Annotated in this window: 104 protein-coding genes and 4 pseudogenes (1 of these 108 cut by a window edge); 79 read left to right on the top strand and 29 right to left on the bottom strand. The window is 61.3% G+C overall.

Features of this window, described 5'->3' with window-relative positions; all coding sequences use genetic code 11:
* Positions 1 to 133: 133 nt before the first annotated feature.
* The 25 genes and pseudogenes from LOL23_RS10110 (at position 134) to serB (ending at position 25,495) form a co-directional block, all read left to right on the top strand.
* On the top strand, positions 134 to 841 hold the full coding sequence (locus LOL23_RS10110) for a CoA transferase subunit A (protein ID WP_160979568.1): 708 nt from the start codon (positions 134 to 136) through the stop codon (positions 839 to 841).
* 2 nt (positions 842 to 843) lie between these two features.
* Positions 844 to 1,497 (top strand): CoA transferase subunit B, encoded by a 654-nt coding sequence (locus LOL23_RS10105; protein ID WP_160979570.1) that lies wholly within the window; start codon positions 844 to 846, stop codon positions 1,495 to 1,497.
* 16 nt (positions 1,498 to 1,513) lie between these two features.
* Positions 1,514 to 3,307: an aminopeptidase P family protein gene (locus tag LOL23_RS10100; protein WP_160979572.1), complete on the top strand. Its 1,794-nt coding sequence runs from the start codon at positions 1,514 to 1,516 to the stop codon at positions 3,305 to 3,307.
* A gap of 62 nt (positions 3,308 to 3,369) precedes the next feature.
* A complete protein-coding gene (gene pyrG / locus LOL23_RS10095) occupies positions 3,370 to 5,025 on the top strand; it encodes a CTP synthase (RefSeq protein WP_237173535.1) in 1,656 nt (551 codons plus the stop codon).
* A gap of 274 nt (positions 5,026 to 5,299) precedes the next feature.
* On the top strand, positions 5,300 to 6,883 hold the full coding sequence (locus LOL23_RS10090) for an MFS transporter (RefSeq protein WP_237173534.1): 1,584 nt from the start codon (positions 5,300 to 5,302) through the stop codon (positions 6,881 to 6,883).
* A complete protein-coding gene (locus LOL23_RS10085) occupies positions 6,880 to 7,311 on the top strand; it encodes a MarR family winged helix-turn-helix transcriptional regulator (protein WP_160979576.1) in 432 nt (143 codons plus the stop codon). The genes LOL23_RS10090 and LOL23_RS10085 overlap by 4 nt, the downstream gene beginning before the upstream one ends.
* A gap of 248 nt (positions 7,312 to 7,559) precedes the next feature.
* The gene (gene eno / locus LOL23_RS10080) at positions 7,560 to 8,846 is read left to right on the top strand and encodes a phosphopyruvate hydratase (protein WP_160979578.1); all 1,287 of its coding nucleotides are present in this window, start codon (positions 7,560 to 7,562) and stop codon (positions 8,844 to 8,846) included.
* A 113-nt stretch (positions 8,847 to 8,959) separates the two neighbouring features.
* Entirely contained in the window at positions 8,960 to 9,286 is a 327-nt protein-coding gene (ftsB, locus tag LOL23_RS10075) for a cell division protein FtsB (protein ID WP_160979580.1), read from the top strand.
* Positions 9,287 to 9,365: 79 nt separating this feature from the next.
* A complete protein-coding gene (locus LOL23_RS10070) occupies positions 9,366 to 9,725 on the top strand; it encodes an NADH-quinone oxidoreductase subunit A (RefSeq protein WP_160979582.1) in 360 nt (119 codons plus the stop codon).
* Positions 9,726 to 9,832: 107 nt separating this feature from the next.
* Complete coding sequence (locus LOL23_RS10065) at positions 9,833 to 10,309, top strand: NuoB/complex I 20 kDa subunit family protein (RefSeq protein ID WP_160979584.1); 477 nt, start codon at positions 9,833 to 9,835, stop codon at positions 10,307 to 10,309.
* Positions 10,310 to 10,346: 37 nt separating this feature from the next.
* Entirely contained in the window at positions 10,347 to 10,958 is a 612-nt protein-coding gene (locus tag LOL23_RS10060; RefSeq protein ID WP_160979586.1) for an NADH-quinone oxidoreductase subunit C, read from the top strand.
* Positions 10,959 to 10,962: 4 nt separating this feature from the next.
* Complete coding sequence (locus tag LOL23_RS10055) at positions 10,963 to 12,219, top strand: NADH-quinone oxidoreductase subunit D (RefSeq protein ID WP_160979588.1); 1,257 nt, start codon at positions 10,963 to 10,965, stop codon at positions 12,217 to 12,219.
* A gap of 33 nt (positions 12,220 to 12,252) precedes the next feature.
* Positions 12,253 to 12,747, top strand: a complete 495-nt coding sequence (gene nuoE / locus LOL23_RS10050) for an NADH-quinone oxidoreductase subunit NuoE (protein WP_160979590.1) — start codon at positions 12,253 to 12,255, stop codon at positions 12,745 to 12,747.
* A complete protein-coding gene (gene nuoF / locus LOL23_RS10045; RefSeq protein ID WP_160979592.1) occupies positions 12,744 to 14,111 on the top strand; it encodes an NADH-quinone oxidoreductase subunit NuoF in 1,368 nt (455 codons plus the stop codon). The genes nuoE and nuoF overlap by 4 nt, the downstream gene beginning before the upstream one ends.
* A 15-nt stretch (positions 14,112 to 14,126) precedes the next feature.
* Positions 14,127 to 16,454, top strand: a complete 2,328-nt coding sequence (gene nuoG, locus LOL23_RS10040) for an NADH-quinone oxidoreductase subunit NuoG (protein WP_160979594.1) — start codon at positions 14,127 to 14,129, stop codon at positions 16,452 to 16,454.
* Positions 16,454 to 17,527 (top strand): NADH-quinone oxidoreductase subunit NuoH, encoded by a 1,074-nt coding sequence (gene nuoH, locus LOL23_RS10035; RefSeq protein ID WP_160979596.1) that lies wholly within the window; start codon positions 16,454 to 16,456, stop codon positions 17,525 to 17,527. Before nuoG ends, nuoH begins: the two co-directional genes overlap by 1 nt.
* Before the next feature lie 19 nt (positions 17,528 to 17,546).
* A complete protein-coding gene (nuoI, locus tag LOL23_RS10030) occupies positions 17,547 to 18,035 on the top strand; it encodes an NADH-quinone oxidoreductase subunit NuoI (protein ID WP_160979598.1) in 489 nt (162 codons plus the stop codon).
* Positions 18,036 to 18,052: 17 nt separating this feature from the next.
* A complete protein-coding gene (locus LOL23_RS10025) occupies positions 18,053 to 18,691 on the top strand; it encodes an NADH-quinone oxidoreductase subunit J (RefSeq protein ID WP_160979600.1) in 639 nt (212 codons plus the stop codon).
* Positions 18,688 to 18,996 carry an NADH-quinone oxidoreductase subunit NuoK gene (gene nuoK / locus LOL23_RS10020; protein ID WP_160979602.1) on the top strand — a complete coding sequence of 103 codons (309 nt, stop codon included), beginning with the start codon at positions 18,688 to 18,690 and terminating at the stop codon, positions 18,994 to 18,996. Before LOL23_RS10025 ends, nuoK begins: the two co-directional genes overlap by 4 nt.
* A 13-nt stretch (positions 18,997 to 19,009) precedes the next feature.
* Positions 19,010 to 21,022, top strand: a complete 2,013-nt coding sequence (gene nuoL / locus LOL23_RS10015) for an NADH-quinone oxidoreductase subunit L (RefSeq protein ID WP_160980005.1) — start codon at positions 19,010 to 19,012, stop codon at positions 21,020 to 21,022.
* Complete coding sequence (locus LOL23_RS10010) at positions 21,019 to 22,521, top strand: NADH-quinone oxidoreductase subunit M (protein ID WP_160979604.1); 1,503 nt, start codon at positions 21,019 to 21,021, stop codon at positions 22,519 to 22,521. The genes nuoL and LOL23_RS10010 overlap by 4 nt, the downstream gene beginning before the upstream one ends.
* 9 nt (positions 22,522 to 22,530) lie before the next feature.
* The gene (gene nuoN / locus LOL23_RS10005) at positions 22,531 to 24,015 is read left to right on the top strand and encodes an NADH-quinone oxidoreductase subunit NuoN (RefSeq protein WP_160980007.1); all 1,485 of its coding nucleotides are present in this window, start codon (positions 22,531 to 22,533) and stop codon (positions 24,013 to 24,015) included.
* A 74-nt stretch (positions 24,016 to 24,089) separates the two neighbouring features.
* A pseudogene (locus tag LOL23_RS19075) lies at positions 24,090 to 24,257 on the top strand (DUF2818 family protein); the annotation flags it as partial.
* A 78-nt stretch (positions 24,258 to 24,335) separates the two neighbouring features.
* A complete protein-coding gene (locus tag LOL23_RS19070; RefSeq protein WP_439652087.1) occupies positions 24,336 to 24,647 on the top strand; it encodes a DUF2818 family protein in 312 nt (103 codons plus the stop codon).
* Entirely contained in the window at positions 24,644 to 25,495 is an 852-nt protein-coding gene (serB, locus tag LOL23_RS09995) for a phosphoserine phosphatase SerB (RefSeq protein ID WP_160979608.1), read from the top strand. The genes LOL23_RS19070 and serB overlap by 4 nt, the downstream gene beginning before the upstream one ends.
* A 164-nt stretch (positions 25,496 to 25,659) precedes the next feature.
* On the opposite strand, the gene mfd is transcribed toward serB, so the two are convergent.
* A complete protein-coding gene (mfd, locus tag LOL23_RS09990) occupies positions 25,660 to 29,118 on the bottom strand; it encodes a transcription-repair coupling factor (RefSeq protein ID WP_160979610.1) in 3,459 nt (1,152 codons plus the stop codon).
* 110 nt (positions 29,119 to 29,228) lie between these two features.
* Between mfd and LOL23_RS09985 the strand changes: the two genes are divergently transcribed.
* Both LOL23_RS09985 and ispF read left to right on the top strand, forming a co-directional pair.
* Complete coding sequence (locus LOL23_RS09985; RefSeq protein ID WP_160979612.1) at positions 29,229 to 29,942, top strand: IspD/TarI family cytidylyltransferase; 714 nt, start codon at positions 29,229 to 29,231, stop codon at positions 29,940 to 29,942.
* Positions 29,939 to 30,424: a 2-C-methyl-D-erythritol 2,4-cyclodiphosphate synthase gene (gene ispF / locus LOL23_RS09980; RefSeq protein WP_160979614.1), complete on the top strand. Its 486-nt coding sequence runs from the start codon at positions 29,939 to 29,941 to the stop codon at positions 30,422 to 30,424. Before LOL23_RS09985 ends, ispF begins: the two co-directional genes overlap by 4 nt.
* Before the next feature lie 108 nt (positions 30,425 to 30,532).
* Here ispF and LOL23_RS09975 read toward each other — a convergent pair whose 3' ends face one another.
* From LOL23_RS09975 to ompR, 3 genes are all read right to left on the bottom strand, one after another.
* Entirely contained in the window at positions 30,533 to 31,081 is a 549-nt protein-coding gene (locus tag LOL23_RS09975) for a peroxiredoxin (protein ID WP_160979616.1), read from the bottom strand.
* Between the two features lie 106 nt (positions 31,082 to 31,187).
* Entirely contained in the window at positions 31,188 to 32,588 is a 1,401-nt protein-coding gene (locus tag LOL23_RS09970) for an ATP-binding protein (RefSeq protein WP_237173533.1), read from the bottom strand.
* 26 nt (positions 32,589 to 32,614) lie between these two features.
* A complete protein-coding gene (gene ompR, locus LOL23_RS09965) occupies positions 32,615 to 33,349 on the bottom strand; it encodes an osmolarity response regulator transcription factor OmpR (protein ID WP_160979618.1) in 735 nt (244 codons plus the stop codon).
* A gap of 290 nt (positions 33,350 to 33,639) precedes the next feature.
* On the opposite strand from ompR, the gene tsaB reads away from it, so the two are divergent.
* Positions 33,640 to 34,965: a tRNA (adenosine(37)-N6)-threonylcarbamoyltransferase complex dimerization subunit type 1 TsaB gene (gene tsaB / locus LOL23_RS09960; RefSeq protein ID WP_160979620.1), complete on the top strand. Its 1,326-nt coding sequence runs from the start codon at positions 33,640 to 33,642 to the stop codon at positions 34,963 to 34,965.
* Between the two features lie 11 nt (positions 34,966 to 34,976).
* Positions 34,977 to 36,035: a uracil-DNA glycosylase gene (locus LOL23_RS09955; protein WP_160979622.1), complete on the top strand. Its 1,059-nt coding sequence runs from the start codon at positions 34,977 to 34,979 to the stop codon at positions 36,033 to 36,035.
* Between the two features lie 37 nt (positions 36,036 to 36,072).
* Here the strand turns inward: LOL23_RS09955 and lplT are convergent, their stop codons facing one another.
* Positions 36,073 to 37,392: a lysophospholipid transporter LplT gene (gene lplT, locus LOL23_RS09950; protein ID WP_160979624.1), complete on the bottom strand. Its 1,320-nt coding sequence runs from the start codon at positions 37,390 to 37,392 to the stop codon at positions 36,073 to 36,075.
* Positions 37,393 to 37,661: 269 nt separating this feature from the next.
* Here lplT and smc point away from each other — a divergent pair, with 269 nt between their 5' ends.
* The 3 genes from smc (at position 37,662) to ligA (ending at position 44,396) form a co-directional block, all read left to right on the top strand.
* Complete coding sequence (gene smc / locus LOL23_RS09945) at positions 37,662 to 41,186, top strand: chromosome segregation protein SMC (RefSeq protein WP_237173532.1); 3,525 nt, start codon at positions 37,662 to 37,664, stop codon at positions 41,184 to 41,186.
* 73 nt (positions 41,187 to 41,259) lie between these two features.
* Entirely contained in the window at positions 41,260 to 42,282 is a 1,023-nt protein-coding gene (locus LOL23_RS09940; RefSeq protein ID WP_160979628.1) for a cell division protein ZipA C-terminal FtsZ-binding domain-containing protein, read from the top strand.
* Positions 42,279 to 44,396 (top strand): NAD-dependent DNA ligase LigA, encoded by a 2,118-nt coding sequence (gene ligA, locus LOL23_RS09935; RefSeq protein WP_237173531.1) that lies wholly within the window; start codon positions 42,279 to 42,281, stop codon positions 44,394 to 44,396. The genes LOL23_RS09940 and ligA overlap by 4 nt, the downstream gene beginning before the upstream one ends.
* Positions 44,397 to 44,490: 94 nt before the next feature.
* Here the strand turns inward: ligA and LOL23_RS09930 are convergent, their stop codons facing one another.
* From LOL23_RS09930 to msrB, 4 genes are read right to left on the bottom strand one after another with little or no spacing between them, the layout of a single operon-like run.
* The gene (locus tag LOL23_RS09930) at positions 44,491 to 45,297 is read right to left on the bottom strand and encodes a peptidylprolyl isomerase (protein WP_160979632.1); all 807 of its coding nucleotides are present in this window, start codon (positions 45,295 to 45,297) and stop codon (positions 44,491 to 44,493) included.
* Positions 45,298 to 45,326: 29 nt separating this feature from the next.
* Positions 45,327 to 45,590, bottom strand: a complete 264-nt coding sequence (locus LOL23_RS09925; protein ID WP_160979634.1) for a BolA family protein — start codon at positions 45,588 to 45,590, stop codon at positions 45,327 to 45,329.
* Complete coding sequence (locus tag LOL23_RS09920) at positions 45,590 to 46,171, bottom strand: septation protein A (RefSeq protein WP_160979636.1); 582 nt, start codon at positions 46,169 to 46,171, stop codon at positions 45,590 to 45,592. Before LOL23_RS09920 ends, LOL23_RS09925 begins: the two co-directional genes overlap by 1 nt.
* Positions 46,168 to 46,575, bottom strand: coding sequence for a peptide-methionine (R)-S-oxide reductase MsrB (msrB, locus tag LOL23_RS09915; protein ID WP_160979638.1), 408 nt, complete (start codon positions 46,573 to 46,575; stop codon positions 46,168 to 46,170). Before msrB ends, LOL23_RS09920 begins: the two co-directional genes overlap by 4 nt.
* Positions 46,576 to 46,906: 331 nt before the next feature.
* On the opposite strand from msrB, the gene LOL23_RS09910 reads away from it, so the two are divergent.
* The 4 genes from LOL23_RS09910 (at position 46,907) to LOL23_RS09895 (ending at position 51,940) form a co-directional block, all read left to right on the top strand.
* Entirely contained in the window at positions 46,907 to 48,076 is a 1,170-nt protein-coding gene (locus LOL23_RS09910; RefSeq protein WP_160979640.1) for an ABC transporter substrate-binding protein, read from the top strand.
* A 189-nt stretch (positions 48,077 to 48,265) separates the two neighbouring features.
* Positions 48,266 to 49,303 (top strand): branched-chain amino acid ABC transporter permease, encoded by a 1,038-nt coding sequence (locus tag LOL23_RS09905; RefSeq protein WP_237173530.1) that lies wholly within the window; start codon positions 48,266 to 48,268, stop codon positions 49,301 to 49,303.
* Positions 49,304 to 49,307: 4 nt separating this feature from the next.
* Entirely contained in the window at positions 49,308 to 51,167 is a 1,860-nt protein-coding gene (locus tag LOL23_RS09900; RefSeq protein WP_237173529.1) for a branched-chain amino acid ABC transporter ATP-binding protein/permease, read from the top strand.
* On the top strand, positions 51,164 to 51,940 hold the full coding sequence (locus LOL23_RS09895; RefSeq protein WP_160979646.1) for an ABC transporter ATP-binding protein: 777 nt from the start codon (positions 51,164 to 51,166) through the stop codon (positions 51,938 to 51,940). The genes LOL23_RS09900 and LOL23_RS09895 overlap by 4 nt, the downstream gene beginning before the upstream one ends.
* Positions 51,941 to 52,041: 101 nt before the next feature.
* On the opposite strand, the gene LOL23_RS09890 is transcribed toward LOL23_RS09895, so the two are convergent.
* The 9 genes from LOL23_RS09890 to fdxA all read right to left on the bottom strand — a co-directional run bounded on the left by LOL23_RS09890 (position 52,042) and on the right by fdxA (position 59,987).
* Complete coding sequence (locus LOL23_RS09890) at positions 52,042 to 53,025, bottom strand: branched-chain amino acid ABC transporter permease (protein WP_160979648.1); 984 nt, start codon at positions 53,023 to 53,025, stop codon at positions 52,042 to 52,044.
* Positions 53,022 to 53,909 carry a branched-chain amino acid ABC transporter permease gene (locus LOL23_RS09885; protein WP_160979650.1) on the bottom strand — a complete coding sequence of 296 codons (888 nt, stop codon included), beginning with the start codon at positions 53,907 to 53,909 and terminating at the stop codon, positions 53,022 to 53,024. Before LOL23_RS09885 ends, LOL23_RS09890 begins: the two co-directional genes overlap by 4 nt.
* A 75-nt stretch (positions 53,910 to 53,984) precedes the next feature.
* A complete protein-coding gene (locus LOL23_RS09880; RefSeq protein ID WP_160979652.1) occupies positions 53,985 to 55,199 on the bottom strand; it encodes an ABC transporter substrate-binding protein in 1,215 nt (404 codons plus the stop codon).
* A 54-nt stretch (positions 55,200 to 55,253) separates the two neighbouring features.
* A complete protein-coding gene (locus LOL23_RS09875; RefSeq protein ID WP_160979654.1) occupies positions 55,254 to 55,967 on the bottom strand; it encodes an ABC transporter ATP-binding protein in 714 nt (237 codons plus the stop codon).
* Positions 55,967 to 56,737: an ABC transporter ATP-binding protein gene (locus LOL23_RS09870; RefSeq protein ID WP_160979656.1), complete on the bottom strand. Its 771-nt coding sequence runs from the start codon at positions 56,735 to 56,737 to the stop codon at positions 55,967 to 55,969. The genes LOL23_RS09875 and LOL23_RS09870 overlap by 1 nt, the downstream gene beginning before the upstream one ends.
* A 131-nt stretch (positions 56,738 to 56,868) precedes the next feature.
* Entirely contained in the window at positions 56,869 to 57,501 is a 633-nt protein-coding gene (gene nth, locus LOL23_RS09865; RefSeq protein WP_237173528.1) for an endonuclease III, read from the bottom strand.
* Entirely contained in the window at positions 57,494 to 58,126 is a 633-nt protein-coding gene (gene rsxB, locus LOL23_RS09860) for an electron transport complex subunit RsxB (RefSeq protein ID WP_160979660.1), read from the bottom strand. Before rsxB ends, nth begins: the two co-directional genes overlap by 8 nt.
* A gap of 138 nt (positions 58,127 to 58,264) precedes the next feature.
* Complete coding sequence (locus tag LOL23_RS09855) at positions 58,265 to 59,488, bottom strand: polyhydroxyalkanoate depolymerase (RefSeq protein ID WP_160979662.1); 1,224 nt, start codon at positions 59,486 to 59,488, stop codon at positions 58,265 to 58,267.
* A 175-nt stretch (positions 59,489 to 59,663) separates the two neighbouring features.
* Positions 59,664 to 59,987 carry a ferredoxin FdxA gene (gene fdxA, locus LOL23_RS09850; protein WP_160979664.1) on the bottom strand — a complete coding sequence of 108 codons (324 nt, stop codon included), beginning with the start codon at positions 59,985 to 59,987 and terminating at the stop codon, positions 59,664 to 59,666.
* Between the two features lie 132 nt (positions 59,988 to 60,119).
* Between fdxA and pncB the strand changes: the two genes are divergently transcribed.
* Both pncB and LOL23_RS09840 read left to right on the top strand, forming a co-directional pair.
* The gene (pncB, locus tag LOL23_RS09845) at positions 60,120 to 61,358 is read left to right on the top strand and encodes a nicotinate phosphoribosyltransferase (RefSeq protein WP_255457206.1); all 1,239 of its coding nucleotides are present in this window, start codon (positions 60,120 to 60,122) and stop codon (positions 61,356 to 61,358) included.
* A 135-nt stretch (positions 61,359 to 61,493) separates the two neighbouring features.
* Positions 61,494 to 61,847: a RidA family protein gene (locus LOL23_RS09840; protein ID WP_237173527.1), complete on the top strand. Its 354-nt coding sequence runs from the start codon at positions 61,494 to 61,496 to the stop codon at positions 61,845 to 61,847.
* Between the two features lie 93 nt (positions 61,848 to 61,940).
* On the opposite strand, the gene LOL23_RS09835 is transcribed toward LOL23_RS09840, so the two are convergent.
* Positions 61,941 to 62,456, bottom strand: a complete 516-nt coding sequence (locus LOL23_RS09835) for an NAD(P)H-dependent oxidoreductase (RefSeq protein WP_160979670.1) — start codon at positions 62,454 to 62,456, stop codon at positions 61,941 to 61,943.
* A 59-nt stretch (positions 62,457 to 62,515) separates the two neighbouring features.
* Here LOL23_RS09835 and LOL23_RS09830 point away from each other — a divergent pair, with 59 nt between their 5' ends.
* The 4 genes from LOL23_RS09830 (at position 62,516) to accD (ending at position 68,097) form a co-directional block, all read left to right on the top strand.
* Entirely contained in the window at positions 62,516 to 64,873 is a 2,358-nt protein-coding gene (locus tag LOL23_RS09830) for a RelA/SpoT family protein (RefSeq protein WP_237173526.1), read from the top strand.
* A gap of 97 nt (positions 64,874 to 64,970) precedes the next feature.
* On the top strand, positions 64,971 to 66,170 hold the full coding sequence (trpB, locus tag LOL23_RS09825) for a tryptophan synthase subunit beta (protein WP_160979674.1): 1,200 nt from the start codon (positions 64,971 to 64,973) through the stop codon (positions 66,168 to 66,170).
* A 15-nt stretch (positions 66,171 to 66,185) separates the two neighbouring features.
* A complete protein-coding gene (gene trpA / locus LOL23_RS09820) occupies positions 66,186 to 67,040 on the top strand; it encodes a tryptophan synthase subunit alpha (RefSeq protein ID WP_237173525.1) in 855 nt (284 codons plus the stop codon).
* Positions 67,041 to 67,221: 181 nt separating this feature from the next.
* On the top strand, positions 67,222 to 68,097 hold the full coding sequence (gene accD / locus LOL23_RS09815) for an acetyl-CoA carboxylase, carboxyltransferase subunit beta (RefSeq protein WP_160979678.1): 876 nt from the start codon (positions 67,222 to 67,224) through the stop codon (positions 68,095 to 68,097).
* Between the two features lie 44 nt (positions 68,098 to 68,141).
* Here accD and LOL23_RS09810 read toward each other — a convergent pair.
* A pseudogene (locus LOL23_RS09810) lies at positions 68,142 to 68,843 on the bottom strand (IclR family transcriptional regulator); the annotation flags it as partial.
* Positions 68,844 to 68,861: 18 nt separating this feature from the next.
* Between LOL23_RS09810 and LOL23_RS09805 the strand changes: the two are divergent.
* The 5 genes and pseudogenes from LOL23_RS09805 to LOL23_RS09785 form a co-directional block, all read left to right on the top strand.
* A pseudogene (locus tag LOL23_RS09805) lies at positions 68,862 to 69,500 on the top strand (ABC transporter ATP-binding protein); the annotation flags it as partial.
* A pseudogene (locus tag LOL23_RS09800) lies at positions 69,482 to 70,078 on the top strand (ABC transporter permease); the annotation flags it as partial. The pseudogenes LOL23_RS09805 and LOL23_RS09800, both read left to right, overlap by 19 nt.
* A 5-nt stretch (positions 70,079 to 70,083) precedes the next feature.
* Positions 70,084 to 70,878, top strand: coding sequence for an ABC transporter permease (locus LOL23_RS09795; protein WP_160979686.1), 795 nt, complete (start codon positions 70,084 to 70,086; stop codon positions 70,876 to 70,878).
* A gap of 146 nt (positions 70,879 to 71,024) precedes the next feature.
* Complete coding sequence (locus LOL23_RS09790; RefSeq protein ID WP_160980011.1) at positions 71,025 to 72,026, top strand: ABC transporter substrate-binding protein; 1,002 nt, start codon at positions 71,025 to 71,027, stop codon at positions 72,024 to 72,026.
* Positions 72,027 to 72,138: 112 nt separating this feature from the next.
* Positions 72,139 to 73,458 carry an NAD(P)/FAD-dependent oxidoreductase gene (locus LOL23_RS09785; RefSeq protein ID WP_160979688.1) on the top strand — a complete coding sequence of 440 codons (1,320 nt, stop codon included), beginning with the start codon at positions 72,139 to 72,141 and terminating at the stop codon, positions 73,456 to 73,458.
* Between the two features lie 712 nt (positions 73,459 to 74,170).
* Here the strand turns inward: LOL23_RS09785 and LOL23_RS09780 are convergent.
* The gene (locus tag LOL23_RS09780) at positions 74,171 to 75,208 is read right to left on the bottom strand and encodes a helix-turn-helix domain-containing protein (RefSeq protein ID WP_160979690.1); all 1,038 of its coding nucleotides are present in this window, start codon (positions 75,206 to 75,208) and stop codon (positions 74,171 to 74,173) included.
* Between the two features lie 335 nt (positions 75,209 to 75,543).
* Here LOL23_RS09780 and LOL23_RS09775 point away from each other — a divergent pair, with 335 nt between their 5' ends.
* Positions 75,544 to 76,191 carry a hypothetical protein gene (locus tag LOL23_RS09775; protein ID WP_160979692.1) on the top strand — a complete coding sequence of 216 codons (648 nt, stop codon included), beginning with the start codon at positions 75,544 to 75,546 and terminating at the stop codon, positions 76,189 to 76,191.
* A gap of 110 nt (positions 76,192 to 76,301) precedes the next feature.
* Here the strand turns inward: LOL23_RS09775 and LOL23_RS09770 are convergent, their stop codons facing one another.
* Complete coding sequence (locus tag LOL23_RS09770) at positions 76,302 to 79,502, bottom strand: ribonuclease E/G (RefSeq protein ID WP_160979694.1); 3,201 nt, start codon at positions 79,500 to 79,502, stop codon at positions 76,302 to 76,304.
* Positions 79,503 to 79,990: 488 nt separating this feature from the next.
* Here LOL23_RS09770 and LOL23_RS09765 point away from each other — a divergent pair, with 488 nt between their 5' ends.
* From LOL23_RS09765 to msrQ, 4 genes are all read left to right on the top strand, one after another.
* Positions 79,991 to 81,004 carry an RluA family pseudouridine synthase gene (locus tag LOL23_RS09765; protein WP_160979696.1) on the top strand — a complete coding sequence of 338 codons (1,014 nt, stop codon included), beginning with the start codon at positions 79,991 to 79,993 and terminating at the stop codon, positions 81,002 to 81,004.
* The gene (locus tag LOL23_RS09760; protein WP_160979698.1) at positions 81,001 to 81,654 is read left to right on the top strand and encodes an HAD-IA family hydrolase; all 654 of its coding nucleotides are present in this window, start codon (positions 81,001 to 81,003) and stop codon (positions 81,652 to 81,654) included. The genes LOL23_RS09765 and LOL23_RS09760 overlap by 4 nt, the downstream gene beginning before the upstream one ends.
* A gap of 120 nt (positions 81,655 to 81,774) precedes the next feature.
* A complete protein-coding gene (gene msrP / locus LOL23_RS09755; protein WP_160979700.1) occupies positions 81,775 to 82,749 on the top strand; it encodes a protein-methionine-sulfoxide reductase catalytic subunit MsrP in 975 nt (324 codons plus the stop codon).
* The gene (gene msrQ / locus LOL23_RS09750) at positions 82,749 to 83,375 is read left to right on the top strand and encodes a protein-methionine-sulfoxide reductase heme-binding subunit MsrQ (protein ID WP_160979702.1); all 627 of its coding nucleotides are present in this window, start codon (positions 82,749 to 82,751) and stop codon (positions 83,373 to 83,375) included. Before msrP ends, msrQ begins: the two co-directional genes overlap by 1 nt.
* Before the next feature lie 131 nt (positions 83,376 to 83,506).
* Here the strand turns inward: msrQ and LOL23_RS09745 are convergent, their stop codons facing one another.
* From LOL23_RS09745 to LOL23_RS09735, 3 genes are read right to left on the bottom strand one after another with little or no spacing between them, the layout of a single operon-like run.
* Positions 83,507 to 84,313 (bottom strand): N-acetylmuramoyl-L-alanine amidase, encoded by an 807-nt coding sequence (locus tag LOL23_RS09745; protein WP_160980013.1) that lies wholly within the window; start codon positions 84,311 to 84,313, stop codon positions 83,507 to 83,509.
* Positions 84,313 to 85,032, bottom strand: coding sequence for an SAM-dependent methyltransferase (locus tag LOL23_RS09740; protein ID WP_160979704.1), 720 nt, complete (start codon positions 85,030 to 85,032; stop codon positions 84,313 to 84,315). The genes LOL23_RS09745 and LOL23_RS09740 overlap by 1 nt, the downstream gene beginning before the upstream one ends.
* 19 nt (positions 85,033 to 85,051) lie before the next feature.
* The gene (locus LOL23_RS09735; protein ID WP_160979706.1) at positions 85,052 to 85,633 is read right to left on the bottom strand and encodes a Maf family nucleotide pyrophosphatase; all 582 of its coding nucleotides are present in this window, start codon (positions 85,631 to 85,633) and stop codon (positions 85,052 to 85,054) included.
* A 100-nt stretch (positions 85,634 to 85,733) separates the two neighbouring features.
* On the opposite strand from LOL23_RS09735, the gene LOL23_RS09730 reads away from it, so the two are divergent.
* The 20 genes from LOL23_RS09730 (at position 85,734) to rarD (ending at position 102,813) form a co-directional block, all read left to right on the top strand.
* On the top strand, positions 85,734 to 86,297 hold the full coding sequence (locus tag LOL23_RS09730) for a YceD family protein (RefSeq protein ID WP_160979708.1): 564 nt from the start codon (positions 85,734 to 85,736) through the stop codon (positions 86,295 to 86,297).
* A 64-nt stretch (positions 86,298 to 86,361) separates the two neighbouring features.
* Positions 86,362 to 86,544, top strand: coding sequence for a 50S ribosomal protein L32 (rpmF, locus tag LOL23_RS09725; RefSeq protein WP_160979710.1), 183 nt, complete (start codon positions 86,362 to 86,364; stop codon positions 86,542 to 86,544).
* Positions 86,545 to 86,592: 48 nt separating this feature from the next.
* Positions 86,593 to 87,672, top strand: coding sequence for a phosphate acyltransferase PlsX (gene plsX / locus LOL23_RS09720; protein WP_160979712.1), 1,080 nt, complete (start codon positions 86,593 to 86,595; stop codon positions 87,670 to 87,672).
* 20 nt (positions 87,673 to 87,692) lie between these two features.
* On the top strand, positions 87,693 to 88,667 hold the full coding sequence (locus LOL23_RS09715; RefSeq protein WP_160979714.1) for a beta-ketoacyl-ACP synthase III: 975 nt from the start codon (positions 87,693 to 87,695) through the stop codon (positions 88,665 to 88,667).
* 43 nt (positions 88,668 to 88,710) lie between these two features.
* Entirely contained in the window at positions 88,711 to 89,643 is a 933-nt protein-coding gene (fabD, locus tag LOL23_RS09710; RefSeq protein WP_160979716.1) for an ACP S-malonyltransferase, read from the top strand.
* A 36-nt stretch (positions 89,644 to 89,679) separates the two neighbouring features.
* Entirely contained in the window at positions 89,680 to 90,420 is a 741-nt protein-coding gene (gene fabG / locus LOL23_RS09705; RefSeq protein ID WP_160979718.1) for a 3-oxoacyl-ACP reductase FabG, read from the top strand.
* A 183-nt stretch (positions 90,421 to 90,603) separates the two neighbouring features.
* Positions 90,604 to 90,843 (top strand): acyl carrier protein, encoded by a 240-nt coding sequence (gene acpP, locus LOL23_RS09700; RefSeq protein WP_003800961.1) that lies wholly within the window; start codon positions 90,604 to 90,606, stop codon positions 90,841 to 90,843.
* A 153-nt stretch (positions 90,844 to 90,996) separates the two neighbouring features.
* Positions 90,997 to 92,226, top strand: a complete 1,230-nt coding sequence (gene fabF, locus LOL23_RS09695; RefSeq protein WP_160979720.1) for a beta-ketoacyl-ACP synthase II — start codon at positions 90,997 to 90,999, stop codon at positions 92,224 to 92,226.
* 106 nt (positions 92,227 to 92,332) lie between these two features.
* A complete protein-coding gene (locus tag LOL23_RS09690) occupies positions 92,333 to 92,581 on the top strand; it encodes a hypothetical protein (RefSeq protein ID WP_160979722.1) in 249 nt (82 codons plus the stop codon).
* Positions 92,578 to 93,177: an RNA polymerase sigma factor RpoE gene (gene rpoE / locus LOL23_RS09685; protein ID WP_160979724.1), complete on the top strand. Its 600-nt coding sequence runs from the start codon at positions 92,578 to 92,580 to the stop codon at positions 93,175 to 93,177. Before LOL23_RS09690 ends, rpoE begins: the two co-directional genes overlap by 4 nt.
* Before the next feature lie 10 nt (positions 93,178 to 93,187).
* A complete protein-coding gene (locus LOL23_RS09680; protein WP_160979726.1) occupies positions 93,188 to 93,676 on the top strand; it encodes a sigma-E factor negative regulatory protein in 489 nt (162 codons plus the stop codon).
* Positions 93,676 to 94,728 (top strand): MucB/RseB C-terminal domain-containing protein, encoded by a 1,053-nt coding sequence (locus LOL23_RS09675; RefSeq protein WP_160979728.1) that lies wholly within the window; start codon positions 93,676 to 93,678, stop codon positions 94,726 to 94,728. Before LOL23_RS09680 ends, LOL23_RS09675 begins: the two co-directional genes overlap by 1 nt.
* A 20-nt stretch (positions 94,729 to 94,748) precedes the next feature.
* The gene (locus LOL23_RS09670) at positions 94,749 to 96,248 is read left to right on the top strand and encodes a DegQ family serine endoprotease (RefSeq protein ID WP_160979730.1); all 1,500 of its coding nucleotides are present in this window, start codon (positions 94,749 to 94,751) and stop codon (positions 96,246 to 96,248) included.
* Positions 96,249 to 96,369: 121 nt separating this feature from the next.
* Positions 96,370 to 98,163, top strand: a complete 1,794-nt coding sequence (lepA, locus tag LOL23_RS09665; protein ID WP_160979732.1) for a translation elongation factor 4 — start codon at positions 96,370 to 96,372, stop codon at positions 98,161 to 98,163.
* Positions 98,164 to 98,191: 28 nt separating this feature from the next.
* The gene (gene lepB / locus LOL23_RS09660) at positions 98,192 to 99,079 is read left to right on the top strand and encodes a signal peptidase I (RefSeq protein WP_160979734.1); all 888 of its coding nucleotides are present in this window, start codon (positions 98,192 to 98,194) and stop codon (positions 99,077 to 99,079) included.
* A complete protein-coding gene (rnc, locus tag LOL23_RS09655; RefSeq protein ID WP_160979736.1) occupies positions 99,034 to 99,834 on the top strand; it encodes a ribonuclease III in 801 nt (266 codons plus the stop codon). Before lepB ends, rnc begins: the two co-directional genes overlap by 46 nt.
* A gap of 1 nt (position 99,835) precedes the next feature.
* Entirely contained in the window at positions 99,836 to 100,723 is an 888-nt protein-coding gene (gene era / locus LOL23_RS09650) for a GTPase Era (RefSeq protein ID WP_160979738.1), read from the top strand.
* Positions 100,716 to 101,300, top strand: coding sequence for a DNA repair protein RecO (gene recO / locus LOL23_RS09645; RefSeq protein ID WP_160979740.1), 585 nt, complete (start codon positions 100,716 to 100,718; stop codon positions 101,298 to 101,300). Before era ends, recO begins: the two co-directional genes overlap by 8 nt.
* 5 nt (positions 101,301 to 101,305) lie before the next feature.
* Positions 101,306 to 101,923 carry a PIN domain-containing protein gene (locus LOL23_RS09640; RefSeq protein WP_202411724.1) on the top strand — a complete coding sequence of 206 codons (618 nt, stop codon included), beginning with the start codon at positions 101,306 to 101,308 and terminating at the stop codon, positions 101,921 to 101,923.
* On the top strand, positions 101,920 to 102,813 hold the full coding sequence (rarD, locus tag LOL23_RS09635; protein WP_160979742.1) for an EamA family transporter RarD: 894 nt from the start codon (positions 101,920 to 101,922) through the stop codon (positions 102,811 to 102,813). The genes LOL23_RS09640 and rarD overlap by 4 nt, the downstream gene beginning before the upstream one ends.
* Positions 102,814 to 102,859: 46 nt before the next feature.
* Here the strand turns inward: rarD and LOL23_RS09630 are convergent, their stop codons facing one another.
* From LOL23_RS09630 to LOL23_RS09620, 3 genes are all read right to left on the bottom strand, one after another.
* Positions 102,860 to 103,564 (bottom strand): Bax inhibitor-1/YccA family protein, encoded by a 705-nt coding sequence (locus LOL23_RS09630; RefSeq protein WP_160979744.1) that lies wholly within the window; start codon positions 103,562 to 103,564, stop codon positions 102,860 to 102,862.
* Between the two features lie 135 nt (positions 103,565 to 103,699).
* A complete protein-coding gene (locus LOL23_RS09625; RefSeq protein ID WP_160979746.1) occupies positions 103,700 to 104,182 on the bottom strand; it encodes a DNA polymerase III subunit chi in 483 nt (160 codons plus the stop codon).
* Positions 104,182 to 105,681 (bottom strand): leucyl aminopeptidase, encoded by a 1,500-nt coding sequence (locus LOL23_RS09620; protein WP_237173523.1) that lies wholly within the window; start codon positions 105,679 to 105,681, stop codon positions 104,182 to 104,184. Before LOL23_RS09620 ends, LOL23_RS09625 begins: the two co-directional genes overlap by 1 nt.
* A 92-nt stretch (positions 105,682 to 105,773) precedes the next feature.
* On the opposite strand from LOL23_RS09620, the gene lptF reads away from it, so the two are divergent.
* Entirely contained in the window at positions 105,774 to 106,892 is a 1,119-nt protein-coding gene (gene lptF, locus LOL23_RS09615; protein ID WP_160979750.1) for an LPS export ABC transporter permease LptF, read from the top strand.
* A 19-nt stretch (positions 106,893 to 106,911) separates the two neighbouring features.
* On the opposite strand, the gene LOL23_RS09610 is transcribed toward lptF, so the two are convergent.
* Positions 106,912 to 107,286, bottom strand: coding sequence for a DUF423 domain-containing protein (locus LOL23_RS09610; protein WP_237173522.1), 375 nt, complete (start codon positions 107,284 to 107,286; stop codon positions 106,912 to 106,914).
* Positions 107,287 to 107,418: 132 nt separating this feature from the next.
* Between LOL23_RS09610 and LOL23_RS09605 the strand changes: the two genes are divergently transcribed.
* The 6 genes from LOL23_RS09605 to LOL23_RS09580 all read left to right on the top strand — a co-directional run.
* The gene (locus LOL23_RS09605; protein WP_237173521.1) at positions 107,419 to 109,056 is read left to right on the top strand and encodes an isovaleryl-CoA dehydrogenase; all 1,638 of its coding nucleotides are present in this window, start codon (positions 107,419 to 107,421) and stop codon (positions 109,054 to 109,056) included.
* Between the two features lie 299 nt (positions 109,057 to 109,355).
* Entirely contained in the window at positions 109,356 to 110,003 is a 648-nt protein-coding gene (locus LOL23_RS09600; protein WP_237173520.1) for a thermonuclease family protein, read from the top strand.
* An 11-nt stretch (positions 110,004 to 110,014) separates the two neighbouring features.
* Complete coding sequence (locus LOL23_RS09595; RefSeq protein ID WP_439652086.1) at positions 110,015 to 112,228, top strand: ABC transporter substrate-binding protein; 2,214 nt, start codon at positions 110,015 to 110,017, stop codon at positions 112,226 to 112,228.
* On the top strand, positions 112,225 to 113,202 hold the full coding sequence (locus LOL23_RS09590) for an ABC transporter permease (protein WP_160979758.1): 978 nt from the start codon (positions 112,225 to 112,227) through the stop codon (positions 113,200 to 113,202). Before LOL23_RS09595 ends, LOL23_RS09590 begins: the two co-directional genes overlap by 4 nt.
* A 7-nt stretch (positions 113,203 to 113,209) precedes the next feature.
* Entirely contained in the window at positions 113,210 to 114,718 is a 1,509-nt protein-coding gene (locus tag LOL23_RS09585) for an ABC transporter permease (RefSeq protein WP_160979760.1), read from the top strand.
* Positions 114,715 to 114,826, top strand: partial view of an ABC transporter ATP-binding protein gene (locus LOL23_RS09580; protein WP_237173519.1) — the start only. It continues 1,607 nt past the right edge of the window; only the first 112 of its 1,719 coding nucleotides appear in the window; it begins with the start codon at positions 114,715 to 114,717; its stop codon lies off the right edge, out of view. Before LOL23_RS09585 ends, LOL23_RS09580 begins: the two co-directional genes overlap by 4 nt.

Here is a 114,826-nt window from a genome sequence, read left to right as displayed (position 1 = left end):
ATAAATGTGGGCCCATGGCCATGGCGCGCTGTCCGGCATTATCATTCATCGCATATGCGGTATCGGCACGGTCCTCGCGCATGCGCGGCATCATATAACCCAAAGCACATCGTCATAACAAAGGAAAGGAGTAATGAATAAAGTCTATCCAAGCGCCCCAGAGGCGCTCAAAGGCATCGTCGCCGATGGGCAAACCATTGCCGTCGGCGGTTTCGGCCTGTGCGGCATCCCCGAGGCGCTTATTGCCGCGCTGCGCGATTCCAACGTCCAGAACCTCACCTGCGTCAGCAATAACGCCGGTGTCGATGGCTTTGGCCTTGGCCAGTTGCTGGAAACCCGCCAAGTCAAGAAAATGATCGCCTCATATGTCGGCGAAAACAAAGAGTTCGAACGCCAGTACCTGGCCGGCGAACTCGAACTCGAGTTCACGCCCCAGGGCACGCTGGCTGAAAAACTGCGCGCCGGCGGCGCGGGCATCCCCGCATTCTTTACGCGTACCGGCGTGGGTACGCTGGTGGCAGAGGGCAAAGAGGTGCGCGAATTCGACGGCCACCAGTACGTCATGGAGCGCTCCATCGTTGCCGATGTGTCACTGGTCAAGGCCTGGAAGGCCGACCGCAGCGGCAACCTGGTGTTCCGCAAGACGGCGCGCAACTTCAACCCCAATGTGGCGATGGCTGGCAAGATCACTGTTGTCGAAGTCGAAGAAATCGTCGATACCGGCGCGCTCGATCCCGACCAGATCCACCTGCCAGGCATTTACGTACACCGCATCGTGCTCAATGCACACCCCGAGAAACGCATCGAAAAACGTACCGTGCGCAACGGTCAAGGAGCTTGAACATGGCCTGGGATCGTGAACAAATGGCTGCGCGCGCCGCGCGCGAACTGCAGGATGGTTTCTATGTGAACCTGGGCATCGGCCTGCCTACGCTGGTGGCTAACCACGTGCCTCAGGGTGTCGAAGTCTGGCTGCAATCCGAAAACGGTCTGTTGGGCATCGGCCCCTTCCCGACAGAAGATGAAGTGGACGCCGACTTGATCAACGCGGGCAAACAGACCGTGACCACGCTGCCGGGTTCGTCCATCTTTGCCTCGGCGGATTCCTTCGCCATGATCCGCGGCGGCAAGATCAACCTGGCCATACTGGGCGCCATGCAGGTGTCTGAAAAAGGCGATCTGGCCAACTGGATGATTCCGGGCAAGATGATCAAAGGCATGGGCGGCGCCATGGATCTGGTCGCCGGCGTCGGCCGGGTAGTGGTGTTGATGGAACATGTCGCCCGCAAGAAAGACGGCACGGAAGACTTCAAGCTCTTGCCGGAATGCACGCTGCCGCTAACCGGCGTGGGCGTGGTCGATTTGATCATCACCGACTTGGGTGTGATGGAAGTCGCCGAAGATGGCCTGAGGCTGATCGAGTTGGCGCCTGGTGTCACGGTGGACGAAATCAAGTCCAAGACACCGGCCAGGCTCGACGTGTCCGCGGTCAGTTGATCATCCGGGAGCGCGCATGCAGTCTCTACCCATTGTGGAACGCCTGCGCGCGCTGCGCGCAGCCCTGACGGCGCGCGGCATTGATGCGTACGCCGTACTCACTGCCGATCCCCACCTCTCCGAGTACCTGCCGGCACACTGGCAGGGCAGGGAGTGGCTGAGCGGGTTCACCGGTTCAGCCGGCACGCTCGTCGTCACCGAAGCCTACGCTGGGCTTTGGACCGACAGCCGCTATTGGGAGCAGGCCGAGGGCGAATTGGCGGGTACGGGTATCGCAACCATGCGCGCCGGCGAAGCGGATGTCCCGGAGCCGGCGCAGTGGCTGGCCGCCAATTTGCCGCATGGCGCCAAAGTCGGCGTTGATGGCCAAGCCATGTCGGCGCAGGCGTATCGGCAGTGGCAAGAGGCGCTGGCGCCCTCTGGCGTCCGGCTGGTTGTAGATCAAGACCTCCTGGCCGATATCTGGCATGATCGTCCACCGCTTCCCGCCGCTCCCGTCTACGAACACCTGCCGCCCTACGCATGCCGCACCCGCGCCGAGAATCTCGCGGCGGTGCGCGCAGCCATTGTCGAACATGGCGCGCAATGGCATTGGCTGTCATCCCTGGACGACATTGCCTGGCTGTTCAACCTGCGCGGCAGCGACGTACCTCACAATCCAGTTTTCCTGGCCTTTGCGCTTATCGCCAGCGAACGCGCCACGCTGTTCGTGGCGCCCGGCAAGGTCAGCCCGGCCCTGGCAGAGGCGCTGGCCGCCGACGGCATTTCCCTCCAGCCCTACGAGGCAGCGGCCGGCGCGTTGGCCTGCCTGCCTGAGGGTGACACCCTGTTGGTGGATCCAGCCCGCATCACAGCCGGAACGCTGGCCGCGGCGGCCTATGTCGGCAAGGCAGAAGCGCTCAACCCCTCGCAGCGTCTGAAGGCGCGCAAGAACGCGGCCGAAATCGCCAATGTGCGTCGGGCCATGGAGCAGGACGGCGCCGCGCTGTGCGAGTTTTTTTCCTGGTTCGAGGCAGCACAGGGTGTCGAACGCATTAGTGAACTCACCATAGACGAAAAGATCTGCGCCGCCCGCGCGCGCCAGCCAGGCTTTGTCACCACCAGTTTCGGCACTATTGCAGCCTTCAATGCCAATGGCGCCATGCCCCACTACCATGCCACACCCGAGGCTCACGCGGTCATCGAAGGCGACGGCTTGCTGCTCATCGATTCAGGCGGGCAGTATCCGGGTGGCACCACAGACATCACCCGGGTTGTGCCCGTGGGGCAGCCTAGCGCCGACCAACGGCGCGATTTCACCCTTGTGCTGCAAGGCATGATCGCGCTGTCGCAGGCGGTGTTCCCGCGCCGCATACAGGCCTCGCTGCTCGACACGCTCGCGCGGGCACCCATCTGGCGCTCGGGTGCCGAATTCGGCCACGGCACTGGCCACGGTGTGGGTTATTTCCTCAATGTCCATGAGGGCCCGCAGTCTATTTCCTATCGCGCACGCCAGACACCGGACACGGTGATGGACCTGGGCATGATCACCTCCAACGAGCCGGGCCTGTATCGGCCCGGGAAGTGGGGCATACGCATCGAGAACCTGGTGCTGGCGGTGCCGGCGCTGCACACCGAATTCGGCGAGTTCCTCCAGTTTGAAACCCTTACGCTATGTCCCATCGACACGCGCTGCATCGAATGCGCAATGCTGTCCGATAGCGAGCGTGCCTGGCTCAACAGTTATCACCAAGAGGTGCGTGCACGGCTTGCGCCGCTGGTGCAAGGTGCGGCGCTCAATTGGTTGCGGGTGCGCACCGAGCCGATCTGACGCCGCGCAAGCTATAATCCAAATTTCCCGCTACTGTCCGGCCGCCCCGGGCACGTTTCACAATGACCAAATACGTATTTGTCACGGGGGGTGTCGTATCCTCCTTGGGTAAGGGCATCGCCGCCGCCTCCCTGGCAGCCATTCTCGAGTCGCGGGGCCTGCGGGTCACCATGCTCAAGCTGGATCCCTACATCAACGTGGATCCGGGCACGATGAGCCCCTTCCAGCACGGCGAAGTGTTCGTCACTGAAGATGGCGCGGAAACCGACCTCGATCTGGGCCATTATGAGCGCTTCGTGTCCACGAAGATGCACAAGTTCAACAACTTCACTACCGGTCAGATCTACGAGTCCGTACTGCGCAAAGAGCGCCGCGGCGATTATCTGGGTAAAACGGTCCAGGTCATCCCCCACATCACCAACGAAATCCAGGATTTCATCGCGCGTGGCGCCAAGGCGGCCTGGGACGGCCAGGCCGACGTCGCGATCGTTGAAATCGGCGGAACGGTCGGCGATATCGAGTCGCTGCCTTTTCTCGAGGCGGTACGCCAGATGAGCCTGCGCTTGGGCCGCAACAATGCCGCCTTCGTGCACCTGACGCTGGTCCCCTATATCGCCTCGGCCGGTGAGCTCAAGACCAAACCCACGCAGCACTCGGTCCAGAAACTGCGCGAGATCGGCATCTATCCCGCTGCGCTGCTGTGCCGCGCCGACAGGCCGGTGCCCGACGACGAGCGCGCCAAGATATCCCTGTTCTCGAATGTACCGCTCGACGCTGTCATCTCGGTGTGGGACGCCGATTCCATCTATCAGATCCCGGCTATGCTGCACCGCCAGGGGCTGGACAACCTCGTCTGTGACGCGCTGGCCATCTCGCCGCCGCCAGCCGACCTGTCGATGTGGGATCGTCTGGTCGAAGCCATCAATCATCCCGAGCACGAGGTGCGCATCGGCATGGTGGGCAAATACGTCGATCTCACCGAATCCTACAAATCGCTCAGCGAGGCGCTGGTTCACGCCGGTATCCATACCCGTTCGCGCGTCAAGATCGAATACCTCGATTCCGAGCAACTCGAGGCCGAAGGCGTCGATAGCCTGAAAGACCTCGACGCCATCCTGGTGCCAGGCGGCTTCGGCAAGCGCGGCACCGAAGGCAAGATCAAGGCCATCCGCTACGCACGCGAAAACGGCATCCCCTATCTGGGTATCTGTCTGGGCATGCAGCTCGCTGTTGTCGAGTTTGCCCGCGATGTCGCTGGGCTGGGCGGTGCCAACAGCACCGAATTCGACCCCGCCGCGCCGCATCCCGTTGTGGCGCTGATCACCGAATGGCAAGATCGCGAGGGCCGTATCGAGCGCCGCGACCAGCATTCCGACCTGGGCGGCACCATGCGCAAGGGGGCTCAGCGTTGCCCGGTCAAGCCCGGCACGCGCGCAGCCGAAATCTACGGCACCGAGGTCAACGAACGCCATCGCCACCGCTACGAAGTCAACAACGTCTACGTATCTCGGCTCGAAGAGGCCGGCATGGTCATCAGCGCCCGCACGCCTACTGAAAATCTCCCTGAGATCATGGAGCTGCCCAACCATCCCTGGTTCATGGGCGTGCAATTCCACCCTGAGTTCACTTCCACCCCACGCGATGGCCACCCGCTGTTCTCCAGCTACATCCGGGCAGCCATCGAAAACCAGGCTCGGCGCCGCCAGGCGCAGGGCTGAACCAAGGCGGGCCGCGCTGCGGGCCCGGCCTGGCGCAGCATCCCAGAGGCCCGTAGTCCCGTAAGGGCTGCGGGCCTCCTCCCATGCGGCCACCCGCAGCCTCGCACGCTGGGGCGTTAAGGGGCGTGCCGCTCCCTCTATTTTTCTTCAGCTGTTGCGCCGAAACCGCAAGGCGTGCCTGTTATGCGGGCATCGGTTGCCAGCAGGCGGTGTGGCAGGCTAAACTTTTGATCAATCAATTATTGTGCTACCAAGCATTTTGAAAGTGGCTTCCATGTCTACGCCGCAACACTCCGACGCCGGCCGCGTCCTTACGGTCAGCCAATCATTGCGTGCGATGCTGGGGCTGTGCTTCGTTATCATGATGGTGGCGATCGACCAGACCGTCGTCGGTACGGCGCTGCCAACGGTGGTTGCGGATCTTAACGGGTTCAAGTATTACGCCTGGGTGGCGACGGCCTATCTGCTGACTTCCGTCATCACTGTCCCCATCTTCGGCCGGCTGGGTGATTTATACGGGCGCAAGCCCTTCGTGGTGGCGTCGGTGGTGGTGTTTCTTTCCGCGTCCATATTCTGCGGCTTGTCCGACTCCATGATTCAGCTGGTCATTGCGCGTGCGCTGCAAGGCGTGGGCGGCGGCATGCTGGTGGGCACCGCCTTCGCCTCGGTGCCTGACCTCTTTCCCGATACACAGGTGCGGCTGCGCTGGCAGATGCTGCTGTCATCCGCCTTTGGGGTAGCCAACGGCGTAGGGCCGACTCTGGGCGGCATTCTCACCGAACAGCTTGGCTGGCGCGCGGTGTTTTTCATGAATGTGCCCCTGGGCCTGATCGCGTTGTTTTTCCTGCTGCGCTACATGCCCCATATCCGCCAGATCCGTGGCGCGCAGGTGCGCATGGACTGGCTGGGCGCCGTCCTGGTCGCCCTGGGCCTGGCGTCTTTGCAGGCATTCGTGCAGTTGGTTTCTTCCCAAGGCGCTTCTCCGCTCATCTTCGCGCTGGTTGCCGCCATTGTTCTTGCGTTTGGCCTGCTGCACTACCGCGAACGTCATTGCGCGCATCCCCTGCTGCCGCCGGAAATGTTCCGCAATAAAAGCCTGGCTGCACTGTTTGGTCTGTCGCTGTTCCTGGGCTTCATCATGTTTGCGCTGCTGTTTTATATTCCGCTGCTGCTACAGGGCGGGTTCGGCATGTCGCCGCAAGAGGTCGGCCTGCTTATCACACCCATGGTGGTGTGCATCACGCTGGGGAGCATTGTCAATTCCCGCATTGTGCTCAGGCTGTCGCGCCCCAACAATATGCTTTACGCGGGCTTCGGCCTTATGCTGGCGGCCAGCGTGGGTATTGTGTTCATGGATCGCGAGACCCCAAAGGCGCTGGTGCTGGCCTATATGATGATGGCTGGCCTGGGTTTGGGCTTCGTGCTACCCAATCTCACCGTCTTCGCCCAGGAAACCGCCGGGCGCTCGCTGCTGGGCATTTCCACCGCCATGCTGCAATCGGTGCGCATGATAGGCGGCATGATAGGTACTGCAGTGGTGGGCACCCTGGTTGGGCATTATTATGTGGCCGGGGTGCGCGCCGCGGTGCCCGAGGGGCAGGGTTGGGGCGCAATGCTGGAAGACCCTCAGGTGCTCGTCAACCACGCGGTGCAGAGCGATTTCGTGGCGCAGTTGCAGCGTATGGGCCTTTACGGCGAGGCATATATCGAGCAAGCGCGCACGGCGCTGGTCGCGGCTGTGCATCTCGGGCTGGTTGCCGTGTTGCTGACCGCGTTCATCGGGCTGATGTGGGTATACCGCCTGCCGCTGGTGCGGCTGTCGCGTGGCGGTCGCGAACAAAAGGATGCGCAATCATGAGCGAGTCGCTGCAACTTCAGACGGTGCAGCAGTTGGGGCGCACCTACCGCGCCATGATGACCGCCTTCGAGGCGGGCATCGGCATGTCTATGCCGCGCTGGCGGATTCTGCTGGCGCTTTACCAGCATGGCGGCATGTCACAGAAAGCGCTCGCTGTCCGCTTGTCCATGGATCCCGCTTCCTTGACCCGCCAGATCAAAGCCATTGAGGCCGAAGCGTGGGTGGCGCGTCACAGCGATCCGGCCGACAACCGCCTTACCAATGTCGAGTTGACCGACTCCGGTCGCAATCTCATCCAAGGCATGCTGCCGCGCCGCAATGCGTTCGTGGACACAATGTTCGGCGATCTGCCGCCAGAAAGAATGGCACTGCTCAGAACCTTGCTGCACGAGGTCGAGGAGCGCCTGGACCGGCAGCGACGCGCCTGAGCCGTAGCGGGCCGCCGTCGGCGGGCAGTCTGCCGGTTACCGGCTGCAAGCATGCTTGCAGCATGCCGCCTAAAATGTCTATTCTTCTAAATTGCTTATTTGGCAATGGTTCGCGCGTGGTCGCGGGCGCAGGTACAATCGGGCATTCGCGCGCGTGGTGGCCAGGGGTCGCCGCAGCCCGCGGCACCGGGCAGCCGGTGCGCCGACGCCACCATTTCTCCATTATTCAGGCAGGATAGTCAACCATCATGAGTGCAATCGTAGATATCATCGGACGCGAAATTCTGGATTCTCGCGGTAACCCAACGGTCGAGTGCGATGTCTTGCTGGAATCGGGCGCAATGGGCCGCGCCTCCGTACCGTCGGGCGCCTCCACAGGCTCCCGCGAAGCGATCGAGCTGCGCGATGGCGATGCAGCCCGCTACCTGGGCAAGGGAGTGTTGCGCGCCGTCGAGCACCTCAATACCGAAATTTCCGAAGCCCTCATGGGGCTCGATGCACAAGAGCAAACCTTTGTCGACCGCACCCTGATCGACCTGGACGGCACCGAATCCAAGAGCCGCCTGGGCGCCAACGCCATGCTGGCAGCCAGTATGGCCGTGGCTCGCGCCGCCGCCGACGATTCCGGCCTGTCGCTGTACCGCTACTTCGGCGGCAGCGGTCCGCTGCAGATGCCTGTGCCCATGATGAACGTCATCAACGGCGGCGCGCACGCCAACAACTCGCTCGACCTGCAAGAGTTCATGATTCTGCCGATTGGCGCGACCAGCTTCCGCGAATCGCTGCGCATGGGCGCCGAAGTGTTCCATGCGCTCAAGAAAATCATCCATGGCCAGGGCATGTCCACGGCGGTTGGCGACGAAGGCGGCTTTGCGCCCAACGTCGCCAACCACGAGGCGGCCATTCAGCTCATCCTGCAGGCCATCGCCGACGCCGGCTACGAAGCCGGCTCGCAGATCGCGCTGGGCCTAGACTGCGCCAGCTCTGAGTTCTACCGAGACGGCAAGTACCATCTGGCCGGCGAAGGCAATATTTCCTTGGCGTCGCAAGATTTCGCCAATCTGCTGGCCAGCTGGTGCGACAAATACCCCATCATCTCGATCGAAGACGGCATGGCCGAAAACGATTGGGAAGGCTGGAAGCTGCTTACCGATCAGCTTGGCGGCAAAGTCCAGTTGGTGGGCGACGACCTGTTCGTCACCAACACCGCCATCCTGCGCAAGGGCATAGAACAAGGCATTGCCAACTCCATTCTCATCAAGATCAACCAGATCGGCACGCTCACCGAAACCTTCGCCGCCATCGAAATGGCCAAGCGTGCAGGCTATACCGCAGTGATCTCCCACCGTTCGGGCGAAACCGAAGATTCCACCATTGCAGACATCGCCGTGGCCACCAATGCCATGCAGATCAAAACGGGCTCGCTGTCGCGCTCCGACCGCATGGCCAAGTACAACCAGTTGCTGCGCATCGAAGAAGAACTGGCTGAAGTGGCTGCATACCCCGGCCGCGACGCTTTCTACAACCTGCGCTGAACGCAAAACGGCCCGGCCGCTCGCCGGGCCGTTTTGCACGCGCCGTCCGTATCTCGCACATACGCCGCTTACAAGCCGTTCATGCCGACAACACGCCGACCATACGCCGACCGATGCGCCTGCTCCTGATCGTCCTGGTATTGCTCACAGCCATCATCCAGTACCCTTTGTGGTGGGGAAAGGGCGGCTGGCTGCGTGTACATGAGCTCGAAGGCGTGGTGGCCGCCCAGGAAGAAACCAATGCCGCGCTGCTCGCGCGCAACAACGCACTGCAGGCCGAGGTGCAGGATCTAAAGTCCGGTACGGCGGCGGTCGAGGAACGCGCGCGCGCTGAACTGGGTATGCTCAAAGAGGGTGAGATCTACGTTCAGATTCTTCCTCCCGGTAAAAGTTTGCCCCATGTCAAACCTCCTGAGCTTCGGGCCAAGCGTGGTAATTGAAGGGCAGGGTTATTCAGCAGAATGACGCTCTCAAAATGCTACAATCCAAAGGTTTACTCATTGTGATTGGATGCTTTGCATGAACCTGCAACAGTACTTCCCCGTTCTGCTGTTTATTCTCGTTGCCACGGTCATTGGCTTTGCGCTGCTTGGTGCCGGCCGTCTGCTTGGCCCGCACCGCCCGTACGACGAAAAACTCTCGCAGTACGAGTGCGGCTTCGAGGCATTCGGCGATTCGCGCATGAAGTTCGATGTGCGCTACTACCTGGTCGCCATCCTGTTCATCATGTTCGATCTGGAAATCGCCTTTCTGTTCCCGTGGGCCATTGCCAACGGTACGCTCGGTCTCGTCGGTTTCTGGACGGTTATCGTATTTCTCGCCATTCTCACCGTAGGGTTCATCTACGAGTGGAAAAAGGGCGCGCTCGACTGGGAGTAAGTGCAAACAAAGGCGGCTTGGCCGCCTTTGCTTCGATACTCCCGTCACTGGCCCGGGCTGCCCGCGTACAAGACGCGGGCCGGGCTTTGGCTTATACAGGCAAAATTATGGCTATCGACGGCATTATGAAAGAAGGTTTTATAACCACCAGTGCGGACAAGTTCCTGAACTGGGCCAAGACGGGCTCGCTGTGGCCCATGACGTTTGGCCTGGCATGCTGCGCAGTCGAAATGATGCATGCCGGCGCTGCGCGCTACGACCTCGACCAGTTCGGTATCATCTTTCGCCCCAGCCCCCGCCAGTCCGACCTCATGATCGTGGCGGGCACGCTGTGCAACAAGATGGCGCCCGCCTTGCGCAAGGTGTACGACCAAATGGCCGAGCCTCGCTGGGTGGTATCCATGGGCTCCTGTGCCAACGGTGGTGGTTACTACCATTACTCGTATTCGGTCGTGCGCGGTTGTGACCGCATCGTGCCGGTCGACGTCTACGTCCCAGGCTGTCCACCCACTGCCGAGGCGCTGGTATATGGCTTGTTGCAGATGCAGGCCAAGATCCGCCTCACCAATACCATCGCGCGCTAGGCCCCGCGGTCTGCCCATTTTTTACGCTGATCACACTATGACCCGGCTCGAAACGCTAGAACACAACCTGAAGGCGGTCTTCGGCGAAACTATTTCGCTCAAGAACGCGCTCAATGAACTTACGCTCGAGGTGCCCGCCGAGAACTGGGTCGATGCCTGCACCGTCCTTCGCGACAACGAAACCCTGGGTTTCGAGATGTGCATCGACCTGTGCGGCATCGATTATTCCGGCTGGGGCGCACCCACGCTGGTGGCCGATCCCGGCCTGTATCCGCAACGCTTTGCGGTGGTGCTGCACCTGTTGTCAGTGCGTCACAACTGGCGCCTGCGGGTGCGGGCTTTTGTGGCTAACGACGAGTTTCCCGTCATTGCCTCGCTCGTCGGCGTGTGGCCGGCGGTCAACTGGTACGAGCGCGAAGCCTTCGATCTGTACGGCATCGTCTTCGAAGGTCACCCCGACTTGCGCCGTATTCTCACCGACTACGGTTTCATCGGGCATCCGTTCCGCAAGGATTTCCCTCTTTCCGGCAACGTCGAGATGCGTTACGACACCGAGCAGCAGCGGGTGATTTACCAGCCCGTCACGATCGAGCCGCGGCTCATCACCCCCCGCGTGGTCCGCGAAGAAGGTTACGGAGCAGGGCGCTAGAAACATGGCTGAAATTCAGAACTACACACTTAACTTCGGGCCTCAGCACCCGGCGGCGCACGGCGTGCTGCGTCTGGTACTCGAACTAGACGGCGAGGTCATCCAACGGGCTGATCCGCACATAGGTCTGCTGCACCGCGCCACCGAAAAGCTGGCCGAGCACAAGACATTTCTGCAGGCGCTGCCCTACATGGACCGCCTCGACTACGTGTCGATGATGTGCAACGAGCATGCCTACTGCATGGCAGTCGAACGGCTGCTGGGCATCCAGGTGCCGCTGCGCGCACAGTACATCCGCGTGATGTTCGACGAAATCACCCGCATCCTGAATCACCTGATGTCTCTGGGCTCGCACGCGCTGGACGTCGGCGCAATGGCGGTGTTTCTGTATGCTTTCCGCGAACGCGAAGACCTCATGGACTGCTACGAGGCGGTGTCCGGTGCGCGTATGCACGCGGCCTACTATCGCCCCGGCGGCGTCTACCGCGATCTGCCCGACGCCATGCCGCAGTATGGCCAGACCAGCAAGTATCGCGGCGAGAAAGAACTCAAAGCCATGAACGAAGCTCGTTCAGGCTCGCTGCTTGATTTCATCGAAGACTTCACCAATCGCTTTCCCACCTGCGTCGACGAGTACGAAATTCTGCTCACCGATAACCGCATCTGGAAGCAGCGTCTGGTCGACGTCGGCGTGGTCAGCCCAGAACGTGCGAAAGCGCTGGGCTTCACGGGCCCTATGCTGCGTGGTTCCGGCATCGAATGGGATTTGCGCCGCAATCAGCCCTACGAGGTCTACGACCGGCTCGATTTCGACATACCGGTAGGCGTCAATGGCGACTGCTACGACCGCTATTTGGTGCGCATCGCCGAGATGCGCGAAAGCAATCGCATCATTCGCCAGTGCGTGGAGTGGCTGCGCAACAATCCTGGCCCGGTCATTGTCGACAACCATAAGGTTGCGCCGCCGTCGCGCGAGCGCATGAAAACCGGCATGGAAGACTTGATCCACCACTTCAAGCTGTTCACCGAGGGCATGCACGTGCCGGCAGGCGAAGCCTATGCCGCGGTCGAGCACCCCAAGGGCGAGTTCGGCATCTACATGGTGTCCGACGGCGCCAACAAGCCCTATCGGATGAAAATCCGCGCGCCGGGCTTCGCGCACTTGCAGTCGCTCGATGAAATGACGCGCGGGCACATGATTGCCGACGCCGTCACCATCATTGGTACGCAAGACATTGTGTTTGGCGAGATCGACCGCTGACGGCCGCGCCAACGTTAATACCGGATTCAAACTATGCTGCTTTCCGAACAAGCCTACCAGAGAATCGACCAGGAGCTCACCAAGTTCCCGGCGGATCAGAAGCGTTCGGCCATCATGGCCGCGCTGGCGATCGCACAGGACGAAAAAGGCTGGGTATCGACTGACGTTATCCAGGATATCGCCCAGTACCTCGGCGTTCCACCCATCGCGGTGCAAGAGGTCGCTACGTTCTACAACATGTTCGATACGCACCCAGTGGGGCGCTACAAGATCACTGTGTGCACCAATCTGCCCTGTGCCTTGCGCGATGGGGTCAAGACGGCCGACTACCTGAAGAAAAAACTGGGTATCGACTTTCACGAAACCACGCCGGATGGCATGTTTACCCTGCTCGAGGGCGAGTGCATGGGCGCCTGCGGCGACGCGCCGGTGGTCCTCATGAACAACAAGCACATGTGTGTGCGTATGTCGTCCGAGCGCATCGACGCAATGATTCACGAACTCAAACAGCACGGAGAGTCGGTATGAGCGCGGCGGCAGTCCTGCAGAAATTTTCGGAAGGGTTGGCCCCGAATCCGGGCGGCGAGCTTTCCCGCAGCATGGTCTTCCACGACCGCCATATCGCTCCGCAGATCATGGCGGGCCTGGACGGCGACAACTGGCGTCTCGAAGACTACGTCAAGCGTGGTGGCTACGAGGCCCTGCGCAAGATCCTCACCACCGGCATGACGCCTGATGACGTGATTGCCGAAGTCAAGGCATCCAGCCTGCGCGGCCGCGGTGGCGCGGGTTTCCCCACAGGTCTGAAGTGGAGCTTCATGCCGCGCACCTTGCCCGGCCAAAAATACCTGGTCTGCAATTCCGACGAAGGCGAGCCCGGTACGTTCAAAGATCGTGACATCCTGCGCTTCAACCCTCATATCGTGATCGAGGGCATGGCCATCGCCGCGTATGCGATGGGCATCAGCGTGGGTTACAACTACATCCACGGCGAAATCTTCGAAATCTATGAGCGTTTCGAGGAAGCGCTGGAAGAGGCGCGCAAGGCGGGCTTCCTGGGCGACAACATCCTGGGTTCCCAGTTCAGCTTCCAGCTGCACGCTTTCCATGGCTACGGTGCATACATCTGCGGCGAAGAAACCGCCTTGCTCGAATCGCTCGAAGGCAAGAAAGGCCAGCCGCGCTTCAAGCCGCCGTTTCCGGCCAGCTTCGGTCTGTACGGCAAGCCCACCACCATCAACAACACCGAAACCTTCGCGGCGGTGCCCTGGATCTTCCGCAACAGCGCCAAAGAGTACCTCGAGATCGGCGTACCCAATGCAGGTGGCACCAAGCTGTTTTCGGTCTCGGGCGATGTAGAGCTGCCTGGCAATTACGAAGTCCCGCTGGGCACGCCGTTCAGCGAGCTGCTCAAGCTGGCTGGTGGCATGCGTGGCGGCCGCAAGCTCAAGGCGGTGATTCCCGGTGGCTCCAGCGCGCCGGTGCTGCCCGCCGACATCATGATGCAGACCAACATGGACTACGACTCCATCGCCAAGGCGGGGTCAATGCTCGGCTCGGGCGCGGTTATCGTCATGGACGAGACCCGCTGCATGGTCAAGTCGCTGATGCGTCTGTCGTACTTCTACTTCGAAGAAAGCTGCGGCCAGTGCACGCCTTGCCGCGAAGGCACCGGCTGGCTCTATCGCATGGTGCACCGTATCGAACACGGTGAAGGCCGCCCCGAAGACATGGAAGTGCTCGACTCTGTGGCACAAAACATCATGGGGCGCACCATCTGTGCCCTGGGCGACGCGGCAGCCATGCCCGTGCGCAGCTTCATCAAGCATTTCCGCGACGAGTTCGCGCACCACATCCAGCATAAAAGCTGTGTGGTACCCAAATATTTGTAGGCTCAGGATATTCCAATGGTCGAAATCACCATCGACGGCATCAAGACCGAAGCGCCAGAAGGCAGCATGGTCATTCAGGCCGCCCATAAACTGGGCGTCTACGTGCCGCATTTCTGCTATCACAAGAAACTGTCCGTGGCCGCCAACTGCCGCATGTGCCTGGTGGACGTCGAAAAGGCACCCAAGGCGCTGCCGGCCTGTGCCACCCCCGTTACCAACGGCATGGTGGTGCATACGCGTTCGGCCAAGGCCGTTGCCGCGCAAAAAAGCGTCATGGAGTTCCTGCTGATCAACCACCCCCTCGACTGCCCCGTTTGCGATCAAGGCGGAGAGTGTCAGCTGCAAGATCTTGCCGTGGGCTACGGTGCCTCTGCATCGCGCTACCAAGAGGCCAAGCGCGTCGTCGTGGCCAAAGAAATGGGCCCGCTCATTTCCACCGAGGCCATGCAGCGCTGCATCCATTGCACCCGTTGCGTGCGCTTTGGCGAAGAGATTGGCGGCATGATGGAAATCGGCATGGTGAACCGTGGCGAATTCTCTGAAATCACCACCTTCGTCGGCAAGTCCGTTGAATCTGAACTGTCGGGCAACATGATTGACATCTGCCCGGTCGGCGCGCTGCTGTCGCGCCCGTTCAAGTTCAGCGCCCGTACCTGGGAAATGTCTCGCCGCTTTTCGGTCAGCCCTCATGACAGCCTCGGCGCCAACCTCGTGGTACAGGCCAAGATGGACCGCGTGCTGCGCGTGGTGCCCTTCGAGAACGAGGCCGTCAACGAGTGCTGGATCAGCGACCGTGACCGCTTCTCCTATGAAGGCCTGTACGTCAAAGACCGCCTGGCGCACCCCATGATCCGCGGCGAAGACGGCGAGTGGCGCGAAGCCTCGTGGTCCGACGCTCTGCAAGTGGTGGTGCAAGGCCTCAATACCGTGCGCGAGCACGCTGGTCCCGAGCAGATTGGCGCGATTGGCAGCCCTACGGCCACAACGGAAGAACTGGCGCTGCTGGCACGCCTGACACGTGCGCTGGGCTCCGAAAACGTCGACTTCCGCATGCGCAATATCGACGCCGCGTTCGACAAGGCCCTGCCGGGTGTGCCCTGGCTGGGCATGCCGGTGGCTGATCTGGGCAAGCTGGATCGTGTGCTGGTCATTGGCTCCTTCCTGCGCAAGGACCACCCCCTCATGGCGCAGCGTCTGCGCCAGGCTGTCAAGCATGGCACTCAGGTATCGTTCATTGATTCGGCGGCCGATGATCCGCTGTTCCCTGTGCATGCGCGCATGACCGTGGCGCCCAGCCTGCTGCCGAACGCACTGGCCGAAGTCTCGGTGGCCTTGGCGCTGCAAGGCGGCCAGGCCGCTCCCGACGCCTATGCAGGCGTGGCGGCTTCCGAAATCGCACGTACCATTGCGGCCAGCCTGGCATCGGGCGAGCGCGTCGCTATTCTGGTCGGCAATATGGCGACGGCATCCGATCGTGCCGCACTCATCGCCGCCAATGCCTCGGTGCTGGCCAAGGCGCTGGGCGCCCGCTTCGGTTTCCTGACACCCGGCGGCAATACCGTCGGCGGCTATTTGGCAGGTGCGGTGCCCGCCGCAGGCGGTCTGGGTGCCGAGCAAATGCTCAAGCAGGCACTTAAGGCCTACATCGTGCTGCACACCGAGCCGCTGTTCGACAGCGATAACGGCCCACAAGCCGTGCAGGCACTCAAAGATGCGGCCTTCGCGGTGGCGCTCACCCCCTTCCGCTCCGCCGCGCAAGACTGGGCCGACGTCATGCTGCCGGTCGCGCCGTTCACTGAAACGTCCGGCACCTTTGTCAACGCCGAAGGCCGCGTGCAGAGCTTCAAGGGTGTCGCCGCCCCTTACGCCGATACCCGTCCCGCCTGGAAGGTCTTGCGGGTGCTGGGCAACCTGTTCGAGCTGCAGGGCTTCGACGACGAAACGTCCGAGTCCGTGCGCGATGCTGTGCTGGTGGGTGGCGTCGACGGGCGTCTGTCCAACAACGTAGCGGCCCAGCCTGGTCTTTCGCAGCACACTGCTGGCCTGGAGCGCGTTACCGATATTCCCATCTATCGCAGCGACGCGCTGGTGCGCCGTTCCGAGCCCCTGCAGCAAACGCCTGCCTCGGCGGCGCCGCGTGCGCGCATGGCGGCCGCTACGCTTGCACAAGTGGGCGCACAGGATGGCGATGCGCTCAAAATACGCAGTGCCCAGGGCGAAATTGTCCTGCCGGCGCAGATTGATGACACTGTTGCCCCAGGTTGCGTCCGCATTGCGGCGGCCTTCGATGCGACCGTCGCGTTGGGCGGCGGCTTTGGCGAACTTAAGGTGGAGCGTGCCTGATGGAGTGGCTGACTGCAATTAACAACTTCGGTACCGATCTCGTCGGGCCGACCGCGTGGCTGGTAGTCTGGTCGCTGATCAAGATTGTCGTGATTGCCGTTCCCATCATTTTGTGCGTGGCATATCTCACGTACTGGGAGCGCAAGATGATCGGCGCCATGCACGTGCGCATGGGGCCCAATCGTGTGGGCTACCGCGGCCTGCTGCAGCCATTCGCCGATGTCTTCAAGCTGTTGACGAAAGAAGTCATCATGCCGGCCAAGGCCAACAAGGTGCTGTACGTGCTGGCGCCCGTGGTGACGTTGATGCCGGCGCTGGCCGCCTGGGCGGTGATTCCATTCGGCCCCGAAGTCGTGCTGTCTGATGTCAACGCTGGTCTGCTGTTCCTGATGGCTATCACCTCGCTGGGGGTGTACGGGGTGATCGTCGCGGGCTGGGCCTCCAACTCCAAGTATGCATTCCTGGGTGCGTTGCGGGCTGCCGCGCAAATGGTGTCCTATGAGCTTGCCATCGGCTTCGTGCTGGTGACAGTGCTTCTGGTATCGGGCACGCTCAACATGAGCGGCATCGTCGAAGGCCAGGCTGCGGGGTGGTTCGCCGGCAAGGGCATCAGCTTCATGTCCTGGAACTGGCTGCCGCTGCTGCCGCTGTTCGTGATCTACGTGATCTCGGCCGTGGCCGAGACCAACCGCCACCCCTTCGATGTGGTGGAAGGCGAATCCGAAATCGTGGCCGGCCACATGGTCGAGTATTCGGGTATGGGCTTCGCGCTGTTCTTCCTGGGTGAATACGCCAACATGATCCTGCTGTCGGCTCTCGCCTCGATCATGTTCCTCGGCGGATGGCTGCCGCCCTTCGATTTCGCGCCCTTCACCTGGGTGCCTGGCTGGATCTGGCTGGGCGTCAAGACCTTTGTGGTGGTGTCGATGTTTATTTGGTTCCGCGCGACATTCCCGCGCTACCGATACGACCAGATCATGCGCCTGGGCTGGAAGGTATTCATTCCTTTCACGGGCATCTGGCTGCTGCTGGTGGCGATCTGGATGCAGACGCCCTGGAATATCTGGCAATAGGAAACAAGGGGCTAGAGTTATGCAAGCTATCAAGGATTTCTTCGGCAGCCTTATGCTGACCGAAATGCTCGAGGGCATGAAGCTCACGGGTAAGTATTTTTTCAAGCGCAAGATCACCCTGCGGTATCCCCAGGAGAAGACGCCTGCGTCGCCGCGGTTCCGCGGGCTGCACGCATTGCGCCGCTATCCCAACGGCGAAGAACGCTGCATTGCGTGCAAGCTGTGCGAGGCGGTGTGTCCGGCGCTGGCCATCACCATCGAGTCGGCTGAGCGCGATGACGGCACACGCCGCACCACGCGCTACGACATCGACCTCACCAAGTGCATTTTCTGCGGCTTCTGTGAAGAGAGCTGTCCAGTCGATTCCATCGTGGAAACGCACATTTCCGAATATCACGGCGAAAAACGCGGCGATCTGTACTTCACCAAAGATATGCTCCTGGCTGTTGGCGACCGCTACGAATCCGAAATCGCGCGCCGCCGTGCCGAAGATGCTCCTTATCGTTGATGGCGGATCAGACACCCATGATTTTTTCCACCGTTCTGTTCTATGTGCTGGCCCTGGTCCTGGTCGTTGCCGCGTTCCGCGTCATTACCGCCACCAGCCCAGTCACCGGGGTGCTGCACCTCATTCTGGCGTTTTTTTCCGCATCCATGATCTGGATGCTGCTGGGCGCCGAGTTTCTGTCGCTTTTGTTGGTGCTGGTGTATGTAGGCGCCGTCATGGTGTTGTTCCTGTTCGTGGTCATGATGCTGGACGTGCGTATGGAAACGCTGCGCGCCGGCCTCAAGACCTACCTGCCACTGGGCCTGCTGATCGGCCTGATCATGGTGCTCGAGATGGCCTTTGTGATCGGCCGCACCTGGTTCGGCGCTGGCCCGGCCGCGCCTGTGGCTGACGATTACGACAACACCCTGGCGCTTGGCACGCTGATGTACAGCGAGTTCGGCTTCGCCGTACAGGTGGGCGGGGTCATCCTGCTAGTGGGCATGATCGCTGCCATTGCGCTTACCTTGCGCAAGCGCGCCGATGTCAAGCGCAACCGCCCGGCCGACCAGGTCAAAGTACGTGCACAAGATCGTGTGCGCCTGGTCAACATCCCGTCGCAAACCGAAGCGTCCGCCGAAGCGGCTGTCGCTGACGCCACAGGGGACAAAAAATGACTCTGACGCTTGCTCACTATCTGATACTGGGCGCGATCCTGTTCGCCATCGGTATCTTTGGCTTCTTTCTGAATCGCCGCAATCTGATTGTCCTGCTCATGTCCATCGAGCTCATTCTGCTCTCGGCCAACATGAACTTCGTCGCCTTCTCCACTTGGGCGGGCGATGCGGCCGGACAGGTGTTCGTGTTCTTTGTGCTGACAGTCGCGGCTGCCGAGGCGGCCATCGGCCTGGCGATCCTGGTGTTGCTGTTCCGCAACCTGAAAACGATCAACGTCGAAGAACTTGACCAGCTCAAGGGTTGATGGGATAGCACAAATCATGACTTCACCTAATCTCTATCTGCTTATCGCGCTGGCACCCTTGGTCGGTGCCATTCTGGCCGGCTTTTTCGGGACGGGCTTCCTGGGTAGGGCGGTCGGCCGCTCTGCCGCACACGTCATCACTATCGCCGGCGTGGCAATCTCCTTCGCAGGTTCAGTCATCGTGCTGTTCCAGGTGTTGGACGGCCACACCTATGACGGTGTGCTCTATACCTGGAGTGTGATAGGCAAAACCCGTATCGAGCTGGGCTTCCTGATCGATTCGCTGTCGGCGCTCATGATGGTCGTGGTCACCTCCGTGTCCCTGATGGTGCACATCTACACCATCGGCTACATGGCCGACGACCCGGGCTACCAGCGCTTCTTCGCGTATATCTCGCTGTTCACCTTCTCCATGCTGATGCTGGTCATGTCCAACAACATGGTGCAGCTCTTCTTCGGCTGGGAAGCAGTGGGCTTGGTATCCTACTTGCTGATTGGCTTCTGGTACACCCGCCCAACGGCGATCTTCGCCAATCTCAAGGCTTTCCTGATGAACCGCGTCGGCGACTTCGGCTTCATACTCGGGATCGGCCTGCTGTGGGCATATACGGGCAGCATGCACTATGGCGACGTGTTCGCACAGTCCGACAAGCTCTCTGGCATCATCTTCCCTGGCACTGATTGGCAGATGCTGACGGTGGCCTGCTTGTGTCTGTTCGTGGGTGCAATGGGCAAATCGGCGCAGGTGCCGCTGCATTCCTGGCTGCCCGACTCCATGGAAGGCCCGACGCCGATCTCGGCGCTGATCCACGCCGCGACCATGGTGACGGCCGGCATTTTCATGGTGGCCCGCTTCTCGCCCCTGTATGAGCTGTCAGACACCGCGCTGTCGGTCATGATTGTGATCGGCGCGATTGGCGCGCTGTTCCTGGGCATCCTGGGCATCATCCAGAACGACATCAAGCGCGTGGTGGCGTATTCCACGTTGTCGCAGCTTGGCTATATGACCGTGGCGCTGGGCGCGTCGGCCTATTCGGCGGCGATTTTCCACCTCATGACACACGCGTTCTTCAAAGCGCTGCTGTTCCTGGGCGCGGGTTCGGTCATCATCGGCATGCACCACGACCAGGACATCCGCAATATGGGCGGCTTGCGCAAGTACATGCCCATTACCTGGATCACCTTCCTGATTGGCACACTGTCGTTGGTCGGCACGCCGTTCTTCGCCGGCTTCTATTCCAAAGAGCACATCATCGAGGCGGCGGGCGCGGCCAATGTATGGGGCGCAAGCTTCGCTTACTACGCGACGCTGATCGGTGTCTTCGTCACCTCGTTGTATTCTTTCCGCCTTTATTTCCTGGTCTTCCATGGCAAAGAGCGCTTCCCACTGGGCAGCCATGGCGAACACGATCACAAGGGGCACGATGACCATGGTCATCACGGCGGTACCCCGCATGAAACTCCTTGGGTGGTCACGCTGCCGCTGGTGCTGTTGGCCATCCCCTCGATCATCGCGGGTGCCTGGTTCATCGATCCGCTGCTGTTCGATGGCTATTTCAAGGGTGCCATTGCCAATCTGCCCCAGCATCCGGCCATGGCCGAGCTGGCTGGCCACTGGCACGACTGGGTGGCTTACGCACTGCACGGCTTCAGCACGCTGCCGTTCTGGCTGATGGTGGCCGGTTTTGTGGTGGCGTGGTACTGCTACGTGGTCAACCCGCGCGTGCCGGCGGCGGTCTACCGCAATCTCTCCTTTATCAACCGTATTCTCGAGAACAAGTACTACGCTGACTGGTTCAACGAGCAAGTGGTGGCGCGCGGCGCGCGCATGCTGGGTACGGGCTTCTGGCACGCCGGCGACCGCGGCCTGATCGACGGCTTGATCGTCAACGGCAGCGCCCGTTTGGTGGGTTGGGTTGCGGCCGTCAGCCGTCACCTGCAGTCCGGCTACATCTATCACTATGCCTTTGCGATGATCGTCGGGATCATGGCTTTAATCTCCTTTTTCGTACTGACGGTTCAATGATGGCTGGCGATATGGCGTCTTCTAATCTCCCCTGGCTTACGCTTTCGATCTTCGTTCCCATCATTTCGGGGCTGATCGTACTGCTCCTGGGCGGCGACGACCGTCCGGGGCTGACCCGCAAGCTGGCCCTCATCGGCTCCATCGTGAGCTTCCTGGTCACGATCCCGCTCTATACCGGGTTTGACAACACCACGGCCAGCATGCAGTTCGTCGAGCTCACGCCCTGGATCGAAACCTTTGCCATTAACTACCATCTTGGCATTGACGGGATTTCGGTCTGGTTCGTGCTGCTCACGGCTTTCATCACGGTCATCGTGATCATGGCCGGCTGGGAAGTCATCACCAGCCGCGTGGCGCAATACATGGCCGCGTTTCTGATTCTGTCGGGTCTGATGGTCGGTGTGTTCGCTGCACTAGACGGCATGCTGTTCTACGTGTTCTTCGAGGCCACGCTCATTCCGATGTACCTGATCATCGGTGTGTGGGGCGGCCCGAATCGCGTTTACGCCGCCATCAAGTTTTTCTTGTATACCCTGCTGGGTTCATTGCTGACGCTGGTCGCGTTCATCTACTTGTGGCACGCCGCGGATGGTTCGTTTGACATCCTCACATGGCACAAGCTGCCGCTGGATCTTACGCCGCAGATCCTGATCTTCATCGCGCTCTTTGCCGCATTCGCCGTGAAAGTGCCAATGTGGCCCGTGCATACATGGTTGCCCGATGCCCACGTCGAGGCGCCGACGGGCGGCTCGGTGGTGCTGGCGGCCATCATGCTGAAGCTGGGTGCATACGGCTTCCTGCGTTTCTCGCTGCCCATCACGCCTGATGCGTCGCACAGCCTGGCGGGCGTGGTCATTGCACTCTCGCTCATTGCCGTGATCTACATCGGCTTGGTGGCGATCGTCCAGGACGACATGAAGAAGCTCGTGGCGTATTCGTCGGTTGCCCACATGGGCTTTGTCACCCTCGGCTTTTTCATCTTCAATACGGCGGGTGTCGAAGGCGCCATCGTACAGATGATCTCGCACGGTTTCGTGTCAGGCGCCATGTTCCTGTGCATCGGCGTACTCTACGACCGCCTGCACAGCCGGCGCATTGCCGACTACGGCGGAGTGATCAATGTGATGCCCCGTTTCGTGACGTACTTCGTGCTGTTTTCCATGGCCAACGCCGGCCTGCCAGCCACCAGTGGCTTCGTGGGCGAGTTCACAGTCATCATGGGTGCGGTCGAGTACAACTTCTGGATTGGCCTGCTGGCCGCCACTGCCCTGATCCTGGGCGCGTCTTACTCGCTGTGGATGCTCAAGCGCGTGGCGTTCGGCGACATCGCCAACGATAACGTGCGTGGTATGTCTGACCTCAGCGCGCGCGAGTTCCTCATCATGGGGATCATGGCGATCGCGGTGCTCTACATGGGCATCTATCCCAAGCCGTTCACAGACGTTATGCACGTGTCGGTGGAAAACCTCCTGCAGCACGTAGCCGTCTCGAAACTGTAAGCCCGAACTATCATGCAAAACCAATTCAATTTCGCCCTGGCCGCGCCTGAGATTCTGTTGTTGATCCTGGCCTGCGTGGTCTTGCTGGCTGATGCGTTCAACAAATCCGAGTCGCGTCACGGCACGTTCCTGCTCAGCCTGCTGACCGTGGTAGTGCTGGGTGTGGTGTCTGTGCTGCAGTGGCAGGCGGGCGTAGCCGGTAACTCTTTCAGCGGCCTGTATGTGGTCGATTCGCTGTCCCACTTCCTGAAGCTCGGTTCCTGCATCGCCGTCGCCGTCACGCTTATATACGGCCGCGACTATGTCGAGCAGCGCGACATGGTGCGCCATGGCGGCGAGTTCTATTCACTGTCGCTGCTCGCCTTGCTTGGGCAGTTCGTGATGATCTCGGCCGGCAGCATGCTGACGGTGTATCTGGGTGTCGAGCTCATGTCCTTTGCGTTGTACGCGCTGGTGGCTATCCGCCGCGACGACGTGGCGGCCACTGAAGCTGCCATGAAGTACTTCGTGCTGGGCGCGCTGGCTTCGGGTGTGCTGCTCTATGGCATGTCCATGATCTACGGTGCCACTGGCCAGCTCAACTTGCGCTTGATCGCTCAGGTGATTGGCAGCGGCAATGCCGAACGCCTGCCGCTGGTGTTCGGCGTGGTGTTCATCGTTGCCGGCCTGGCGTTCAAGCTCACCGCCGCGCCTTTCCATATGTGGACGCCCGACGTCTACCAGGGCGCACCCACCTCGGTCACCCTGATCATTGGCGCCGCGCCCAAGCTGGCGGCGTTTGCCATCACGCTGCGCCTGCTCATCGAAGGCTTGCACGGCATTGCGCTGGACTGGGAGCCCATGCTGATGATCCTCGCGGTACTGTCGCTGGCCATCGGCAACCTTACCGCCATCGTCCAGAGCAACTTCAAGCGTATGCTCGCCTATTCCACAATAGGCCAGATGGGTTTTGTCTTCCTGGGCCTGCTGTCGGGCGTGGGCGGGCAGGGCGAGACCTCGATCGCCTATGGCGCGGCACTTTTTTATGTCGTGATTTATGTGCTGACTACGCTGGTTACGTTCGGGCTCATCCTGCTGCTGAGCCGCCGTGGCTTCGAGTGCGACCAGATCGCCGACCTGAAGGGCCTGAACCGGCGTGATCCACTGATGGCAGGCATGCTGCTGCTGGCCATGTTCTCGCTCACGGGTATTCCGCCGATGGCGGGCTTCTACGCCAAGCTGGCGGTGCTGCAGGCCCTCATCGGTGCAGGCTACGTAAGTCTTGCGGTGGTTGCTGTGCTCTTCTCGCTGGTCGGCGCGTTCTACTACCTGCGCGTAGTCAAGGCTGCGTACTTCGACGAACCCGAGTTCGATCATCCCAAGGTGGCGCAAGGCGCCATCACGCGTGGCGTGATGTCGGTCAACAGCTTGCTCATCATCGGCCTGGGCATTTTGCCCGGCGGCCTGATGGCGCTGTGCGTAAGCGTGATCGAAAACTCGCTGCGCTTCCAGTAAGTGCAACCCGCAATGGCCGCGCTCGTGCGTAGTGACGCGGCGCGGCCGTTGCGGTTCTTATTTGCAAGGCAGGCATGAGTCAGTCTTTTGCTGTGTGGCTAGTGATCATCGTAGCGTTGACCACGGCCAATCTTCCCTTTGTCATACAGCGCCCCTTCGTTGTCCTGCCTTGGGGACAACAGGGCGAAGCACCGATGGGCGTATGGCCCCGGGTGGCGCTGTCGCTGCTGTTTTTCGTTTTGCTTGGCGGCGCTGCATGGCTAGGATGGCGGCTTATCTCTGGGAGCCTGCTGCTCGGTGGCGACGTCGCCGATTTGGCCATGTTTGGAGTGCGGATGGCGGGGGCTGTGGCGCCCGTGTTGCTGTTGCTCGCGTATCCAGGCTGGCGCAATCGCGGGCGAACAGTCGAAAAATCTTTCTTCGCACGCCTGGTCGAAGCGCTGGTCTTCTACGGGCTGGTCGGCGTGTTGGGCTTTGCGCTCGAAGGCAATCTGGGTAACCGCTTTGCGCAAACCTGGGAGTTCTACGCCATCACGCTTAGCCTGTTTCTGGTACTGGGCTATCCCGGTTTTGTGTTCCGCTATTTGCTGCGGCGCCACAAGCGCGCGCGCGGCGCGCATGTTTCATCATGACTCAACTGATTCTCCAGGCGCCTAATCTGGACGCCTCCCGCATCGAGAAAGTGGCCGCCATCGCACGTGCCGGCGGTATTCAAGAACTCGGGCCGACTGCGGTTCGTCTGCTGGATGTCGATACAGACGAACGTGTGGCGCTGGAGCATCTGTGCTTCGACGCCGGCATGGATTACGCCTTCATCGACCAGATCGCGCTGCTGCGCGATTGCCGTATCCTGGCCATGGATATGGACTCCACCTTGGTCAATATCGAATGTATTGATGAGATCGCCGCAGCGGTGGGCAAGAAGGCAGAGGTTTCAGCCATCACTGAGGCGGCGATGCGGGGCGAGATTGCTGACTTTGCCGAAAGCCTTCGTCGCCGTGTAGCCTTGCTGGAGGGCGTGCCCGAAGAAGCGCTGGGCCAGGTTTATGAACAGCGCCTGCGGCTGAATGCCGGTGCGCAACGCCTGATCGATACGGCCAAGGCGCATGGTCTCAAGACGTTGCTGGTTTCGGGCGGCTTCACCTTTTTCACGGGCAAACTCAAAGCGCGTCTGGGGCTGGACGAGGCGCATTCCAATGTGCTTGAAGTTCACAATGGCAAACTCACTGGCCGCGTGCTGGGCGACATCGTTGATGCCCAAGGCAAAGCCGATCACCTCAACGCACTGGCCGAGCGTCTGGGCGCTGCGCCAGAGCAGATCATAGCCATCGGCGACGGCGCCAACGATTTGAAGATGATGGCGGGCGCCGGGTATTCGGTAGCCTATCGCGCCAAGCCGGTCGTACGCCTGCAGGCGCGTTTCTCGCTGAATTTCAGCCCGCTCGATGCGGTGCTGAATTGGTTCCGCATGTCCCACTGACATTGACGCCCCTGCGGGCTGGCGCCTGCCCGATGTCTGCGCGGCTTGATGCGTTTTTGGGCATCATGTATTGCCGCAAGGCGGCCCGCTTCGCGGTCCCGCTCCAGGAGTGATCACAAGGCTCAAACTGAATTTTGATCCGGCCCGCAGTGCGCGCACGGGCCTCAGGCCAGCGCGCGCAGTGTTGCTTTTACTGCTTCGATTCGAGCCGCGACCTGCTGGCCTTGCGCAATATCCACCCGTAGGCGATCCTGCCCCGCCAGCCTCACGTCGCGGCGTTTCTGCACCAGTTCGATGATGCGCAGCGGATCCACTGCCGGCTTGGCACTGAATTGTATCGACGCCTGGGTTTCGCTGGCATCGATCTTGGTGACGCCCAGGGGCTCTGCCGCGATGCGCAGCCGGTGTGTCGCCAGCAGTGTCTGCGCCGCTTCCGGCAGCTTGCCGTAACGGTCGATCAGTTCTTCCTGGATCACAATCAGATCGTCTTCGTGTGCGGCGTGCGACAGCTTCTTGTACATACCCAGGCGTGCATGTACATCTGGGCAATAGTCTGCCGGCAAGAGGGCCGATGCGTGCAGATTAACTTCGCATATGGCTGCGAACGGTGATTCCAGATCGGGCTCTTCGCCCGATTTGAGGGCGCGCACCGCTGCGTTCAGCATGTCGGCATACATCGAGAAGCCGATCTCATGGATATTGCCCGACTGCGATTCGCCCAGCACCTCGCCAGTGCCGCGGATCTCGAGATCGTGCATGGCGAGGAAAAAGCCAGCACCCAGCTCCTCCATGGCCTGGATCGCTTCGAGACGCTTCTTTGCGCCTGAGGTCATCGCATCCTCGCCTGGAGTGAGCAGGTAGGCATACGCCTGGTGATGGGAGCGCCCAACGCGCCCGCGCAGTTGGTGCAACTGCGCCAGGCCCAGGCGGTCCGCGCGGTGAATCACGATGGTATTGGCGCTGGGCACATCGATGCCGGTCTCGATGATCGTGGTGCACAGCAGCACGTTGAAACGCTGCTGGTAAAAGCCTTTCATCACTTCTTCGAGTTCGCGCTCGGGCATCTGCCCATGGGCGACGGCCACACGGGCTTCAGGCACAAGTTCTTCGAGCCGCGCGCGTCTGTTGTGAATGGTTTCGACCTCGTTGTGCAGGAAGTAGACCTGCCCGCCGCGCTTGAGCTCGCGCAGAATGGCTTCGCGAATGGTGCTGCCGTCTTCGCGCCGCACGAAGGTTTTGATGGCCAGGCGTTTTTGTGGCGCAGTGGCGATAACGGAGAAGTCGCGTATACCTTCCAGCGACATGCCCAACGTGCGGGGTATGGGCGTGGCGGTTAGTGTCAGCACATCTACTTCGGCACGCAGAGCCTTGAGTGTTTCTTTCTGGCGCACCCCGAAGCGGTGTTCTTCATCAATGATAACGAGACCAAGGTTTTTGAACTGTACATCCTTGGACAGAATCTTGTGGGTGCCGATGACGATGTCGATTCGGCCTTCCCGCAGGCCCTCGACGGCGGCGGCGACTTCCTTGGAAGAACGAAAGCGCGAAAGCTCGGCCACCTTGACAGGCCAGTCCGCAAAGCGATCATTGAAGGTTTGCGTGTGCTGCTCGGCCAGCAGTGTGGTGGGGCACAGCAGCGCCACCTGCTTGCCGTTCAGCACCGCAACGAAGGCCGCGCGCAGCGCGACTTCTGTCTTGCCGAAGCCGACGTCGCCGCACACCAGGCGATCCATGGGGCGTCCTGAAGTCATATCGCCGATCACGGCGTCAATGGCTGCTTGCTGATCCGGTGTTTCTACGAACCCGAATCCTTCTGCAAAAGCCTGATAGTCAGCGGGCGTGAGTTTAAAGCGGTAGCCTTCACGGGCAGCCCGCTGCGCATAAAGCGCGAGCAACTCGGCCGCGGCGTCGCGCACCTGTTTGGCGGCCTTACGGCGGGCGCGGTCCCATTGGCCCGACCCCAGTTGGTGCAGCGGCGCCTGATCGGGATCGGCACCGCTGTAGCGCGCGATCACATGCAGTTGTGCGACCGGTACATACAGCGTGCTTCCGTTGGCATATTCCAGGTGCAGGAACTCCATACGCCCTTCACCAAGATCCATTTCGACCAAGCCCCGGTAGCGGCCGATGCCGTGCTGGGCATGGACGACCGGATCGCCTTCGCGCAGTTCGGACAGATCGCGAACCATGGCCTCGACATCGGTGACGCGTTCATGCCCGCGCTTGCCGCGCCGGCTGGTGCGGGCCTGCGTGGGATAGAGGTCGTTCTCGGTCAGTAGCGTGATGCCTTGCGCGACAAGCGTGAAGCCGGTATCCAGCGGCGCCACCACCAGCGCAAAACGCGCATCCGACGCAAAGAAACCTTGCAGGCTTTCGACACCCGAATCGGGCATGATGCCGAACTCGGCCAGCATCTGCAGGAGCGTTTCACGCCGGCCGGCGGAGTCCGTGCACAGGACGACGCGACCATTGGCCTCGCCCAGTATGCGGCGCAGGCTGGCGAGTGGGTCTTCGGCGCGGCGCGCGACAGCAACTTGCGGTGCCGCATGGATGTCCGGATGCGGTTCTCCGGCAGCCAGCGCCAGGCGCGCGAATGGTTTGATGCGGCCGAAGAGCGTTTCCTGGTCGAGGAACAGTGTCTCGGGCGGCAGGACAGGCCGTTCACGGTCGCTCTTTAGAAATTGGTACCGACTGTGCGTATCGTTTTTGAAGCGGTCGATGGCCTGCCCGATATCGCCTAGTGTGGCAATAATGGACCGCTCAGGCAGATAATCGAACAGTGTTGCTGTGTGTTCGAAGAACAGCGGCAGATAGTATTCGATGCCTGCGAATGCGATGCCGTTGCCGATGTCGCGGTAGGGCAGGGCGCGCGACGGATCGCCTTCGAAGGTTTCGCGAAAGCGTGCGCGGAAATGATTGCGCGCCGTTTCGTCCATGGGGAACTCGCGCCCAGGCAGCAACTGCACCTCTTTGACCGGATAGAGGCTGCGCTGGGTGTCGATATCGAAGCTGCGGATGGATTCGATCTCGTTGTCGAATAGATCGATGCGGTAGGGCAGTACCGAACCCATTGGAAACAGGTCGATCAGCCCGCCCCGTATACAAAACTCGCCCGGCGAAGTCACCTGGGTGACGTGGCTGTAATTGGCCAGTGTCAGTTGACTGCGCAGGCCCTCTTCGTCGAGCGCATCGCCCTGCTTGAACGAAAATGTGTAGGCGGCCATGAACTCGGGCGGCGCCAGGCGGTACAGCGCGGTGGTTACCGGCACCGTCAAGATGTCGACGCTGTTGCGCATCAGCGCATGCAGGGCGCGCAGGCGCTCGGACACCAGGTCTTGGTGCGGCGAGAAGCTGTCGTAGGGCAGGGTTTCCCAATCGGGCAGCTGGCGCACGCGCAGATCGGGCGCGAACAGCAACGTTTCGTCGGCCAAGCGCTGGGCCGCCAGCGGATCGGCACAAATAACAATGACCGCCTGGCCAGAGGCGCGGGCAAGGTCCGCAAGCAGCCACGCGTCGCCCGAACCCGGCGGCTGGGGCTGGCTGTGCCGTTGCCCGGGCCTGAGGGAGGAAAGCGTCGCGTTGATGGAGGGAAGTGAGAGCGAGGGGGAGGTATCTGTAGCCATGTAGGCGCTCATTATAAAATGTCTTCTTTCGGATCGTCCTGAACGTTGGCGATGTTCCGCTCCGGTCGGTTGCTGTACCGCCGGTTCGGGCCATTGGCCTGCGCAGCCCCATGCCCCATAAACTCGTCGCCATTGTTCCCGCCGCTGGCATCGGCGCGCGCGCCCAGGCAACCGGCCCAAGCGGGGCGGCGCTCGACGCCCATGCGCTGCCCAAGCAATACCGCCTGCTCAAAGGAGAACCCATGCTCAGGCGCGCCGTCAAAGCCTTGCTGGCGGATGTCCGCATTGCGCAAGTACGCGTTGCCGTGGCCCCTGGCGACCCGTGGGTGGCTCAGGCGCTCTCCGGGCTACCCCGCACCGTATGGCGGCCTTGCGGCGGCGCCACGCGCGCCGCGACCGTAGGGGCGGCACTGCGCGATGCTGCGCTCGATCCCGACGACTGGGTGCTGGTCCACGACGCAGCCCGTCCGGGCTTGACCGGGGTTGATCTCTCCCGCTTGATCGACCACTGCCTTGCGGAGCAATCGGGCGGCCTGCTGGCCCAGCCTGTCGCGGATACCGTCAAGCGCCAGGGCGACGGCCGACAAGTGGTGGCGTGCTCGGTGCCGCGCGAGGGCCTGTGGCTGGCGCAAACGCCGCAAATGTTTCCGGCCGGTCGTTTGTTGGCCGCGCTCGATGCCGCCAGCGCGCGCGGCGCTCCTGTCACCGACGAAGCCAGCGCTATGGAGCTGGCCGGCTATGCGCCTTGCCTGGTGCCGGGATCGGTACGCAACTTCAAGGTAACCTGGCCTGACGATTTTGATTTGATGGAGAAATGGCTGTGAGTGTTCCGTTTCGTATTGGGCAGGGGTTCGACGTGCATGCCCTGGTGCAGGGCCGTCCGCTGATCATCGGCGGCGTTACGATCCCGCACACGCACGGCCTGCAGGGCCATTCAGACGCCGATGTACTGTTGCATGCCATCACCGATGCCATTCTTGGCGCAGCGGCCCTGGGCGACATTGGTCGCCACTTCCCCGACACCGATCCAGCCTACAAGGGTGCGGACAGTCGGTTACTACTGCGCGCAGCTTGGAAGCTGGTGGTGCAGGCGGGCTGGCAGATCGTAAACATCGATGCCACTATCCACGCCCAGGCGCCCAAAATAGGCCCCCATGCCGCGGCTATGGTGGCCAATATCGCACACGATCTCAATCTGCCCGCCGGCCGCATCAATATTAAGGCCAAAACCAACGAAGAGTTGGGGCACATCGGGCGTAAAGAAGGTATTGCGGCCACGGTCGTGGCCTTGCTGGCGGCCGCCTAGGCGCAGGCCAGAGCGCAGCCGTCCAGGGGAGCAGCGCGGGTGCAAAGCGGCTGCACCACCCGCTTGCACGGGTGGTGCAGCCGCACGCATGCAAATGCTCACCGCTGCTTACAGCGTGGCGCCGCCCACGGCACGGTTGCAGGGGCACAGTCGTTCCGTCTGCAGGCCGTCGAGCAGGCGCAGCACCTCTTCGGGGTTGCGGCCTACTTGTTTGTTGTTCACTGATACGTGCTGGATCAGGTTGTCGGGATCGACGATAAACGTGGCGCGGTAGGCCACGCCTTCGGTGCGGTCGCGGATGCCGAGTTGATCCACCAGCATGCCGGCGGTATCACTGAACTGGTAATGTCCCAGCTTGGCCATGTCGGGATGCTCGCGGCGCCAGGCCAGTTTCACGTATTCGTTGTCGACCGAACCGCCCATCAGGATGGCTTCGCGGTCTTCGAAATCTTGCGCCAGATTGTTGAAGCCTACGATTTCAGTAGGGCAGACGGTGGAAAAATCCTTGGGATAAAAGTAGATGACTTTCCACTTGCCGGGAAATGAGCTTTCGGTGATGTCTTCAAAGGCGGATACGCCGTTCTCCTCGGCCTGGAGAAAGCCGGGTTTGACGCCGATCACCCTGAAAGGTTCGAGTTTGTCGCCTATGGTTTTCATTGTGGATCCTGTTGCGGTTTGACGGGCCGCCCCGGCGGCCTTGATTTGATTCTACGCGATAACCGGCGCGCCAGGCCCCATACTAAAGGCTGGCGCCAGCGCTGCTTCAGGCCCTGGCGGGTGGGTGCTGTTCGGCCTGGTAGCTGCGGCTGCGCACCTTGGGTATTTCAATGCGCGCGATCAGGCCGCCCGTGGGGCGGGATACCAATTGCAGTTGGCCGCCGACGTGGCCGAGAAGGCGTTCGACAATCGCCAAGCCCAGCCCCGCGCCGCTTACGCCTGTGCGGGCGGATTCGCCGCGAGAAAACGGGCGCAGCAGACGCTGTACGTCAGTGGCAGCGATGCCGGTACCCTGATCGCGTACCTCGATGGACAGGATATTGCCCTGCTGGCGGGCCGACAGCTCAATGCGGGCCTTGTTGTCGGATGGCGAGCGGCCATAGCGGCGGGCGTTTTCAATCAGGTTGCCGACGATACGCTTGAGATCGTGGGCATTGATCTTGGCATATAGATTGGGCTCGATGGAGCCTGTAAGCACATCGCCCAGCGACTCGGTGTGGCTGCGTTCGCGCTCGTACAGGTCGTGCAGCACCGATGATACGTCGATGCCCTGTTCGGGCACCATGCCGGCGGGGCGGGCGTACTCCATCAGTTGACCGATACTGTGGTCGATCTGGGCCAGGTCTTCGTCGATGGCCTGGCGGGCCTCGTCGCTGACGGCGCTCATCTCGATCTCGAGCCGCATACGCGCAAGTGGCGTACGTAGATCGTGCGAGATGCCCGCAAGCATGATCTCGCGGTCGGCTTCTGTTTGCCGGATATCGCGCGCCATGCGGTTGAAGGCGATGTTCATGTCGCGGATTTCCGCCGGCCCTTTTTCTGGCAGGGGAGAAGGGTTTTCGCCACGCGCGAGTTGGCGCGCCACTTTGGCGAGCTGCGCCAGCGGTCGGTTGACGAAGCGTACGCTGATGGCCGCGCCTATCAACGCCAGCAGCAGTGCGGTAGCGCCCCAGCCCAGCCATTCGGCGCCGGCGGTGAGGCCAAGTTGTTCACGATCGAATACCAGCCAGTATTCGTCATTGTTGATCTCGAAACTTACCCACACGCCCGGCGTCTGGTTGACTGTCCACATGACGCTGGTGTCGGCGCCCAAGCGGTCGGTAATTTCGGCCGCTACGTGGTTCCAGTAATTGGAGTTGGGCAGTGGCTGGAGCGTATCGCTGTTTTCGCGCGGCTGGACACGCAGGCTTTCTTTGGTGGCCAGATCCAGGAGCAGAGCGGGGCGCACGCTGGGCGGCGCGTAGATGAGCGCCGACCGCGTGATACTGACGGCAGTGACCACGCGCTGTGCCATCTGCGTGGCGCGCGGACCTTCTTCCATGCTGAAAAATACCTGCAGCCACGCGCCCAGGCTGACCAGCATCAGGCCCGCGAGAAGCAGGAATGAGCGGCTGAACAGCCCGAGCCGGAAGGGTGATTGCTTGTTGCCAGTGCTTTTAGGGGCCATGCAAGGGGCTGCGCGAACGCAGGATCTTAGTGGCCCCCATCAGGTACGAATACATATCCCAGGCCCCAGACCGTCTGGATAAAGACAGGCTTGGAGGGGTTGGGTTCGACCAGCTTGCGAAGGCGAGAGATCTGGACATCGAGGCTGCGATCGAAGGCTTCGTATTCGCGGCCGCGGGCGAGTTCCATGAGCTTGTCGCGCGAGAGTGGTATCTTGGGGTGGCGCGCGAACACCTTCAGTACGGAGAACTCGCCGGTGGTGATGGGTACGGGCTCGTTGTTTTTGGTGAGGGTGCGGGTGGAGAGATTCAGTACGTAAGGACCGAACTCGATGGATTCGTTTTCTTGGCTGGGCGCGCCCGGATGCTCCTCGGTGCCGCGGCGGCGCAAGATGGCGTTGACCCGGGCGAGCAGTTCGCGCGGATTGAACGGTTTGGAGAGGTAGTCGTCGGCGCCCATTTCGAGGCCCACGATACGGTCGATCTCCTCAGCCTTGGCTGTGAGGATAATGATGGGGGTATTGTCGTGCCCGCCCCGCAAGCGACGGCAGATGGACAGCCCGTCTTCTCCGGGCAGCATGAGATCGAGCACCAGAAGATCGAAATGCTCGCGTTGCCAGAGCTTGCCCATTTCCTTGGCGTCTTCGGCGACGAAAACATTGAAACCCTGTTCTGACAGGTAGCGGCGCAGCAGATCGCGCAGGCGCGGATCGTCATCGACGATGAGGATTTTGCGCGAGAGAGTTTGGTTCTGAGTGTTCATGAGAGAAAAATGTAACAGGGTAGAGTTAACCCGTATAGTGGGCCGTTACAACTTATTACATCTTATTCTTTCGGTATGGCCAAGGTTACAGACACACACGAGGGGCTGCACCTGCAGATACATTTGACGGGCCGTCGGATGCAGCGCGCCGCACACTTGTGGTGCGTTCGACACCATACCCGCGTCTTCATTTTAGCTACTCACGTCACAAAACGGTATCTTTTTAAACCTTCCAACGGACTAGTCCACAAGACGGGGAATTACGCCGCACAGCGATTAAAATGCATCCCATGACCATACATATTCTTGCACTGGAAACCTCATCCAGCCTGTGCGGCGTGGGGCTGCTGTCAGTCGACACTGGTGCACCGACGCTTCGCGTGCTCGAGCATGACGCGACCGGCGAGCATGCGGAACGCCTGCTGCCCATGGCCGACCAATTGCTGGCGCAGGCCGGGGTTGGCCGTGGTGCCTTGCGGGCGGTGGCGTTCGGGCAGGGGCCGGGCGGGTTCACGGGTTTGCGGGTGGCATGCGGCGTGGCGCAAGGCATTGCGTTGGCGCTGGGTATTCCAGTCATCCCGGTGCCATCGCTGCTTGCGGCGGCGGCACGCGCCGCAGGCGCGGCCGATGCGGGTGTGCTTCCGGCCGCCATGTGCGGGCCTCAGGCGCCTATTTATGTTGCGGTGCAGGATGCACGCATGGAAGAGGTCTATTTAGCCGCCTATTCACTTGTTCCGGCGCCCGCTCCCGCCTCTGCTGCGGGCTCGGCCGTCGTGCATGGCGCCGAAGGCTGTACAGCCACCGAGTGGCTGGCGGTCCAGCCGCCGGTCTTGGTTGCTGTTCGCGACGTTGCGGTATGGCTCGACCGTTCGCGGCACGCGCTGGGGCGGCCCATGCATTTGCTGGGCGACGCGCTGCAGGCCTATCCGTTGCTGGCGGCGCTGCATCAAAGCCGCCCATGGCTCACCATCGGGCCTCCCGTCCGGGCCGATGCCGCAGCAGTGGCCAGCCTGGCGCTGGGCGACTGGCACGCCGGCAGGCTTACCCCGGCCGACCAAGCGGCGCCACTCTATGTCCGCGACAAGGTTGCGTTTACAACTGCTGAACGGGAACATGGCGCTGGCGGCAACCCGCGTGCCGCCGCGCTGGACGACGGCATTGTTCTGCTCGCGATGGGCGAGGCGCATCTTGACGCTGTCGCGGATATCGAGCGGGCGGTTCAATCATACCCATGGACGCGCGGTAATTTCGCCGACGGCCTGAAGGCGGGTTACAGCGCCTGGGTGGCGGAGCAAGGCGGCGAGGTCGTGGGTTTCGCCATGGTGATGCTGGCACCCGATATCGCCCACCTGTTGGTTATCGCGGTGCGCCCCGATAGCCAGCGGCACGGCGCCGGCGGCATGTTGCTGGCGCAGTGTGAGCAGGAAGCGCGGGAAAATGGATTGGCTTCCGTGCTGCTGGAGGTGCGGCCCTCCAATACCAATGCAGTACGTTTTTACTCCGCGCGAGGCTATCACACCATCGCCACTCGCAAAGCTTATTATCCGGCGGGGCACGGGCGGCGCGAAGACGCGTACCTCATGGAAAAGCGCCTTGATGCAGAGGCAGCTTCTTGAACGCGCCCGCTATGTCCCTTACCCTTAGCCCTGTCCAGCTTGCTTGGCTCCAGGAAATCGGTCTCGACAAGCGCATGCTGGCGTTCTACGAGACGGATGCGGGGCCTTTCGTCAGTGCGCCACCAGCCACTTCGCACGATTCCGCCGGGGCATTGCGCGTGCCGGGAGGCGCGGCCAGTGCCGGCATTGGCAGTGCGGCGTCTGGGGTGGGGGCCGGCAAGGCTGACATCGCGGCCATGGAGTCGGCCGATGCCGCCGCAGCGCATCCGGCAGGCGGAGCGGGCAGCCGCGCTGCGCGCAAAACAGAGAACAGCCCAGGCAGTGGCACTGCGATGCGCGAAGGCCTGCGTCCTGCGCCGACGGCCGAGGCGCTGGCCTTGCTGGTCGGCGCGCATGGGCGTGAAAAAGGCGCGGCGGGGCCGCTCAAACGGGCAGGCGTAAACGGGCCTGGCAATGCCGCGGCATTGCAATCCGCTGCGCCGCCGGCGCAGCGCGGCCCCATCCCCGACACCTTGTCAGCGCTGGCCCCCCATATCTACGCGTGCCAAGCCTGCGGGCTGCACGCAAGCCGCAGCCAGGCAGTGCCCGGGGCCGGCCATGCCGATGCTCCTGCATGGATGGTTATCGGCGAAGCGCCTGGCAATCGGGACGATCGGGAAGGGCTGCCATTCCAGGGAAAATCCGGTGCCCTGCTGCAGGCAATGTTCGCATCCATCGGCATCGGCGCCGACGCGCCCGTCTTTTATACCAATATCGTGAAGTGTCGCCCACTGGGCAATCGGCCGCCGTCGGCCGAAGAAATCGCAGCTTGCAAGCCCTATCTGGAGCGCCAGATCGCGCTGATCCGGCCGGCCCGCATCCTGGCCTTGGGCACGCAGGCCGCCCAGGCTTTGCTGGGTACGGAAGAAGACATCGACACGCTGCGCGGTGCGGTGCGGCATGTGCGCAGCGAGGATGGGGCGGATATTCCGGTGGTGGTTACCTACCATCCCACGGCCCTGTTGCTGCGCCCCCAACACAAGGCCGATGCCTGGGCCGACCTGAACGTGGCGCGTACACTGCTGCGATAGCGTGCTGGCGCAGCGCTGAGTTGGGCTGGCCGGCGTCTCAGAGCCGATGCGGCTGCCGCAGGGCTTGGCCGTGGCCGTGCTGGCCGATGGTGTGCTCCAGCGCTGGATTGGCAATATGATTGAGCCGGTTCCAGCGGATGATCGCCCACATCAGGCCCGCCACGAGCAGGCCGAAGAACACGATAATGGCGTTGATCGGCAGCCGCAGCCAAAGCAGAAGGCTGTAGAAGGCGAGCATCAACAAGACATTGAGCTGCTCGTTGAAGTTCTGCACCGCAATTGAATGCCCGGCGGACAACAACACATGGCCGCGATGCTGCAGCAGGGCGTTCATGGGCACTACAAAAAAGCCCGACAGCGCGCCCACCAGCAGCAGAACCGAATACACCGCCCATTGGCTGTAGACCATCGGCAACAGCATGACGGAGAACCCCATCACAATGCCCACTGGCAGCACCGCCAGGGCGCGCCTGAGCGGCACCCTGCCGGCCAGAATGGCCCCTACCACCGTGCCGAGCGCCGCGACACCCATGAGCAGAGAGGCCTGATCCAGGCGATAGCCCAAGTGCTGGGCGCCCCATTCGATGACGATGAACTGCAGCGTTGCGCCCGCTCCCCAGAACAGCGTGGTGACTGCGAGGGATATCTGGCCGAGCTTGTCGTGCCAAAGAATGCGCACATAGCCCGCAAAGGTTTGCACCAGCTTCGCAGGGCTGGTCTCCTGCTTCGGGTAGCGCACGTTGGTGCGCGGTATCAGCAGATTGGTCAGGGCCGCCAGCAGGTAGATCAGGGAAATGATGAGGATTGCGGCCTCGCTGCGAGACTGGACATGCATGCCCACGATGGCGTGCTCCAGCAGGACGGACGAGACATCGGGGCTGACCAGCAGCCCGCCCAGAACGGTACCGAGAATGATGGACAGGACTGTGAGGCCTTCAATCCAGCTATTTCCCTTGACCAGCAGCTCAGGTGGCAGCATTTCGGTGACGATACCGTACTTGGCGGGGGAGTAGGCGGCGGCGCCTATGCCCACCAGCGTGTAGGCGCAGAAGACCAGCACCAATTGGTGGTGCGCCAGCAGCCCGAAACTGCCGTGATAGAACATCATCAAGCAGCCGGCGATCTTGACCGCATTGGTGATGAACATCACCCGGCCCTTGGGGTAGGCGTCGGAAAATGCACCGACAAAGGCGGCCAAAACAACATACGCCAGCGCGAACCACCATTTCATCATGGGCGCCATCCAATGCGGGCCATGTAAATCGGCTATCAGCGCAATGGCGGCGATGAGCAGCGCGTTGTCGGCGACCGACGAAAGCGCCTGCGCTGCCATGACCAGATAAAAGCCTTTTTTCAATGGAAAGGTCCGTTGATACGTTGCGGCAGCCCCGGCTTTTTGCCAGATGGGCAGGCGGGGTGGCAAAAATGTTACGAGTATAGCCGCATCAGCGGTTGGAACTGGAAATAATAACGTGTTTTGCGGGTCAGCCCAGAGGCTGTCCAGCGGGTGCGTTATCATACATGCCGGTTGTATCGACATGGCCGCCCGCCACGATCTTCGCACGGTAATGCCGCTGTCGTCGCGGCCGCGGCCGCCGACCTGTCTCTTACCCTTATCCGTTCATTGTGCGCCTTACCCAGATAAAACTCGCCGGTTTCAAATCGTTTGTCGAACCGACAGTCATTCCCACGCCCAGCCAACTGGTCGGGGTGGTGGGGCCCAACGGTTGCGGCAAATCCAACATCATCGATGCTGTGCGTTGGGTGCTGGGCGAAACCCGCGCCTCCGAACTGCGCGGCGAATCCATGCAGGACGTCATCTTCAATGGCTCGGGCAACCGCAAACCCGCCGCCCGCGCCTCGGTCGAGCTTGTGTTCGACAACAGCGAAGGGCGCGCCGCGGGTCAGTGGAGCACTTACTCAGAGATCGCGGTGCGCCGCGTGCTAACACGCGACGGCACCAGCAGCTATATGGTCAACAACCAGCAGGTGCGGCGCCGCGACATCCACGATATTTTCCTGGGTACGGGGCTGGGTTCGCGCGGTTATGCCATTATCGGTCAGGGCATGATCAACCGCCTGATCGAGGCGCGTCCCGAAGAGTTGCGGGTTTATCTCGAAGAAGCCGCCGGCGTGTCACGCTATAAAGAGCGCCGGCGCGAAACCGAGAACCGCCTCACCGATACGCGCGAAAACCTCACTCGCGTCGAAGACATCCTGCGCGAACTCACCACCCAGCTCGAGAAGCTGGAAGGCCAGGCAGAGGTCGCCCAGCAATACCGCGCCCTGCAGGATGAAGGTGAGCGCAAGCAGCATGCGCTGTGGCTGATCCGCGAAACCAAGGCGCGCGAAGACCAACGCGCAAAGTTTCTGCAGATCGAACAGGCCCAGACTGAACTCGAGGAAGCCATAGCCGGCCTGCGGGCGGGCGAGTCCGCGCTTGAATCGCGTCGGCAGGCCCATTATGCCGCCAGCGATGCCGTGCACGCCGCGCAAGGTCAGCTGTTCGAGGCAGGTGCGCAGGTGAGCCGGCTCGAAGCCGAAATCCGCCATGTGGTCGACTCGCGCAATCGCGTACAGGCGCGCCGCAATCAGCTTCAGGCCCAGATGCAGGAGTGGGCCGATCAACAAGCGCATTGCACAGATCAGATCGCTCAGGCCGAGGCCGATCTCGAAGCTGCGGCGGCGCGCAGCGAAGAGGCGCGCGCCGCCGTCGATGACGCCCATGCCAGCCTGCCTGACATCGAAAACCGGGTGCGCATGGCGGCTGTGTCGCGCGATGAAATGCGCATCGGCCTGGCCAAGGTCGAGCAAGAGCTCGCGCTGGCGGCGCAGTCGCAGCGCGACGCTGATCGCCAACTGCAGGCGCTTGAGCTGCGCCGCGAGCGTCTCGAGCAAGAGCTGCGCAATATGGATGCGCCTGACCCGGCCGAGCTCGAACGGCTGTCCGGTGACAGCGCCGCCATGCAGGAACAGCTCGAGGAAGCGCAGGGCAAGCTGGCCGAGCTCGAAGAGCGCCTGCCCGAACTTGACGTACAGCGGCGCGATGCGCATGCTGCATCCCAAGAAGAAAGCCAGGCTGCAGGCCGAATCGACGCACGGCTGGCCGCGCTGGCCAAGCTCCAGGAAGATGTACAGAAACAGGGCGCGCTCGAGCCTTGGTTAGCCCACCACGAATTGGGCAGCCTGGGCCGCCTGTGGCAAAAGCTGCATATCGACGCGGGCTGGGAAACCGCGCTCGAATCCGTGCTGCGCGAGCGTATGACCGGCCTCGAGCTGCGCCAGATCGAACATGCGCGCGCCTTCGCGAGCGACGCGCCACCGGCGCGGCTCGCGTTTTACCAGTTGCCCCCGGCGGCGCCCGCACCTCAGGCTGTCCCCGGTCTCGTCTCGTTGGCCAGCCTGCTCAAGGTCACCGATCCTGAGTTGCGCACGTTGCTCAATGCCTGGCTGAATAATGTCTATACGGCCACCGACGTTGGGGCGGCGCTGGCCGCGCGCGGCAGCCTTCCCGAAGGCGGCTTGTTCGTGGTGCGCGAAGGTCATCAGGTCGACCGGCACAGTGTGCGTTTCTATGCACCCGACTCCGAGCAGGCCGGTATGCTCGCGCGCCAGCAAGAAATGGAAAACCTGCGCCGCGATGCCAAGGCACGTCAGCTTATCGCCGACGAAGCTGTCACGGCTGCGGCGCGGGCCGATGCAGCGTGGCAGCAGGTGTCGCAGTCTATGGGGCCGGTGCGTCAGCGCGTCGCCGAGCTCACGCGCCGGCTGCACGACGTGCAGCTGGAATACTCGCGGCTGCGCCAGCGTGCTGAACAGTCTGGTGAACGCGTCAGCCGTATTCGCGAAGAGCTCGACGAGATCGGTGCACAGGCCGAGGCGCTGCGCGCCCGCAAAGAAGAGGCCGAGGCCCGCTTCGAAACGCTGGATATCCAGCTCGGCGAACATCAGTCCCGCTTTGCCGATGCCGAATTATCAGGCGAGGATCTGCAATCGCAGGCCGAACAGGCCCGCCAACACCTGCGCGACCTTGAACGTGCCGCACATGAATCCGAGTACGCAGAGCGTTCGCTGCAGTCTCGCATCGCCGACCTCACGCGCAACCTGAAGCTGGCCGCAGATCAGACCGAGCGTGCCAACGCCGAGCTCGAGGGCCTGCAGGGCGAGTTGTTCGAGCTAGACGACGCCGCAGCGCAGGCAGGGCTGCAGGAGGCGCTGGAGATCCGCGCCGAACGCGAAGAAGCGCTTACGCGCGCGCGCATCGAACTCGACAATCTGGCTGCGTCGCTGCGCAGCGCCGATGAGGCGCGAATGGCGCAGGAACGCACACTTGAGCCGCGCCGCGCACGCATTATGGAGCTGCAGCTGCAGGAGCAGGCGGCACGCCTCGCGGTGGAGCAGTTCGCCGAGCAGCTCGACGCGCACGAAGTGGACCGTGAGGCACTGAAGCAGGCACTCGCACAGCAGCCCGAAGAATGGCAGCGCGCCAACTGGCTGCAGGCCGAGGTGCAGCGCATTTCTCGTGTGGTTGAAGGCCTGGGCGCCGTCAATCTGGCAGCGCTGGACGAATTGCGCACAGCCCGCGAACGCAAAGGCTTCTTGGATGCTCAGCATCAGGATCTCACCCAGGCCATCGAAACCCTGGAAGATGCAATTCGCAAGATCGACCGTGAAACCCGTGAACTGCTGCAGGCTACCTTCGATACCGTCAATGGACATTTCGGCGAGCTCTTTCCGCGTCTGTTCGGGGGCGGGGAGGCGAAGCTGATGATCACTGGCGACGAGATCCTCGACGCCGGTGTACAGGTCATGGCGCAGCCGCCAGGCAAGCGTAACAGCACCATTCATCTGCTTTCAGGCGGCGAAAAAGCACTCACGGCCACAGCGCTCGTGTTCGCTCTGTTCAAGCTGAATCCAGCGCCTTTCTGCCTGCTCGATGAGGTGGATGCGCCGCTGGATGACGCCAATACCGAACGCTATGCGAATCTCGTCAATTCCATGAGCGATCAGACACAGTTTTTGTTTATTTCCCATAATAAAATTGCGATGCAGATGGCCAGGCAGTTGGTTGGGGTTACCATGCAGGAGCAAGGCGTATCACGGATTGTGGCGGTCGATATCGAATCGGCGCTGCAACTGGCAGACGCCTGATCAAGGGCGCGGTGGCACATGGGGCGCAATTATTCCAACAAAAGGGCAGCGGGCGTAACGGTGGGGCTCCACAATGAGTGACTTGCAGATTGGTTTGATTCTCCTTGGCGTTGTATTGATACTGGTCGTGCTTCTGTTCAACTGGTGGCAGGACCGTCGCGTGCGGCAAAAAATGCAAGAGCACTTCCCTGAGCGTGAGCATGATCCGCTCATGGGGGCCGTGCATGCCGTGGGCGAGCGCCGCGAACCGGGGCTGGGCGGGCGCGCCGCCGACGAACAAGCATCGGGCGACGACAGCGCCGAAGTCGATCCGGCCACCGAGGCGGTTATCGATATCGCGTTCGCGCAGCCTGTCTCCTCTGAAAACCTGTACCAGGCCCTGCAGCATCTGGGTCGCGTGGGGGGCAAACCGGTACGCATCTTCGCCGAGCGCGAGGGTGGCGGCCACCGTGCTCGCCTGCGTCCACAAGAGTCCTACGTTTCCATGCAGTTGGCCGTTCTGCTCGCCAACCGAGGCGGCCCGCTTACCGACATCGAATGGTCGCAGTTGTGGGCGGCTGCTCAGGGGCTGGCCGAACGCTTCGACGGCGCCATCGAAGGCCCCGAACAGGAGCCTGTGTTGCGGCAGGCTCAAGCGCTCGACGAGCTCTGTGCGGGCTTGGATGCGCAGGTGGGTCTGGTGTTGCGGTTGGTCGATACGCATGCCATCTCCGAGGTCTCGCGCGTACTCAAGGATGTCGGCTTTCTGCCCCATGGCGGCCAGCTCGCATGGATGTCAGACCAAGGCATCCCGCGTTTCACGGCACTGTTCGACGGCAGGCAACTGCGCGAAGTGCAATCCGATGGTGTCCAGCGTATTGACCTGCTGCTCGACCTGCCCAACAGTCCAGCCGACGAGCAAGCCTTCAGTCGAATGGCCAGCGTGGGGCGCGATCTGGCGCGCCGTCTGGGCGCCGAACTGCTCGATGATCAAGGCCGTCCGGTGGCTGATGGCGCCGACCTGGCTATCGACAAGCAATTGCTCGATCTTTACACACGGCTATCCGAGGCCGGTTTTCCTGCAGGTGCCGAACGTACGGTAAGGATGTTTTCGTGACGCATGCGGACGGCGCGCCGTCGGCGGCGCAGCGCATCGATCAGTTGCGGGCAGAGATTTCGGCGCACAGTCACCGCTACTATGTACTTGACGCGCCGGTTGTGTCAGATGCCGAATACGACCGCCTGATGACCGAGCTCCAGGCGCTGGAGCAGGAATACCCTGATCTCGTCACGCCCGACTCTCCCACGCAGCGGGTAGGTGGGCAGCCGCTTGCGGCATTTGCCAGTGTGCGCCATGCGGTGCCCATGCTGTCGCTGGGCAACGCGTTCGACGACAGCGACATCGAAGCATTCAATAAGCGAGTCGCCGATACCTTGCGCGACGCGGGCCTGGCTGGTGCGGAGGGCGAGGTTGAATACGAAACCGAACTCAAGTTCGACGGCCTGGCGGTAAGCCTGCGCTACGAAGACGGGCGCCTGGTACAGGCCGCCACACGCGGCGACGGGCGTACCGGTGAAGACATCACGGCCAACATCCGCACGCTGCGCAACGTGCCACTGCGGCTGCGCGGCGATTATCCGGAAGTCATCGATGTGCGCGGCGAGGTATTGATGAATCGCGCCGATTTCGATCGCCTCAACGACACACAGCGCAAGCGGGGCGAAAAAATATTCGTCAATCCGCGCAACGCCGCTGCCGGCAGCCTGCGACAGCTCGATCCGCGTATTACTGCGCAGCGGCCGTTGCGTTTTTATGCGTATGGCTGGGGTGAACTGCGCGGGGTCCGCACGCCGCGCGAAGCGGGTTCCAATGCGACACAGCCCGATCTTTTCCAGGCCGGCGACTCCGGTGCACCGGTGTTGCCGTGCGACACCCACAGCGCCATGCTCGATTGGCTGGCGCAGCTTGGCCTGCCGGTCAGCCCCCATCGTGGCATCGTGCACGGTGTGCAGGGTTTATTGAGGTATTACGCGGATACCGGCGCGCAGCGTTCTGATCTGCCTTTCGACATCGATGGCGTGGTGTACAAGGTCAATGCCTTGGCGGCGCAGCGCGTGCTGGGCTTTGTGGCTCGCGCGCCGCGGTTTGCGCTGGCGCACAAATTCCCCGCCCAAGAGGAAACCACCCGCTTGATGGACATCGAGGTGCAGGTTGGCCGCACTGGGGCGATCACTCCGGTAGCGCGCCTGCAGCCTGTGTTTGTAGGCGGGGTCACGGTTACCAATGCCACACTGCACAACGAAGACGAGGTGCGGCGCAAAGACGTGCGTATCGGCGATACAGTCATTGTCCGCCGTGCCGGCGACGTGATACCCGAAGTGGTGGGCCCGGTGCTGGAGTTGCGGCCGGATGACGCCCGTGCGTTCATCATGCCGACACATTGCCCGGTATGTGGATCGGCCATCGAACGTCCCGAGGACGAAGCCGTTTCGCGCTGCACCGGCGGTCTGTTCTGCGCCGCCCAACGCAAGCAGAGCCTGCGCCATGCGGCCAGCCGCAAGGCGCTGGACATCGAAGGGCTGGGCGAAAAACTCATCGATCAATTAGTCGATAGTGGCCGCGTTGGCTCATTGGCCGATCTTTTCGGGCTTAAGGCCGAAGAACTGCTGCTGCTCGACCGCATGGGCCGCAAATCAGCCGACAATCTTATCCAGGCGCTGGATCAGGCACGCCATCCGGAGCTTGGGCGCCTTCTTTATGCGTTGGGCATCCGTCATGTGGGCGAGAGCACGGCTCGTGATCTGGCGCTGCATTTCGGTACGATCGACGCGGTCATGGACGCCAGCGAAGACGCGTTGTTGCAAGTACGCGATGTCGGCCCGGTAGTGGCTGGGTCGATTGCCCGGTTTTTTGCCGAGCCGCACAATCGGCAGGTCATCGCCGAGCTTGCGCGCGCGGGCGTTCACGCTACGGTTGAGGCTGCTCCCTCCGGCGGCGGGCAGGCACTTGCCGGCAAGACACTGGTGCTCACAGGCACCATGCCCAACTGGACGCGCGACGAGGCCACCCGGCATATCCTGGCGGCGGGCGGCAAGGTCAGTGGGTCGGTGTCAAAGAAAACCGCCTATGTAGTGGCGGGCGAAGAGGCGGGCAGCAAGCTTGCCAAGGCTGAAGAACTCGGCGTGCCCGTGCTGGATGAAGACGGCCTGAAGAAACTGCTGGGGGTGTAGCTGCGTTGGCCAGGCGGCGGGCGTCTGCCGCTCGCCTTGCGAGCCAGGGTGCTGTATGTATCCGCGCGGGCCGGGTTTCCCCGGCCGTGGCGGTTTACTTGCTGCTGGCTTCCTTGCTGCCGTTTTCCTTGATGGTGGCGCCTTTCATCAATTGCTCCTGGAATGTGGCCAACTCTTGCTGGCGCATCATTTCCTCGAGCTGGGGCTTTACTTCCTCAAGCGGCGGGAAGGTGGCCGTGCGCGTGTCTTCGGCCTGGATGATATGCCAGCCGAATTGCGTCTTTACCGGCGCGCTGGTCATTTCGCCCTTTTTCAGGCTCTCGGCCGCCTGGGCGAACTCGGGCACATAGTTGCTGGTGGGCGCCCAGCCCAGATCGCCGCCGTTCTTGCCACTGCCGGGATCTTTCGAGTTTTTCTTGGCGGCTTCATCGAAGGAAACCTTCTTGGCCTTGATCTGTGCGATCAGATCCTTGGCCTTCTGCTCATCGTCCACCAGGATATGGCGCAGTTTGTATTCCTTTTTGTCGCCCTGGGCCTTCTTGATCTGCTCATATTCAGCCTTGATGGCGTCGTCGGTGACCGGGTTCTTTTCAAGGTGATCAGCCATCAGGGCCCGTACCAGGATACCCTGGCGAGCCAGTTCGATTTCCTGCTGGACATCGGCTTTCTTGGCAATGCCTGCCTTCTCGGCGGCCTGTACAGCCACCAGGCGATGGATCATCTCCTGCTTGACCTGTGCACGCAGTTCGGGTGTGTCTTGGGCGCCTTGCTTGATGAGCAGGCTGACGAACTGATCGACCTGCTTCTGGGTGAGGTCTTGCCCGTTGACGGTGGCCACGGTCTGCGCGAATGCGGGCAGGGCGATGGCGCAACTGGCGGCGAATACTGCGAGTCGTTTCATGGATTTCCTTTTGGGTCGGTATGGAAGATTCAGGTAGCGTCCCGGGCGTCGATCGCCAGGGCGTGAATGGGGAAGGGCATGAGATCGCGAACGCAATCGTACACCAGGCGATGGCGGGCAACAGTGCCCAAGCCGGTGAATGCATCGCACCATATTCTTACGCGGAAGTGGCTGGCGCCGCCGCGCGCGCCGACGTGACCTGCATGCAGGTGCGACTCATCGACGATATCCAGGACAATGGGAGAGAGCCCCTGCAGGCGTTCTCGCAGCAGGGTGGAGCGGTCTGTGTTCATCAGGTGCGATCCTCTGGCTTGGGCAAGGGTTGGGGTGCGCCGACGTCGTCATGCATGTGGCGCCCCAGCCAGAGGGATTGCACAATCACGAACACCAGCAGCAAGGCCATCAGGCCAAATACTTTGAAATTTACCCATTGTGCATCGGTGAAGCGGCCGGAAAACGCGACATACAGATTGAGTGCGCCAGAGGCCAGAAAGAAGATTGCCCAGCTCAGGTTCAGCCTGTCCCAGGCCCCGTCGGGCATGGAGATCTTGCCGTCCATCAGCCGCCGCATCAGGTTGCGGCCAAAGAATACCCGTGCGCCCAGCAGGATGGCGCCGAACAGCCAGTACAGCACCGTGGGCTTCCACTTGATGAACGCCTCGTTATGGAACAGCAGCGTGGCGCCGCCGAATACCGTGATGACGGTAACGTTGATCCAATGCGTGGCTTCGATCGCCTTGCCCCGGGCCTTGAGCCAGATCATCTGGCCTACCGCCGCCACCATGGCGACGGCAGTGGCGGTGAAGATGTCCGAGAGTTTGAACGCCGCGAAGAACAGCAGCAGCGGAAAGAGGTCGAACAGGAATTTCTTCATTGGCCGGTCTGGGTGGAAGGCTCGAATTTAAGGGACACCGAATTGATGCAGTAGCGCAGACCGGTGGGCGGTGGGCCATCGGGAAAGACGTGCCCCAAGTGTGAGTCACAGATGTTGCACAGCACTTCGGTGCGGATCATGCCGTGGGTGGTGTCGGTTTCTTCGCGGATGTTGGCCGGGTTGAGCGGCTCGAAGTAGCTGGGCCAACCACAGCCTGCATCGAATTTGGTGTCGGAGGCGAACAACGGCGTGCCACAGCCGACACAGCGGTAAATGCCGGCCTCAGTCGTGTTCCAGTAACGGCCCGTAAAGGGGCGTTCGGTGCCTTTGAGCCGAGCGACGCTGTACTCCTCAGGCGTGAGCTCCGCGCGCCACTGTGCGTCGCTCTTGGTGATTTTTTCCATCTGTCTGGCCAGGAGCCGGCTTGCCCGCCGGCCCGATAAAAGTTGGATACGCCATTGCTGCGCATTGGCACGGCAATGAATAGTACATGCACCATGTTAATCGACTTTCAAAGTCGCGTCAGGTTCCCGGATTGTCGATGATTTTGACGCCTGTGGTCATACAGGCTTCAAGCATCTGGTAAATACTAATACGTGCTTGAGGCCTGAAGTGATACGCTTAATTGCGTAAGGTGTCAGAAACTGTATAACGTCAAAGAATGGCCGGACAAGGTGCACGCACGTTCAGTACCCTTGCACTTTTGGGGGGCCGGTTTCAACTATGGAGACAACAATGGTGAACAACAAGGCGGCCCGCCTTTCAACCCTGGCCGGTGCAGTGGCCCTGGCATTGCCGATGCTGGCAATGGCGCAGATCAAGGTCGGCATCACGATTTCCAGCACCGGCCCGGCGGCGTCGCTGGGGATCCCCGAGCGCAATACCGTGTCGCTGCTACCCACCGAGGTGGCAGGCCAGAAAATTGAGTATATCGTGCTGGATGACGGCACGGACACGACGGTGGCCGTCAAGAACATGCGCAAGCTCATCACCGACGATAATGTCGATGTGGTCGTGGGCTCGTCCGTTTCGCCCAGTTCGCTCGCCATGGTCGATGTAGCGGGCGAAACCAAGACACCCATGATCAGTGTGGCCGCCAATGCCAAGATTGTCGAGCCCGTCGAAGGGCCGCGCACATGGGTATTCAAAACGCCGCAGAATGACCAGTTGATGGCCAGTGCGCTCGCTGATGCCATGGCCAAGCAGGGCGTCAAGACCCTCGGTTTCATTGGCTACACCGATGCCTACGGTGAAGGCTGGCTCCAGGTGATGACAGAGGCCGCCAAGGCCAAAGGCATCAAGATGGTGGCGGTGGAGCGCTACGGCCGCACCGACACGAGCGTGACTGGGCAGGCGTTGAAGCTGATTGCCGCCAACCCGGACGGCATACTGGTGGCGGGTTCCGGCACGCCTGTGGCGCTGCCGCAGTCCGAGCTCAAAAGCCGCGGCTACAAGGGCATCATGTACCAGACTCACGGCGCCGCCAACAACGATGTGCTGCGGGTATGCGGCAAAGATTGCGAAGGCATGATTCTGCCGGCCGGCCCGCTGTTGGTGGCCGATCAACTGCCCGACAGCAACCCGGTGAAGAAGACCGCGCTCGAATACAAGGTCAAGTACGAAGCCAAGTACGGTGCGGGCACGATCAATACCTTCGGGGGCCATATGTGGGACGCCGGCCTGCTGATTGCGCACGCCATTCCCGCAGCGCTCAAAACCGGCGCCAAGCCGGGCACGCCTGAGTTCCGCAAGGCCCTGCGCGATGGGATCGAAAGCGTGAAGGATCTTTCCGCATCGCAGGGCGTGTTCAACATGGGCCCCAAGGATCACGCTGGTTTCGACAAGCGCGCGCGTGTGATGGTCAAGGTCGTCGACGGCAAGTGGACCTACCAGCCCGACCTCTGATGCGGCGTGTGCGAGCCCACGCGGGTTTTCCGCGTGTGCTCGCGGATCTCATGATCTAATGGCAGGCATACCGGACATGGCGGCATGCCGGAAACCGGCCCCGAGGGCCGGTTTTTCGCGCCCGCGATGCAGTACCCGTGCGCTGATGGGCATGCGCAGGGCCGGCTTGGAAGCAAAGAGCAGTTCTCGATGAACCTGACAATAATACTTATCCTTCTACAGGATGGCGTCATGAACGGCGCCATCTATGCCCTGTTGGGGCTGGCGCTGGTGCTGGTGTTTGTGGTTACCCGCGTCATATTCATCCCCCAGGGCGAATTCGTTGCATTCGGGGCGCTCACGCTCGCCTACCTGGTCAATGGCCGCACGCCTGGAACGGTAACGCTGTTATTGCTCATGGGCGCGCTTACGTTTCTCGTCGAGGCGCTGGCGGCCGTGCGGCGAGGCGGCGCCAGGAGCCTGTGGCGCACCGCCGTGTGGACGCTTTGCCTGCCTGTGGCGCTGTATGCGCTCGCTCCATTTGTGGTGGCCAAGGGCACACCCCTCTGGCTCAATGTCTTGTTCTCGCTGGTGCTGGTGATCCCGATGGGGCCGATGATTTATCGTCTGGTCTACCAGCCGGTGGCTGAAGCCAGTGTGTTAGTGCTGCTGATCATTTCGGTGGCGGTGCACTTCGCGCTCACCGGGCTGGCGCTGGTCTTTTTCGGTGCCGAAGGTTGGCGCACGCCGCCTTTCATGGAAGGCAATGTGCAACTGGGCCCGGTGAACTGGACTGCACAAACCTTCTTCGTGCTGGGCACCTGCGCGGCGCTCATCGTGGCGCTCTGGCTGTTTTTCGGCAAAACGCTTTATGGCCGCGCGCTGCGCGCCACAGCCGTGAATCGGCGTGGTGCGCGGCTGGTGGGCATCAGCACGAATATGTCGGGCAGCCTTACCTTTACGCTCGCGGCCGCCATCGGTGCATTGTCAGGCATGCTGATCGCACCGGTCACGACCATTTACTACGATACTGGCTTTCTGATTGGCCTCAAAGGCTTTGTGGCGGCCATTTTCGGTGGCCTGGTCAGCTATCCCCTGGCAGCTGGCGGCGCGCTGTTTGTCGGCATCCTTGAAGCATTTGCCTCGTTCTGGGCTAGTGCCTACAAAGAAGTGATTGTCTTCACACTGATCATTCCGGTGCTGTTGTGGCGCTCTTTTGGTGTGCATTCCACCGACGATGAGGAGTGATGCCATGACCCGTACTCGCACCGCCAATCGTCTTCTGCTTGCGGCCGTCATCGTGGTGTTGGCAGCCTTGCCACTGTTCCCTGCGACGCCCGCGTTCTGGATCACGCATCTCAATTACATCGGCCTGGCAAGCCTGGTCGTGCTCGGCCTGGTCGTACTTACCGGCGTCAGCGGGCTCACCTCTTTCGGCCAGGCCGCATTCGTCGGTATCGGCGCATATTCGTCGGCTTGGCTCACCACCGCCATGGGCATGTCGCCCTGGCTCGGGCTGCTGGCGGGCTTGGCCGTCACTTTCGTCGTCGCCTACCTGCTGGGCGCGATCACGCTGCGCCTGTCTGGCCACTATCTGCCGCTGGGTACGATTGCCTGGTCGCTGGCGCTGTACTACCTCTTCGGTAACCTCGCCTTCCTGGGGCAGTACGACGGCATCGCCGGTATCGTGCCCATTGAGATCTTTGGCCTCTCGCTCGCGCGGGGTCGACATATCTACTATTTGATCTGGCTGTGCGTGCTGTTGGCACTGTGGGCCACGCGCAATTTGCTCGATTCGCGGCCAGGCCGCGCGATCCGTGCGCTGCGCGGAACCAGTGGCATGGCCGAGTCGTTCGGCATCAATATGGCGTCGTACAAGGTCATCGTGTTTGTGTATGCGGCGCTGCTGGCCAGCCTGTCGGGCTGGTTGTATGCGCATATGCAGCGCGCGGTCAGCCCCAGTCCGTTCGGGTTGAACTACAGCATTGAATATCTCTTCATGGCGGTGGTGGGCGGCGCGGGCAGCGTCTGGGGGGCGGTGTTGGGTTCAGGCCTGATCCTCACCCTCAAGGATCAGTTGCAGAACGTGCTGCCCAAACTGTTGGATACCACTGCCAATTTCGAGCTGATCGTCTTTGGTGTACTGATGATTCTGGTGCTGCAGTATGCGCGGCACGGTGTATGGCCGTTGCTCGCGTCGTGGTGGTCGTCGGTGGCCGGCACGGCCGATGCGCGCCGTCTGCCCGCGCCGCCGGCCGCGCCATTGCTTGCACTGCGTCCACGCCCTGAGAAGGGCACTACCGTGCTGGAGGTCGACGCCGTACGCAAGGAGTTCGGTGGCCTGGTGGCTGTGAACGACATCAGCTTTACGCTCAAGGCGGGGGAAATCATGGGCCTGATCGGCCCCAACGGCGCGGGCAAGAGCACTACTTTCAACCTTATTTCAGGGGTGTTGCCCGCCACACGCGGCAAGGTCAACTTTCGCGGCCAGCGGCTTGAAAAGCTCAACGCCCGCTCGATTGCCAGCCTTGGCGTGGGGCGCACCTTTCAGCACGTGCAATTGCTGCCGGGCATGACAGTGCTTGAAAACGTTGCGCTGGGTGCGCACCTGCGCAGCCGGGTCGGTGTGCTGCCGGCGCTGTTGCGAGCCGATCGGCGCCCGGAAGCGGAGCTCTTGCATGAGGCCGCGCGCCAATTGCAGCGGGTCGGGCTGGGTGATTACCTCTATGAACAGGCCGGCAATCTGGCGCTCGGCCAACAGCGCATCGTCGAAATCGCCCGCGCGCTGGCCGCGGATCCAGTGCTGCTGCTGCTGGACGAACCTGCCGCGGGCCTGCGCTATAAAGAAAAGCGGAATCTGGCCGCAGTGCTCGATCAGTTGCGCCAGGAAGGCATGAGCATTCTCTTGGTGGAGCACGATATGGATTTCGTGATGAACCTGACCGATCATATCGTCGTCATGGACTTCGGTACAAAGATCGCCGAAGGCGATCCTGATGCAGTGCAGCGCAATCCGGCGGTGCTGGAAGCCTATCTGGGTGGTATAGATGACGACTTGGAGATGGATCTGCCCGGCGATGTCGCCGCTGCGTTGCAAGGGAGCCCGTCATGAGCGAACGCACACACAGCGCAGGCAGTCCTCTGCTGCGCGTCGATGCTTTGTCGGTGCGCTACGGCAAGGTAAACGCTGTAAGTGAGGCCGCTATCGTAGTACCGCCGGGAAGTATCGTTACTGTCATCGGTGGAAATGGCGCGGGCAAGTCTACGCTGCTCAACGCCATCATGGGCGCCTTGCCGGCTACAGGAAACAGCGTCGGTTCGGTCCAGTATCTGGGCAACGAAATCCTGGGCTGGGAAGTAGAGCGGCGTGTGGCGGGCGGTATGTCGCTGGTCCCTGAAAGGCGTGAGCTGTTTGGCAGCATGACGGTCGAAGACAATCTGCTGTTGGGCGGATTCCGGCTCTATCGCGCCGGCAAACCTGGCTGGCGCAACACGATGCAAGCCGTGTACGAGCTCTTTCCGCGCCTGCGTGAACGACGCATACAGGAGGCCGGCACCCTGTCGGGGGGAGAGCGCCAGATGCTGGCTGTGGGCCGCGCTCTGATGGCGCAGCCTCGGCTGCTGATGCTGGATGAACCCAGTCTGGGCCTGGCGCCGCGCATCGTGCGAGAGATATTCCAGATCATTGCCCGCCTGCGCAGCACCGGCGTATCCATTCTGCTCGTGGAGCAGAATGCCCGCGCTGCGTTGCAAGTGGCCGACTACGGCTACGTGCTCGAAACCGGCGAAATTGTGTTAGAAGGGCCTGCAGCACAGCTTGCCGGGAACCCGCGCGTGATTGAAAGTTATCTGGGGCTGGGCAAAGGGAAGCCGGTGCCGGCATAGCCCCGCTGCCTAGGGCGCCTGGCAAAGGCATAGAAAAAGGACGCACGATTTTGCGTCCTTTTTGGTGCAGGGGGTGGCGGGGCACGCCTGGACGTGCCGTATCAGCCCTGCACGGTCGCGCCGCGGCTGCGGCGCCAATGCAGCAGTTCGCCAATGATGCCGCGCCGGAAGGCCAGTACGGACAACACGAAGATCAGGCCGATCACAATCGTGACCGATTCGCCCAGCGAACGGAACCATTCTTGTCCGGTGCTTTGGGCCAGGAAACGGCCGAACTCGCCGACTTTGTTTTCCAGAATGACCACGATGCACGCACCCAGCACGGGGCCCACGAATGTGCCCAGACCACCGATCAGCGTCATCAGAATCACCATGCCGGACATCTGCCAAGTGGCGTCGGACAGTGTGGCGGACACAAACACCAGCGACTTGGTGGCGCCCGCCAGGCCCGCCAGCGCCGCCGACAGGACGAAGGCCAGCAGCTTGAACCGATCGACGTTGTAGCCCAGCGAGATAGCGCGCGGCTCGTTCTCTCGCAAGGCCTTGAGCACTTGACCGAAAGGCGAGTTGATGGCGCGCCAGCAGACGAAGTAGCCAAAGAAGAAGATCCCCATCACCACGTAGTAGAGGTTCAGGTCGTCGGAAAGATCAAGCCCGAAGAAGGTGCCGCGTGGTATCCCTTGCAGGCCGTCTTCGCCATGCGTGAAGGGCGCCTGCAGGAAGAAGAAGAACACCATCTGAGCCATGGCCAGCGTGATCATGGCGAAGTAGATGCCGCTGCGGCGGATGGCAAGCCCGCCCATGACCAGGCCCATGGCCGCTGCGACGACGGTGCCGAACAACAGCCCTACTGGCGTGGACCAGCCCCATACCGCCAGCGCGTGGCCGGTGGCATAGGCGGCGCCGCCGAGAAAGGCGGCATGTCCGAAGGAAAGCAAACCAGTGAACCCGAGCAAGAGGTTGAAGGCGCAGGCAAAAAGCGCATAGCACATCACCTTCATGACGAAAATGGGATAAGCGCCTGCCATCGGCAGCAGGGCGATGATAATGGCGGCGGCAAGGTAAGCGATCAGTTCGCGATTCATTTCTCTTTTCCAAACAGGCCCGCGGGGCGCAGCAGCAGCACGATGACCATGATGATGAACACGACGGTATTGGAGGCCTCGGGCCAGAAGACCTTGGTGAAGCCTTCGATGATGCCCAGGCCCAAGCCGGTGAGGATGGAGCCCATGATGGAGCCCATGCCGCCGATAACGACCACCGCGAACACCACAATGATGAGGTTGGAGCCCATCAGCGGCGACACTTGCATGATGGGGGCCGCCAGTACGCCAGCGAAACCGGCGAGGGCGACGCCGAAGCCATAGGTCAGGGTGACCAGCAGCGGCACATTGACACCGAAGGCCTCGACGAGTTTGGGGTTCTCGGTGCCGGCCCGCAACAGCGCGCCTAGCCGCGTTTTTTCGATGACAAACCAAGTCATCAGGCAGATCAGGACCGAGGCCACGACGACCCAGCCGCGATAGACGGGCAAATACATGAAGCCGAGGTTGACACCGCCCTGCAGTAATGCGGGCGTTGCATAGGGTTGCCCTGACACGCCGTATAGGCTGCGGAACAGCCCTTCGATGAGCAGCGTCAGCCCGAAGGTGAGCAGCAGCCCATAAAGGTGATCGAGCTTGTAGAGGTGGCGAATCAGGAGGCGCTCGAGAATGATGCCGAACAGGCCAACAATGATAGGCGCCACGATCAGCATGACCCAGTAATTGAGGCCGAGGTACTGCAGGCCCATCCATGCCACGAAGGCGCCCAGCATATAGAGGGCGCCGTGCGCGAAATTGATGATGTTCAGGAGGCCGAAGATAACGGCCAGACCGAGGGAAAGTACCGCGTAGAAAGAGCCATTGACCAGCCCAAGCAGCAGTTGCCCAAGCAGCGCCTGGACGGGAACGCCGAATAGTGAAGTCATAAAGTCACGTTATCCAAGAGAGTATCCTGTGCGATCCGGCAAGGAGCGGGGCGGGCAGCCCCGCCCCGGCCGGCATCACTTCTTCTTGAAAATTTCGCACGTGGATTCGGCGGGTGTTGTGTAGACCTCGTCGCCGGGCAACTTGGATACGACGTTGTAGTAGTCCCACTCGCCCTTGGATTCGGATGGCTTCTTCACCTGCATCAGGTACATGGTGTTGAGCACGCGGCCATCTTCGCGCACCGCCGCGTCGTGGGCGAAGAAGTCGTTGATTTTGTTCGACTTCATCCACTTCATGATCGTATCGGCGTCATCGGTGCCGCTCGTCTTGACGGCCTTGAGGTAATACGATGCGGCCGAGTAGTCGCCGGCCTGCAGGAAGGATGGCATGCGATTGACCTTTTCCTTGAAGCGGGCGGCCCACTTGCGTGATGCGTCGTCCTGGTTCCAGTACCAGGCCGAGGTGAGGTACATGCCCTGGGTGGTGTCCAGCCCCAGCGCGTGAACGTCGTTGATGAACACCAACAGGCCAGCCAGGCTCATGCTTTGCGTGACGCCGAATTCTTTGGCGGCTTTGACGGAGTTGACGAAGTCCCCGCCAGCGTTGGCCAGCCCGAGGATCTTGGCACCCGAGGACTGCGCCTGCAGCATGAAGGAGGAGAAGTCGGATGTGCCCAGTGGCACGCGCACTTGGCCCTTTACGTCGCCGCCGGCTTTCTTGACCACGGCGGCGGTATCGCGCTCGAGGGAGTGGCCGAAGGCATAGTCAGCCGTCAGGAAAAACCAGGATTTGCCGCCATTCTTCACCACCGCCGAGCCGGTGCCGCGCGCCAGTGCGACAGTGTCATAAGCATAGTGGATGGTGTAGGGGCTGCATTGCGAATTGGTAAGGTTGGATGAGCCTGCACCAATGGCAAGGAAGGGCTTTTGCTTCTCCTTCGCCACCTGGGCCATGGCCAGGGAAGTGGCGGAGTTGGTGCCGCCGAGCAGCATGTCGAGTTTTTGCTCGTCGAACCATTCGCGGGCCCGCGACGAGGCAATGTCGGCCTTGTTCTGGTGATCAGCGACCAGCAGCTCGATCTTTTTGCCGTCGATGGCGCCGCCGGCATCGGCAATGGCCATCTTGATGGCTTCAACCCCGCCCGGACCATCGATGTCAGAGTACACGCTGGACATATCGGTAATGAAACCGATGCGGATCACGTCATCGGAAATGCCTGCCGCCAGGCCTGGCGCTGACAGAGTAAGGCCTGCAAGTGCAAAGGCAGCGGGGAGGGAGCGCAATTTCATGGGTATATCTCCTGTTTTTGTGATGCCCGGCCGGCCGGTATGGCCGCGCCAGGTTTATACGCCCAGCAACGTATTGAGGGTATCCTGTTTGGATTCGAGTTCGGCGGCGGCGATTTCTTCGACCACCTGACCATGTTCGATGACGTAGAATCTGTCCGCCAGCGGCGCCGCGAAGCGGAAGTTCTGTTCGACCATCACGATGGTGTAGCCTTTTTCCTTCAGGGCGGAGATCATCCGCGCCAGTGCCTGCACGATCACGGGTGCGAGGCCTTCGGAAATTTCGTCGAGCAGCAGCAGGTTTGCGCCGGTACGCAGTATGCGCGCGACGGCCAGCATTTGCTGCTCTCCACCCGAGAGCCGGGTGCCTGGTGAATGCCTGCGCTCATGCAGATTGGGGAACATGGCGTAGATTTCGGCGAGCGACATGCCTCCGCCCAGCGTGTCGCCGACCACGGGTGGCAACAGCAGGTTTTCTTCGCATGTGAGGCCGGCAAAAATACCGCGTTCTTCAGGGCAGTAGCCGATCCCCAGGTGCGCGATGCGGTATGTAGGCAGGTCAATGGATTCGGTGCCCTGTATGCGTACCGAGCCGCTGCGCTCGCTGGTCAAACCCAGGATGGCACGCAGCGTGGTGGTGCGGCCCGATCCGTTGCGCCCCAGTAGGGTTACCACTTCGCCCTTGTCGACGTGCAGCGTGATGCCGTGCAGTACATGCGATTCGCCGTACCAGGCGTTAAGGTCTTTGATGTCGAGTGCGCGTGTCGTCATCAGTGTGCTCCCTCGAGTTCGCCGGCACTGGTGCCCATATAGGCCTCCATGACCTGAGCATTGCGTGAAACTTCCTGATACGGGCCTTCCGCGAGCACTGAGCCTCGCGCAAGCACGGTGATGCGGTCGGCGATGCGCGCTACCACGTTCATGTTGTGTTCGACCATCAGAATGGTGCGGCCCGCGCTGACCTTCTTGATCAACTGAGTGACGCGGTCGACGTCTTCGTGGCCCATGCCCTGCGTGGGCTCGTCCAGCAGCATAAGCGCGGGCTCCATCGCCAGCGTGGTGGCTATCTCGAGGGCGCGCTTGCGGCCATAGGGCAGGTTGACGGTGATTTCATTGCTGAACTTGCCCAGGTCGACCTCTTCGAGGAGTTCTTGTGCGCGGCCATTCAGTGTGCGCAGCAGCTTGTCGCTGCGCCAGAAATGAAAGGATGTCCCCGTGGCGCGCTGCAGGCCCACACGCACGTTCTCGAGCACGGTGAGCTGGGGAAACACTGCGGAAATCTGGAACGAGCGGACAATGCCTTGACGGGCGATCTGCGCCGGCGCCTGGTGGGTGATCTCCTTTCCGTCGAAATAAATATGGCCGGCGGTGGGGACGAGGAATTTGGTGAGCAGGTTGAAGCAGGTGGTCTTGCCGGCGCCATTGGGGCCGATCAGCGCGTGGATGTGGCCACGCTTAACCTGCAGATTGACATCGTCCACCGCAACGAAACCGCGAAATTCCTTCGTGAGATGTTTTGTCTCCAGGATGTAGTCGTCCATACGGCGTTTCTTTTCTTTTGAGAGTTCAGGCTTTGAATGTCACCCAGTATGCTAGCTTGGTCCCTCTCGCGCCATGCGGGTTTTTCATAGGTGCTGCACAGCATCATCGGCATGAATACGTCATGCGGCAGTCATGTGGTCTTTTCCTTGAACTCGCACAGGTCTGTGATGCCGCACAGAGGGCATTTGGGTTTGCGTGCCACGCAGATATACCGCCCATGCAGGATCAACCAGTGATGTGCGTCGTGGATGAACTCCTTGGGCGTGGTTTTTTCGAGTTTGCGTTCGACCTCAGTGACAGTCTTGCCCCGCGCCAAGCCGGTTCGATTGGCCACGCGGAAGATATGCGTATCGACCGCAATCGTGGGATGGCCGAAAGCGGTGTTAAGCACGACGTTGGCTGTCTTGCGACCCACGCCAGGCAGGGCTTCAAGCGCGGCACGGTCATTGGGAACCTGCCCGTCGTGCAAGTCGATCAGCATCCGGCACGTCTTGATGACATTGGCGGCCTTAGTTTTGTATAGGCCAATGGTCTTGATGTATTGAGCCAGCCCCTCCTCGCCCAGCGCCAGCAGGCCCCTGGGCGTGCCATGCTGGGGGAAAAACGTGCGCGTGGCAAGGTTGACCGACCTGTCCGTAGCCTGGGCCGACAAAATCACGGCGATCAGCAACTGAAAAGTGCTGTCATATTCGAGTTCGGTCGTGGGGTGTGGATTGGCGGCACGCAGCCGCGTATAGATCTCGATGCGCTTGGCGTTATTCATGATTCTGGCGCCGCTGGCGGGCACGCTCCAGGGCGCGCGCGATCGCTGCGTGGCGGGCGTCGGGGTTGTCGGCGGCGGCCAACGCCACGGGTGCTTTGTTGGCCAGGGTGCGGGCAGCCAGCGACGCATCTTCGTGATGCAGAGTATCGAGCCGCTGGCGGCGGTGCTGATGGCGCGCGCGGGCCGCGTCGGCGCGCTCGGGCGTCCAGGCATGCGGATCGGGGGCCATGCTGATGCAATCCACCGGGCACGGCGCCACGCATAATTCGCAGCCGGTGCAAAGGTCCGGTATCACAGTGTGCATGAGCTTGTTCGCCCCGACAATGGCATCGACGGGACAGGCTTGTATGCATAGCGTGCAGCCGATGCAATGCGCTTCATCGATCACCGCGAGTCGCGGTGGAGCGTGTTCGCCGCAGCTTGTATCCAGCGAAAGTTCGGGTACGCCCAGCAGTGTTGCCAGCGCGCGGATACCGTCAGCGCCGCCCGGCGGGCAGCGATTGATGGCCGCGCGGCCTTCAGCGATGGCTTGCGCATAGGGGCGGCAGCCATCGAAACCGCATTTCGTGCATTGGGTCTGGGGCAGTACCGCATCGATGCGGTCTATCGTGGATGACAGGGACATGGCAAACCGTTCAGGCCGCGCCGGCGGCTGCGCGTGTGGCAAGCACAGTGCAACCGCGTGGAGCGCGGGGCGCCCATGACTGCGCGCAGGGGCAGGCCGCCGCACCAGCGCACGGCGCCCGTGGAGCCAGGCGGCGCCTTAGGCTGCCTGGCGGATGAATGCCGCTATTTTAGGGCAAATCATTTCGCGCCAGCGACGACCCGAGAAAATGCCATAGTGGCCACAGCCTGGCGCGGTGTACTGCTCCCGGCGGGTGGCGGGAATATTGCGGCACAATTCATGCGCGGCATGCGTCTGGCCCAGCCCGGAAATGTCGTCCAGCTCGCCTTCGATGGTCAGCAGGGCCACCTTGCGAATGGCCGCCGGCTCCACCTTTTGTCCGTCCACCACACGTGTGCCGCGTGGCAGTTCGTATTCCTGGAATACGCTGCGGATGGTGTCGAGATAAAACTCGGCACTCATGTCCAGCACGGCGTTGTACTCGTCATAGAAGCGTCGGTGCCCCTCGGCGTCGTCATCGTCGCCCTTGAGCAGGTCAATGTAAAAATCGTAATGCGAGCGCAGATGGCGATCGGGGTTCATGGCCACGAAACCAGCATGCTGGAGAAAGCCCGGGTAGACCTCCCGGCCGGCGCCTGGGTAGCGCGGCGGTACCCGGTGGATCAAGTTGTCTTCGAACCAGGCATAAGGTTTGGTAGTAGCCAGGCGGTTGACCTGTGTGGGCGACTTGCGTGCGTCGATCGGGCCGCCCATCATCACCATGCTGCGCGGCAGAGCGTTGTCACCGTCGGCCGCCATCAGTGCAATAGCGGTCAGTACCGGCACCGTGGGTTGACAGACGGAGATGACATGAAGGTCGGGCCCCAGATGCTGGATGAATTCCCGGATATAGCGGACGTAGTCGTCGAGGCCGAAGCCGCCCCGGGACAGCGGCACCATGCGCGCATCGATCCAGTCTGTGACATAGACGTCGTGGGCGGGCAACAGCGCCTGTACCGTGTCGCGCAGCAGGGTGGCATGATGGCCCGACATCGGCGCCACCAGCAGGACGCGCGGATCGGCGCCGGTTTTTACCCCCGCGCGTTCGAAATGCACAAGATTACAGAACGGTTTGCTCATCGAAACGTGGACGGAAACTTCCACATGATGGCTGCCGATCCGGGTGCTGGCCAGCCCCCATTCGGGTTTTTCGTAATCTTTGCCCAGCCGATGCACGAGTTCATACGTAGCGGCAAGTTGCCTGGAAAAGGGCGTATAGGTGAAGGGGCTGCGTGGATTCGAAAACAGTTGGGAACCGGTTTCAGTAAACGCAGCCAGCGGGCTCAGAAATGCGCGCTGGAGCTCATGGAGGTCGTACAGCATAGAGAGAAAGCCCTATTTCTTTGTGTTGTATTATTTTATAGACCTTTCAAGGATCCAAAACAACGGGCTATTTGCTGATTTGACCCCTTCCTAGGGATTAGAGATTCATAATTACTGTAAAGTTTGGCGCGAAAGCAACACTTATGAGTTTCGCGCCACGCGTGAGTTCATGCAATCAGCGTTTGAGGTGCTGGAGCTTGTCAGGCACGCCGTTCCAGTCGTCCGCGCCTTCGAGCGGCTTCTTGGAGCGATTGATGGGGCCAAACTCGGGTGACAGCTCAGCGTTGAGGGCAATGAACTGAAGCTGATCCTGCGGTACATCTTCTTCGGCGAAGATGGCATTGGCGGGGCATTCGGGTACGCAGACGGCGCAGTCGATGCATTCGTCGGGGTCGATGACCAGGAAGTTCTCGCCTTCGCGGAAGCAGTCCACCGGGCATACGTCGACACAGTCAGTGAACTTGCACTTGATACAGTTTTCGGTGACTACGTGAGTCATATTTCAGGGCTCCAACTACAGACAATCCCGATTTTACCCAATATGCGTCCCGCTGCCCCCCATACCTATGGGGCGTACATGGAAAATGGAATACACTGCGCCGCTTATACTAAGATTCATCAGTAAGGCAAGTTGCGGGCGCCGGCCCGGGCGGCCCCCGACACAACCTGTTCATCCAGCCGCTGGCACTGCACAATGGTCATCACTTCATTACTCGATACTGATCTGTACAAGTTCACCATGATGCAGGTTGTGTTGCATCATTTTCCGGCTGCGCATGTCGAATATCGCTATAAGTGCCGCAATCGGGGGGTGGATGTTGCGCGATATCTGGACGAGATCCGCGACGAAATCAGCCACCTGTGCAAGCTGCAGTTCACCGAGCAAGAGCTGGATTATTTGCGGGGGCTGCGCTTTATCAAGAGCGATTTCGTCGACTTTCTCGGCTTGTTCCACCTGCCCGAGAAATGCATCCGGGTCAGCGCGAGCGAGATTCCGGGCGAAATCGAGATCACCGTCAAAGGCCCCTGGCTGCACACTATCCTCTTCGAAATTCCGGTGCTGGCCATCGTGAATGAGGTGTATTTTCGCAACGTCTGCCGCAAACCTGCCTGGGAGGAAGGGCGCGAGCGGCTGCGCCGCAAGATGCGGCTCGTGACGGATGATCCTGAATTGGCTGACTTCCGCGTGGCTGAGTACGGCACGCGCCGGCGTTTTTCCAAGCAGTGGCACGAAGAAGTCGTGCTGACCATGAAAGCGAACATGGGCAGCAATTTCGCGGGCACCAGCAATGTGCTGTTTGCGATGCGGCATGGCGTGACACCCCTGGGCACCATGGGGCACGAATATCTGCAGGCCTGCCAGGCGCTGGGTCCGCGTCTGCGCGATTCGCAGGTGTATGCACTGGAGGTATGGGCCAAGGAGTATCGCGGCGACCTGGGTATCGCATTGTCCGACGTCTACGGCATGGACGCCTTCCTGCGCGACTTCGATATGTATTTCTGCAAGCTGTTCGACGGCGCGCGGCACGATTCGGGCGATCCCTTCGTTTGGGGCGAACGGCTGCTGGCGCATTATGCCGCCAACCGCACCGACCCACGCACCAAGACGCTGGTATTCTCCGACTCGCTCACGATTCCCCGCGCCATCGACCTGGCCAAGCGCTTTGCAGGGCGTTGTCGGGTGTCGTTCGGGATCGGCACCAATCTCACCAACGATCTGGGCCATGAGCCGTTGCAGATCGTCATGAAAATGGTCCGTTGCAACGGGCAGCCGGTTGCCAAGGTGTCCGATTCGCCGGAGAAGACCATGTGCGACGATCCTGCATACTTGGCCTACCTGCGCCAGGTGTTCCAGCTCCCCCCGGCTTGATTCTTGCTGAACCATGTATCGCCCGCTGTCCAGCCGCCCCGCGTGCGGCAGTGGGGCGGTGCGGTGCCAGCCATAACGAGGCGATGCACATGGCGGCCTCGCACAGACAGATTTTTCCAAAACGGAGTAAAAACAATGAAAGAAATAGAACGCGTAAACGTCGAAAAGCGTTTGTCGGACATGGCCATCTTCAATGGTGTTGCCTATCTCGCGGGGCAGGTGCCAAATGACAGTTCGCTCGATATCCAGGGCCAGACGGCGCAAGTGCTGCAGACGATAGACCGCTTGCTCGAGACCGCCGGTACAGACAAGTCGCGCATTCTGATGGCCCAGATATTCCTGGCCAACATGAAAGAGTTCGACGGTATGAACAAGGCCTGGGACGCATGGGTGGCAGCCGGCAACGCGCCGCCCCGGGCAACGGTCGAAGCGCGCCTGGCCAACCCTAGCTATAAAGTAGAAATCGTCGTGACGGCGGCGCTCCCCTGACGCCTTGCCTCGGCGGGTGGGGGGCACGTCAAGGCCCTGGCGTCCCGCCCTGCAAAACACCGCGTGCGTGCCCGCTTTGGCGCGGGCACGGCTCTACAGCAGCAGAGCGGCCAAGGTACCGCCCAATGTGGCAGCCGCTTCCAATTCGTCAGCCTTTAGCGTCTTGGGGGCCAGGATTTTCTCGGCAGTTTGCGCGTCGGTGTTGACGATGAGCGTCGGCGCCACGGCATTCAGCCGCCACCCCTTGCAGATGCGCTCAGCCTGGCGCGCGGCGCCCTGGCCGTCCGAGCCGGCACTGATGGCCAGCGCGTAGGGTCGACCGTTGAGTTGGTCAAGTACGGCGTAATAATTGCGATCGAAAAACTCTTTCATGGCGCCGCTCAGCGTAGCAAGGTTTTCGGGCGCGCAGAACAAGTAGGCGTCTGCGGTGAGCAGGTCGCCGGCCTCGGCCTGGTCTGCCTGCTTTAGGACGATATTCAGGCGATCTTGCGCCTGCAATTCGGCGGCCACGGCAAGGGCGCCGCGCGCCCCGGCGTGGGCCAGCGCACGCGCCGCGCCGGTGCGTGAATGCCACACGATCAGTAGCGTAAGAGGGGCGTCGGTAGTCATAAGCGCGGATGCCCGGCAGGACACGGTAGTATATCGGTGTATTGCTTCGCAACGTTTCCATGATACACACCTCTGCTTCCCAATCTGCGCCCTTTGGCGCCTCGTGGCTGGCCGAAGCCGGCGCTGGCCTGGACGATGCCGGGCGCGCGTTGCTTGACAAGGCTGTGCAGTGTGTCGGCGACCGGCTGGCCGGCCAGTTGGCGAGCACTGGCGAACTGTTGGCCGATCACAGCGCCGCGGTCGCTTGCATTCTGGCGAAAATGGGGGCTGACGCCGAAACCCGCGCCAGCAGCCTGCTGGCGGTGTTGCCAGAAGATGGGCGGGCAGGGAGCGTGGGCGCGGATGTCCTGCGCAAGGCCTTCGGGCCAGATGTCACGGCCTTGGTCCTGGGCACGCGGGCGCTGCTGCGGCTGGGGCGCCTGGCCGTGAACGCCAGCGATAGCGCGGCCTCGGGCACTGAGCAGAAGGAAATGCAGCGCAAAATGCTGCTGGCTATGGCGGCAGACCTGCGCATTGTACTGATGCGGCTTGCTTCACGCCTGCAGTCGCTGCGTTGGTATGCGTCCACGCGCACGCCGTGCCCGCGCGCCTTTGCCCGCGAAACCATGGAGCTCTATACCCCGCTGGCCAACCGCCTGGGCATTTGGCAGATCAAGTGGGAAATGGAAGATCTGGCGTTCCGGTTTCTTGAGCCAGATACCTACAAAAGCATCGCCCGCCAGCTCGAAGAAAAACGCGCGGAACGCGAGGCCTTCATCGCCGGTGCGGTAAAACGCCTGCGCGCGGCGCTGCACGATGCTCACATCGCGGGGCAGGTGCATGGTCGGCCCAAGCACATCTACAGTATCTATAACAAGATGCGCAACAAGCATCTGGCATTCAACCAGCTTTACGACCTGCGCGCACTGCGTGTGATCGTCGAAGATGAGCGTGCCTGTTACGGTGCGCTGGCGCTGGTGCATTCACTCTGGACGCCGGTGTCGGACGAATTCGACGACTACATTTCGCGTCCCAAGCCCAATGGCTATCGGTCGCTGCACACGGTGGTCACCGACGACCTGGGTCGCTCATTCGAGGTTCAGATCCGTACGCGCGAGATGCACGAGTTTGCCGAATACGGGATGGCGGCGCACTGGCGCTACAAGGAGGCCGGCGCGCGGGGTGGGCAGGTGTCGGCGGCGGGGGCCTACGACCAGAAGATTGCCTGGATGCGCCAATTGCTGGCCTGGGATACCGCCTTGCCGGGGGACGCCGAAAGTGGCGCCCAGGGCGCACGCGATGCGATGATCGGTGGCGAGGCGGTTGCAGGCGCCGCCATTGAAGCCGGCAATGCCGCCCCGTTGGGCGCCATGGAGCAGGCCCGTCCGGCCACGCGCGCCGGCGGCAAGAGCGCACAGGCGGACGAGCCAGCATCCGGCGAGCGTATCTACGTACTCACGCCGCAGGCGCGGGTGATCGAATTGCCGGCAGGCGCCACACCGGTGGATTTTGCCTACCATTTGCACACGGACCTGGGCCATCGATGCCGCGGGGCGCGGGTGGATGGCCAGATGGTGCCGCTACAAACGCAGCTCACGACAGGGCAGACGGTCGAGATTGTTGCCACCAAGTCGGGCGGCCCTTCGCGCGACTGGCTCAATCCGCAACTGGGTTTCCTGGCCAGCCAACGCTCGCGGGCCAAGGTCCGGGCCTGGTTCAATGCCGTGGAGCTGCAGCAGCGCATCGCGCAAGGCCAGGCCATGGTCGAAAAAGAACTGCAGCGGCTGGGTAAGACGGCGGTCAACCTTGAGCAGCTCGCTCAGCAGTTGGCGTTCGCACGCGCTGATGATCTGTATGTGGCCGTGGCGAAAGAAGAGTTCAGCCTGCGCAATATCGATAATCTGCTGGCCGGCCGGGGCAAGGCCGCCGAGGCGCTCCACGAAGGGGCGGACGAGGCGCGCGTTTACGCCAGCGGCACTGCGAACGTAGCGCGCACAGGCAGAAGCGGCGTGCTGGTAGTGGGTGTGGATGCCTTGCTGACGCAACTGGCGCGTTGCTGCCGCCCCGCGCCCCCCGACGAAATCGTGGGTTTCGTCACGCGCGGGCGTGGGGTGTCCATCCACCGCCGAGACTGCGCGTCGTATGCCGTGTTGGCAGCGCGCCATCCCGAACGCCTGATAGACGTTGATTGGGGCGATACAGGGGACGCGCTGTATCCGATCGATATTGCCATTCATGCGCCCGAACGAGCCAATCTGCTGCGCGACTTGTCCGATGTGTTCGCCAAGCTGCGCCTGAAGGTGGTGGGGGTCAATACCCATAGCCGTCGTTCGCTGGCGCATATGGTATTTACGATCGAGGTGCGCAATGGCGAGCAGATCGCGCGGGCGCTGACGGCGCTCAATGAGCTTTCGGGCGTTTCTGCGGCGCGTCAGTAACGATACGGCGCCAGCGCGGCGCAGGCTGGTAAAATGTTTGTTTATCCTGCGAAGGCCCGATCTGGGCCGCGCGGTTTCCTTGTGAGAGAGTGACGCCTTGACATCCTACACACTGCCCGACGCAACCGGTCATTTTGGCCAGTATGGCGGCTCGTTCGTTGCGGAAACCCTGGTCCACGTCCTTGACGAGCTGCGCGATGCCTATTTCAAGTATCGCAATGATCCGGATTTCCTCGCCGAGTTTGCCTACGAACTGAAGCATTTCGTAGGTCGGCCCAGCCCCGTCTATCATGCACGGCGGTGGTCCGAAAAACTGGGCGGTGCGCAAATCTGGTTCAAGCGCGAAGACCTCAACCACACTGGCGCACACAAGATCAACAACTGCATGGGCCAGATCCTGCTGGCTCGCCGTATGGGCAAGCCCCGCATCATCGCTGAAACCGGTGCGGGCCAGCACGGTGTGGCCACCGCCACGGTCGCGGCGCGTTATGGCATGGAGTGCGTGGTGTATATGGGCAGCGAAGACATCCGCCGCCAGGCCTCCAACGTGTATCGCATGAAGCTGCTGGGCGCCACGGTGGTGCCGGTCGAATCCGGCTCGCGCACGCTCAAGGACGCCCTGAACGAAGCCATGCGCGACTGGGTCACCAACGTCGAAAACACTTTCTACATTATCGGTACGGTGGCAGGGCCGCATCCGTACCCGCAAATGGTGCGCGATTTCCAGTCCATCATCGGCAAAGAGTGCCTCGAGCAGATGCCCCAGGACGCCGGCCGCCAGCCGGATTACGTCGTTGCCTCGGTGGGGGGCGGCTCCAACGCCATGGGCATCTTCCATCCCTATATCGAGCACGACAACGTGCAACTGATCGGGGTCGAAGCCGCCGGCGAAGGGCTGCAGTCCAAGCGTCATGCCGCCTCGCTCAATGCCGGCAGTGTCGGGGTCCTGCACGGCAACCGCACTTATATATTGCAAGATGAAAACGGCCAGATCACCGAAACGCACTCCATCTCCGCCGGGCTCGACTACCCTGGCGTCGGGCCTGAGCACGCCTGGCTGAAAGACAGCGGTCGCGCTACTTATGTTGGCATCGACGACAGCGAAGCGCTGGCCGCCTTTCACGAGTGCTGTCGGTGCGAGGGCATCATGCCCGCGCTCGAGTCCTCGCACGCGATCGCCCACGCCGTCAAGCTGGCGCCCACGCTGCCCAAAGACAAGATCATCCTCGTAAACCTCTCGGGGCGCGGCGACAAAGACATGCATACCGTGGCCGAATACAGCGGCATCACCCTCTAAGGCGGGCCTCAGACAATGACAACATCGAATCAACGCCTGGCGGACACCTTTGCACAGCTGGGCGCGCAGGGGCGCACGGCGCTCATTCCCTATATTGCGGCGGGCGACCCTTCCATCGCAAGTACACCCGCGCTTATGCATGCACTGGTCAAGGCTGGCGCAGACGTCATCGAGCTGGGCGTGCCGTTTTCCGATCCGATGGCAGACGGCCCGGTCATCCAGCGCGCTGCCGAGCGCGCCATCGCGCGCGGCACGGGCCTGAAGCAGGTGCTCGACATTGTTGCGCGCTTTCGCCAGCAGGATGTGCAGACACCCGTGGTCCTGATGGGCTACGCCAACCCTATCGAACACATGGGGCAGCGCGCTTTTGTCCAGGCCGCTGCGGCGGCGGGTGTCGACGGCGTGCTGGTGGTGGATTATCCGCCTGAAGAGGTTGCGGATTTTGCCGCTGCCATGGGCGAGGCGCGGGTCGACCCGATTTTTCTGCTCTCGCCCACGTCCACCGAGGCACGCATCCGCCAGATTGCCCAGGTGGCGCGCGGCTATGTTTATTACGTATCGCTCAAAGGCGTTACGGGCGCGGCCAACATCGATACCGATGACGTTGCGCGCCAGCTTGCGCGTATACGCGAGCACGTCCGCATCCCGGTCGGTGTGGGCTTTGGCATACGCGACGCCGATAGTGCGCGGCGGCTTGCGGGGTGCGCCGATGCAGTCGTGATCGGCAGCAAACTGATCGAAACCATGGAAGCCGCTGTCAGCCAAGCCGAGCAGTCCGGCTTGCAGGGCGAAGACGCTGCCGCCAAGGCCGTGGGCGCGGCCGCCGCTTGGTTGGCCGACGTTCGCAGGGCATTGCCCGCAAGGGCATAGCCGGCAAGCCGGTTGGGCGCCATACGTGCGGTCTCGCGGCGCACGATACAGCACAACGCGGCACAACGCGACACAACGCGACACAACGCGACACAAAAGCAGCATCGCTTGCGGCATGCCGCAAGCCAACAGTACAACAGCAAAAAATAGCGGCACAGGCCGCTGCTAACAGGAACGAACCATGAGTTGGATCGACAAAATTCTGCCTCCACGCATCAACCGCAGTGGCGACACTGCGCGGCGCGTGCCCGAAGGTCTTTGGGTAAAGTGCCCGTCTTGCGAGTCGGTGCTTTACAAAGAAGATCTCAAGGCCACGCTCAATGTGTGCCCCAAGTGCGACCATCACATGCGCATCAGCGCGCGCGAGCGCATTGATGCGCTGCTGGATCGCGACGGCCGCGTCGAGATCGGGCAGAACACCCGCCCCATGGATCCCCTGAAGTTCAAGGATTCGCGCAAGTATCCCGAGCGCGTTTCCGAGGCCGTCAAGCAAACCGGCGAAAGCGAAGCAATGGTTGTGGCCAGCGGTACCATCCAGGCCGTGCCTGTGGTGCTGGCGTGCTTCGAGTTTGCCTTCATGGGTGGCTCCATGGGCTCGGTGGTGGGCGAGCGCTTTGCACGTGGCGTTCAAGAAGCCATCAAGAACCGCACCCCGTTCATCTGTGTGGCAGCATCGGGCGGCGCCCGCATGCAGGAAAGCCTGTTCTCGCTCATGCAAATGGCCAAGACCAACGCCATGCTCACGCGCCTGGCCGCCGACGGCCTGCCCTTTATCAGCATCCTCACTGATCCCACCATGGGCGGCGTTTCGGCCAGCTTTGCCTTCATGGGCGATGTGGTCATCGCCGAACCCAAAGCCTTGATCGGCTTCGCCGGCCCGCGGGTCATCGAACAGACCGTACGCGAAAAACTACCCGACGGTTTCCAGCGCGCCGAGTTCCTGCTTCAGAAAGGCGCCATCGACATGGTTGTCGATCGACGCGAGATGCGCAACGAGCTCGCCCACCTATTGGCCCTGCTCGGCCGGCAGCCTGCCGACGTCATCGCCAAGGCTTGAGCCAGGCGGCATGGCCGCGCGGGTTTTAAGATCCGCGCAGAGGGCTACCAAATCGTTGTGTCGAACGGATGGATCTGTTGTCCGATCCGGTCGGCCTCGCGCCGTAAAACATCGACAATGGCCGGCATGCGTGCTTCGTTTACACGCTCGGCCAATGTGCCTATGCTCAACGCCGCCACGGGGTAGCCGGTTCTATCCATGATGGCCACACCTACACCCGCCATGCCTGCGAGCGGTGTGACCCCTGTCGCAAACCCCAATTCCCGCGTCTGGGCGATCGTCGTCCGTACATAAATCTCGTCGAAATATTCGAGATCCCGCAGGCGCGGCACATTGAACCGAATGATCTCTTCGCGTTCGGGCTCGGGCAGCACCGCAAGAATCGCCATACCCCCCTGGCCGACACCCAATGGGATTCGTCCGCCCACGTCGCCTGTGTGTGTCCGGATCGGGAAGGGGCCCTCGGCGCGATCCAGGCACACTGCATCGAAGCCGGTGCGCACCAATAAAAATATCGTGTCGTTGAGCATGCCGGACAGCCGCAGCAGGGCTGGCCGGCACAGCGTGCGTATGGATGGATGCGCACTATCGGCGGATGCGGCCAGCGTGAAGAAATCCAGTGCTAGCCGATAAACCTTGCCGTTCTCGGGTTGTTCCACCACGCGTTCTGCAATAAGGCCGCGCAGGATTCGGTGCGCCGTGGCTTGCGCCAGCCCGGTTTGGCTGGGTGCGGCGGCAACCTCAACCCATCAAGGCAAGTGCCGATGTCATTTCTTCAGTTAAGTCAGGTATCCAAGTTCTATGGGGATCTATGCGTCGTCGCCAACATGAATCTGGCGGTGGAAAAGGGCGAATTCATTTCACTGCTCGGGCCGTCGGGGTGTGGCAAGACCACCACGCTGCAGATGATTGCTGGTTTTGTCGACGTTACGCGCGGCAGCATTGTGCTGGATGGCCGTGATATTACGCATGCAAAGCCCAATACGCGCGGCTTGGGTATTGTTTTTCAGAGCTATGCGTTGTTCCCCCATATGACGGTCGAAGACAACGTCGCATTCGGCTTGAAAATGCGCCGCATGAAGGCGGGCGATATTGTCGAGCGCACGCGGGAGGCGCTGGCGCTGGTCAAGCTGGATCAGCATGGCAAGCGTTTTCCCCGCGAGCTTTCGGGTGGGCAACGCCAGCGTGTCGCGCTGGCCCGCGCGCTGGTCATACGCCCGCCCGTCCTGTTGCTGGACGAGCCGCTGACGAATCTGGATGCGAAGTTGCGGGAAGACATGCAGTTCGAGCTGCGCAGTATTCAGCGCCAGACGGGTACCACCACAATCATGGTCACGCACGATCAATCGGAGGCACTTTCCATCAGTGATCGCGTCGTCGTCATGGAAGGGGGGCGGCCTACATACTCAGCCGTATGAGCAAGCGGTGGCGCTCCATTATTTTGCTGATCGTGCTGTCGCCGCTGCTGGTGTCGCTGGTGGTGCGGGCGTTCGGCTGGAGCATGCTGCTCAGCCCGGGCGGGCTGATTGGGGCTGCTGCGGCAAAGCTCGGCCTCGGCCCGCTGCTCTACACGCCTACTGCGATCATCATCGGCCTGGTGCACGTGATGCTGCCCTTCATGATCATCCCGGTTTGGACGTCACTGCAGAAACTGGACCCGATGGTCGAATACGCGGCCTATTCCCTCAATGCCACGCGACTGCAGGCCCTGCTGAGAGTTGTGCTGCCGCAGGCGATGCCCGGAATCCTGTCCGGCAGCCTGATTGTGTTTGGCCTGAGTGCCAGTGCCTTCGCCGCACCGGCGCTGCTGGGCGGCCGGCGCCTCAAGATGGTTGCAACGCTGGTTTATGACGAGTTTCTCACTGAACTGAACTGGCCTCTGGGCGCAACAATCGCCATCGCGCTTTTACTGGCGAACGTTGCAATCATGCTGACCTACAACCGTGTTGTTGAGCGGTCGTACAAACGAAGCCTGGGGTAATCAATATGCTCAAGAATGGTCCCATCGCGCTGGGTTTCAACTTCCTGGTGATTGCATTCATCCTCGCGCCACTGCTTATTGTCTGTGTCGTCGCGTTCACGCCCGACACTACATTGAGCATCCCCACGCAAAACTTCTCGCTGCGCTGGTTCCGTGCAGTCTTTGCGCATCCCGATTTTCTGACGGCATTCAGCAACAGTATCTGGCTGGCTTTCGCATCGGCGAGTATTGCCGCCGCACTTGCGGTTCCTGCGGCCATTGCCATCGTGCGTTACCAATTCCCGGGGCGGGATGCGTTGAATGCCTTGTTTCTGTCGCCGCTGATGATCCCGCATCTGGTGCTTGGAGTGGCGCTGTTGCGTTTTTTTGCCTTGCTCGGCATGTCGGGAAACTTCAACTGGTTGATCCTTGGGCATGTGGTCGTGATTACCCCTTATGTGTTGCGTCTGGTGCTGGGCGCGCTGGTCGGCCTGGATAAAAGCGTTGAACACGCGGCGCTGTCGCTGGGAGCGAGCCGAGCCGCCGTGTTTCTCAGGATCACCATGCCGCTGATACTTCCCGGGATTGCTGGAGGGTGGCTGCTTGCGTTCATCAATAGCTTCGATGAACTCACCATGTCTATTTTCATCACTGCGCCATCCACCGTAACGCTGCCTGTGCGCATGTATATGTACGCGACGGAGTCTGTCGATCCAATGATGGCCGCGGTGTCGGCCCTGGTGATTGCACTGACCGCCGTCGTGATGTACCTGCTCGACAAGCTATACGGCCTGGACAAAGTGCTGGTCGGCCAGCATTGACGGTTTTTCTTTCATGGTGTGCGGTTTCACGGCCGCGATGCCAACTATCTTATGCCCAACAAGGGGGATTTAACGTGCGCATTCTGAATAACAACTTCAATCGCGTGCTTACTAGCGCGCTGTGGCTTGCGGGCCTCGCGGCTGGCATGGGGATGGCGAGCCAGGCCCATGCGGAACAGAAAACGCTATACGTCGGCATGAATGGCGGCGACATGGAGCGTACGTTCACGCAGCATGTGTTTCCGGTGTTCGAACGCGCCAACAACGTGAAGATCGTCGTGGTGCCGGGTACGTCCGCCGATATTCTCGCGAAGGCGCAGGCGTATAAAGACAACCCCCAGATGCATGTGATGTTTCTGGATGACGGCGTGATGATGCGCGCGGCCTCTATGGGGCTGTGTGACAAACTGAACGATTCGCCGGTGTTCAAGGAGCTGCACCCGAATGCCCGGATCGCCGGTGACAAGGCGGCAGGCATCACCATGGGCATGACGGGCATTGCCTACAACACCAAGATGTTCCAGGAAAAAGGTTGGGCGCCACCGGCGTCCTGGATGGATCTTGCCGACCCGAAGTACAAGGGCCACGTGGTCTTTCAATCCGCAGCCAGCAGCACTTTCGGCCTGCATGGCTTCCTGATGTTCAATCGCATCCAGGGCGGCAGCGAATCAAATGTAGAGCCAGGGTTTAAGGCATGGAAGGGTACGATCGGCAAGAACGTTCTGGAATACATCACGTCCTCCGCCAAGCTCGCGGAAATGGTGCAAACCAATGAAGCGGCGGTTTTCCCCATGAATATCACTGGCGTCAGCCGCCTGAAGCGCCGCAATATCGGTGTCGAGTATGCACACCCCAAGGAGGGCGCCGCCTTGCTGATGGTGACCGAGTGTGTGTTGGCCAAGAACAGCGAGCCCGAGTTGGCGCAGAAGCTAGCTCTGTACCTGTTGTCCGCTGAGGCGCAAACGAATGCGCTGGAGCAGGGCGGCGAGATCCCCTCCAACGCTACCGTGAAACCCTCCGAGAAAACCGCTGCTGAGGTTCAGCGCGTGCAGGATTATCTCAAGACGGTGAAAGTGGTCGATTGGGAGGCGATCAACCAGAGCCGTCAGACTTGGAATGCCCGATGGAACCGCACCATCGAGCAGTAGGCTCGATGCCCGATCTGTTCGGTCCATGCCGCTTCCGCTCCCTCGCGGGGCGGCATTTTTAACCGAAGGGCGTCGCGTCCTTCATGTTTGATCCCGCACGTCCGCGTGCGTCATGGCCATGCTCACGAAGAAGAATCTTTATCCAGACTATTTGACCGCCTCGGGGTGGAACGCGCTTTTGTCGCCCAGGGCCGCATACACGCGGCTTCCGCCTTCGCGACGGTTCAAGACTGTCGTCATTGGCGCCGGGTACACCGGCCTGGCGGCGGCACGCCGTTTCGCGGAGCTTGAGCCCGCGCAGCAGGTGCTTGTAATCGATGCAAGCACTGTGGGAGAAGGCGCTGCGGGTAGAAACTCCGGTTTTCTGAGCAGGCTGCCTAACAGGCCGCGCGCCAATCGTCATGGCACGGTGGAAGACGCGGCACAGCGCCAGATGCGCATCTACAAGGCCGGCAATACATGGTTGCGCGAACTGGTCGCCGAGCACAACATCGATTGTGAGTGGGATGAGACGTCTCCGCGATTCAGCGCTGCAGCCACCGCCGCAGGCGTGCAGAGCCTGCAAGCGACGGCGCGCAGCTATAAACGCTGGGGCGTTCCGTGTGAAGAATTCGACGTTTCCGCCTTGCAACAACGGATCGGCACGGATTATTACCAGTATGGCTATCAGACGCCCTACAATACCTTCGTCCAGCCGGCAGCATTGATACGCGGCCTGGCGGATTCGCTGCCCGAAAACGTCCAGTTGGTGGAGTGCCTGCCAGCGAGCCGCATCGATCATGGACATGGCCGGCATATTGTTCACACTCGGGCCGGTGCATTCGAATGCGACCGGCTGATCGTCGCAAACAATGGGTTTGCGCGCCGCCTCGGCATACTCAAAGATCGCCTTATCACCATTTACACGTATGCCGGCTTGACCGTGCCGCTTGACCACACAGAACAAAGCAAGCTGGGTAAAGTGCCCGCCTGGGGCATCATCCCGGCCCATCGCCTGGGATCCACGCTGCGCAAAACCCGCGATGGCCGCTTCATGGTGCGCAGCGCCTATTCATACGAACGGGAACTGCCGCCCGATCAGGTCGGCGCTATGCTCTCCCAGCTATACCGTAATCGTTACCCGCACATGAGATCGCATGTTTTCGAGCACGTGTGGGGTGGCTGCACCGCCCTTACACTGAACGGCGGCATGTACTTCGGCGAGGTTCGGCCCGGTCTGTATGCGTCGGCCGGCTGCAATGGGGCAGGCGTGTTGCGTGGCAGCATCCAGGGCAAACTGCTGGCCGAACTGGCATGCCGCGAAGATTCCGATACGCTATCCGATTTGATGAAACTGGAAGGCCCCAATTGGATTCCTCCCGAACCCATGCGCAAAATCGGCGTATTGTCCGTGATTGCCATGGAGCGGCGCAAAGCGGGGCTGGAGCGATAAGGGGGGGGGCAGATGCTCGTTCGGCGCCGCGAAGTCGTCTAACGCGTCTTGCACTGAAATACTGTCATACCGCGCCGGATCAATGCATCTTCGATGGGTTGGATTAGATCCGTTTGTATCCCCAGGAGGATGAAAGCGCGCCCATCCCTCGAAACAATCACCTCATCTCCTCCCTTCCGGCATGCGTTATCGTAAACGCGCCGGACGATACTAAGTATTGTGGGTTTTTGCGAGGCAATCCAGTCATCGCTCAGAAACTCGGGGAAGATCACCCAGAGAGCCAGATCGGTCGACGTCGTAAGAGTTGTTTCCATGCGGTGACACTAGCTGAGTGAAGCGGCATTGGCCATGCCGATTGTTGGGTAATTGCCGCAGGCGAATCCTTCGAATTCCCCGCGGCCTATTGGCTTATCGCGTCTCAGCATGTCCTTGATACGCGTGCCGATCATGGCAACTGGAATACCTCCACAACATCTTGTTGTGATTCCGGCGATCCCGTCATTGGCATATGGCCGTCGCATCTGATATTGCTGTTCGGTGGTTGATTGATAACAACAAATGAATTTTGTTTTGACGCGTGGATGCTTGAACCAAAAGATATGGGTGTCAAATATTCTTATGTATTAAGGAGATTAATAGCCTGAATATTCAAGGGATATGAGGCGTCAGGGTGCTGGTGTATTCAGGTAATTATTGAAACGAGCACGTGCTGCTATTGCCCGTTTCTCATGCGGCCTATCTCTGGAAACTTCGCCTTGCAAAGGTTGCGATATGCGCTTGGCGGCATGCCATAGCGCTTCTTGAACAATCTCGAGAAAGATCCAAAATCCGCAAAACCAGAGCACCACGAAATTTCAGATATAGTAAGGTGAGTATCGTTTTGGTTGTTGAAGCGTTCGATCACACGCTCCAATCTCATATTCTGCAGGCGCTTGAGGAAACTGCTGTTCTCAGAGTAGCTGGCGAATAATTTGTGTATATATCGAATCGAAATACCAAAAACCCCAGCCATTTTCTTGGCATTCACTTCCGGATCTATATGGTGATCGCGCATCCAAAGCAGCATCAAATCATATAAATGCTTGCGCGCGCATTCCGAACGTCCATATTCAGATGAGGTTATGGCTACTTCCAAAGATTTACGTGAAACCATATGTATCACAAGTGAGATCAAATGGTTGGATAACTCCTGTCGGCTCACCGGATTCTCACCGATAGTGGATATCAGTTCGGGGTCCAGGGCAGCCATGATTGCAGAAATCAAGCGGGGCCAGCCGTGATCCGCTGAAAAACGCTTTCCTGCATGTGTTTCGAGGTTGCAAAGCCAGTCTTTGACAGTGGCATTGGATAAAGCCAGTATCGTGACATCGAGTATGGAGTCTTCGCGGATATAAGGACGCCTGGCGTCGATAAGTATCAGATCTCCTGCCTGTAGTATCTCATCGTGGCCATTATGTGTTATGCGGCAAGCGACATTTGTTCTGAGAAGCAGCCAATCTGGCATATCGCCACGCGTCGCATTGATCTCGCGCCGCCCGCGGGCCGATGAGCAACTGTCGCCGCGCAGGAAGATTATTGTGGCGTTCCCCAAGTCATGGGCTTCAATATGTCCCTTGTAATCTTCATGCAGGCGTGACTCCATCGCCACGCGCAGAACACGGCGAGCAATAAAATTGTTCCAAAATTCAAAACGCTCTGGCTTTGCAATGCTTTGGGTGTCAAATACGAGTGGCGCCGCTATCTCCCTCATTTATGCTTCTGCTCCTCAATATCCTAATCTGATAGATTGATATTTGTCGATTTGGCCCTATTTCGGTCAAGATCAGCAGCGTCTGTCCAGCCATGCATGATAGGGTTTTCATAGGGGGGCGTACACGTTCAGCTATATCATTTTGTATTCTTTAGTATCTAAGAATTTAGGCCTCATTAGTTAAGCAATTTGTGAACTTACGCACCTCAAAAAACGCATTCGTGTAAAAACTCGTACATGTTCCGAGGATGGAAATTTTTTGGACGTCCAGATGTGATCAAGCGTTTTAAGTCGACGGGATGGGATGTGGTGCGGAGCCCTACCATGAGCATGTTTTGAATATAAATCTGATTTTCATTTTCGATGATCAGTTGGTAAAACAGTTGCCCACGCTCTGCCGGCACACAGGTGCGGTTTTGGGCTGGCACCCGGCAAACTGGACGGCTCAAGGGGCTGGTTACGGAGCGTATCTGACTGCGCGAGCTGCCGAAAATTGTGGCGTCGAAATCGAGCTTATGAAGGAGATCAATGCTGCCAGACACACAAGCTTGGCGCCAGGCAAAAAGAAGGACATCCGCATTGCTTTGCCCGATGCTCGTCAGCTTGGGTCATGGAATGTAGAACAGTGGATAAGTTATTTTAGCTGTTCGCGAAATTCAGCCATGCGCTGTTGCTCAATATCTATTATTTGCGTTTCATCAACATTGCCCAATGTGCAAGCTTCTTCTGAATCCTCTGACAACTCTTCTTCTGTAATACCAGGCGCTTCGATGTTCAAAATAATAATTTATAACGATACGGGAAATTTCAGCGCAGTGCAGGTGAAATCCACTGTTCGGGCAGGCGCCTTATTTTGTATAATTTATTTTATTTTTATATCGGCTAGTTTCGGCGGCTTATCGGGTCACAGAACGCGGAAATACATGTGTCATACGAAGAGCTTGATAAAGGACGAATGTGTGTCCGGCAACTACGATGAATAAAGCGAAAAGCGGCGCCCCCCGAAAGGAGCGCCGCTTTTCGTTTTTGACGAGTGGCCCGCTTTGTAGATTGATTGGGTGTTGAAAACCCCTTGTTTAGGCGGGCCCTGACCTCAGTGCGTTTCCACCTGTTGCAGGGGCTGGTCAGCCACGGCGGCGACCGGCTTGCGGGCGCGACCCAAGCGTACCGCAGGCTCGGGCGCCGCCGGAGCGGGCGCGAAGCGGGTTTCGATCAGCTGCATACCTGCGTCGGAGAGTACCTTGTCGAAGCCTGCGCCGGTGACGGCGGTGTGGCCGGGATGGTCGTCGGCGGCGGTGGTTTCCGCCTCTTCAACCTCGGACTCGGCCACAACGGGCGCGGCATTGCCGTTTATCGCTGGTGCGGGTGCGGGCTCGGCGGCTTCGGCTTCGGCAATACGGGCGAGTGCGGCGGGTTCGACAGCAACGGCCGATTCGTCAACAGATCCGGCAACTTCCTCGACCTCGGCGGGTTCAGCGGCCTGCTGGACGACTGACGTGCGGGCTGCTGCCACGCCGCCAGCGTCGTCGCTTGCCCCGGTGCTAGCCGGGGCGGCTGCTGTATATGATGCTTCGGTGCTTGCTGGGGTGTCTGCCTCACGTGCGTCGGCGTTTGCCGATGCGGTTGCAACGCTTTCCGCAGCGCTTGCAACAGCCGGCTGCCAGGCGGGCTTGCTGATGGCTGCCTGCTTTTCAGCCGTGGAGGCTTCGCTGGCGACGACTTCGTCGGTCTGCGCTGCAGCAGGGGCGGCGCGTGGCGTTTCGGTTGTTGCCTGGGCTTCAGCCGGGAAGGCAACAGCGACGGGCTCGGCGCCCCTGCCCGTTTCGACTGCCGGCGCTGCCTCGGTCGAGCTTGCTTGTGTAGCTTTACCGTCTTCGGCGGATTCGGCCTGGATGGCGTCTGCCTGGGCCACGGCTTCGTCGCTGCCTTCGGCCGGCGTATCGCCCGCTACTGCTGCGTCGGTGGCATCGCCACTGCGGCGGCCGCGGCGGCTGCGACGGCGGCGGCGCTTGCGCTCGGGATCGACCTGCTCGCCGTCTTCTCCATCGCGCGCCTCAGTGGTGGCGAAGGTGTCATCCTCGGGCTGCTCAGTGAGGGCCTGGGAGCGAACCTCCTCTTGGCTGACGGGCGGCGTCGGGATCGCGGTTTCCATAGCCTCGGCGGCAACGACCGTGCCTGCGGCTGCACCTGCGGCCGTTGTGGCGATCATGGTATCGGTGTCAGCGGCATCGCTCACCCCATCTTCGCGGCGGTTGCGGCCGCGCCCGCGGCGGTTGCGGCCACGGCCGTTTGTTGCAGTTGCGCTAGCGGCCTCGCCTGCCTGAGGCGCTGCGACCGCGGCCGGGCGCTGCAGCTCTTCCTGGGGGCGTGCAGCCTCGGGCACGGCCTGCCGGCGCGGCTTGGCCGCGACATGTTCGGCAGCCTTGACTTCGGCGTCGGGGCGGCGCTCGTTGCGGCGCTGGCGGGAGCGTTCACCGCCCATCGAGCGTTCCCGCCGCTCGTTGCCGCGCGCAGCGCGCTGGCGGTTGGCGGAAGCGGGTTTGGTGTCGGCAGCGGCCGGCTGCTGCTCGGTGGCAGGCGCTGCTGACGAGCCAGCCAGCCAGCCGAACAGCCGCTTGAACAGACCGCCGGACGCTTTCGACGCCGCAACCGGCGCGGCGGGAGCGGACTCGACATGGCGGGGTGCCGGCTGCGAATGAGCGATGCTCTTGACCAGCGCCTCGGGACGCGTACTTGCTTCTTGGGCGCGGCTGGGGGCCCAGGTGGTAGGCGCTTCGGGCTGGGTGACCAGCTCGATGCTGGTCTTGTTGTCTTCCAGGCGCGGATCGTCGTGACGCAAGCGCTCGATGTGGTGGTGCGGCGTCTCGAGGTTTTTGTTGGGGATGAGGATGAGGTTGACCTTCAGGCGCGACTCGATCTTGGCGATGTCGTGGCGCTTTTCGTTGAGCAGGAAGGTGGCCACATCGACCGGCACTTGCGCGTGCAGGGCGGCGGTGCCTTCTTTCATGGCTTCTTCCTGCAGCAGGCGCAACACCTGAAGGGCGCTGGATTCCGCGTCGCGAATCACGCCGGTGCCGTTGCAGCGCGGGCAGGTGATGTGCGAACCTTCATTCAGGGCCGGGCGCAGGCGCTGGCGTGACAGCTCCATCAGGCCGAAGCGCGAGATCTTGCCCATCTGCACACGGGCGCGGTCGAAATGCAGGGCATCACGCAGGCGCTGTTCGACGGCGCGCTGGTTTTTGTTGTCCTCCATATCGATGAAATCGATCACGATCAGGCCGCCCAGGTCGCGCAGGCGCAACTGGCGGGCCACTTCATCGGCCGCTTCCAGGTTGGTGCGCATGGCGGTTTCTTCGATGTCGGCGCCACGCGTGGAGCGGGCGGAGTTGACGTCGATGGCAACCAGGGCCTCAGTGTGGTCGATTACCACTGAACCACCCGAGGGCAACTGCACGGTGCGCGAGTAGGCGGTTTCGATCTGGTGTTCGATCTGAAAGCGCGAGAACAGCGGGATGTCGTCGCGGTACATCTTGACGCGCTGGACATTGTCCGGCATTACCACGCTCATGAAGGCGGTGGCTTGTTCGAAAATGTCGTCGGTATCGATCAGGATCTCGCCGATTTCGGGCGAATAGTAGTCGCGGATGGCGCGAATGACCAGGCTCGATTCCAGGTAGATAAGGATCGGGGCCTTGTTTTCGTTGGCCGCGATGTCAATGGCGCTCCACAATTGCAGCAGATAGGAAAGGTCCCACTGCAACTCTTCGACCGAACGGCCGATGCCGGCGGTGCGGGCGATGATGCTCATACCCTGCGGCAGATCGAGCTGATCCATCGTTTCGCGCAGCTCTTGGCGGTCTTCGCCCTCGACGCGGCGTGATACGCCGCCACCCCGGGGGTTGTTGGGCATCAGCACCAGGTAGCGGCCGGCCAGCGAAATAAAGGTGGTGAGGGCGGCGCCTTTGTTGCCGCGTTCTTCTTTTTCGACCTGGATGATGAGTTCCTGGCCTTCAGTGAGCGCATCCTGGATACGCGCGCTGCGTACATCTACGCCTTCCTTGAAATAGCTCCGTGCGACTTCTTTGAAGGGCAGAAAGCCGTGGCGCTCTTCGCCATAGTTGACGAAGCAGGCTTCGAGGCCCGGTTCGATGCGGGTGATGACGCCTTTGTAGATATTGCCTTTGCGCTGTTCACGCCCGGCGGTTTCGATGTCAAGGTCGATCAGTTTCTGACCATCGACAATGGCGACGCGTAGTTCTTCTTGGTGCGTCGCGTTGAACAACATCCGTTTCATGAGGTGATTCTCCGTAGTCATGGCGCACCGTAATACGGCGCACGACCGCGGGTCACTCGGTGTGTGGCGCTAAATCTGCATTGGGGGGCGTGCTGACGGCGTCAGTCCGCGCCCCACCTGTGTCGGAAGGGCACGGCGTACGGAAGGTAGGTACGCGGTTCGGTCAGCAGGAAGGTCAGGGTCACGATGAGTGTTGACGAAAATTGCTGGAACGGCAGACGCGGGTATGACGCGCCTGGTGCATAAAACTTAGACATCGGCAAAAGATTCAGCGTCGCACGCGGGCTGTTGGCTGCATGCCGACAGCGGGCTGTTCGCCCTGTAACTGTCCGGCAGATTTTGCTGGCCCGGCGACCTTATGACCCAGAAGCTGAAACCAAGGCATTACAATACGGCCTGTTCGACCGACGGAGACGCACCATTTGCATCTCTACGTTAGTCGTGTTTCAGCTTCTATAGGCTGACACGATTATATTCCCCTTTTCCCTATGCGCAAAATTGTTGTTCAAATCAACCCCGGGCCACGTGTGCGGCTGATCGAAATCAGCCCCGAGCAGGCCGGCCAGCGTATCGACAACTTTTTGTTGCGCGAATGCAAAGGGGTGCCCAAGAGCCACCTGTATAAAGCCATACGAAATGGCGAAGTGCGGGTAAACAAGGGGCGCGTCCAGGCCGAGTACCGGCTGGCGGACGGCGACATCGTGCGCGTGCCACCGCTGCGGTTGCCGCAGGCCGAGGCGCCGCGTTACGTACCCGCCGGCGACTTTCGGGTGGTGTTCGAAGACGATGCCATGCTGGTGATCGACAAGCCGGCTGGCGTCGCCGTGCACGGCGGTAGTGGCGTTTCGTTCGGCGTCATAGAGCAATTGCGTGCGGCACGCCCCGAGGCGCGCTTTCTCGAGCTGGCCCATAGGCTGGACCGCGAAACGTCGGGCCTGCTCATGCTTGCCAAGCAGCGCAAGGCGTTGTTGCGCCTGCACGACATGATGCGTGAAGGGGAAGGGCGCAAGCAGTATCAGGCATTGGTAGTGGGCGACTGGGTGAACGAGCGGCAGCACCTGCGGCAGCCGCTGCTCAAATACCTGACACCGGCGGGTGAGCGCAGGGTGCGGGTAGATGCGCAGGGCAAGCATGCCCACACCATTGTCACGCTGCGGCAGCGCTATGGCCACTACACACTGGTGGGGGCGGAATTGCGCACTGGCCGTACGCATCAGATCCGTGTGCACCTGGCGTCATCGGGTTTTCCGATTGTAGGTGACGAAAAATACGGGCGGGACGACGTCCGTGCGCTGTTTTTTCGCCTGGGCCTGCGTCGTATGTTTTTGCATGCCGGCCGGCTCGATATCGCCCATCCGCTATCGGGCGAACCGCTGGCGCTCGAGGCGCCGCTACCGCCAGAGTGTGAGGCGATCCTGCGCTATCTTGAGCAGCATCCCGATCTTCAATCATCCGACGCCGGGCCTGCCCGGCGCGCGACCCGGAGCCAACTCGCAACATGAAACGCTATAACGCCGTCATTTTCGACTGGGACGGCACCGTCATGGATTCAACCCACACCATCGTACAGGCCATCCAGTTGGCATGCACCGACGTAGGCCTGCCCATACCGTCCGCTCGTGAGGCGGCCTGGGTCATCGGCCTGTCGCTCGAAAGCGCACTGTATCGGTGTGTCCCCACGCTCACCGCCGAACAACTGCCCGAATTCCTGGCCCGCTACCGTCACCATTTTCTCAGCCGTGATCCCGATATCAAGCTGTTCGACGGCGTCACGGATCTGTTTACCGATCTGCGCGGGCGTCAGGTGTCGCTCGGTGTGGCCACGGGCAAGAGCCGAGTGGGTCTCGACCGTGTGCTCAATGCCAAGGGCATGCAGGCGCAGTTTCACATTACGCGTTGCGCCGATGAGTCCATGAGCAAGCCGCACCCTGCCATGCTGCTTGAAATCATGGAGGCCTTGGCGCTGGAGCCGGGGCAGGTGCTGATGGTGGGCGATACAACACACGATATCAATATGGCGGCTGCCGCGGGTGTGGACAGCATGGCCGTTACATACGGCGCGCACGATCCGCAAACATTGACGCAGGCCAATCCCACCGTCATGGTCTCCAGCGTGGCCGAAATGCGCGGCTGGCTGATGGAGCGGGTATAGCGCGCGTCGTGCCCGCGGTTCCGCCTGGATGTCTGTGCACGTATTGCACGGGGTATGGAACAAATCAGCATCTCCAGACGTCATATATCAATAATCAACAATTGAAACCTGGAGATCCGCATGTCCGCCATCAAGCCGCCTTACATTCGGCCGTCCGAAATCACCTCAGAAGAAATCTGGCTGGCGCGCCGCCGCTGGCTGCGGCTGACGGGCCTGGGAGCTGTGGCGCTGGGTGCGGGTGGGCTGGCCCCTGCGTTGGCCGCCGTCGATCCGGGCGGGCGCGCTGCCCCTCTTGCCGGTGCGCCGACGTCCAACAAGGCTTTCCGCGTCGATGCCAAGCCGACATCCGAGAAAGACATCACGTCCTACAACAATTTCTATGAGTTTGGCACCGGCAAGACCGACCCTATGGAAAACGCGGGCGAGATGCAGACACGCCCTTGGACGGTCTCCATCGAAGGCGAAGTGGCCCGGCCACGCACCTTCGATATCGACGACCTGCTCAAGCTGGCGCCCATGGAAGACCGGCTTTACCGGTTGCGATGTGTCGAGGCGTGGTCCATGGTGATCCCCTGGGTCGGCTACTCGCTCTCGACGCTGCTCAAGCACGTCGAGCCCACCGGCAACGCCAAGTTTGTCGAGTTCACCACTGCGTTGCAGCGGGACAACATGCCCGGCGTGCGTGCCGGTATCCTCGACTGGCCCTATGTCGAGGGTTTGCGCATGGATGAGGCCATGCATCCGCTCACCATGCTTGTTTTTGGCCTGTACGGCAAGGTGCTGCCCAACCAGAATGGCGCACCACTGCGTGTGGCGGTGCCCTGGAAGTACGGGTTCAAGTCGGGGAAATCCATTGTACGGATCCGCCTGCTCGAAAAAATGCCCCAGACGAGCTGGATGAAGGCGGCATCCAACGAGTATGGCTTCTATGCGAACGTCAATCCGGAGGTTCCGCATCCGCGCTGGAGCCAGGCTACCGAACGACGTATCGGCGATGGGTTTTTCGCGCCGCGCGTTGAAACGCTAATGTTCAATGGGTATGGCGAGCAGGTGGCTTCGCTTTATCAAGGCATGGACTTACGGCGAAATTACTGATGGCTGCGTCACCACTGCCACGGGCACGCTGGGCATCCCGGGATATTGCCCGCTTCAAGCCGTTTGTGTTCCTGTTTTGCATGTATCCTCTCGCGCGCTGGCTATGGCTGGGGTATGCCGGCGGCCTGGGGGCCAATCCGCCAGAATTCCTTATCCGCTCCTCCGGGATCTGGGCATTGGTGGCTCTGTGCGTCACGCTGGCCGTCACACCGCTGAGGCGGCTCATCGGTCAGCCCGCGCTAGTGGGGGTGCGACGCATGCTGGGCCTATTTGCATTCTTCTATACCACCTTGCATCTTCTGGGCTGGGCACTTTGGGAGCAAGGCTGGTCGCTGGCGGGGATGTGGCACGATATCATCACGCGAACTTTTATTTGGGTGGGCATGCTGGCGTTTGTGCCCATGCTGGCGCTGGCGATTACGTCCAATCATGCCTCCATGCAGCGCCTCGGCCGCCGCTGGCAGTCGCTGCACCGCAGCGTCTACGTGATTGCAGTGCTATCGGTGTGGCACTTCTGGCTGGTGCGCGCGGGCAAGAACGATTTTGGCGAGCCCTACGCCTACGGGGCCGTGCTGGCTCTCCTGCTCGGCCTGCGCGTGCTGGCCTGGCAGCGCCCGCAACGTTGATGTAGCGGGCTGTGCCGTAGTCATGCCGGCAGTGGCATGCGCTGCAGCGATCGTCTGTACTGCAAAAGCGAATATTGGTATCCAGCCGCGCCTGTCTTGCGGCTGGAAGTGAGGGTGTTTTCTGTGGGCGGCTATCGCATCGCGCTCATGATGCCCAGGGTTTCCGCATCGGGCTGGCCATCGTACAGGGCAGGGCGGTAATGCATCTGAAAGGCGGCAATTACATTCCGGGTAGCTTTATCGAGCATGCCGCTGCGCGGAACCTCGTAGCCCAGCCGCGCCAGCGTCGCCTGCGTCCAGGCGATGTCGGGCAAGCCCTCTTGCTGGAATCGCGCGGCATGCGCGCGGGCCGTATCCTCGTCATACCAGCGGCCCAGGCCCTGCCTGGCCAGTTCGCGCCAGGGGAACATCGGCCCTGGGTCGATCTTGCGCTGCGGTGCAATGTCGCTATGGCCCACGATGTTGACGGGTTTGATCTGGTGGCGGCGCGCAATGTCGCGTATCAGTGCGGTAACAACCTTGATTTGCACGTCTGGATACTGCTGCCAGTGCGGCTGGCTATTGTGGACATCGGTGTACCCGCGCCCTGCGTTGACGATCTCGATGCCTATGGAGCTGGTATTGATGTCGCTGCGGCCATACCAACTGCTGACGCCCGCGTGCCAGGCGCGCCGGCTTTCATCGACCAACTGGTACACACGCGGGCGCGGTTCGTCGGTGACCAGGTAGTGCGCGCTCACGTTATGTTCGGTAAGCGTCTTGAGCGAGGCCTCGTTGCCTGACGAGGTGTAATGCAAGACCAGGAACTCTACCCGGCTGTTCTGGCTCTTGGCGGTAAAGCTGCGATCGATATCGAGTTTGGATGGGTCGTAGGCCGCGCAGGCGGCCAGCAGGGCGGGCAGCGCGGCGATCGCCAGCGCGCGGGCCAGGCGTGCCATCATCGCGCGGCCTGGAACAGGAAAATGGCGGGTTTGCGCGCAAGTTCAGGCGCGGCCATCGACTTCCAGCGCGAAACCGGGTGGGTTTGAACCCATTCTTCGGGTGTGGTGAGCGCGCGTGCCACGCACAAGCGCGTGTCTCCTTGCAGGCTTTGCTTGAGGGTGGCGAGCATGGCGTCGTTGCGATAGGGGGTTTCGATCAGTATCTGTGTTTGTGACAGCTTGCGCGATGCTTGCTCCCATGCTTTGATCTGCCGCGCGCGTTCGCCGGGTTCGATGGGGGCATAGCCATGAAACGCGAAACGCTGGCCGTCAAGCCCACTGGCCATCAGGCTAAGCAGGATTGATGAGGGCCCCACCCAGGGCACCACACGCAGTCCCATATCGTGCGCCACCGCCACCACACGCGCGCCGGGGTCTGCCACGGCAGGGCAACCCGCTTCGGACACCAGGCCGATCTCGCCGCCCGCGCGCAAGGGCTCGAGCCACGTGCGCATCTGCCCCGCGCTGGTTTTCTCATCCAGTGTATGGATGGTGATCTCCTGTAATGGGCGGGTCGTGCCGATCAGCTTCAGGAATGCCCTGGCTGTCTTGGCGTTTTCGGCGATGTAAGTGTCCAGTCTGCCGGCGGCTTCGCAAGCGGCGGCGGGCAGCCATGATTCGGTCGGCGCATTGCCCAGGCCGACGGGGATCAGGTGCAGGGTGCCTATGGGTTTCAAGGGTAAAGCCTCCGTGATGTCATATGGCGGGCGCGAGTGGGTTGATGCCGAAGCCGCGCAGCATCTGGCACAGGGCGATCAAAGGCAGGCCAATGATGGCGGTGGGGTCGCTGGACTCAATACTGTCCATCAGCGCGATGCCCAGGCTCTCGGCTTTGGCGCTGCCCGCTGTATCGTAGGGTTGTTCACGCCGCAGATAGTGTGTGATCTCGTTTTCGCTTAGTGCGCGAAAACGGCATACAGTTACAACGTCGTCGATGACCAGTTGCGTGCCGTCCGTAACGCACAGCGCGCTGTGGAACTCCACCTTCTGCCCCGCCAGCATGGCAAGTTGGGCCGCCGCGCGCTCAAAATTGCCGGGCTTGCCCACGGGTTCGCCGTTGTGGGTGGCGACCTGGTCCGAACCGATAACCAAGTGCCCCGGATGTGCTGCCGCCACTGCCAGCGCTTTGGCGCGTGCCAGCCGCAGCGCCAGCGCGCTGGGGGCTTCGCCGGGCAGTGGGGTTTCGTCTACCCCGGGTGATACCGTGGTAAAAGGTAGCTGAAGCCGCTGGAGCAATTCGCGGCGGTACGGTGAGCTTGAGGCCAGGATAATACGCATAAATCCCTGAAAGACACTGACACATTGACTGCAAATGGCAGATCGCGCTATTATCTTACGTTTTCCTTGTGCTTGAAAGCACGGCAAGGTGGGGCAACCCATGGCAGGCAAAAACACGGTAAACGGCGGCGGCAAGGGTGGCAGCGCCACACGGTACGCCGACAGCGTCGAGCTTGCGCGGCTTGGTCGCGAGGTTCAGGGCGAGGCGCCGCTGGCGGGTTTTGCACGCCTTTTGCAAGGCTTGCCCGAGCAGGCCATCGATGCGCAGGTATCGTGGTCGGTGCGGGGCAGCGCCGATGCGCAGGGCAGGCTGTGGCTGCATGTCGCGGCGCAGGCGGCGCCTTGTGTCGTCTGCCAGCGCTGCATGCAGCCCTTTGCCTGTACGCTGCACGCCGAGAACACGCTTGAGCTCATGAAGTCCGAGTCCGAACTCCAGGCCCGCGAGGCCCACGATGACGGCACCGACAGCTTCGCCGAGCGCATCGTGGGGGCTTCCCGCCAGGATCTTCTCGAACTGGTCGAAGACGAGCTCATTCTCGCCTTGCCGTACGTGCCCAAGCACGATGTATGTCCGTCGCTTCCGGAACCTCTCACGGATACCGAAGGCGGCCAGCCTGCCCGGCCATCGCCTTTCGCGGTGTTGGGCAAGTTCAAGAAAGATTGATTTAACGCAGCATTCAACTTGCGGGCTGTCGCGTACAATACGCCGTCCGCTAACAGGAGTCATCATGGCCGTTCAGCAAAACAAGAAAAGCCCGTCCAAGCGCGGTATGCACCGTTCGCACGATTTTCTTACAACGCCCGCTACCGCAATCGAACCTACTTCGGGCGAGCTGCACCTGCGTCACCACATCAGCCCCAACGGCATCTATCGCGGCCGCAAAGTCCTCAAAACAAAAAACGACGAATAACGCGATTCTGCGCATTCGCAGCATAGAACCACAGCCTGCGCATACCCGATGCCCGCAACTGAAATTCGCATAGCCATCGATTGCATGGGCGGTGATACGGGTTTGCCGGTCACCATACCGGCCGCCTGCGAGTTTGCCCGCCAGCACACCGATACGCGGTTTCTGCTTGCTGGCCCGCCCGAAGCCATCGAGGCCGCCATCAAGGCGGCTGGTGGCGTTGAGCGCGACTGGTACGAAATCCTGCCTGCGTCCGAGATCATCCTCATGGATGATTCGGTCGAGATCGCGCTGCGACGCAAAAAAGACTCCTCCATGCGCGTCGCGGCCCAGGCCGTGAAGGACGGCCGCGCCGATGCATGTGTATCGGCGGGCAATACGGGCGCATGGATGGCGATCACACGCTACGTGCTCAAAACCCTCGACGGCATCGATCGTCCGGCCATCGCCACCTCCATTCCCAACATGAAGGGCGGCGCAACCACCATGCTCGATCTGGGCGCCAATGTCGATTGCACGGCCGAACACCTGTTGCAGTTCGCCATCATGGGGTCGGCCCTGGCCTCCATCGTCGATCGTCTTCCGCAGCCCACAGTCGGTCTGCTCAATATCGGCGAAGAAGTCATCAAGGGCAACGAGGTCGTCAAGCAGGCGGCCGAGCTGCTGCGCACCAGCGGGCTCAATTTTTACGGCAACGTCGAGGGCGACGACATCTGCAAGGGTACCGTCGATGTCGTGGTTTGCGACGGCTTCGTCGGTAATGTGGTGCTCAAGTCCATTGAAGGCGTCGCCAAAATGGTTGCCACTATGCTGCGCGCCGAATTTACCCGCGATGCGTGGTCCATGGCTACGGGCGCCCTGGCCAAGCCCGTGCTCAATCGCCTGCGCGACCGCGTCGACAACCGGCGCTACAATGGCGCGGCCCTGCTGGGCCTGCGCGGCATCGTCATCAAAAGCCATGGCTCGGCCGACGCCTACGCCTTTGGCTGGGCATTGCAACGCGCCCACGGCGCCGTACGCAACGGCCTGCTCGAAGGCACCACACGCGCCATCGACAACCTGCGCCAAAGCCTGCGGGAAGCGGCCCAGGTGGTTGATCTCACCAACGCATCTACAGATCCTGCGTCTTAGCCAAGTCTACGGATACCATCATGCCTTATGCCAAGATAATTGGGTCGGGCGGCTATCTGCCCCCGCGTGTTGTCAGCAATGACGAACTGGCGGCGGAACTCGCCACCCGCCAGATCGAAACGTCTGATGCCTGGATTGTCGAGCGTACTGGCATACACCAGCGCCACATCGCCGACAAGGGTGTCACCACCAGCCAACTGGCCGAATTCGCCGCCCGTGCGGCGCTGAAAGACGCCGGCATCGACGCCACCGAGGTCGACCTTATCATTGTCGCTACCTCTACCCCCGATTTCGTCTTCCCCAGCACGGCCTGCCTGGTGCAGAGCAAGTTGGGCGCGCCGGGTGGCGCGGCATTCGACGTGCAGGCAGTCTGCAGCGGTTTTGTCTACGCTCTCGCCACAGCAGATGCCTTCATCCAGGCTGGCCGCGCGCGCACTGCGCTGGTCATTGGCGCCGAGGTGTTCTCCAGCATTCTCGACTGGAACGACCGCAAAACCTGCGTGCTTTTCGGCGATGGAGCAGGGGCAGTGGTGCTGCGCGCCAGCGACGAGCCCGGCATTCTTGCCGCCCAGCTAAATGCCGACGGCTCTCAGGCAAAAATCCTCTGCGCGGCGGGCAATGTCGCCCACGGCGAAGTGGTGGGCGATCCCTTCCTGCGCATGGACGGCCAGGCCGTCTTCAAGCTTGCGGTCACATCCTTGGCTACCTCGGCGCAGCAAGTCTGCACCCAGGCCGGCGTACCTCTCGATCAGATCAACTGGTTTGTGCCGCACCAGGCCAATGTGCGCATCATTAATTTCCTGGGCCGCCGCCTTGGTCTGGCCGAAGAGCGCGTTGTCATCACGGTCGACAAGCATGCCAATACGTCGGCGGCCAGTGTGCCGCTGGCGCTCGACGAAGCTCGCCGCGACGGCCGCATCAAGGCTGGCGACCTAGTCCTCATGCAGGGCGTGGGCGGCGGCTTTACCTGGGGTTCGGTGCTGGCCCGCATGTAGGCTTCCGCTACCCTTCAACTTTTTCTTGCCAGTTTTCGCATCCATGAAAATCGCATTCGTATTCCCCGGGCAGGGTTCGCAATCGGTAGGCATGCTCGACGCCTGGGCCGGCAACGCCGCTGTGGCTGGCACGCTGGCCAAAGCGTCCAGCGCACTGGGTCAGGATCTCGCCGCACTGATCGCGCAGGGCCCCGCCGAAGACCTGAATCTCACCACTAATACCCAGCCGGTCATGTTGGCTGCGGCGGTGGCGTGCTATCGGGCCTGGATCGAAGCGGGTGGCCGCACCCCTGATGTGGTGGCGGGGCACAGCTTGGGTGAATACTCGGCCCTGGTCGCTGCCGGCGCATTGACGCTGGAAGACGCCGTGCGCATCGTACGCGTGCGTGCAGACGCCATGCAGGCAGCCGTGCCCGTTGGCACGGGCGGTATGGCGGCAGTACTCGGCATGTCCGACGATGACGTCCGTGACGTTTGCGCTCAAGCGGCACAAGGCGAAGTGGTCGAGGCGGTCAACTTCAACGCTCCGGCGCAGGTGGTCATTGCCGGCCACAAGGGCGCCGTCGAACGCGCGTGTGAACTGGCCAAGGCGCGTGGTGCCAAGCGTGCGCTGGTGCTGCCGGTATCGGCGCCATTCCACGCCAGCCTTCTCGAACCCGCCGCCAAGGTGCTTGAACAGGCGCTGGCTGGCATCACGCTCTCGGTGCCCACCATTCCCCTTATCAATAACGTCGACGTGGCCAGCCCGTCCGAGCCTGCCGTAATCAAAGATGCCCTGGTGCGCCAGGCTTGGCATCCCGTGCGGTGGGTCGAAACCATTGCGGCCATGAAGGCGCAGGGCGTTACTCATGTCGTCGAGTGCGGCCCGGGCAAAGTGCTTGCCGGCCTGGTCAAGCGCATCGACAAGGATCTCGTCGGTCTCGCCATCACCGATCCGGCCTCGCTGCAGGCCGCGCTGGACGCCACCCAGGCCTGAGGCCGCGGCGCCGCATGCTACACGGAGATTATCCCTATGCAAGATAAACAACTTGAAGGCAAAGTCGCACTGGTCACCGGCGCCACGCGCGGCATCGGCAAGGCGATCGCACAAACGCTCGCGGCCCAGGGGGCAACTGTCATCGGTACCGCCACCAGCGAGGCGGGCGCCCAGTCGATCACCGACATGCTCTCTGCCTCGGGCGGGCGCGGCGTCGTGCTCAATGTCACCGATGCCCAGGCTTGCGAGGCCCTGGTGGCCGAGCTGTCGGCCCAGGGCGGCCCGCATGTACTGGTGAACAATGCCGGCATCACACGCGACAACCTCGCCATGCGCCTGAAAGACGACGACTGGCAGTCGGTCATCGACACCAATCTGTCGGCCGTTTTCCGGTTGGCGCGCGCTGTCATCAAGCCGATGATGAAAGCCCGCGCGGGTCGTATCATCAACATTACCTCGGTCATCGGTTCGATCGGCAATCCGGGGCAGGCTAACTATGCGGCGGCCAAGGCCGGCGTGGCGGGCATGTCCCGCGCGCTGGCGCGCGAAGTGGGCAGCCGTGGCATTACCGTCAACTGTGTTGCGCCAGGCTTCATCGACACCGACATGACACGGGCGCTCAGCGAGGCGCAGGCCAACGCCATCCTGGCCCAGATACCGATGGGCCGCTTGGGCGATGCGCGCGATGTGGCGGCGGCGGTGGCCTTCCTTGCCAGCCCGCAAGCCGGCTATATTACCGGCACTACTTTGCACGTGAACGGCGGCATGTATATGTAATTCACCGGGCAGATGCCCTGCCGTAGGGTAAAATCTGTCCGGTCCAGAGGTATTGCACCCTGGCCGAGCGCCTGCCGCAGGCAGGCCGGCCAGGCCGCAATGCCGTTTTTTTAGCATGGCCAGCACAATAGACTCATTCGTTTGGCTATAATTCGCGGGAATTTTCCCTACTTGGAGATCTGCATGGAAAGCATCGAACAGCGCGTCAAGAAGATCGTCGCTGAACAACTTGGCGTCAACGAAGCCGAGATCAAGAACGAATCTTCCTTTCTTGACGACCTCGGTGCCGATTCGCTCGATATGGTCGAGCTCGTGATGGCACTCGAAGACGAATTCGAAACCGAAATTCCGGACGAAGAGGCCGAGAAAATCACGACGGTTCAGCAGGCGGTTGATTACATCAATTCGCACAGCAAGCAGTAATATCAACTTTCCGGTCGGCGCCATGGTCAGCAGCGGCGTCGCGCCAAGGCGGTTTCTAGGGGATAGTCCCGCCACCCGGTCCGGGCCTGGTCAGGCAGGGCAGGGCGGTGCGCCTGTTCACTGCAAACCGCCTTTTTCATTCAGGAGTCATCCGTGAAACGACGTGTCGTCATTACTGGTCTGGGTATTGTGTCGCCCGTGGGCAACGACCTGGACAGCGCATGGGACAATATCGTCAACGGGCGTTCGGGCATTTCCGGCATTACGCGCTTTGATGCTTCCGCGATGAATGCACGGATAGCGGGTGAGGTCAAGGGTTTCGACGTCACGCAGTATATTTCCGCCAAAGATGCCAAGACGATGGATACCTTCATCCATTACGGTCTCGCCGCGGGCCTGCAGGCCTGGCGTGATTCCGGGCTCGCGCTTACTGACGCGCAACTGGAGCGCGCAGGTATCATTCTGGGTTCGGGCATTGGTGGCCTGCAGCGCATCGAAGAAACACAAACCGAATACCTTGCACGCGGCCCGCGCCGCATCTCGCCGTTCTTCGTCCCCGCCTCGCTGATCAACCTCATTTCGGGCCAGCTTTCCATCCTGCTGGGCCTCAAGGGCCCCAATTATGCGGTGGTTTCGGCCTGCACTACGGGTCTGCACTCCATCGGCGACGCCGCGCGCCTGATCGAGTACGGAGATGCCGATGTCATGATTGCCGGGGGGGCGGAATCCACCGTTTCTCCGCTGGGCATCGGCGGTTTTGCCGCTATGCGGGCGCTATCCACCCGCAACGATGATCCGGCCACCGCTTCGCGCCCCTGGGACCGCGACCGCGACGGGTTCGTGCTGGGCGAAGGCGCTGGCGCCCTCGTGCTCGAAGAGTACGAACACGCCCGCAAGCGCGGTGCGCGCATTTACGGCGAGTTCGCCGGCTATGGCATGAGCGCCGACGCCCATCACATCACCTCGCCCGACAAAGAAGGCCCGTGCCGAGGCATGCTCAATGCCCTGCGCAATGGGGGTGTCAACCCCGACGAGGTCCAGTACGTCAACGCCCATGGCACCTCCACGCCGCTGGGCGACAAGAACGAATCCGACGCGCTCAAGCTCGCGTTCGGCGATCATGCGTACAAGCTGGTGGTTAATTCCACCAAGTCCATGACGGGGCACCTGTTGGGCGCGGCGGGCGGTATTGAGGCCGTATTCACTACGCTTGCGGTCTACCATCAGGTATCGCCGCCCACCATCAACATCTTCAACCAGGATCCCGAGTGCGACCTGGATTACTGCGCCAATGAAGCGCGCGACATGAAGATCGATCTGGCGCTGTCCAACTCCTTCGGCTTTGGCGGCACCAACGGGTCCATGCTCGTCCGGAGGCTCTAGGCTGTCCGGGCCAGGCTCCCGCACCTGGCCGGCCCGGTACTTACGCCGGGTGGCCGCCTTGCGCCTACTCGGGCGCAAGCCCTTACCATTTACAGGTATATTGTCCGTGCATGCGTCAGGGCTGTGGGAATGCTCCCCCGGCCCGGCGGAGCAGGCCTTCCTGGCTCATGCCGAACACGCCTGGTTCGGCCCGGCGTGGCTGACCTTGCGGCTGTGTCACGCTACAACAGGTATCCGGCGTGATATATGCGTGTGGCGCGCAAGCATGCCGCCCGACGACTGGCGTGCGCTGCGTTGCCAGGTGCTCAGGCAGGCTGCCATGCCCGGGCGTACCCTGACCAAGGAAACCGAATGAGCGAACGCGACATCGACGCCGATCTTGTATCCCGTGTGCAGCGGGGCGACAAGCGTGCGTTCGATCTGCTCGTCCTCAAATACCAGCGCAAGATCATGCGCCTGCTGGCGCGCTTTATTCGTGACCCTGCCGAAATCGAAGACGTGGCGCAGGAGGCCTTTATCAAGGCTTACCGCGCACTACCGCAGTTTCGGGGCGACAGCGCCTTTTACACTTGGCTTTACCGCATCGCCATCAATACCGCGCGCAACTGGCAATCGGCCAGCGCGCGTCGTCCGGTTGCGTTGAACACCATCGAATCCGACGATGGTGAAACTTTTAGCCAAATTGACAACCTAACCGACAATAGCACGCCGGAATCGATGGTGGCGAGCCGCGAGATTGTCGAAACGGTCAACGCTGCCATAAATGCGTTGCCGGAAGAATTGCGCACAGCCATTGTGTTACGCGAGATAGAAGGAATGAGCTACGAAGACATTGCCCAGAGCATGGGATGCCCTATCGGTACGGTACGGTCGCGCATCTTCAGGGCACGCGAGGCCATCGCGGCGCAGTTGCGCCCCGTGCTGGGCAACGATTCCGAACGTCGCTGGTAAGGAGCTACGAATGCAAGCCGCTCAACAACATATCCATGACCAGGAAACCTCCGGCTGGGAGGCCTCGATCTCCGGCTGGGTCGACGGCGATGGCGAAATCCGCCCCGAAGAGCTGGACACCCCCTACGGCCGTCAGCTCTGGGAAACCTACCACTTGATCGGCGACACCCTGCGCAACCCCGATCTGGCCATCAAGCCTTCTGATCGTTTTTACGCACGTGTTTCTGCGGCCATCGACGCAGAGCCGCACATCGTTGCGCCGCGCCTGGCGCGCCATCATCATTTGCGGCTGGGCTTGTCGGGCTTGGCTGTCGCGGCAGCCGTGGCGTCTGTGGTGTGGGTGGCCTTGCCTTATCTTGCCGGGTCTGAGGCGCCGACCAACGTACAGGTGATGGCCAATGCTGGCGAAGAAGCCGGTCTCGGCGATTATCTGTATGCACACCAAGAGCTTGCCGGTGCCGGCCCCGCGCGGCGTGTATCGTTCGAGGTATCGCGCTAATGCTGGTGCTTCAATCCGCCACTGGCATACGTCCGCTGCGTAACCGGTTTGCGCGCGGGCAATTGCGCCGCGCTTCTGGTGTACTCGTCCTGGCGCTGTCTGGCCTTGCGGCCGCGCCTGTCGTGGCGGCGCCGAATGACGCTGGCGCCCAAGGGTTGGTGATTCTACGACAGATGCAGGATGCGGCCCGCAAACTCGATTATTCGGGTGTATACACCTATCAGCAGGGCGCCGTGATGCAGTCTTCCCGCATCACGCACATGGTGGACGGCACCGGTGAGCGCGAACGCATCGAGGTGCTGGACGGCGAGGCCCACGAGTTCATCCGGCACAACGAGGTCACACAGTGCCTGGTGCCAGAGCAGAAGGCGATCATCATCGAGCGCCAGCGCGGCGATCGCTTCCCGGCGCTTATGCTGGGCGACGGTGCAAACATTCCCAAGTACTACGATATCGTGCGTCATGACGGCACCTATCGTGTGGCTGGCCGCGAATGCAACCTGCTTGAGCTGCGGCCGCGTGACGACTATCGCTATGGCTACCGCCTATGCGCCGACACCCGTACGCGTCTGCTCCTCAAGGCACAGGTCGTGGGGCCCGAAGGGCTGATCGACCAGATTTCATTCAACTCTTTGTCGATGGGGGCGCAGGTTGCGTCGGCCGATCTCGAGTCGAGTTGGAATACCGCTGGCTGGAAAGTCGTCGAAACCAGGATGAAGCCGGTCGATCTCGCACAGGCAGGCTGGCGTATCCCGGCGCCGCCGGGTTACGAGCCGGTCATGCAGGTGACGCGGCCCATGCGCAAGGGGCGGGAGGCCAGCCAGTTGCTGCTTACTGACGGGTTGGCGGCTGTGTCCGTCTTCATCGAGCCGCACAAGGCCGATGAACGTGCTTCGCAGCTTAACGAAGCCGTCAGAACCGGCGCAATGAATATCTACCGTACCCGGATTGGGGATTACTGGCTGACTGCCCTGGGCGAGGTACCAGCCGACGCGCTGCTGGAGATTGCCAAGGGTACCCAGTTTGTGCCTGCGGACGATCATAAAAACTAATCATTCATAAGGAGTTTTCGATGCTTTCAGCTCAGTTGCGAAACAGCAGGCTAAAAAGGTTTGCCGGGGTTGTGTCGGTGAGCCTGCTGGTGGCGTGTTCTGCGGTCGGCGCGGCCACGTCCGTCGAGAGCGGTGCCACGGTGCCGACGCCTACGCTGTCTGTGCCCGACTTTACTCAGGTCGTCGCCAAGACGGAGAATTCGGTGGTCAATATCCGCACCACCGAAGCCGTGCCCGTGCGCCCGCGGCTGAATCCAAATGATCCTTATGACATGTTCCGTTGGTTTTTCGGCCCCGATTTCATGCCGCCGGGCGTACGCCCCGACCAGCGCGGCGGCGCGCCGACACAGCCCGCCCCCAAGGAGCAAGAGCGTACGGTGCCGCGCGGCGTGGGTTCGGGTTTCATTATTTCCAAGGATGGCTACATCATCACCAACAACCACGTGGTGACCAAATCCAATGGTATTTTCGTGACGTTGACCAACGGCAAGGAATATCCTGCCAAGATCATCGGCACCGATCAGCGCACGGACATTGCCCTGATCAAGATCGACGCCAAAGACTTGCCCGCGCTGCAGATTGGCGATTCCAAGTCACTGAAAAAGGGGCAATGGGTGCTGGCGATCGGCTCGCCTTTCGGCTTGGACTCCACCGTGACGTCCGGCATCGTCAGCGCCATCAATCGTGATACGGGCGACTACTTACCCTTCATCCAGACAGATGTCGCAGTCAACCCGGGTAATTCAGGCGGGCCGTTGATCGATCTGGCTGGCCGTGTAGTCGGGGTGAACTCACAGATTATTTCCCAGAGCGGTGGCTTCATGGGCATCTCGTTGGCCATTCCGATCGACGAGGCGATGCAGGTGGTCGAGCAGCTCAAGGCCCACGGCAAGGTGACGCGCGGGCGTATCGGTGTGCAGATTGGGCCTGTCTCGGACGATGTAGGCAAGGCGATCGGGCTACCTGAATCCAAGGGCGCCATGGTCAGCAACGTTGAGCCCGGCGGGCCGGCTGCCAAGGCGGGTATCCGCGCCGGCGACGTGATCCTGAAGTTCGATGGCAGTGCCATTGATCACATGACAGATCTTCCGCGCATTGTGGGTGCAACCAAACCAGGCAGCACTGTGCCTATCGAGGTCTGGCGCAAGGGTAAGCGTGAAACGCTGCGTGTAACCGTCGGCGAGATGCCTGCGGGTGATGCGCAGCAGCAGGCCAGCAGCCAGGGCGAACCCGGACAGGGGCCTGCCGATGCGCTGGGCTTGTCTGTAGGGCCGGTAGATGCTGCGGCGGCCGCCCGCCTGCCCATTAAGGGCGGCGTGCAGGTGCGCGATGTGACGGGGCCTGCCGCCGAGGCTGGTCTGGAGCCGGGTGACATTATCGTCACTATCAACGATACAGATGTCACCGACCCCGCGCAGTATGCCAAGCTGGTCGCGGGGCTGGACAAGTCGCGCGCCGCGGCGCTGCTGGTGGTGCGGGGTGATCAGTCGCAGTGGATCACGGTCAAGCCCAAAAAATAATCATCAAACCGGCTAAAATGGCGTAAAGCAGAAGGGGGCGCCCTCGAGCGCCCCCTTTTTTTATGCCTTAAGCGGCAATTTCCATCATCTTCTAGCATTTTCAAGGTTTTCGCCTTCTTTTATGGATCATATCCGCAATTTCTCCATTATCGCCCACATCGACCATGGCAAGTCCACGCTTGCCGATCGCCTGATCCAGCGTTGTGGAGGCTTGGCGGATCGAGAAATGTCCATGCAGGTGCTCGATTCGATGGACATCGAGCGTGAGCGTGGCATCACCATCAAGGCACAGACCGCCGCGTTGCACTACAAGGCACGCAATGGCGAGATCTACAACCTCAATCTCATCGACACGCCGGGCCACGTCGACTTCTCGTACGAAGTCAGTCGTTCCTTGTCGGCCTGCGAGGGGGCCTTGCTGGTGGTCGATGCTTCGCAGGGGGTCGAAGCACAGACAGTTGCCAACTGCTATACCGCTATCGAGCTGGGTGTCGAAGTATTGCCAGTACTCAACAAAATGGATCTTCCTTCGGCCGAGCCTGAAAATGCCCGCGCAGAGATTGAGGACGTCATCGGCATCGAGGCCGGCGATGCTATTTTGTGCAGTGCAAAAACCGGGCTGGGCATCGACGAAATTCTCGAGCAGGTTGTGGCCAAGGTGCCGCCGCCCAAAGGCGATCCGGATGCGCCGCTCCAAGCGCTGATTATTGATTCCTGGTTCGACAACTACGTCGGTGTCGTCATGCTGGTGCGCATCGTTAATGGCCGCCTGCGTCCTAAAGACAAAATCTTGCTCATGGCCACCCATGCCACGCACTTATGCGAGCAGATTGGCGTGTTCACACCGAAATCGGTAGAACGCGACGTATTGTCCGCCGGCGAGGTGGGCTTTGTGATTGCCGGCATCAAAGAGCTGGAGCATGCCAAGGTTGGCGACACGATCACGCTGGCTGGCAAGCCGGCTGCCGCGCCGCTGCCCGGTTTCAAAGAGGTCAAACCGCAGGTGTTCGCAGGCCTTTATCCGGTGGAAAGCAGCGAGTACGACCAGCTTCGCGATTCGCTCGAGAAGCTCAAGCTCAACGATGCGGCGCTCATGTTTGAGCCCGAAGTCTCCCAGGCGCTGGGTTTTGGCTTCCGCTGCGGCTTCCTGGGCCTGCTGCACATGGAAATCGTGCAAGAGCGCCTGGAGCGCGAGTTCGACATGGATATCATCACCACGGCGCCGTCTGTGGTGTACGAGGTTGAACAGCGTGACGGCTTGGTTTCCATGATCGAAAGCCCGTCGCGCATGCCCGAAGTGGGCAATATCGTTGAAATCCGTGAGCCCATCGTTACAGTTACGCTATTCATGCCGCAAGAGTACGTCGGCCCCGTCATGACACTGTGCATGGCCAAGCGAGGGGTACAGCTGAACATGAGCTACCATGGGCGCCAGGTGCACCTTACCTATGAGATCCCGCTGGCCGAGATCGTGCTCGACTTTTTTGACAAACTCAAGTCGGTGTCGCGCGGCTATGCGTCGATGGACTATGAATTCAAGGAGTACCGCGCCGCTGATGTGGTGCGCGTCGACTTGCTCATCAACGGCGACCGCGTCGATGCACTCTCCATGATTGTGCACCGCGCCAATGCACGCTACCGCGGCCGCGAAGTGGTTTCCAAGATGCGTGGCCTGATCCCGCGCCAGATGTTCGATATTGCCATCCAGGCAGCTATCGGCGCCGAGGTCATCGCACGCGAGAACGTGAAGGCTTTGCGCAAGAACGTCCTGGCCAAGTGCTACGGCGGGGATATCAGCCGCAAGAAGAAACTCCTCGAGAAGCAGAAGGCGGGTAAAAAACGCATGAAACAGGTGGGCAACGTCGAAATCCCGCAAGAGGCGTTCCTGGCCATCCTGCAGGTAGATGATAAATAAATATGAACAACAACAAGGTATTGCTGGCATGAGCTGGGATTTCGCGCTGATTCTTTTTGTGCTGCTGGTACTGACCGGCCTGGTGTGGTGCCTGGATTTCGTCTGGCTCAGGAAACGCCGGCGGGCGACGGCGGTGGCCGCAATGGCCGCCACGGCACCCGCGGTAAAGGGCCTGCCGGCAGACGAAGCGGGTCATATTCGCCAGGAAGCCTACGACAAGGCCAACAAGGCGCCGTGGTGGGTCGAATATTGCGTCAGTTTTTTCCCGGTGATATTGTTTGTATTCCTGCTGCGCTCCTTCGTGGTCGAGCCGTTCCGTATCCCATCAGGCTCCATGCTGCCCACGCTGCAAAATGGCGACCTCATCCTGGTCAACAAATTCCAGTATGGCATCCGCCTGCCGGTGGTCGACCGCAAGGTGATCGACTTGGGTACGCCGCAGCGCGGCGACGTGCTTGTGTTTCGCTACCCGGTGGACCCGAGTGTGGATTACATCAAGCGCGTCGTAGGCCTGCCCGGCGACGTCGTCGAGTATCGCAACAAGGTGCTGTCCATCAATGGCCAGGAGGTTGCCCGCGCGCGTGACGGCGATTACTTCGAGCCCGATCGGTCGGCTTATGTGGGCCGCTACGTCGAGCAGTTGGGTGCGATTTCGCACCGCATACTGCTGAATACGCAGGCGCCGCAAGATTTCATGGCTATCACCAACTACCCCTACCGCGACCGTTGCGAGTACCTGCCCAATGGCGTGCGCTGCACGGTACCCGAGGGGCATTATTTCATGATGGGCGACAACCGCGACAATAGCCTGGACAGCCGCTACTGGGGTTTTGTGGCTGATCGCAACATCGTTGGCCGGGCTTTCTTCATATGGATGAATTTCAGCGATCTCGGTCGCATAGGCGGGTTCCAGTGAGCAAACTCGATACGCTGCAGGCTTCGCTGGGGCACAGCTTCGGCGCGATTGCTTTGCTTGAGCAGGCCCTCACGCATCGCAGCCACAGCGCGCATCACAACGAGCGCCTGGAGTTCCTGGGCGATTCGGTCCTCAATTTCGTGGTGGCCGCGCTGCTGTACGAGCGTTTTGCGCGGATCGATGAGGGCGACTTGTCTCGGCTGCGGGCTAATCTAGTCAAGCAGTCCGCGCTGGCGGAGATTGCCGGCCGCCTGTCGCTCTCGCAGTATCTGCGGCTGGGAGAAGGCGAGCTCAAGAGCGGGGGCTTTCGCCGCCCGTCTATCCTCGCCGATGCGGTCGAGGCGGTTTTCGGGGCCATTTACCTGGATGGCGGGTTCGATGCGGCGCACAAGGCAATTGCGAAGCAGTACGAGCCCATCCTGGTCAATGTAGACCCCAAAACACTGGGTAAAGACCCTAAAACCTTGCTGCAGGAGATGCTGCAAGGCCGCAAACTGGATCTGCCCCTGTACACGGTGCTGGCTACACATGGCGCCGCGCACAGCCAGACGTTCGAGGTTGAGTGCCAGGTGCCCAAGCTCGATATCCGGGTCACCGCCGGCGGTGCCAGCCGCCGCGCGGCGGAACAAGCGGCTGCTCAGAAGGCCATAGAGGCTATCTTGGCGCTGGCGCCTGCCAAGGGCGCGCGCGGCCATCGAGCCCGCAAGTCGGCACAGCTTACACTGCCGGTGGCGATCGCCCAGGAGAACAAATAGCATGACAGACCCATTTCGCTGTGGTTTTGTGGCCGTCATTGGCCGGCCCAACGTAGGCAAATCCACGCTGGTCAATGCCTTGATCGGCAGCAAGATTTCCATCGTCTCGCGTAAGGCTCAAACCACTCGACACCGTATTCATGGCGTGCTCACCCGCAAGCACGATCAGTTCGTGTTTGTCGATACGCCGGGCTTCCAGACGCGTCATGGCGGCGCCATGAACCGTATGATGAACCGTGTGGTAACCCAAGCGCTGGCCGAGGTGGATGTGGTGGTGCATGTGGTCGAGGCCGGCAAGTGGTCGTCGGGTGATGCGCAGATTCTGCCTCTGCTGCCTGCCCCTGAAAAAACCATTCTGGTTGTCAACAAGGTCGACCTGCTAAAGAGCAAGAACGACATGTTCGCCTACGTGGGCAAGATTACGTCGCAGTTTCCGTATGGCGCGGTAGTACCCGTGAGCGCGCTGCGCGGCATACAGCTCGAGAATCTTCTGGCCGAGATCGGCAGCAGGCTGCCGGAAGGCGAACCCATTTTCGAGGCCGATACCCTTACGGATCGGCCCATGCGTTTTATTGTGGCCGAGCTCATCCGCGAGAAGATCTTCCGTCTGGTGGGCGACGAGCTTCCCTATGGCTGTACCGTAGTGATTGAGCAGTGGGAAGAAAACGACGAAGGCGCCCGTATTGCTGCCTGCGTGGTGGTCGAGCGGGAGTCGCACAAGCCGATTTTGCTGGGCGCAGGTGGCGCCCACATGAAGCGCATCGCCACCGAGGCGCGGCAAGACATGGTCAAGCTGCTCGAAAAGCCCGTCTATCTGGATGTCTACATCAAGGTGCGCAAGGGCTGGTCTGATCGCGAGAGTGCCCTGCGCGAACTCGGCTATGAGTAAACGCGCGCAGCGCGTGCAGGATGCCGCTGGTTATTTGCTGCATGCGCTGGCATGGCGCGAAACGTCGCTCATCATTCAGGTACTTACCCGCCAGTATGGCAATGTGGCGCTGGTCGCAAAGGGTGCCAAGCGACCGCATTCGGCGCTGCGGCCCGTTCTGTCGGCCTTTCAGCCGCTATTGCTTTCCTGGTCGGGGGGTGGTGAGGTCAAGACTCTGACGCATGCTGAAAGCGTGGGCATACGCCGCCTGGGTGGCCGCGCGTATATGTCGGCTTGGTATATGAATGAGTTGTTGCTGAGGCTCTTGCCGCGCGAGGACGCGCATCCTGTCGTTTATGATGCCTACGAGGCGGCGTTGATCCGGCTGTCGGGCGATACGCCGGCCGCCAGCGCTTTGCGACGTTTTGAATGGGTGCTGCTCAATGAAACCGGATACGGTACGGGCGAGCCCGCCCCCGATTTTGATGATCTCAGGCAGGAGCCAGCTCTGCGCCAAGCGTTGCGCGAGCGTCTGGACGCGTTGCTGCAACGTCCATTGCAGACGCGCAAGGTATTGATGGAGTTGCAGAAATTTTGAAGCTCATGCCTGACCTGATCGTGCTGGATACATGCGTCCTGATTTCCAATGTAATGCGCGAAGGTTTGCTGAGCCTGGCGCGCCAAGGCTGTTATCTGCCCGTCTGGAGTGCCGTCATCGGTGATGAGTGGCGGCGTAATGCGGCACGTCTGTGGGCGATGCCCGCACAAGACGTGCAGGCCCAGTGGGATACCCTGCAGCACGATTGGCCCCGTGCTTGCTTGGGTGATGTGTCGGCCTGGAAGGAGGGCCTGAGGCGCAGCGATCCCAAAGATATGCACGTGGTGGCGGCGGCGCGCAAGGCTGCCGGTGACCCGGCTGGCGTGCGTCGCGTGGCCATTGTCACACGCAATGTGCGCGACTTCCACCGCGGTGAGTTGTATCACCTGGGCCTGGAGCTGTTGGACCCGGATCAATTGCTGTGCCGTTGCCTGGCGCATCATCCACAGGCTGTGCAGGCCATGCTGGCGGCAGTGCCCGCGTATGCCATGGCGCATGGCCGCGAGCCTGAAGCGCTGGAAACCATACTCAGGCGCGAACGTCTCTTTCGTTTCAACCGGTTGGTTCATGCGCTTGATCGTGAGGGCGCGCCACCAGCCACCACTGTCCCGGTTCCGGCATGAAGTACGGTGTTGCGTTATCAGTCCTATCGTCTTGCCTGTTCGCGCTGCTCTATTTTTACGCAACCGTTCTGCAGCCGCTCAATGGCGAGCAGGTCTTTGCGTGGCGTATTGTTCTGGGCTTGCCGGCGCTCGCGTTGATTATCGCGCGCAAGCGCGCCTGGCATGAGGTTCGCGATATTGTTGCGCGCCTGCGGAGCGAGCGCGCCTTGTGGCTGCTGCTGCCGCTTGCCGCGCTATTGATTGGTGTGCAGCTCTGGTTGTTTGTATGGGCACCGCTGCACCAGAAGGCGCTGGACGTGTCGATGGGCTATTTCCTACTGCCGATCGTCATGGTGCTGGTGGGGCGGATCCTCTACAACGAACGCCTGTCCCGCCTACAGCAGGCGGCTGTCTATACCGCGCTGTTGGGCGTGTTCCACGAGTTGCTGAGCACGGGCGCATTTTCGTGGGCCACCGCGGTCGTCATGTTCGGCTATCCCCCTTATTTTGTCTTGCGGCGTTACCTGAATATGGGGTCCTTGGGTGTCCTGTGGTTCGATATGCTGTTCATGGCGCCCGTGGCGCTTGCGCTGCTGTCGGTGTCCGTCGATGGCATGAACGCCTGGGAACAACTCGCCGCCTATCCGCGTTTGCTGATTCTCGTGCCGCTACTCGGGCTGATAAGCTCTGTAGCACTGGCCGCATACTTGCAGGCCAGCCGGGTATTGCCACTGGGGCTGTTCGGTCTGCTGGGGTATGTGGAGCCGGTGCTGCTTTTCGGTGTGGCGCTGTTCTTTTTGGGCGAACCGGTGGAGCCGCGGGCTTTGCTCACCTATGTGCCGATCTGGATTTCCGTGATGCTGGTGGCGGGCGATGTCGGACGCCAATGGCGGCGTCGCGCCCGTACATGAAAAAACGCCCGGCATGCCGGGCGTTTGTTGAGGGGCACGGAGTAGTTTACTCGCGGTCGCCGCCGAATATGCCCAGCAGCATCAGCAGGTTGGCAAAAATGTTGTATAGGTCGAGATAAATGGCCAAGGTGGCCGACACGTAGTTGGTTTCACCGCCGTTTATGACGCGCTGCAGGTCGACCAGCAGCAGGGCCGAGAAGATGCCTATGGCCAGCACGGATACAGTGAGCATGAGCGCCGGCAGTTGCAGGAAGATGTTGGCCAGCGAGGCGACGATCAGCATTACCACGCCGATGAACAGGAACTTCTGCATGCCCGAGAAATCGCGCTTGCTGGTGGATGCAACGCTTGCCATGGCACCGAATACCGCAGCGGTGCCGCCGAAGGCCAGCATGATGAGCTGCGAGCCATTGGCCAGGCCGATCACGTGGCCGAGCAGGCGTGACAGCATGATCCCCATGAAGAACGTGAACGCGAGCAGCAGGGCAACACCCAGGGAGGAGTTTTTGTTGCGTTCGATCATGAACATGAGGCCAAACGCGCCGATGAGGAAAACGATGGCGCTCATGCCGGGGCTGGCGCCCATGACTTGGTTGATGCCGGTGTTCAGGCCGACGAGCGCACCCAGCACGGTGGGCACGAGCGATACGGCCAACAGCCAGTAGGTGTTGCGCATGACACGGTTGCGGACGGCCTGCGAAGCAATACCGTACTGGCCGGTGTCGGCGACGGATTGACGGAAGTCGGTCATGGTGATGTGTATTCCTATAGTGGTGAGTACTTTAGGGATAAGAATAGCTGACAAATTGCTGAATGCGCAACGGGTATTCGCAGCAGCGATGTTCTTTTGGCTCGCTGCGGCCGTAAAGGTTCCGTATCGCGTTCTTCAGCCGCGCGGTTGATGGCCGGAGACGTCGTGGGCGTGGAGGGAGAGCCCGCTGGCTTGATATTGGCGCCAGCGTTCGCGAGCTGCGTTTTTGTCTTCGGTGTGGTTGGAGACAATTTCAAGTATGCGTGCGAAGCGCTCGGGTGCTGGTGGGCAGTACAGGTCGAGATTAAGCAGCCACGCGGAGGCATCGCCTTCGGCAGGCGTCGCCGATTTGTCAAAAAGCGCTGCTGCCTGGGCGAGTTCATCGGCATTGCCGACCAGCAGCACCGGCGTGGTCGGCGCCAGGGGATCGGCCACCGCGACGTGCGGTATGAACGCGGTGGCGTCAAAGCCCCACAGCAGGCGATCAAACTTGGCCAGCCGGGAGGCGTCTTGTGTATAGACCAGCAGGCGCCGCCCCGCCAGGTACTGCTTGCGTGTTACCTCGCAGGCCATGCGCAGGCGGTCGGCCGCGCCGAAAGCAAAATCGACCCGTGTCATCAACCCGCTTGGCCGAGCAAATAATGCACCAGCAGCGGAACCGGCCGGCCCGTTGCACCCTTTTCTTTGCCGCTGCGCCACGCGGTGCCCGCGATGTCCAGGTGGGCCCACGGATAGCTTTCGGTGAAGCGCGACAGGAAGCAGGCCGCGGTAATCGCGCCGCCATCGCGGCCACCGATATTGGCCATGTCGGCAAAATTGGAGCGCAAGGATTCTTGATAGGGCTCTTCGAGGGGCAGCCGCCATGCTGTGTCGTTGGCGGTGCGCCCGGCCTGCAGAAGTGTTTCAGCCAGTGCGTCGTCTTTGGTGAACAGGCCCGCGTTAACGTGCCCCAGCGCTACTACGCACGCGCCCGTGAGTGTGGCAATGTCGATGACGGCGGCAGGTTTGAAGCGTTCCGCGTAGGTGAGGGCGTCGCACAGTACCAGCCGCCCCTCGGCGTCCGTGTTGAGGATTTCGATCGTCTGGCCCGACATACTGGTGACAATATCGCCCGGCTTGTTGGCGCGGCCGCTGGGCAGGTTCTCGCAGGACGCGATCAGCCCGATCACATCGCGGTCGAGTTCGAGCTCGGCTACCGCACGCAGCGTGCCCAGCACCGATGCGGCGCCGCACATGTCGTACTTCATCTCATCCATGGCAGCCGCGGGTTTGAGCGAAATGCCGCCGGCGTCGAAGGTGATGCCCTTACCAACCAGCACGATCGGCGCCTTACGATTGCGGCCGGCCTTGCCTGGCGCCGTGTGACGCAGCACGATGAAGGCGGGAGGCACATAAGAGCCGCGGGCCACTGACAGGAAGGCGCCCATTTTCAAGGCTTCGATTCGTTTCTGGTCCAGCACCTCGGCCTTCAGGCTTTTGAATTCGCGCGCCAGCTTGCGGGCGGTGTCGCCGAGATAGGCCGGCGTGCAAATATTGCCGGGCAGGTCGCCCAACTGACGAGTGAGGTTCATGCCGTTGCCGATGGCCAGGCCCTCGCGCTGGCCGGCCTGCGCCTGGGCCGCCTGCGCGCGGGTGACCCAGTGCGCGAGCTTGCCAAGCTTGGGGCGAGGATCTTGCTTTTTGCCGAACGTACCCTCGTAGCGGTATACCGCAGCCACTGCAGCGCTGGCTGCAGTACGAGCGCGTTCGCGGATGCTGGCACCGCCGCACTCGATGCTGGCCAGCGTGCTCACACCTTCTGCCAGCCCGGCATCAGCGCAATATTGCGCAAAGCCGCGCTCGGCGCCGGCATGAGCGGCGGCGTTATAGGCTGCCTGCTTGCCGAGCCCAACCAGCACCACACGCGCAGCGGTGACGCCGGGTAGGTTGCGCAGCGTCAACTGGCTGTTCGGGCGGGCCTTGAACTCGGATTTCAGCACAGCGCGCAGCGCGCCATCCGCGGCACGGTCGATGACGTCCGCTGGCGCCGACAGCTCGCCATCGGCGAACACGCCGACGGCCAGCGCCGCCGTCTTGATTTGATGCAAAGATGCTGTTGTCAGTGTGCTAAATTCCATACAGATTTCCTTTTTCATTGGCCCCGGGGTCTGGCCGGATCTGATCCGAGAATATTCGGCAGAATGCCTGGCATTATCCCGCAAATTGTCTCATGTCTCTATTCAAGCGTTCCGTTGTCTCCGAAATCATGAGTCACGCCGGCATTGTGTTTTCCACGCTGCTGATCGTCTGGCTCAGTGTGCTTCTGGTGCGCCTGCTGGGCGAGGCCGCCAACGGTACAATCGGCGCCGATGTGGTGTTGGGCCTTGCCACGTTCTCCAGCATTACCGCTCTGCCCGTGATTCTGTCCGTGTCGCTGTTCATTGCCGTGCTCACCACCATCACGCGGGCGTTTCGCGAATCCGAGATGGTAGTGTGGTTCGCCAGCGGCCTGTCGCTCAAAGATTGGGTGAATCCGGTGTTGCGCTGCGCGGTGCCGGTGGCGCTCCTTATTGCCGTACTCACCTTGGGGGCGTCGCCGTGGGCGTATCGGCAGATTGGCGAGTATCGTCAGCGCTACGAGCAGCGCTCCGACTTGTCCAAGGTGGCCGCAGGCCAGTTCATCGAAACCGAGGACGGTGCACGGGTGTTTTTCGCCGAAGAGCCTACGCGCCCCGAAGAGGAACTAGGCAAGGTTGTGGCGCGCGTGCTGGATGAGGGTTGGCTCAGCGTAATCGCCGCCGACAGTGCCCATATCGAAACAGAAGCCAATGGCGATCGTTTTCTGGTGCTTAGCGCCGGCCATCGCTACGACCTGAAGCCGGGGCAGGCCGAGTTCCGGCTTGCCGACTTCGAGCGTTATGGCATGCGCCTGGAAAGCAATGCCGCCGTCAACTCGCCCGAAGCGGTGCGGCGCCTGGCTGAAAGCCAGATCAAGGCGCGCCCCACCACGTTGTTGATAACCGATGACAGCAACAATGCGCGTTCACAGATCATGTGGCGCCTGGCCATGCCGCTTGCAGCACTCAACCTGGCCCTGCTGGCCATCCCGTTGGGCGCGGTCAACCCGCGACTGGGCAAATCGGGCGATTTTCTCATTGCAGGACTGGTGGGGCTGCTGTACATGAACCTGATCAATCTTTCGCGAGGCTGGATTGGAGCGGGGGTGCTCAGTTTCGGCCTTGGTCTGTGGCTGGTGCATGCGATATTCGCAGGGCTGATGGCTTATATGATGTGGCGCAGGTTGCGCGTCAAGGCGCCGCGCCGCCAACACCGGGCGGTGCGCGCGTAATACCCGCGTGCCTGCCGCGTCACGTTGATCGCACGGCAGCCCAGGCCAATATCCCCCAGCCTGCCAAAAAGGCCATACCGCCTATGGGCGTGATGGCGCCCAGCCATGTCGCGCCTGTCAGCACCAATGCGTAAAGGCTGCCACTGAAAATCAGCACGCCGGCCAGCATCACCGTGGCCGCGGCATTGAACAATGCCGAGCCAAACTGCTGTGCCAGCAGGGCTGCCAACAGCATGCCCAGGCCATGCACCAGTTGATACAACACAGCGGTGTGCCATATCCCCAGCATGTCTGTGCTGACGACACGCTTGAGGCCATGCGCGCCAAAGGCGCCTGCTGCAACCCCAAGCAACATGAGGATCGCGGCAATAGTCACAACATGGCGGGTGGGCATGAGATGCTTCCTTTTTGGCTCGGGTTTCATGTGCCGGCGCCGAGGCAGTTGCACCCGCACCGATTCAGGCGATACTGTAGCAGTTGAACCCTGCGGGGCGTAGGCCCCGTCAATGCAGACGGGAGGCGCATCATGAGCTGGACCACGCACGATGTGACGAACCAGCCACCCGAGCTGGTTGATTACAACCTATACGACACCGACATGGCGCTGCGCGAGGGCGTACGGCGCGAAGGCGCATCGGCGCACGAGGCGCGCTTGGTGGAGTATGGTGCGGCGCTGGGGACGCAAGAGGCGGCGGAATGGGCGGATCAGGCCAACCGCTGCGGGCCGGTGCTGCAGGCCTTTGATGCCCGAGGCTATCGTGTCGATCGCGTTCGCTATCATCCGGCTTGGCTGCACTTCTTGCGTATGGCGTATGCGCAGGGCATGCACGGTACGGCATGGAGGGCGGCGGGGGGCGGGGCGCAGGTGGCGCGGGCGGCGGCCTATTTGATGCATGGGCAAATCGAAGCCGGCTCGCTGTGCCCCGTCACGATGACGGCCGCCGCAATTCCGATATTGCGCCAGGAAAGCTGGTTTGCCAGTATCGAGCCTTTGCTGTATTCGCAAACCTACGACGAACGCGATATACCGCTGGCGCGCAAACGTGCCATGGGCGTGGGTATGGGTATGACGGAGAAGCAGGGCGGATCAGACCTGCGCGCCAATACGACGCGCGCCACGCCTGTGCATGAGGGCAGCCAAGGACGCAATTACAGGCTGGTAGGCCACAAGTGGTTTTTCTCGGCGCCCACGTCCGACGCGCACTTGGTGCTGGCGTACGCTCATGACGCGTTGTCGTGTTTCTATGTGCCGCGTTGGCTCGAGGATGGCAGCCGCAACGGCATCCGCATCCAACGACTGAAAGACAAACTTGGCAATCGTTCCAATGCCAGCGCGGAGATCGAATTCCAGGACGCTATGGGCGTGATGGTGGGCGAGGAAGGGCGGGGTGTGGCCACGCTGGTGGAGATGGCCTCGTATACCCGCCTGGATTGTGTGCTGGGCAGCGCGGCACTGCTGCGTGCCGGCGTGGTGCGCGCGGTGCACCACGCCCGGCATCGCATGGCATTTGGCAAACTTCTAGCCGAACAGCCGCTGATGCAAAGCGTGCTTGCCGACCTTATCCTCGAAAGCGAGGCGGCATTGGTACTGGCGCTGAGGCTGGCCGGTGCGCTCGATGCACGGGGCGATGCCGATCAGGATGCATGGCGGCGCCTGATGGCGCCGGCTGCGAAGTTCTGGGTCTGCAAACGCGCCATCCAGGCCGTCGCTGAATGCATGGAAGTGCTGGGTGGCAACGGCTACATTGAAGAAGGGCCGCTGGCACGGCTTTATCGCGAAACACCGGTCAACGCCATTTGGGAGGGCTCGGGCAACATTATGTGCCTGGATGTGCTGCGCGCCTTGCAACGTGACGCTAGTGCGGTCGACAGGGTGCAGGCGCTGGTGCGCGACAGTACCGGCGACAGCCGGACTGCGGCGCGTGCGAAGGCTGTGGGACAAGCGCTGGCTGACCAACAGGCTTTGCCTGCGCGGGCACGGGAGGTTACCTGCAGCCTGGTATTGCTTACACAGGCCATGCTGCTGCGTGCGCATGCGCCGCAATTCGTGGCGGATGCCTTTATCCAGTCGCGCTTCGGGCCGGCGGGGCAGGGTGTATTCGGCGCCTGGGCGCCATCCGGTGCCATTGCCCGTGCACTTATCGACCGCGCCTGGCCGGCTTGAGGCGCAACTGGGATCGCCGCGTGCGTCATGGGCAAGCCGGGTGCCCGCAGCAGTGCATGCGTCGCCAGCGGCCACCGCCGCCGGGGCGGTGGGGCGTGGACCATCACTCTGGCCGCTCCGGCGCCCTGTCAGGCCTGTTGGGCGCAAGCCATAGGCCTGGGGCCTGTTCTGTCGTTCAGGCTCAGTCGTCACGGAGTAATACCCGGGTAACGCGCTTTTCCGCGACACCCTATAATCGTTCGGCCCGGATCCCATAACCATGGATGTAGGCGGGTATATATGCAGAATGCGGGAAGCCTGTGAATATTGTCCGGAATACTGTGGTGCGCGCCTGGGCGCGCACAATCTTTGTTTGTCGCCCATGGCGCAGTGCGCTGGAGCAGGCGGTGTTTGGCCTGATCGTGGCCGGCCTGTTGCCGGGCCTGTCGGGCAGCGTGTTTGCCCAGCCTCGTGCCGAACTGCCCAGTGGTGGTTATGAGCTTGCCGGCCGCGTGGTACGGGTGGCCGATGGTGATACCTTGACTTTGCTGGTCAATGGCGGGCAGCAAAAGGTGCGGCTGGCCAGCATCGATGCGCCCGAAGTCACCAAAGACGCGCGGCAGCCAGGCCAGCCCTACGCGCAGGCATCGCGCGAATCACTGGCAGATATGGTGGCGGGCAAAAACCTGGTTCTGCGCTGCTACGAACGCGATCGCTACAAGCGCAACATCTGCGACGTGCCGCTGCCCGATGGTGACACCGCTAATCGCCGCCAGGTCGCCCGCGGCATGGCTTGGGCCAATATGGAAGGCCGAGGCCGGTATATGCGAGACGACGCCTTGCCACGCCTGCAGGAGCATGCCCGTCGCCAGCGCCTGGGCCTTTGGCAGGATCGTGACCCAGTGCGCCCCTGGCAGTGGCGTTATCAGTGCTGGCGGCAAAAGCAGTGCCAGGGCGCGCACGAATGACGCCGGCGCTGCTGCGCGCAATCGGCCCCCTGCTGGGGGCGGCCCTCGTCCTGCTGCTTGCAGCGTGCTCGCGCGAACCCATCAACAGTCCCTACGCGCGCGACAAAATCAGTGAAAACGTGCTGTACACCGCTTTCACGCAGCGTTCGCCCAAATACCTGGATCCCGCCAGTTCCTATTCCACCGACGAAACGCCGTTCACATATTCGATCTACGAGCCGCTGTACGGTTACGATTACCTGGCGCGGCCCTACAAACTGATACCGCGCGCTGCCGCGGCCGTTTCGCCGCCCGCCTACTATGACAGCGAAGGCAAGCGGCTGCCGGATGATGCGCCGGGCGAACAAGTGGCGGTGAGCATCTACGACGTCCCCATCAAGCGCGGCATTCTCTATGCTCCCCACCCCGCCTTTGCGCGCGGTGCCCACGACAGCTATGTATATTGGCCGCTCAAGCCCGGCGAGCTTGACAACAAATTCGGGCTGAACGATTTTGCGCAGACCGGTACCCGTGAATTACTCGCCGCCGATTACGTCTATGCATTCCGCCGTTTGGCCAGTCCCCGTGTCGTGTCACCCATATATGGCACGATGGCCGAGCATATTGTCGGCATGCGCGAGTACGGCGAGGCGCTCAAGCGCGCCGAAGCCGCCGTCAAGCCGGATCCGTCCACCGGCATGCGGCCTTGGCTCGACTTGCGCGCCCAAGGGTTCGATGGTGTGCAAGCACTGGATGACCATACTCTGCGCATAAAAGTCATCGGCAAATACCCACAGTTCAAATATTGGCTGTCGATGACATTTACCGCGCCCATCCCTTGGGAGGCAGACCGCTTTTACCACCAGCCGGGCATGGCGGAGCACGATCTATCGCTCAACACCTGGCCCGCCGGAACCGGCCCCTATATGTTGGTCGAGTCTATCGTCAACCGCCGCCACGTACTGGCGCGCAATCCCAACTTTCGCGGTGAGCCCTACCCCTGTATAGGTGAACCAGGCGATCGCGAAGCCGGCCTGCTCGATGACTGCGGCAAGCCCACGCCGTTCATCGACCGCATCGTGTTTTCCCTTGAAAAGGAAAGCGTGCCGCTGATGGGCAAGTTCATCCAAGGCTATTACGACATACCCGACGCCGCGGCTGGCGATTATGGTGTGGCCATGACGGTCGCCGCGTCGGATTCCGCTGAAAAAGCCGCCCTGTATGCGGATCATGGCCTGCAATTGCGCAGCGCCACTGAGGCACAGCTGTTCTACCTGGGGTTCAATTGGCTTGATCCCGTGGTGGGCAAGGGCGATACGCCAGCGCAGCAGCAAAAAAACCGCAAGCTGCGCCAAGCCATCAGTATTGCCTTCGACTGGGAGCAGTTTGTGGCAATCTTCCAGAACGATCAGGCACAGGTTGCGCAGGGGCCCATTCCCCCTGGGGTGCTGGGCTACCAGCCGCCGCCGGCAGGCATCAACCGCAACGTCTACCAGGTGGAGGGCGGCCATGCGGTACGCAAACCTATCAGTGAGGCAAAGCGGCTGCTGGCCGAGGCAGGCTACCCCGACGGCCGCGATGCCAAGACCGGGCGCCCCCTGATCCTGTATTTCGACTCTTCCGGCGGTATGGGCTCCAGCGCGATGCTCGACTGGATGCGGCGCCAGTTGGGTGAAATCAATATACAGCTCGAAGTGCGGGCCACCGACTACAACCGTTTCCAGGACAAAATGCGCAACGGCACCGCGCAGATGTATATGTGGGGCTGGGTGGCGGATTACCCCGATGCGGAAAACTTTCTCTTCCTGCTGTATGGGCCCAACGCCAAGGCCGGAAAAGGCGGCGAAAACGCCTCTAATTACAGTAACCCTGCGTACGATCGCCTGTTTGAGCAGATGCGCTACCTGGATGACGGGCCCGAAAAAGAAGCGCTGGTGCATCGGATGGTAGATATCGTGCGCCATGACGCGCCCTGGATGTTCGGCTGGTTTCCCAAGTCGGGCGGCGCTTATCAGGCTTGGGTGCACAATGCCAAGCCCACCCAGATGGTGCGCAACACGCTGCAGTACCTGCGCATCGATCCGAGCATGCGGGCACGCAAAATAGACGCCTGGAACCGCCCGGTGTGGTGGCCGCTATGGCTGTTGGGCGTGCTGGCTGCTGCCGGCATGGTTTACGTGTGGCGCGCCGCCAAGCGGCGCGATCGCCTCGCGGCCAGCGGCGCGCGGGTCGGAGACTCATCATGACGCGCTATGTTTTACGGCGGCTCCTCTACGGTGCGCTCATTCTGGTTGGCGTCAACCTGCTCACATTTGTGCTGTTCTTCGCCGTCAACACGCCAGATGACATGGCGCGGCTGGCGATCGGGGGGCAGCGCGTGAGCCAAACTGCCATCGACCGCTGGAAGGCCGAGCGCGGCTATGACAAGCCGCTGTTCTTCAACGCCGAGGCAACCGGCTCAAGCGCCTGGACCAATACAGTTTTTTACCAGCGCTCTGTGCCGCTCCTGCGCTTTGATTTCGGCTTTTCCGATCAAGGGCGCGACATCGGCCACGAGGTTGGCGCTCGCATGGTGCCCAGCCTCGCCCTTGCGTTACCCACGTTTGTGCTCGGGTTGGCGGTATCGATCGCGTTTTCGCTGCTGCTGGTGTTTTTCAAGGGCACACAGCTTGATTTTGCCGGGGTGGTGATCTGTGTCGTGTTGCTGTCCATCTCGGGCCTGTTCTACATCATTGCCGGGCAGTGGTTGTTTGCGAAGGTGCTGCAATGGGTGCCGTATTCCGGGTATGTAGATGGTTGGGCCAGCGTACGTTTTCTGGTATTGCCGGTGCTGGTCGGCATTATTTCTGGCCTGGGGTCACAGGCGCGCTTTTACCGTACCTTGTTCCTGGAAGAGGCTGGCAAGGATTACGTGCGCACTGCTCGCGCCAAGGGCCTGCGCGAAAGCGCGGTGCTGTTCCGGCACGTGCTGCGCAATGCAATGCTGCCCATCCTCACTGGTACTGTCTCGGCCATCCCATTGTTGTTCATGGGTAGCCTGATTTCCGAGTCTTTCTTCGGCATACCCGGCTTGGGCAGTTACACCATCGATGCCATCAACGCCCAGGATTTTTCCATTGTGCGCGCCATGGTGTTTCTCGGCTCGGCCCTCTATATCGTGGGGCTGATACTGGCTGATATTTCCTATACGCTCGCCGACCCGCGCGTACGATTCGAGTGAGCGCGCCATGCCCAAGTTTGTGTTTCTCTGGACTGACGTTTTCATCCTTCTGCTTGCGGCGGGGATATTGGCTTATGCTTGGCGTGTCAGGCGCAGTGCTTCGCTGCGCCAGGCCTGGGCCCACATCGGCCGTACAACGTCAGCCATGTGCGCGGCGGTGGTGCTGGTTTTCTTTGCCGGCGCCGGATTGCTTGATTCCATTCATTATCGGCCGCTGCTGCCACCCGTGGCGGGGCAGGCGGGCACGCCGGTCTATTCGCCCGTGCTGCGCTCGGCGCTGGACGATCTGCTTGTGCTCACCAATCTTTCCGCGCGTGAGCAAACGTACTCGGCGCCGTTGGCCATTCGGCGTTTCACCAAGGAAACCGAGTTGATCGACGGCGAGCCAGTGCGTGATTATCCCCGCTTGAAGCACGCCGGCCAGGGGGTGGAAGACGGCGCCACACACCACGCGGACGTATACCGGCGGCTTGCGACGGGCTTGGCAATAGGCCTTGCCGCCAGCGCCGTTGTGGCGGGGCTGCTGACGCTGGCGCATCTACGCGGCGGTCGAGGCACGGGCGCAGCCTGGCGAACCTGGTGGCGCGGCGAGGCCGACATGCCCTGGCGCGCCATGTGGCTCACGCTCAGCGTGCTCTTGTTGCTCACCAGCGTCGCGCTGGCCCTGAGCACTAATTACCATGTGCTGGGCACCGACCGCACCGGCAACGATGTGCTGTGGCAGTGCATCAAGAGCATACGCACCGCGCTGGTAATTGGTACGCTGACTACGCTTGCCATGCTGCCACCGGCGCTGGTGTTCGGCATTTCGGCGGGCTACTTCAAAGGCCGTATCGACGATATCATCCAGTACGTTTACACCACGCTCACATCCATACCCGGCGTATTGCTGATCGCAGCCTGTGTGCTCATGATGCAGGTATATATCGACAACAATCCCGACCTCTTCGACACCGTGGCTTCCCGGGCCGACCTGCGCTTGTTCCTGCTTTGTATGATCCTGGGCCTGACGGGCTGGGCTGGTTTGTGCCGGTTGCTGCGCGCCGAAACCTTGAAGCTGCGCGAACTCGAATACGTGCAGGCCGCCCGGGCTTTCGGCATCAGTCATTGGCGCATTATGCGCCGGCATCTGCTGCCCAATGTCATGCACATCGTGTTGATCACGCTGGTGCTTGAGTTTTCCGGGCTGGTGCTGTACGAGGCGGTTCTGTCCTATCTGGGCATAGGTGTGGATCCTAGTACGCCCTCGTATGGCACCATGATCGATTCCGCGCGGCTGGAAATGTCGCGCGATCCGATGATCTGGTGGAATTTGCTGGGTGCATTCGTCTTCCTGCTGGCCTTGGTGCTGTCGGCCAACATTTTTGCCGATGCGGTGCAGGATGCCTTCGATCCCCGCATGCGACGCTTTCGAGCCCGGCCGGGCGGGGCAGTGCAGGCTGTGTCCCTCGGCGCCGCCGGTACGGCCGAACGTGCGGCAGGTGCGCGCGGCGCGTCGGATGGAGGCCTGCGATGAGCGCGACGTACGGTATGCCGCCTCAGGGGCAGGGTAACGGTGTTCAAGCGGAGCCGGTCCTGGACGTCCAGGCGCTATCAGTTCAGATTTCCGGTGAAGCGGGGGTCA

The sequence above is a fragment of the Paracandidimonas lactea genome (assembly GCF_021653995.1).
Taxonomy (GTDB): Bacteria; Pseudomonadota; Gammaproteobacteria; order Burkholderiales; family Burkholderiaceae_B; genus Allopusillimonas; species Allopusillimonas lactea.
The sequence above is the reverse complement of the archived record's forward strand: the minus strand, read 5'-3'. Positions and strand labels throughout refer to the sequence as shown.

Excerpts from the sequence above, each read along its gene's own strand:
- LOL23_RS09985 (WP_160979612.1), top strand. The coding sequence starts at position 29,229 with ATGCCCCATAAACTCGTCGCCATTGTTCCCGCCGCTGGCATCGGCGCG.
- lepB (WP_160979734.1), top strand. The coding sequence starts at position 98,192 with ATGAGCTGGGATTTCGCGCTGATTCTTTTTGTGCTGCTGGTACTGACC.
- nuoH (WP_160979596.1), top strand. The coding sequence starts at position 16,454 with ATGGAGTGGCTGACTGCAATTAACAACTTCGGTACCGATCTCGTCGGG.
- LOL23_RS09920 (WP_160979636.1), bottom strand. The coding sequence starts at position 46,171 with ATGAAGAAATTCCTGTTCGACCTCTTTCCGCTGCTGCTGTTCTTCGCG.
- acpP (WP_003800961.1), top strand. The coding sequence starts at position 90,604 with ATGGAAAGCATCGAACAGCGCGTCAAGAAGATCGTCGCTGAACAACTT.
- LOL23_RS09925 (WP_160979634.1), bottom strand. The coding sequence starts at position 45,590 with ATGAACACAGACCGCTCCACCCTGCTGCGAGAACGCCTGCAGGGGCTC.
- LOL23_RS09790 (WP_160980011.1), top strand. The coding sequence starts at position 71,025 with ATGGGGATGGCGAGCCAGGCCCATGCGGAACAGAAAACGCTATACGTC.
- LOL23_RS09620 (WP_237173523.1), bottom strand. The coding sequence starts at position 105,681 with ATGGAATTTAGCACACTGACAACAGCATCTTTGCATCAAATCAAGACG.
- msrP (WP_160979700.1), top strand. The coding sequence starts at position 81,775 with ATGTCCGCCATCAAGCCGCCTTACATTCGGCCGTCCGAAATCACCTCA.
- lptF (WP_160979750.1), top strand. The coding sequence starts at position 105,774 with ATGTCTCTATTCAAGCGTTCCGTTGTCTCCGAAATCATGAGTCACGCC.
- LOL23_RS10105 (WP_160979570.1), top strand. The coding sequence starts at position 844 with ATGGCCTGGGATCGTGAACAAATGGCTGCGCGCGCCGCGCGCGAACTG.
- LOL23_RS09735 (WP_160979706.1), bottom strand. The coding sequence starts at position 85,633 with ATGCGTATTATCCTGGCCTCAAGCTCACCGTACCGCCGCGAATTGCTC.
- LOL23_RS09745 (WP_160980013.1), bottom strand. The coding sequence starts at position 84,313 with ATGGCACGCCTGGCCCGCGCGCTGGCGATCGCCGCGCTGCCCGCCCTG.
- LOL23_RS09930 (WP_160979632.1), bottom strand. The coding sequence starts at position 45,297 with ATGAAACGACTCGCAGTATTCGCCGCCAGTTGCGCCATCGCCCTGCCC.
- LOL23_RS09680 (WP_160979726.1), top strand. The coding sequence starts at position 93,188 with ATGCAAGCCGCTCAACAACATATCCATGACCAGGAAACCTCCGGCTGG.
- ftsB (WP_160979580.1), top strand. The coding sequence starts at position 8,960 with ATGCGCCTGCTCCTGATCGTCCTGGTATTGCTCACAGCCATCATCCAG.
- LOL23_RS09835 (WP_160979670.1), bottom strand. The coding sequence starts at position 62,456 with ATGACTACCGACGCCCCTCTTACGCTACTGATCGTGTGGCATTCACGC.
- rnc (WP_160979736.1), top strand. The coding sequence starts at position 99,034 with ATGGATGAATTTCAGCGATCTCGGTCGCATAGGCGGGTTCCAGTGAGC.
- rsxB (WP_160979660.1), bottom strand. The coding sequence starts at position 58,126 with ATGTCCCTGTCATCCACGATAGACCGCATCGATGCGGTACTGCCCCAG.
- LOL23_RS09940 (WP_160979628.1), top strand. The coding sequence starts at position 41,260 with ATGAGTGACTTGCAGATTGGTTTGATTCTCCTTGGCGTTGTATTGATA.
- LOL23_RS19070 (WP_439652087.1), top strand. The coding sequence starts at position 24,336 with ATGTTTGGAGTGCGGATGGCGGGGGCTGTGGCGCCCGTGTTGCTGTTG.
- rpoE (WP_160979724.1), top strand. The coding sequence starts at position 92,578 with ATGAGCGAACGCGACATCGACGCCGATCTTGTATCCCGTGTGCAGCGG.
- nuoK (WP_160979602.1), top strand. The coding sequence starts at position 18,688 with ATGACTCTGACGCTTGCTCACTATCTGATACTGGGCGCGATCCTGTTC.
- LOL23_RS09905 (WP_237173530.1), top strand. The coding sequence starts at position 48,266 with ATGAACCTGACAATAATACTTATCCTTCTACAGGATGGCGTCATGAAC.
- LOL23_RS09870 (WP_160979656.1), bottom strand. The coding sequence starts at position 56,737 with ATGGACGACTACATCCTGGAGACAAAACATCTCACGAAGGAATTTCGC.
- LOL23_RS10060 (WP_160979586.1), top strand. The coding sequence starts at position 10,347 with ATGACCCGGCTCGAAACGCTAGAACACAACCTGAAGGCGGTCTTCGGC.
- tsaB (WP_160979620.1), top strand. The coding sequence starts at position 33,640 with ATGACCATACATATTCTTGCACTGGAAACCTCATCCAGCCTGTGCGGC.
- nuoI (WP_160979598.1), top strand. The coding sequence starts at position 17,547 with ATGCAAGCTATCAAGGATTTCTTCGGCAGCCTTATGCTGACCGAAATG.
- fdxA (WP_160979664.1), bottom strand. The coding sequence starts at position 59,987 with ATGACTCACGTAGTCACCGAAAACTGTATCAAGTGCAAGTTCACTGAC.
- plsX (WP_160979712.1), top strand. The coding sequence starts at position 86,593 with ATGCCCGCAACTGAAATTCGCATAGCCATCGATTGCATGGGCGGTGAT.
- LOL23_RS09840 (WP_237173527.1), top strand. The coding sequence starts at position 61,494 with ATGAAAGAAATAGAACGCGTAAACGTCGAAAAGCGTTTGTCGGACATG.
- LOL23_RS09880 (WP_160979652.1), bottom strand. The coding sequence starts at position 55,199 with ATGAAATTGCGCTCCCTCCCCGCTGCCTTTGCACTTGCAGGCCTTACT.
- LOL23_RS10065 (WP_160979584.1), top strand. The coding sequence starts at position 9,833 with ATGGCTATCGACGGCATTATGAAAGAAGGTTTTATAACCACCAGTGCG.
- nuoG (WP_160979594.1), top strand. The coding sequence starts at position 14,127 with ATGGTCGAAATCACCATCGACGGCATCAAGACCGAAGCGCCAGAAGGC.
- trpA (WP_237173525.1), top strand. The coding sequence starts at position 66,186 with ATGACAACATCGAATCAACGCCTGGCGGACACCTTTGCACAGCTGGGC.
- LOL23_RS09970 (WP_237173533.1), bottom strand. The coding sequence starts at position 32,588 with ATGGCCCCTAAAAGCACTGGCAACAAGCAATCACCCTTCCGGCTCGGG.
- fabG (WP_160979718.1), top strand. The coding sequence starts at position 89,680 with ATGCAAGATAAACAACTTGAAGGCAAAGTCGCACTGGTCACCGGCGCC.
- LOL23_RS09715 (WP_160979714.1), top strand. The coding sequence starts at position 87,693 with ATGCCTTATGCCAAGATAATTGGGTCGGGCGGCTATCTGCCCCCGCGT.
- LOL23_RS09855 (WP_160979662.1), bottom strand. The coding sequence starts at position 59,488 with ATGCTGTACGACCTCCATGAGCTCCAGCGCGCATTTCTGAGCCCGCTG.
- LOL23_RS09975 (WP_160979616.1), bottom strand. The coding sequence starts at position 31,081 with ATGAAAACCATAGGCGACAAACTCGAACCTTTCAGGGTGATCGGCGTC.
- recO (WP_160979740.1), top strand. The coding sequence starts at position 100,716 with ATGAGTAAACGCGCGCAGCGCGTGCAGGATGCCGCTGGTTATTTGCTG.
- nth (WP_237173528.1), bottom strand. The coding sequence starts at position 57,501 with ATGAATAACGCCAAGCGCATCGAGATCTATACGCGGCTGCGTGCCGCC.
- LOL23_RS09900 (WP_237173529.1), top strand. The coding sequence starts at position 49,308 with ATGACCCGTACTCGCACCGCCAATCGTCTTCTGCTTGCGGCCGTCATC.
- LOL23_RS10025 (WP_160979600.1), top strand. The coding sequence starts at position 18,053 with ATGATTTTTTCCACCGTTCTGTTCTATGTGCTGGCCCTGGTCCTGGTC.
- msrB (WP_160979638.1), bottom strand. The coding sequence starts at position 46,575 with ATGGAAAAAATCACCAAGAGCGACGCACAGTGGCGCGCGGAGCTCACG.
- LOL23_RS09585 (WP_160979760.1), top strand. The coding sequence starts at position 113,210 with ATGCCCAAGTTTGTGTTTCTCTGGACTGACGTTTTCATCCTTCTGCTT.
- msrQ (WP_160979702.1), top strand. The coding sequence starts at position 82,749 with ATGGCTGCGTCACCACTGCCACGGGCACGCTGGGCATCCCGGGATATT.
- LOL23_RS09785 (WP_160979688.1), top strand. The coding sequence starts at position 72,139 with ATGGCCATGCTCACGAAGAAGAATCTTTATCCAGACTATTTGACCGCC.
- LOL23_RS09885 (WP_160979650.1), bottom strand. The coding sequence starts at position 53,909 with ATGACTTCACTATTCGGCGTTCCCGTCCAGGCGCTGCTTGGGCAACTG.
- LOL23_RS09625 (WP_160979746.1), bottom strand. The coding sequence starts at position 104,182 with ATGACACGGGTCGATTTTGCTTTCGGCGCGGCCGACCGCCTGCGCATG.
- LOL23_RS09640 (WP_202411724.1), top strand. The coding sequence starts at position 101,306 with ATGCCTGACCTGATCGTGCTGGATACATGCGTCCTGATTTCCAATGTA.
- LOL23_RS09730 (WP_160979708.1), top strand. The coding sequence starts at position 85,734 with ATGGCAGGCAAAAACACGGTAAACGGCGGCGGCAAGGGTGGCAGCGCC.
- rpmF (WP_160979710.1), top strand. The coding sequence starts at position 86,362 with ATGGCCGTTCAGCAAAACAAGAAAAGCCCGTCCAAGCGCGGTATGCAC.
- nuoF (WP_160979592.1), top strand. The coding sequence starts at position 12,744 with ATGAGCGCGGCGGCAGTCCTGCAGAAATTTTCGGAAGGGTTGGCCCCG.
- LOL23_RS09955 (WP_160979622.1), top strand. The coding sequence starts at position 34,977 with ATGTCCCTTACCCTTAGCCCTGTCCAGCTTGCTTGGCTCCAGGAAATC.
- LOL23_RS09770 (WP_160979694.1), bottom strand. The coding sequence starts at position 79,502 with ATGAAACGGATGTTGTTCAACGCGACGCACCAAGAAGAACTACGCGTC.
- LOL23_RS09605 (WP_237173521.1), top strand. The coding sequence starts at position 107,419 with ATGAGCTGGACCACGCACGATGTGACGAACCAGCCACCCGAGCTGGTT.
- rarD (WP_160979742.1), top strand. The coding sequence starts at position 101,920 with ATGAAGTACGGTGTTGCGTTATCAGTCCTATCGTCTTGCCTGTTCGCG.
- LOL23_RS10085 (WP_160979576.1), top strand. The coding sequence starts at position 6,880 with ATGAGCGAGTCGCTGCAACTTCAGACGGTGCAGCAGTTGGGGCGCACC.
- LOL23_RS10055 (WP_160979588.1), top strand. The coding sequence starts at position 10,963 with ATGGCTGAAATTCAGAACTACACACTTAACTTCGGGCCTCAGCACCCG.
- LOL23_RS09675 (WP_160979728.1), top strand. The coding sequence starts at position 93,676 with ATGCTGGTGCTTCAATCCGCCACTGGCATACGTCCGCTGCGTAACCGG.
- LOL23_RS09670 (WP_160979730.1), top strand. The coding sequence starts at position 94,749 with ATGCTTTCAGCTCAGTTGCGAAACAGCAGGCTAAAAAGGTTTGCCGGG.
- lepA (WP_160979732.1), top strand. The coding sequence starts at position 96,370 with ATGGATCATATCCGCAATTTCTCCATTATCGCCCACATCGACCATGGC.
- accD (WP_160979678.1), top strand. The coding sequence starts at position 67,222 with ATGAGTTGGATCGACAAAATTCTGCCTCCACGCATCAACCGCAGTGGC.
- LOL23_RS09610 (WP_237173522.1), bottom strand. The coding sequence starts at position 107,286 with ATGCCCACCCGCCATGTTGTGACTATTGCCGCGATCCTCATGTTGCTT.
- serB (WP_160979608.1), top strand. The coding sequence starts at position 24,644 with ATGACTCAACTGATTCTCCAGGCGCCTAATCTGGACGCCTCCCGCATC.
- LOL23_RS09890 (WP_160979648.1), bottom strand. The coding sequence starts at position 53,025 with ATGAATCGCGAACTGATCGCTTACCTTGCCGCCGCCATTATCATCGCC.
- LOL23_RS09830 (WP_237173526.1), top strand. The coding sequence starts at position 62,516 with ATGATACACACCTCTGCTTCCCAATCTGCGCCCTTTGGCGCCTCGTGG.
- ompR (WP_160979618.1), bottom strand. The coding sequence starts at position 33,349 with ATGAACACTCAGAACCAAACTCTCTCGCGCAAAATCCTCATCGTCGAT.
- LOL23_RS09895 (WP_160979646.1), top strand. The coding sequence starts at position 51,164 with ATGAGCGAACGCACACACAGCGCAGGCAGTCCTCTGCTGCGCGTCGAT.
- LOL23_RS10100 (WP_160979572.1), top strand. The coding sequence starts at position 1,514 with ATGCAGTCTCTACCCATTGTGGAACGCCTGCGCGCGCTGCGCGCAGCC.
- LOL23_RS09875 (WP_160979654.1), bottom strand. The coding sequence starts at position 55,967 with ATGACGACACGCGCACTCGACATCAAAGACCTTAACGCCTGGTACGGC.
- nuoE (WP_160979590.1), top strand. The coding sequence starts at position 12,253 with ATGCTGCTTTCCGAACAAGCCTACCAGAGAATCGACCAGGAGCTCACC.
- eno (WP_160979578.1), top strand. The coding sequence starts at position 7,560 with ATGAGTGCAATCGTAGATATCATCGGACGCGAAATTCTGGATTCTCGC.
- LOL23_RS09910 (WP_160979640.1), top strand. The coding sequence starts at position 46,907 with ATGGTGAACAACAAGGCGGCCCGCCTTTCAACCCTGGCCGGTGCAGTG.
- LOL23_RS10070 (WP_160979582.1), top strand. The coding sequence starts at position 9,366 with ATGAACCTGCAACAGTACTTCCCCGTTCTGCTGTTTATTCTCGTTGCC.
- LOL23_RS09630 (WP_160979744.1), bottom strand. The coding sequence starts at position 103,564 with ATGACCGACTTCCGTCAATCCGTCGCCGACACCGGCCAGTACGGTATT.
- LOL23_RS09760 (WP_160979698.1), top strand. The coding sequence starts at position 81,001 with ATGAAACGCTATAACGCCGTCATTTTCGACTGGGACGGCACCGTCATG.
- LOL23_RS09765 (WP_160979696.1), top strand. The coding sequence starts at position 79,991 with ATGCGCAAAATTGTTGTTCAAATCAACCCCGGGCCACGTGTGCGGCTG.
- LOL23_RS10110 (WP_160979568.1), top strand. The coding sequence starts at position 134 with ATGAATAAAGTCTATCCAAGCGCCCCAGAGGCGCTCAAAGGCATCGTC.
- era (WP_160979738.1), top strand. The coding sequence starts at position 99,836 with ATGACAGACCCATTTCGCTGTGGTTTTGTGGCCGTCATTGGCCGGCCC.
- LOL23_RS09590 (WP_160979758.1), top strand. The coding sequence starts at position 112,225 with ATGACGCGCTATGTTTTACGGCGGCTCCTCTACGGTGCGCTCATTCTG.
- LOL23_RS10090 (WP_237173534.1), top strand. The coding sequence starts at position 5,300 with ATGTCTACGCCGCAACACTCCGACGCCGGCCGCGTCCTTACGGTCAGC.
- LOL23_RS09780 (WP_160979690.1), bottom strand. The coding sequence starts at position 75,208 with ATGAGGGAGATAGCGGCGCCACTCGTATTTGACACCCAAAGCATTGCA.
- pyrG (WP_237173535.1), top strand. The coding sequence starts at position 3,370 with ATGACCAAATACGTATTTGTCACGGGGGGTGTCGTATCCTCCTTGGGT.
- LOL23_RS09795 (WP_160979686.1), top strand. The coding sequence starts at position 70,084 with ATGCTCAAGAATGGTCCCATCGCGCTGGGTTTCAACTTCCTGGTGATT.
- mfd (WP_160979610.1), bottom strand. The coding sequence starts at position 29,118 with ATGGCTACAGATACCTCCCCCTCGCTCTCACTTCCCTCCATCAACGCG.
- fabD (WP_160979716.1), top strand. The coding sequence starts at position 88,711 with ATGAAAATCGCATTCGTATTCCCCGGGCAGGGTTCGCAATCGGTAGGC.
- LOL23_RS10010 (WP_160979604.1), top strand. The coding sequence starts at position 21,019 with ATGATGGCTGGCGATATGGCGTCTTCTAATCTCCCCTGGCTTACGCTT.